Below are 115,343 nucleotides of genomic sequence, written 5' to 3'. Positions count from 1 at the left end.
ATTCACCCGGACGATCCGCCGTACCCGATATTAGGCTTGCCAAGAGTGGTAAGTACTGAAAATGATGCGATGATGGTGCTGGAAGCTTACGATCATCAATCTAACGGAATTTGCTTTTGTACAGGATCCTACGGCGTACGCGCCGATAATGACCTCGCAGGAATGGTGGACAGGCTAGGCGGCAGGATACATTTTATCCATTTGCGTGCGACAAAACGGGAGCACGACGGAAGCTTTTACGAAGCCGATCACCTCGATGGAGACGTTGATATGTATTCGGTGATGCGGGGGCTGGTTCTGGAACAAAAAAGAAGGGAAAAAGAAGGGAGAACAGATCTAAGAATGCCTTTTCGGCCTGATCATGGACACCGGATGCTGGACGATTTATCCACTGGCAAAAGAACGAATCCGGGTTATACAGCAATCGGGCGCCTTCGGGGACTGGCGGAGTTGAGAGGATTGGAATATGGAATTGAAAGGGGATTACCCCCAAATGCCTGAAAGGGAAATCCCCCAACCCCCTAAAGGGGACTTTTAATAGATCCTTAATAGCCCCCTTTTAGGGGGTTGGGGGTAAAAACAAGAAATAGCCTACTAAAATGACTTCAATAACAACCGCTCAAAAGACTTTTATCTCTGAGGATTTTCTTCTTCGTTCCGAAGCGGCGCGTATCCTTTATCATGATTATGCTAAGGAAATGCCGATTATCGACTACCACTGTCATTTGCCGCCCGATCAGATTGCGGAAGACAAGCAGTTTGAAAACCTGACGCAAGCCTGGCTTTACGGCGATCACTATAAGTGGCGGGCAATGCGTGCGAACGGGATCAATGAGCGGTTCTGTACAGGTAATGCGAGCGATTGGGAGAAGTTTGAACAGTGGGCGGCGACGGTACCTTACACAATGCGAAATCCTTTGTACCACTGGACGCATTTGGAGTTGCTGCGCTATTTTGACATCGATATTATCCTCAATAAAGATTCAGCAAGAGAGATTTACGATGAATGTTCGGCGAAGCTTAAACAACCCGATTTTTCGGTGAGGAGCCTGCTGAACAAGATGAATGTAAAAGTGATCTGCACGACGGACGATCCGATTGATTCGCTCGAATACCATCGTGCAATTGAACAGGCTGGCTTTAATATCAAGGTATTACCTACATTCCGGCCGGATAAGTCCATGCTTTTGGTCGATTCGCCGGAGGATTTTAATGCCTACCTTTCGAAATTGGCGGCTGCTTCCGGAAGAGCCAATATCAACTCTTACCAGGAGCTGCTGGATGCTTTGCGGAACCGCCATGATTTTTTCGCCTCAATGGGCGGGAAGCTGTCAGATCATGGTTTGGAGCACATTTATGCGACTTTTGATGAGGAAGCGGCGAAGCAGGCTTTTGAAATTACTAAAAATGGTCAGGTCGCGAGTGAGGAGCAGCGAACTGCATTTAAATCAATGCTTTTATTTGACCTTGCCAAAATTGACCATGAGAAATCCTGGACCCAGCAATTTCATTTAGGCGCATTAAGAAACAATAACGAGCGAATGCTGCGCGAGCTCGGACCGGATACAGGCTGGGATTCAATAGGCGATTATAGCCAGGCGCAGGCACTTTCCAAGTTTTTGAATAAGCTTGATTCAACGGATCAGCTGGCCAAAACGATCCTTTATAACCTTAATCCCGGAGATAATGAAGTACTGGCCACGATGACCGGCAATTATAATGACGGTACGATCGCAGGCAAAATGCAGTTTGGCTCAGGCTGGTGGTTTTTGGATCAAAAGGATGGTATGGAACGCCAGATGAATGCACTTTCCAATATGGGCTTACTAAGCCGGTTTGTAGGAATGCTCACTGATTCACGCAGTTTTCTATCTTACCCGAGACACGAATATTTCAGGAGGATATTGTGTAATCTGATCGGAACCGACGTCGAAAATGGGGAGTTACCAAATGATATGCCCTGGCTTGGCAAAATGGTGCAGGATATTTCGTACAACAACGCGAGCAAATACTTTGGTTTTTAACAAACTGAATTTCTAAGAATATAAATAAATAGCCCAAAACGCATTGTTATGGGCTATTTTGATGTTTAATGCTATTTTTGACTAATTGTTAATCTTTCAAAAGCCTTTGTTTTAATTCATTACAGCAAGGGTACCATTCCAAATATGGCTCAAATCGTCTCTTTCGGTGAAGTCCTGATGCGACTCTCCACTCCTGGTTTCTCCCGTTTTGAACAGGCTCGACAGTTCAATGTGACTTACGCCGGTGGCGAGGCCAATGTGTCGACCGCTTTGGCGTATTGGGGACACCATACTGCGCATGTTACGCGTTTTCCCGATTCGCCAATAGGCCGTGCGGCTGCGCAATATCTGCAATTTCACGGTGTCGATATTTCGCATATCATTTACGGCGGGCCTAGAATGGCCGTTTATTATCTTGAAACGGGTGCTGCGTTGCGTGGCAGCCAGATCGTTTACGACCGAGCTAATTCGTCTCTTGCCGAAATTGACCCAAAGGAAATCGATTGGGATAGTATATTAAAAGATGCTAAATGGTTTCACTGGGCGGGTATTACGCCAGCTTTGTCGCAGGGTGCGGCCGATGCTTTGCTGGACGGTATTAAAGTCGCCAGAAAGTATGGGCTGACCGTTTCAGGTGATATTTTCTATCGGGCTAATTTGTGGAAATATGGTAAAAAACCTTCGGAAGTGTTGCCGGAACTGACAGCCGGAACTGATATTGTGATTGCTAACAGTGAAAATATAAAGGAGATTTTCGGGATAGGAGGAAACGATTTCCGCGAATCCTGCGTCAATTTACAGAAGGAATATCCGCAGGTAAGTGCAGTCGTAGACACAAAACGGACTTCGATAAGTGCCTCACATAACCTGTTAAGGGCTTATTTGTGGAATGGAAGTGAGCTGCTGCAAACGGAAGATATTGAAATCAACCCGATCATCGACAGGGTAGGCGGCGGCGACGCATTCATCGCGGGACTGATCCACGGCCTGATCACATTCGACGACCAGCAAAAAGCGCTGGAATTCGGAGTTGCGGCTTCTGCATTAAAGCACACGATCGAAGGCGACGCGCTGATCTCGACCATTGCAGAAGTAGAGGCGATTCGTCAGGGGGAGACTTCGGGAAGAATTAAAAGATAAAATTAAAAGCTGCAATTCATTGACAGCATGTAGATATGGATAAAGAAACAACGTTGGTACTATTGAACGAAGTGGGCATTGTGCCGCTGTTCTACCATGCAGATATAGAAGTTGCGAAAGAGATTATCAATGCGAGCTACCGAGGCGGCGCCAGGGCGATCGAGTTTACTAACCGCGGCGATAATGCATTTACGGTATTTTCGGAATTGCTGGCTTATACCAAAGAATCCCTTCCCGGGCTTTCGCTGGGTATCGGTACTATTTACGATGCCGAAACCGCGCAAAAATTTATCGATGCAGGGACCGACTTTATCGTGACACCATTTCTTAACCCGGCAGTGGGTGAGGCTTGTTTGAAAGCAAATATCCCCTGGATTCCTGGTGTAGCGACTTTGACAGAGATCTATAATGCACAGCAGGCTGGCGCTGAGGTTGTAAAACTTTTCCCCGGCGATGTAGTAGGATCTGCATTTGTAAAAGCGATCCGCGGCCCGATGCCGAAAGTGAAGATCATGGTAACAGGAGGTGTACAGCCCACGCGGGAAAGTATCAGCGAATGGTTTGGAGCAGGCGCTTATGCGGTCGGTTTGGGTTCAAACTTGTTCCCGAAAGATATCGTCGCCGAAGGTAATTATTCCTGGATCGAGCAGAAAGTTGCTGAGAGTATTGCTTTGGTGAAAGAGTTCAGAAGTAATAGCTAGCGACTTTAATATTCAAGAATATCACTCAGGCGGACAGAGAAGTTATTTAAAACTGATCCGCCTGAAATCGTTTCTTCAAATTTTATACTTGTAACAGGCGCGCCCGCTTCATAGATGTAGGTAATCTGTTTATCAGTACAAATAAGCCAGCCCAACCGGACTCCATTTGTAATCCACTTCTCCATCTTGTTTTGTAAATCTGCCAGGCTGTCCGTCTCTGATTTCAACTCAATGATAAAATCCGGCGCTAAATGAGGAAAAGACTTTTTCTCTGAAATACTCATCGCATTCCATCGATCCAGCCGTATCCATGCTACATCGGGGACACGCATGGAGGAATCGGGCAGGAAATATCCGCCATTCGATTCCAAAACCTTACCTGCTTTGTATTTTCTGTTACAAATTCCCAGTTCGGTAATCAGCTCGCTGTTATTGGAGCTACTGATTGCAAAAGTTGGTGTCATATTGATGAAGAGTTGCCCATGCTCATCTCTTTCAACCGACAATTCAGGATTTGCGAGGCTGAATGCCAGTAGCTCTTCATCACTAAAAGAATCGTGAACCGGAAGATTTAATGGAAGAATCATAATGCGTCATTTTCTCAAATATAAGCATACCAACCGTGTAAAGAAAACTCCGGTTTTCTATCAATTCTTAGGAACAATCGTCAAAACCTCCACCTTATCAACCATATTTTCCTTTACTGCATCCGCGAAGCCGGGGAGCAGGGTTAAGTCTGTGTCCCACAATTCAATATCACTTAATACTTGCTGGGCGAGGTCGATGGGCGATGCGGAATTTTTCCATTTTTCGTCAAAATAAGGAGCGGAATCGCAGCGGATTGAATAGGGTTGTCCATTCAGTTCTCCATAATAAGCATCGTCTTTGTGCACAACAGGCTTCATGAAGTTCAGGAAAGCAGCAAACCCTCTTGCAAAAAGCAAAGGAGCCTCATCGGTATTTTTGTAGTGCTGCAATAACGTCGGGATATTGCGCATTTTCATTTTGGCTGTGTATTGTACCGTAATATCAATTAATTGGTGCCTGATAAATGGATTTCTGAAACGATCAAGTACCTGGTTTCCAAACTCCTGTGCGCGTTGTGGATCTACGGAAAAAGGTATCGATGGAGCCAGCTCGTTGAGCATCAGGTCGGTGACGAATTGCGCGATCTCCGGCGTATCCATACTCTCCTTCACCGTTTCTAAACCATGCAAAAAGCAGAGTCCGGACGACAAGGTGTGCGTACCATTGAGCAGCCTCAATTTCAGTTCTCTGTAAAGGTCGATATCCGGTTCAATGACTACGCCACTATCTGCTTCGGCAAAGCTCAAAACCGAACGAATATGAGCGTCACCTTCGATCGCCCAGAGCGCGTACACTTCTGAAATAATCAATAGATCGTCGCGGAAACCCAACTTCTCAGAGATTAACGCCACACTTTCCGCGTCCGGCTTACCGGGCACAATTCTGTCTACCAGTGAGTTGCAAAAGAAATTATCATTTTCGAGCCAGTTGATGAATGCATCCCCAAGCTGGTGCCGCGACGCTTGTTCGAGTACGATAGAACGCAATTTGGTACCATTCCCGACGATCAGCTCAGTGGGTACGATCACCATTCCTGACTCTTTTGAACCACCAAATGCCTTGAAACGCTCGTATAAATAGGCGGTCAGTTTACCTGGAAAGGAAGTAGGAGGCGAGGCGAAAATATCGTCGTCAGCAAGTTGAATGCCTACTTCGGTGGTGTTTGAAATGGCGATCTTCAATTCGGGGTTATGCGCGCATTTAAGTATCACAGCCCAATCTTCGCTGGCTGCAAGCGTGCGGCTGATCGCGCAGTTGATCACCGTTTCATCAACCTGCTTTCCGTTAACAATACCTCGAATACTGTGGGAATACAGACTTTGTTGCTGGTTAAAAGCGTCAGTACCGCCACTGCTGGTCGATTTCACAACTACGATTCTCCCATTAAAAATCCCCTGCTGATTGGCCTTATTAACAAAATAATCGGGCAGGCCGCGCAACAATACACCAGTTCCGAACTGGATAATTTTTTCAGGTAAGGCTAGCAGATTCCTGTGATTTGATAAAATTTCAGGATGCTGGTCCAGCAGTTCGGGGGAAAGTTGCGGTAAAGACATTTTGATCAGGATAGTTTCATAAGATTGGACGCAATTTTTATGCCAATACCCCTATAATGAAAAAGAGGCGCACAAGGCGCCTCTTCAACTATTTTTATATCTTAGCTCAGGCTCCAACCGTCACATAACCGCTTTCTTCTTTTTCCCTTTTTTCATCCGGAAAAACAAAGTGCATGGGGTCCGCGACCTGTTCCGGCAGTAAAGCATAAGCCAGCACCTGATCGACTGTATCCACGTAATGGAATGACAGATCCTTGATGTAATTGGCTGGTACTTCTTCCACGTCTTTGCGGTTTTTTACACACAAAACAATCTCCTTCACACCGGCCCGTCTCGCTGCGAGTATCTTTTCCTTGACACCGCCAACAGGAAGTACTTTGCCTCTTAGGGTAATTTCTCCCGTCATTGCGATGAAAGGCTTAACCCTGCGCTGCGTGAAAATAGAGGCCATTGAAGTGACCATCGTTACACCGGCCGAAGGTCCGTCTTTTGGAACAGCACCGGCGGGAACGTGTACATGGAGGTCATAATGGTTGAAAATGCGGTAGTCGATACCGATCCTGTCGGCATTTGCTTTCAGGTACGACAATGCAGCTACGGCCGATTCTTTCATCACATCACCAAGCTGGCCGGAAAGGGTCAGATTTCCTTTGCCACGGCTCAGACTGGTTTCTATAAAAAGGATCTCACCGCCGACAGAAGTCCACGCAAGACCGGTTACAACACCAGCAAAATCATTATCCTGGTAAAGATCTTTATCAAAAATCTCGGCGCCCAGATATTTTTCAACCTGATCACCTTTAAGCGTTTTGGGATAATCCTGCTCCATGGCCACCGCCTTGGCAATCTTCCTTACCACCGTCCCAACTTTCTGTTCCAGGTTCCTCACGCCCGATTCTCTGGTATAACCTTCGGCAATCCGTAGCAGGGCCGAATCGTCGATTTTGATATCGGTTGCTTTAAGTCCGTGGTCTTTTCTTTGCTTTGGAACCAGGTACCGTTTCGCGATCTGTAATTTCTCTTCGATCGTATAACCTGTCATTTCAATGATTTCCATCCGGTCGCGCAGGGCGGGGTGAATGGTATCCAGTGCATTCGCAGTAGCTACGAACAATACTTTGGAAAGATCGTATTCAACTTCCAGGTAATTGTCTGTAAATGATGAATTTTGCTCAGGATCAAGAACTTCCAGCAATGCAGAAGAAGGATCTCCGCGATAATCGGAGCTCACTTTATCAATTTCATCCAATATAAAAACCGGATTCGCGGATCCTGCTTTTTTGATATTCTGAATGATCTTACCCGGCATGGCGCCGATATATGTTTTCCGGTGACCGCGAATCTCTGCTTCGTCATGAACACCGCCGAGCGCCATTCTGATATATTCCCGGTTCAATGCTTTCGCGATAGACTTACCGAGTGAAGTTTTACCGACCCCAGGAGGTCCGTAAAGGCAAAGGATCGGCGCTTTGAGGTTTCCTTTCAGTTTTAAAACCGCGAGGTATTCGATGATCCGCTCTTTTACTTTTTCAAGTCCAAAATGATCAGAGTCAAGTACTTTTTGTGCTCTTACCAGGTCAAAATTGTCTTTGGTATATTGGCCCCACGGCAAATCCACGAGTGTTTCCAGGTAATTCATCGTTACCGGGTATTCGGGCGCCATTGGGTTAATGCGCTGTAACTTCGTAAGTTCTTTCTCAAAATGCGCACGCACCTGATCAGACCATTTTTTCTGACTGGCCTTCAACCGGATTTCGTCCAGATCCCGCTCCGGGCTGTCCATCCCCAGTTCATCGTGAAGCACTTTGATTTGTTGGCGCAGGAAATAATCACGTTGCTGCTGATCAATATCCGAGCTGGCTTTGGTCTGGATCTCCCTTTTCAATTCCAGCATTTCAATCTCCCGCATCATATATTGCAGCAGAAGTGTAGCCTGTTTGTGACCGTTCCGTTCTTCCAGCAGCTTTTGTTTATCTGCAACTTCCACATTAATATTGGAAGACAAAAAGTGGATCAGGAAGATCGGGCTTTCGATATTATCCAGTGCAATGCGCGCTTCCTGCGGTATTTCAGGATTCAAACGCATGATCTTGTGCGCACCGTCACGCAGCGATTGCAGCAAAGCTTTCGACTCTTTCTTGGTAGGACCCACAAATGAATCGTCGATTGCACGCACTTCGGCAGTCAGATAAGGTTCTTCGTGAATGATCGATTTGATCTCGAAACGCTGCCGTCCCTGCACGATGATCGTTACGTTCCCGTCCGGAAGCGTGATCATTTTCAGGATCTGCGCTACTGTGCCGACATTGTATAAATCTTCGGCCGTAGGGTCTTCCTTGTGCGGAATCGCCTGGGTAACTGCACCCAGTATCCGCTGATTGATGTCAGAATTACGATATATTTTCTTGACCAGACGAATTGCTTTCTGACGCACCACAGTTACCGGAATAACCATTCCCGGAAATAACACGGTCTGTCTGATCGGTAATATGGCAAGTTCATTAGGGAGTTCAAAAGGCTCATCGGATCCATCGGGTCCGCCGAGGGGGACAATTTCTAGGCTGTCCATGTCGGATTCAGACATAAGTAGCCGACTATATAAGTCAGAAGGTTCAAATTTCATAGGCATTCTGCCAAATTGACAGATAACGTTTTCCCAATATATAAATAACGACTTTCAAAAGAAAGGTATAATAAAACAAAATAGCCATGCCAATAAGCTCGTGTCAGGCTATGTAAAGCGGCACATCAGAGCATGTGTACCGACTGTCCCTTTTTAAAAAGGAAGGTTTTTTTGTCTGAGGTAAATTTGAGATTGGTCATATTTACCTGGTCATCGAAAACCTCCATCAACGCCTCGTTCCGGAGTTTATATCCTTCCAGTTTTCCCTGAAAAGGTATTTCCAGATAGATCCAGGTTGCATCTTCTTCCTGCTCTTTGCCCACATAACGTATCTCCGCAGGTCTTTTTTGTGCATCACTCAGCACGAATGCTTTGCGAATGTATTTTTCAACGAACGGATCGTTCTTATCGTCATTTCTGACAATGAATCGCTGTCCGTTATTGCTTTGTGCTAATGCTCTCTCAAGATCGTCCGTAAAGATCCGGATACTCACTTCAAACGATCTGGCAGAAGGATTGTACTGCATGTGCGTCACCGAAACATGGTATTCGTGTTTCGGCGTGAGTGATAATAAAAGGAGGAAGGAGGAAAGGAGGGAAGGGAGGAAGAAGAATGGAAATATAAATCCCTTCCTCCTTCCTCCCCTAAAAAACAGCTTTCCAAACATCGTTGAAGATTGCAAATGCCATTAAGCCAAGTAGCAGGACCATCCCAACTTTCTGTGCATTTTCAAGGAAAGCGTCCGAAGGCTTGCGGCCTGAAACAATTTCGTAAGTAAGTATTACCGCGTGTCCGCCGTCAAGTGCCGGGATCGGTAATGCATTCATGAATGCAAGTACCATCGATAAAAGTCCTGTCAGGTACCAGAAGCGGCTCCAATCCCACACACCGCCAAACATCCTGGCAATACCAATCGGGCCGCTCAGTGCCTTTGAAGCAGAAACTTCGCCGCGGAAGATCTTACCAAAACCTTTAATATTATCAAATACGATAGCGAAAGCATCGTTTGTCCCCACTTTTATAGCCTGGCCCAGCGTGTATTCAACCGCAGTGTAATTCAATAATGTAGTGCGATAAAAACCAATGGTACCGTCCTCAGAAACATCCAGTTTAAGCGGCTTTTGTTCCGCTCCTCTTTGCACGATCACCTCAGTTTGTTTGCCTTTCAGCTTACCCAGCTCATCCTGCATCTGGTGAAAGAACTGAATCGGTTTTCCATTCAGGGATATTACCTGATCGCCGGTTTGCAGACCAGCTGTTTCAGCAGGAGAATCAGCCTTAATTTCGCCTATTTTAAACGGTTCCTGAGCGCGGATAAAGTTTCCTTTTTCCTGAGGGTCAGACAGTTTTTCAATAAAATTATTAGGTATTTCAATCAAAACCTCTTTGCCGCCACGGTTTACAGTGTAGGAGCTGTTACTTCCTAAGAACACTTCCGAACTCACAACCTCATTAAAATTAATAAGGGGTTTTCCATTCACCTTTACGATTTTATCGCCTGTCCGCAGACCGATTTCCTGTGCCAGATCGCCTGCTACAATACCGTATTTGTTGACTTCATTAATAGAAAGAAACTGGTCGCCTTCGCGGTATGCTATGAGGATGAAAATGAAAATACCTACGACCACATTGACGATAATACCTCCCAACATAACGATTAAACGCTGCCAGGCAGGTTTTGAACGGAATTCCCAGGGCTGAGGCTCCTTGTTCATCGACTCGGTGTCCATCGATTCGTCGATCATACCTGAAATCTTCACAAACCCTCCGAGCGGGATCGCGCCAATACCATATTCTGTCTCTCCGCGCTGAATGCTGAATATTTTGGGAGGAAATCCGATGAAATATTTTTCAACCCTCATCCCGAACATCTTGGCAGCTGCCATATGCCCCCATTCGTGTAACCCTACCAAAATTGACAAGCCCAAAATGAGCTGTCCTGCCATTATTAATACTTCCATTCAGGTGATTAATCGTTATTAGTAATTCGAATAGACAAATTGAAAAGCTGCTGCTTTTCCCAGCATTAGAAACGTAAATGTAATCAGTAAAGTTACGTAAATACTTCGATTAGGATAAAAATGCCCGCTTAGTCCAAATCAGCGGTATTTTTCTCCGGCAGGTCGATTTCAATACCCATCATGCGCATCAGTTCCGAGGCGTTGAAGCTTTTGCAAATTCCCTCATGAAGGCGGTAATCGAAATGCAGGCGCCCCTCTTCCACATCCGAACGGAAATGGAAATTGTGAACATAGTTTTCTGTTTCTCCCCATTGCCCGAGTTCCAGATCGTGCGTGGATACCAGCCCCGAAGCGTTTTTGTTATGCAGCTGTCGGATCAATGCCTCGGCTCCCCTGTGCCGGTCGGCCGAGTTAGTACCTTTTAATATTTCATCTAAAAGATAAAAAACGGGTGCGGAAGCAGTTTCAGAAGCCAGTTCCAGTAACAGTTTCAGCCTTTTTAACTCAGCATAAAACGAAGAAGTGCTTTCTTCAAGTGAATCCTGCGTTCGCATACTGCTGAAAACGCGGACCGGCGCGCAGGTAAAGTTGGCGGCACTTACCACCGAACCCATTTGTGCAAGTACCAGGTTAAGCCCGATAGTACGCAGGAAAGTGCTTTTCCCAGACATATTAGAGCCGGTTACCAACATGGTCGAGCCCGTTCCATCCAGTGAAAAATCGTTACTTACGCGTTTTTCAGCCGGGATCAGCGGGTGGCCCATTGTTGTTGTTTTAATAAATACCTTTTGCTGGTCTAAAACGGCAGGTACCACATATTCCGGGTTAGCGAATGCGTGTCCTGCAAGGCTGTTCATTGCTTCGGTGTCTGCCAGCACGTCGAGCCAATGCCACAATTTCGATTGATTGATTTCCTTCCAGCTTTCGAGTCCCGCCAGGCAGTGGATATCCCAAAGCGTCGATATACCCACAAAAATCGCGAAAAACGGATTGTTCCGATAGTCCAGCATTTCAAATAGACCTCCCGCCTTATGCAGCGATTTTGAAGAACCTGCAATCAATGCTTTTCGCTGTGCCCACCAGCTGGCGGCATACGGTGCCGACTCCGCATTGTCCAGCAGCTCGGCGTAGGCAACCAAAGTTCGCCCCAGCGTAGTAGTTCTGCTTGTGATCTGCTGAATCGTTCCCTGGAAACTTCTCAATATCACCCCGTGAACAGCCAGGCAAATAAAAATAGCCCAGACGGGGACAATGTTGGCGATGATTAATGCCAGTACCGCGAGTGTAACTATCGGAAACCAGCGCCATTTCAGCAGGTTGGTTAACTTCGCATCCAAGGTTTCATTGGTCCACGCGCGGAAGGAGGTAATTTGCGAAGCGGCGTGTTCGTGCAGTAATGCAGTCGCTTCCCACGTCTGGATTAATTGTGGATATGCCTTGAAATCCGCCGCGGCTTGCTGTCTTTCAAGAACTTCCGCCGGAGTGGCGTGGTTTTTCAGCCAGTTGGCAAGTCGCCTGCTTCCTTCCGAAGTGCGCGTTCGGTTGAGCAATTTGTAAAGGGAATAATCTCCGAAAATGTCAAGATCAGACACGTACGCGTGTTCCTTTTCCACAAAATGCAAGCCGGTATCCGTCCGTTTGAACCGGAGTTGCAGACGTGCGATCTCATCTTCGTTAATGTCCTGGATATTCTTTAGAAAGTTGCGTCTACGCTTTACTTGCTGATGTTTTCGCATTAATACTAAAAAGGCCACCAGCAAGATCGCGATACCGACTCCCCAGGCCGCCTGGCCGCTATTGTTCCAGAGCCAGACCAGAAGCAGGATCACCAAAAACGTCGCCAGACGCGCAACGGAAAGTATATTCGACGTTTCCTGAGCAGACTTTTCAGCGACTTGCGCATCTGCCAGCTCTTTTTCAAAGAAAATTTGGGAGGAAGTTTTCAAAATGGCGGGTTACATTAATTGCTTTCGGCAGTTTCAAACTGCAATTTGATGAGGTTGGCGTAAAGACCGTTGTTGAGGAGTGACAGTTGCTGGTGACTGCCCGACTCGGCGATCTGGCCTTCGCGGATTACGTATATCATATCCACTTTCCGGATCGTCGCCAGTCTGTGCGCGATCACGATCGTGGTGCGCCCCTTCATCAGTTCGTCCAAAGCGATCTGCACCAGTTTTTCAGATTCTGCATCCAGCGAGCTGGTGGCTTCATCCAGGATCAGTATTTTGGGATCTTTTAGAATAGCCCGCGCGATGGCAATGCGCTGCCGCTGGCCGCCCGACAGTTTAATACCTCTTTCTCCCACAACAGTCTCGAACTTTTCTGGAAAAGATTCAATGAAATCCAGCGCGTGCGCCCTTCTTGCTGCGTCGTAAATCTGTTCGCGGGAAGCAGTCGGTTTTCCGTAGGCAATATTTTCGTAGATCGTGCCGCCGAAAAGCATTACCTCCTGCGGAACGATCGCCATATTTTTCCGCAACTCAGAGATACCATATTCAGAAACGGGTTTTCCATCAACCAGAATGTCGCCCGACCGGTGATCGTAAAACCGCATTAGTAGTTGAATAATAGTGGATTTGCCCGCGCCACTGTACCCAACCAGCGCGATTTTCTCACCCGCCTTGATTTCAAAAGATATACCTCTCAATACCGGAAGATCGGGACGGGAAGGGTAGGAAAAATGTACATTATCGTAAACAATATGGCCGTCAATAACGCCGGGCGCTGCGGATCTGGCTTCTTCGACGGATATTTCAGGTTCTTCTTCCAGGATCTCGAATATCCTTTCTGACGCTCCGATCGTCTTGTTCACCTGTGCGTACAAGTCGCCCATGCCGCCGATCGACGCGCCGATGAATGTGGTGTATAATATAAATGTGAAAAGATCGGACAAGCCGAATTCACCGGATTGTACCAAACCTGCTCCATACCATACTACACCCACAATTCCTCCAAACAATGCAAAAATGATAAAGGAAGCGAAGCCACCGCGAAACGTGGCTGCATGCAGCGAAAGATCGACGACCCGGCTTAGAATCGTATGATAGCGGCCCACTTCAAGAGGTTCATTCGTAAAAGCCTTCACTACTTGGATAGACTGCAGCGTTTCTTCGACAACTACATTTGCCGCTGCAAGTTCATCCTGTGCCTTCCTGGCCAGCCGCCGCATATGTCGCCCGAAAAACACCGAAGCAACAACCAGCACCGGAAACGTGGCGAGCATGAATAATGTGAGTTTCCACGAAGTATAAAAAAGAATGAACATACCCACGATCAACGTGGCAAGCTGGCGGAATATCTCGGCGAGGGTAAAAGAAAGTAACCCCTGCAATTGAGATACGTCGGCCGTAATCCGACTTGTCAGCTCGCCTACGCGGCGTTGTTCGAGAAATGTAATGGGCAATGTGATAATCTTGCTGAAAACGTCGAGGCGAATATTCGTCATCGCCATTTCACTCACCTTGGTAAAGAGGTATATCCTGAAATAGGAAAAGGCAGCCTGACCAATTAATACTACAAAAAGAAACAGCGTAATCTGGTTGATCGTGTATTTCGATTTCCCTTCGATCACCTCGATCATACTGCCTACCAGCTTGGGAAATGCAAGTGACGTGGCAGTGGAAAGTGCAAGAAATACAAGCCCGATAAAGAACGTGACGCGATAGGGACGGAGGTATTTAAAGAGACTTAATGTGGTTTTCAGACCTTTCCAGCTAATTTTTCTTATAGCAAAAGGAGATCTAGCAGGATCGGTATTATCAGTTTTGGCCATTTGGATCGAAATAGTGCATAACAGTCGCGACCGGACTGCCTGATACGCGCGCGGTGTCAGGCTGCAAAAATAGCTAAAAAATCAGGGATGTGGCGCCTGTTAATACACCTGCGGTAGCCCTTAATGAATAGCGAGATCGTTATCCGGCTGATGGAAAATCTTGCCCCGCAAACTGCTATACCAGTTTCTGATCAGGTGGTAACCCGGTATCTCAATATACCGCGTGATAAGCGTAGCTGCGCAAATGCAGAGTGTGATGGTAAAAGAAATAGCCAGGTAAATGTTGACGCCAAAATCGGCAGTCAGCTTGGTGATGATCTGAAGTCCAACGTACTGGTGGATCAGATACAGACAATAGGAGATATTCCCAAGCATCAACAATGGCTTGACAGCTAGAAATTTGAGTTTACCAAATATAAAAAGGACGAAAACGGCGTGGAACAGTGTGATCGCCACACAATGTTCGATGAATGAAATGTGGTACTGGGAAGTGCCGCCTTTATCATGAAGGTAAAATGACGCCAGCATGGTCGGGACGAGTAATATGCTGTTTCTGAGTATATGGCGCCCGCATTTGATCTGATAAAAAAGTATCCCGGAAAGAAAGAGCGGGAAATGGTTGAGCAGCTGGACTTTTTTTACCAAAAACTGGTAAAGCTCGGGGTACAGCGGTCGCATGGCATGGAACACGACGATCAGCAAAATGCAAACGGCGCCGATCTGTTCTATGAAATTAATGCGATTTGAAACGAATATCGCCAGAATCCACAAATAGAATATCAACTCCACCAGCAATGTCCAGTAAGACCCGTCGAGATCTTCCATGCCGAAATAGGCTGACGCCATGGTTGCATTGGCCAGGATACGCGACGGATTAACTGCATGCGGTTCCATCAGCACAGCTACAAATGCGGTAATCAACATACAATACCAGTATGCCGGGTAAAGTCTGGCGAAACGTTTCACCACAAAGTCCTGCCAGTTCTTTATATTTCCAATCGACTGAAAAATCACAAAACCGCTGATCATAAAGAATATATCCACCGCAGTGACGCCGTAGCGGAATTCCCAACCCAGCAGCTTGCCACTGTTGTTGATGGTAAAATGAAAGATTACAATGCTGATTGCGGCGAGGCCCCTGAGGGCATCAAGCTCTTTGTGCCGCACGGGAGCAGCGTGAGATTCATTAATAGGATAGGTGTACATAGCTTTTGCCCCAAAAAAAGGCGGTTTAACGTCAAGAATATCTTGTATTATTATTTATAATCTTAAACGTTAAGTCAGAGATTATTATATAGTTATAAAGAATTGAAAAATTATTCAATTGCTCTAAGCAACCCTGAAAAGGAAATGGTCGTAATGGGAAGAAAAAGCAAATAGCATGCCCGGGTATGACTCCGCCGTTCTTCATGAACTACTCGCAGGCTGTTTAAAGAGAAACCGCCGTAGCCAGGAGCTGTTGTACAAACAGTTCTACGGCTATGCCATAAGTATTTGTTTACGCTATACACGGAGCCGGGAAGAGGCCAAGGAGATACTTAACGACGCGTTTTTGAAGGTTTTCACGAAGCTGGAAAGTTTTGATACAGAGCGATCATTTAAGACGTGGTTGAGCCGGATCGTAATTAATACAGCCCTCGACCATTACCGTCAGGAGATTCGTCGCGATGTATTTGAAAGTGTGGAAATTGCGGAGAATGTGTCCGTAGATGAAACAGTTATAAGCAAACTTTCTCACGAAGAATTGCTGAGTCTGATCCAGAAATTGACACCCTCTTACCGGCTGGTTTTTAGTTTATCGGTTATTGACGGCTATACACACGAAGAAATTGCAGACCAGCTGAATATTTCAGTTGGGGCGTCAAAATCGAATTTGTCGCGTGCAAGAGAAAAATTGAGAGAAATGTTATCCAAAATCAATATTGACGATTATGATAGAGTTGCCAGATGACGAACTGGACAAGCTCTTCAGAAAGTCATCGGAAGAGCTTGATCCCCAATATGATCCGGAAGATTGGAACAGTCTGAAAAAGCGGCTGGACCAGCACGACGGCAAAGGCGCAGCGTGGTTTAAAAAATGGTGGCCGCTGGGATTGTTATTATTGCTGATTCCAATTGGGTATGCGACGTATTTGTGGAAAAGTGACAACACTTTAGAAAATGGGGAAGCGAAAGTTGGGGAGCTAAGTCCAAAGCCGGAACAATTGAGATCGGAAAGAGGAGTGGCTGGTACCGTCAGCGACAATACAAAGAAAACGAGTTCGACAGGTAAACAGAAAGCTAACGATCAGGCACAAACGGAGGTTGAAGTTCAGTTGCCGGCGACAGAAAAACGAGAAATCGCTCTTAACCCGGAGGCTGAAAAACCAGCGAACAAAAAATTATTAAAAGCAAACAAAAGGGATTTTAGTAAACGTTTTCCAGAATCAGGATACAAAACTGCTGGCGTAGAAAGCAGACCATTATTGCCCCGGAGCCGATCTAAGGCAGGCGGAGTGTACTTAGAGCCTAACCGCTCAAAGACGGAAGGAGGCGACGGGGCTCTTATTTTATCTGAAAGTGGGTCGAATACCGGTCGGAATACGACGGATGAACTGGCGAACTCGGGGCAGAATGCTACTACCAGTGTTAATCCGGAACCAGATAGGTTAGCTATACCGGCGGCAATGCTTGCGAACCGGCCATTAAGTTGGAAAAACAAAGGAGTAGAACCGCAAATTGATTTCGTACAACCTGATAATATACCGGAACCTGAGGCTAAAAAAGAGGAAGTGCCGCTAGCCAAATGGGCAGTGCGATTTGGATATTCGCCTGATCTGAGTACGGTAGGAATGAAGAATTTTACCAAACCCGGAACCGCAGTTTCATTGCTTGCCGAACTGTCTGTATTGCCGCGCTTGTTCGTCCAAACCGGCGCAGTGTGGAGCCGGAAAGATTACTTCGCCGAGGCTGGAAGTTATATTTTACCTGAAAGATGGGGGTACAAGCCTAAACCGGAAAGCGTTGACGGTATTTGTAAAGTGCTGGAAATTCCGCTTAATCTTAGATATGATATTGTTTCAGGTCAGAGATCGAGGTTTTTCATAGGGTCAGGCATTTCGTCCTACTATATGCTCAATGAAAAGTATAAGTACAATTACAAATATCCCGACGACCCGAACATTAAGTACCCGGGCTGGGAGGGAACATCAGGCTGGTTTCTGTTGAGCCACCTTAATGCTTCGGCCGGGTACGAATACCGGATTTCAGACAAACTCTCGCTTCTGGGCGAACCATACGCGCGCATTCCTTTGAAAAGAGTGGGTTATGGCAAAGTGAACCTGGTCACCATGGGTTTCTGGCTGTCGCTGCGCTACACGCCTGCGTTCAGATAAGTATTGCATTACCGATACCGAATAATTATAACCGCTAATTTTTAACAACTCACCATGGAGACTACGAACCAAGAAAAAATGAAAAGAGGCGAGTTCCTGAAAAGCCTGGGACTAAGTACGTCCACTTTAATGGCATTCTACTGCCTGGGCACCACGATGACGGCCTGCGGTTCCAGCGACAACGAGCCCGAGCCGGTAGACCCGAATGAAAATGCAAGCGGGATTTCAGGAACGGTGACAGGTAACTCCATCAATTTCACAGTGGACCTGAGCAAAGTCGCCACTTTGAAAACGGCCGGCGGTTTTGAAATTATCGGAGATACCATCGTAGCATTGACCAGCGGAGGAAGCCACGTGGCTTTGGCAAGAAGATGTACCCACGAGGGGACGAACGTACGGTACCGCATTGCGCAGAATGACTTTCAATGTCCCAATCACCTTTCTGAGTTTTCAACCACCGGCGCAGTCGAACAAGGACCGGCGACAGCTGCATTGAAAGTTTACAAAACCGCTTTGTCTGCTGACGGAAATACGCTGACAGTAACCGCATAATCAACCGATTTTTATGAAATGGCTCCGCTTTGCAGTGCTAATGGTTTGTACAACAAACCTTTATGCGCAGGATGATTTATTGAATGAACTTTCGCAGCAAGACAGTTCCGGGCGCATTCCGGTGACTGCTACCTTCAAATCGACGCGTGTCGTAAACGGACATTCGGTGGAAACGATGAAGAAAAAACACCTGGATTTTAGGATTTCTCACCGTTTCGGCAGACTGAACTCAGGCGCTTACCAGTTTTTCGGCCTCGACCAGGCTACGATGCGAATGGGGTTTGAATATGGTGTTACCGATGATCTGATGGTAGGAGTGGGGCGAAGTACTTCCCAGAAGGTCTATGATTTTTTCGGAAAATATAAGTTGCTGAAACAGAGTAGCGGCGCGGGGTCAGTTCCGGTTTCCGTCACGCTTTTTGGCGGAACGGGCGTCGCGACGGTCAATAAGGAGCTGGAATTTCAGGATAAGCTTTATTATTCTGCCCAGGTGCTGATTGCCCGCAAATTTGGCGAGCGCCTTTCGCTGCAACTGTCGCCGACTTACCTTTTCAGAAACAGACCTGAAATGCGGGGAGATGAAAAATTGCTCCTTGCCGTCGGAATAGGCGGCCGGTACAAGCTCTCGAAACGCGTTTCGCTGAATGGAGAATACTTTTATACCGCCAGAGAAAAGAATACGCCGACAGCTCCGTATTATGATTCCATGTCTTTCGGTGTTGATATTGAAACCGGCGGGCACGTTTTTCAGCTGCATTTCACCAATTCTTTGGGTATGATCGAAAAGCAATTTATCGGAGAAACTGCCGGAACCTGGGGCAAAGGGGATATTCACTACGGTTTTAATATTTCCCGGACTTTCAGTTTTGATAAAAAGAATAAAAGGCCGAAATCAACAGAACAATAACAGACTATGAAACCACATTTTGTTCGCCTGGTGCTCGTCACCATGCTCGCTACCACTTTGTCTTTTGTGCAGCTTTTGGCCCAGGGAAACAAGTTTTCGACGACTTCCGGCATTACCCGTTTTTCATCGGAAACTCCTTTGGAAAATATCAATGCGGAGAACAAAAAGTCGCAGGTGATATTGAATAGTGCGAATGGAGAAATTGCTATCCGTATGAATATGAGGGAGTTTGTATTCCCAAACAAATTAATGCAGGAGCATTTCAATGAAAATTACATCGAGTCGGACAAATATCCCACGGCTACATTCAGCGGGAAAATAGATAACGCGCCGGATTTCTCCAAAGACGGACAATACGACGTTTCAGCGAAAGGGAAATTTACAGTCCACGGCGTAACCAAAGAGCGTACATTAAAAGGAAAACTAAAAGTAGAGGGTGAGAAAATTACACTCAGCTCCAATTTTGAAGTCCCGCTGACGGACCACAATATCGAGGTTCCGCAGGTGGTTTTTGTTAAAATTGCGCAGGTTATCCAGGTGAAGGCGGATTATGTGCTGACTATTAGAAAGTAACTATCTGCGCCGCCTGCGACGGGAGGATTTCTTCTTCTTCGCAGGCGCCTTTTTAACGACCGGCTTCCTCACGGGCGGAGCTGCTACTACCTCTTCTTCCACTTCTGTATCTGCGCTGATATCGTCCTCGGTATCAGCCGCATTGGTATTGCCTGTCGTCTTTTTTACATAAGGAAGCTGCGTGCTGAGTATCTGCTCGATATTGGAAGTGTTATCGATCGCTTTCAGCCTGAAACTGTAAGTATATGTTTTCGCGGGGAGCAGGTAAGCGTCGTGTACCCTGGGCGACCAGCTATCGTCCCCGCCGAGTCCCATTTGTGCGAGGTCAATATTAACTACCGTTGCGCCGCGCACGAGCGTTGCCGCGCGTTTTTTTGCAGCGAGCAGATCTTTGTCCGTATAGTCGTGTACGTTAAAGTTAAAAGCCGAATCGCTGGCGGCTAAAATGCCAGTTCCCTCCGCATTGGTAACCGAAGCCCAGCGAACGTCGGTTTTATTTCCATTCTCCTGCGGAGTAATGTAAGGAAAATGCTGATCAGCGACAGTACCGGCATAAATTCCGATTTTTCCGCTCGTTTTCCGGTCGGCGTAAGTCTCGTGCGGGCCGTTTCCGTACCATTGTGTTTTGGTAAAAGTTGCCGGCATTTGGAATTGCATGCCCACCTTCGCCAGCGGAGGCCACTCGCCGGACGGGGTAAATGAGTTCTGCACATGAATATCGCCCGAAGAATAAACAATGTACACCGACTGCACAGCCATTTCACCTTTTAGGCTCTTCAAGGTTTGTGATAGGGTAACCCGGTAAGCCTGGGCGGTCAGTCGCTGCGTTTTAATGTCGGAAGAAGTAATTTCGAGCGTGTCCATTCCTGCCGCCCGCCAGCGTGACGCGTAACTTTCTGCTCCTCCGCCTTCGTCATTATCAGTCGGGACGCGCCAGAAATTTGGGTGCGCCCCTATGTCCATCATTTCTTCTTTTTTGTTTTTAAAAGAAATAATCCTCCCTGCCGATTTATCAAAAGTTACTGAAAAATCGTCGCCACTAATCTGCACGCGACCGGCACTCAGCTGGACAACCCGGAGTGGCTTCGTATTGTACAAGCTCAAATTCGGCAAAGCCTGCGCCGGACGAGCAATCGGAACCTGGTGCCACGCGATTTCATGCCCTTTCGGCGCCCAGGCCGTAGCGTCTTTCAGCCGGATACTCAGGTTTAAAAAGTATTCTGCATTCGGTTTCTGGCCTGAAGGAAGTTCGTAGGGAATATTCAGTTGCTGTTTTTGGCCGGCTGAAATATTGAGATTGGTAATCGTGCCGCCTTTCCCGATCGTCTTTCCATTTTCCTGCAAAGTCCAAACCAGGTCAAAACCGTTCAGAGACTGGAAATCAAATTTGTTTGAGATAGCAATCTGATTTTGTCCGGGGCGCAGCGTATCCGGCATTTCAAATTTTACATATTGATATACCTTTTTGACTTCGTTCAGCTCCGGCTGCGGGGTTCTGTCGGGGTTCACGAGCCCGTCGCCTGCATTGGCGCCGTCGATGTAGTTGAAATAATCCCAGTAAGTGGTACCGTCAGGCCTTTTTAATTGTAATCCCTGATCTACCCAGTCCCAGATGAAACCGCCCTGCATGGTGGGCGATTTCTCGATCACATTCCAGTATTCCTGCAAATTTCCAATGCTATTGCCCATTCCGTGCGCGTATTCACAGACGATCAGCGGGCGCGTTTTATCTTTTTTTACCAACTCGATCATATCCTGCGTAGAAGGATACATGACCGAAATAATGTCAAAATTGCTCAGTGTGGTCGGTTTGTAATCTTCACGTCCTTCATAGTGAATAGGGCGCGAAGGATCGGCGAGACGGATAAAATCTGCCATCGCCGTAAAGTTCTGCCCCATTCCTGATTCATTTCCCAGCGACCATATAATGACGGAAGGATGGTTTTTGTCGCGCTCCACCATCGCATTTCCACGCGCGATAAATGCGGCTTTCCACTGCGGGTTGTCAGCTAAAATCACATTCTGCCGCCATAGTTCGTGACTTTCAATATTCGCTTCGTCCATCACGTACAGCCCATATTGATCGCACAGCTCGTACCATTCGGAAGTATTGGGATAATGCGATGTGCGGACCGCATTGATATTGTGCTGCTTCATGAGCGTAATATCCTTGATCATCGATTCGCGGCTGATCACCCGGCCAGTTTCCGGATCGAATTCGTGCCGGTTAACGCCTTTGATCGTGATCGCTTTTCCATTTACCAGCAACTGCCCTCCCTTAATTTTCACATCCCGGAACCCGACTTTCTGACTTGCAGTTTCCAGCACTTTTCCATCCGAATTCATCAGCTGGACGGTCAGCGTGTACAAATATGGCGTTTCTGCATTCCATTTGACGGGCGCGGTGATCGGAATATCTACCCGCACAGCACCTTCTTTTCCTGTTTCCAATGCACCCACCATCTGGCTTACCGGGGTAGTTACCACCGTTTTATTGGCATCATACAGTGTGAATAAAACCTGATGCGCGTGAATGGTCTGCGGGCTGTAATTTTTTACATACGCATTTAATTTAAGCGTCGCATGCTCATGATTTTGGTCTAAAATGGTTCGAACCGAATAATCAGTGAGCATTACCTTTGGCAAAATGAGCAGGTTAACATCGCGGAAAATGCCCGACAATCGCCAATAATCCTGGTCTTCAAGGTAACTTCCATCTGACCAGTTGATTACCTCAACCGCGAGGTGATTCAATCCTGGCTTAATATCATCAGTCACATCAAACTCAAAAGGCGTCATGCCATCTTCGTGGTAGCCGATCGCGACGCCATTTAACCACACATAACAGGCAGATTGAACGCCGCCGAAATGCAGGAACAGCTGTTTGTCCTTGTTTTCCGGTGTGATATTAAAGGTAGTTCTGTACATGCCCACTGCATTTGTATCCGCAGTAATGCGCGGTGGCGTGGCTTTGAACGGATGTTTAATATTGGAGAAGATCGGCCGGTCGTATTTGCGTCCCTCCCGCGCCCCGAATACCTGCCAGTTGGAAGGTACCGGGATCGTTTCCCAGGCTGCGTCGGAGATATTAGGATTGTAAAAATCGAGCTGCGCTTTGGAAGGGTGCGACGCCCATTTGAATTTCCAGTTACCGTTGAGCGACTGCATCAGCGCTGCTTTCCGGTCGCCCGCCAGCGCCGTTTTTTCATTGGGATAAGGTATGAAATCTGCGTGCGGCCGCTCTGTATTGATACTGATCACCTGCGGATCCTGCCACTCGGGAATATCTTGTGAATGAGCAGTTAATGCTGTAAAAATGAGTGAAATGTAAAGCGGTATATTTATGAAACGGGTATTAATGAGCATATTTTGTGCCTGTTAAGAAATAGGTGGTTCGCCGGTTAAATGTGTGCGTCTGGGCAAACTAGTTTTTTTGATAAAATTATAGATTATCAAAAAGAAACAGATGTTAAACCCGGGAATGATCAAGTTTTATTTGAATAATGTTTTTATTTGCCACCGTACGTAAATGATTTGCTATGCTGTTGGCGGTTGATGTCGGCAATACCGATACGGTCTTCGGACTTTACCAATTTGGCTCGTGGGAGCATTTGTGGCGCATGCGGTCGCTTCCCCAGGAAAGTGAATCGCATTATGAGTCGAAGCTACGGCTGCATTTCCTGGAAGCCGCATTGTGGTTTGGGGATGTTGAAACGGTCGTGCTCAGCAGTGTTGTGCCTGCATTAACGCCGACGATTTTGAAAATGCTGCGTTCACTTTTTGGGGAAGATATCATTGTAGTCGGGCCGGATATTTACCCGGAACTGGAAATACAAATAGACCATCCTCACGAGATCGGCGCGGATCTGATTGCGAATGCCGTGGCGGTAATGTCGCGTTACAAAGAAAATTGTGTTGTAGTGGATTTTGGTACTGCGCTCACATTTACTACGGTTTCCAAAGACAATAAAGTACTGGGCGTGGCGATTTTGCCGGGCTTGCTCACTGCGGTGAAAGCATTGTTTGCCAATACGGCCCAACTACCCGAAGTCCCGCTGGTACTTCCCACAACTGCAATCGGGAAAAACACGACTGAGGCGATTCAGGCAGGTATTTTGCTAGGTTATGAAGGTTTGGTCAAATCACTTTTACAACGGATCCGGGCGGAATTGGGTGGCGAATGCATTGCCGTGGCGACGGGTGGCTTGTCCTCTATTATTGATACGCTCCGCGATGAATTTGTAGAGATTGATCCTAAATTAACATTAGACGGGCTGCGGGTAATCGGGGAGAAGGTAAGGGGTTAATTTTTAAATATCCCTGACTGAATAAGCTGCAAATCCTGCACCGGCTGGTTATATAAGTAGGTCCAGCAACTCACGGACAATTGGTTTTCAGTAAAGATGGGAATCTCCCGCCGGATATACAGACTGGCTGCTTGATCTTCCAGCACATCTTCATATTCGTCCAATTCCTGCAAAATGCCGGGATCCAGGATTTCGAAAATTTCCCCGTACACTTTCTCTGCACTTTGCGGCTCGTACACCGCGCCCGGATACCAATCGATTTTGTAGAGTTTCCCATGAAAATATCCCTCGCCGACATAGTCTGAAACGGCGGCTAATTTCCTGGCGAAGGGATTATCAAATCCTTTTTTTAATGTTCCGTAAGTAAACAGGCTATTCAAAACGGAAGCTGGTTTTTGGTTTCAAATTCGTCTGTATTTAACAATAATTTATAGAACTTTTCCATTCTGACTGTATATACGAACGAAATGTACTTACTTAATAAGTGTATTTTTTTTATATTTACATATAAGGCCGTTCATCTAATTCAATTTAAGTTATGTACGAAAAGAATCTTGGTACAAAACAAAAGGCGCTCAGAATCAACCTTGATCGCCGGATTTATGGCTCTTTTGCGGAGATTGGAGCAGGGCAGGAAACAGCAGCTTATTTTTTTAAAGCAGGAGGAGCATCGGGGACAGTAGCTAAAACCATGTCAGCTTATGATATGACATTTAGCGACGCAATTTACGGTACGGAAGAGGGAGGCAGGTATGTGGTTGAATCGCGTTTAATGAAAATGCTTAACCGGGAATATAATCTGGTAGAAAAGCGTCTCTCCGAGAAGCGTGGAAGCGATAGTCAGTTTTTTGCATTTGCCAATACCGTAGTCGCCCTCAATTTTCAGAAAACCAACGAATCCCACGGCTGGATAGGACTGCAATTCCAGCTGACGCCGCTGGGGCCGACAAATTACGTAGTAGTTCACGTCCGAATGCGCGACGATGAAAATATTTTGCAACAGCAGGCATTGGGTATTATCGGGGTCAACCTCATGTACGGCTGCTTTTTTTACTATAAATCACCCGAAACGCTGTTAATGTCCCTGATGGACGATCTTACGGTCGACCGCATCGAGATTGATATGGTACGGTTTAGCGGGCCTGATTTCGCGAAAGTGGATAACAGGTTAATGAGTCTGCGGCTGGTTAAAAACGGCTTTACGGACGCGGCTTTGTTCGGCAGCGACGGCGGGGTTTTGCAGCCTTCGGAAGCTTTGTATAAAAAGCACATTCTGATGATGCGCGGGCGCCTGCGACCTATTACTAATGTACATATCGACCTGATCAGCAATGGGCAAAAGCAATTTTTAGCAGAGCCGGATGTAGACGAATCGAAGGTGGTACTGATCTCCGAGCTTACATTACACAATCTGAAAGCAGGTGACAGGGATATTGATGAAAAGGATTTTTTAGACAGGGTTGATATCTTGTGCTCGCTGGGGCACATGGTAATGATCTCCAATCACCATGAATACTATCGCCTCGTCGCCTACCTTTCGCGCCTTACCAAATTGAAAGCGGGATTGTTGCTGGGTAGTCCGAGCTTGCAGGATATTTTTGAAGAAAAGCATTATGAGTTCCTCCCGGGTGGTATTTTGGAATCTTTTGCGACCCTTTTTAGCCGGAAAGTAAAATTGTTCATTTACCCGACTTTACAGCCCGACGGATCGGTTTACAGTTGTGCCAATTTTGTGGTACCAGCTCATTTGCAGCCACTTTTCCAATATTTGACGATCAATGACAAGATCGAGGATATCAGGAATTATAACAAAGCACACATGGACATTACAACCGACAGTGTTCTTGAAAAAATAAAGCGCGGTGAGCCGGGCTGGGAAAAACTTGTTCCTGAAAACGTAGCGCAGATGATCAAGGAAAAATCCCTTTTCGGGCTTCCGAGCGAGGATAATTATGTAGATACCGTGAAGCAGATCCACCAGGCCGTAGGAAATCTTTGATAATTTTTTGCCAAAGATATTTTAGAGTAACCGCAATCAACCTCAGGCTTTTGGAATAAACCATTTGATCAATGGCCCAAATCCTGACTCCTCCTACTACATTCTTCGGCCGGCTCCGCTACCTCGGACCCGGCTTTATTTTGTCCGCTGCCATCGTCGGCTCCGGTGAACTCATTGCCACAACTGCATTAGGTGCCAAAGCAGGTTTTGTGATGTTCTGGATCATTATTCTGAGCTGTTTGGTAAAAGTAGCATTGCAGCTCGAATTCGGTAAGAATGCGATTTACACGGGTACCTTTGTGATGCATAATTTCAATCAGCTTCCTGGTCCAAAGCTCGGAAAAGCGCATTGGAGCATCTGGCTCTGGCTTTCATTGCAGGGATTAAAGTTATTGCAGGTAGGTGGCATTGTAGGCGGTGTCGCGATTGTATTGAATATGGCGTGGCCGGGGATTTCTGTCAATATCTGGGCGATTATTTCTGTTTTGCTCACTTCACTTTGGGTATATAAAGGAAATTACGGGCCCGTCGAGAAAGGCGCGCTCGTCATGATCATGCTTTTTACTGCTGTAATACTTATTTCGCTGTTTTTACTGCAAGGAACAAAGTATGCAATCCAGTGGCCGCAAGTCAAATCCGGCCTCGAATTCTCGCTGCCGGCTGGCATGGTTGCTGCTGCATTCGGGGCTTTCGGTATTACGGGAGTAGGAGGGGATGAAATTATGTACTACAACTATTGGTGCATTGAAAAGGGCTACGCAGCCTATTCCGGTCCGAATGACGGAAGTAAGGAATGGGCGGATCGGGCGAAAGGCTGGTTTAATGTGATGTACCTTGATGCTGTACTCTCTATGGTTGTGTACACTGTGGTTACTGCCGCATTTTATCTGCTGGGAGCGGCTGTGCTACATAGCAGTGGTACGGTGCCTGAAGGATATGAAATGATTGAGGTTTTGTCAAAAATTTTCACCGAAACACTTGGTCCCTGGGCTAAGAGCCTATTCCTGGTCGGCGCTTTTTTTGTGCTCTACTCTACGCTTTTCACTGCCACTGCAAGCTGGGCAAGGGTTTGGGGAGATGCTTTCGGGGTCATCGGCTGGATGAAATTCGACACACCAGAAAATCAGCGCAAAACCATTGGAATTTTCTCCTGGGTATTACCGATGATCTGGTGCGCGCTGTTCCTCTTCTTCCAGGCACCGGTAATGATGGTCATCCTGGGCGGTATCGCTACTTCTATATTACTGCTTCTGATCGTTTATGTTTCGCTGGTATTCCGCTTCCGCGAGCTGCCGGAGTCGTTGAAACCCTCGCTTTTATACGATATCTTTTTCTGGATCAGCGTGGCATCAATCCTGATTGTCAGCGCGTACGGGGTTTTGCAGATTTTGTAGTATGCCGAAGATTGTTTGAAGGACTCCTTTTGAAAAGCGCTTGGGTATTAGCTCTGGAGCTTACATTATATTTAGTGCAAGTGCTCAAAAGTCGTCAATCAGCTGCTCCTACATGAATACCTACCGAAGTTGAGAGATACGTTATTAATGCAAATGAAATTCTGAGACACAATAAAAAAAGTTCTCTTATAGAGAACTTTTTTTATATTTACACACATTTGAAATGAAAGTACATCTTATCAAGCGGCAAAGTATTGAAGCTTTTGTGCAGATCAGTCCGCAATATAAGCCGGCGTTTGAAGATTGGCTGACAAAAATAAGATATGCAGACTGGTACAAGCCGGAAGACATTACACGGACATTTGGTTCGGTTGACTTTCTTGGAAATGGTAGCAGCAGGGTGATTTTTAATGTTGCGGGTAATTCTTGCAGAGTTATTTGTAAGTATGTTTTTGGTGGGAAGCAAGTGCACTTGTTCGTATGTTGGATAGGAATACATGCAGATTATACCAAGCTATGCAGAGGCGGAGAACAGTATTTTGTAAATAAATATTAGAGAAAATGGAAGCGCTTAAATACAAAATCATCAAAAACAAGGAACAATACGAGCTCTACTGCGGGCAACTGGAAACATTATTGGAAGAGGTAAATTCTCAAACTGTTCAGGATGAAATCGAGTTGCTTACGTTTCTAATCGAAAAGTATGACGAAGAAGTAAATACTATGCAAGATGTTGATCCGATAACATTACTTAATTCGTTGATGCAGGATCATAATCTGAGAGCGAAGGATTTGGTGGAAATACTGTCAGTTAGCAAAGGATACGTTTCTGATATCCTACATTATAGAAAGGGACTTTCGAAGGAAGTAATCAGGTCATTGTCAGAATACTTTAAAATAAATCAAAAAGCCTTTAACCGACCCTATGAACTTAGGCGCATGCAAGCCAGAGATGAAAACGTGGCAGTCTATTAGAATGCTAAATTTGAAATAAAGTAAATAAAAAACGGTCTGCCAGCTATTCTGACAGACCGTTTTTTATTATCTATACCTTAACTTATAGCGATGAAAAGTCGAATGTTTCGAGGTATTTGGTAGTGAAGTTTCCTGATTTGAAACCAGGATCGTCCATCAATTTAATATGGAATGGAATTGTAGTTTTGATCCCCTCGATCACAAATTCCTGCAATGCTCTCTTCATTCTGGTCAACACTTCCTCGCGTGACTGGCCGCTTACGATCAGCTTTGCAATCATCGAATCGTAATTCGGAGGAATGGTGTAACCGCTGTAAACGTGACTGTCGATCCTTACGCCGTGGCCGCCGGGGAAATGCAGATTAGTGATTTTTCCAGGTGCTGGTCTGAATCCGTTCGAAGGATCCTCCGCATTGATCCGGCATTCCATTGCAAACAATTTCGGAGTATAGTTCTGTCCGGAAATAGGATAGCCCGCAGCAACTTTAATTTGTTCTTTAATCAGGTCAAAATCAGTGACTTCCTCTGTGATAGGATGCTCAACCTGGATACGGGTATTCATCTCCATAAAATAGAAATCCCCATGTTTGTCGACAAGAAACTCGATCGTTCCCGCGCCTTCATACCCGATTGACTGAGCGCCTTTGATCGCCGCTTCGCCCATTTTTTCTCGTAATTCAGGAGTGATAATCGGCGAAGGCGTTTCTTCTACCAGTTTCTGGTGGCGTCGCTGAATAGAGCAGTCGCGCTCAGAAAGGTGACAAACTTTACCGAACTGATCTCCGATAATCTGGATTTCGATGTGGCGGGGCTCTTCGACGAATTTTTCAAGATACAGACCGTCATTTCCAAATGCAGCCGCTGACTCGGTACGGGCATCGTTCCATGCTTTTTCAAATTCGTCCGGCTTGTTGATAATCCGCATTCCACGGCCACCGCCACCAGCGGTCGCTTTGATAATGACAGGATATCCGATACCCTCAGCCAGTTTTTTACCGTGTTCCACAGATTCCAGCAAACCTTCCGAGCCTGGCACGACGGGTACCCCGGCCTGGATCATGGTTGCTTTTGCAGTCGCTTTATCGCCCATTCCATTGATCTGAGCAGCAGTGGCACCAATAAACTTAATGCCATAATCTGCGCAAATCTGTGAGAATTCGGCATTCTCAGACAAGAATCCATAACCCGGGTGAATTGCGTCCGCACCGGTTACTTCTGCCGCTGATATAATATTTTGAATACTTAGATAAGATTGTCTGCTTGGTGGTGGGCCAATGCAAACTGCCTCGTCGGCAAACCTTACGTGCAGGCTGTCCCTGTCAGCAGTTGAATAAACGGCCACAGTTTTAATGCCCATTTCACGGCAGGTTCTGATAACCCGCAAGGCGATTTCGCCCCGGTTGGCAATGAGTATCTTTTTAAACATAAAATGAAGCTAGTTTTACAGAACGTCCATTGCCTCAGGCAGGCTCCACAATAAATAGTGGCTGGTCAAATTCAACAGGAGTGGCGTTTTCAACCAAAACTTTTACAATTTTTCCTGAAATCTCAGATTCGATCTCATTGAAAAGTTTCATGGCTTCAATTACGCAAACTACCTTTCCCGGCTTGATCTCGTCGCCTACGCTGGCAAATGCCGGGGTATCCGGGCTTGACGCGCGGTAGAACGTACCGATCATCGGGGATTTAATTGTAATCAGATTGGAAGAAGCGGTTTCGCTTGCTGCAACCGGTTCTGAGGGAGCCGATTGTGTTACGGGCACGGTAGGTACCGGCGGAGAAGTTACCGAAGCCGGAGTTGCGGCGGCCGGCGAATAACTCACCGTAGGCGCAGATCCGTAGCGCTTCACCTTTATTTTTAAATCTGCCGTCTCAATATTTACTTCATCAAGTCCCGATTGGGCAATGAAGTCAATCAGTTTTTGAATTTCTCTGGTTTCCATCTAGTTATGATTTTACTCTTTCTACGTAATCGTACGTGCGGGTATCAACTTTGATCTTCTGGCCTTCTTCAATAAATAAAGGTACCATAATCCTTGCGCCCGTCTCCACTTCAATAGCTTTCTTGGGAGAGTTGGCTGTATCACCTTTCAAACCCGGCTCCGAGTAAGTTACTTCCAGTTCAACAAATGGGGGTAATTCGCAAAGTAAGGCTGTATCGTTCTCTGTATTAATAAGAATCTCTACTTCCTGACCTTCCTTCATCAGATCCGCGTTTGTTACCAGTTTTTCGTCGATCAAAACCTGGTCGAATGTTTCCGCATTCATGAAGTTAAAGCCAACTTCATCTTTATATAAGTACTGAAATTTATGTCTTTCAACGCGAACAGGGATAATACCTGCACCAGAAGAAAAAGTGTTATCCAGCACCTTCCCAGAAGTAAGGCTTTTCAGCTTGGTCCGGACAAATGCATTTCCTTTTCCAGGTTTCACATGTTGAAACTCGATTACCTGAAAGAGATCATGGTTGAAATTGATCACCAATCCGTTACGCAAATCTGCAGTAGTTGCCATTTTTCAAAAATTAATATAAAAGTCGTATTAAGGATAGCCTATTTGGGATCGTAAGCCCATTTCAAATAAATAGAACCCCAGGTAAAGCCGCCGCCAAAAGCAGCGAGGACCAGGTTATCCCCTTTTTTCAGTTGTGATTCGTAATCCCACAAACAAAGCGGGATGGTCGCGGCAGTAGTATTGCCATATTTCTGAATATTCATCATCACCTTATCCATGCCCACGCCCATTCTATTGGCAGTAGCTTCGATGATCCGGCGATTGGCCTGATGCGGTACCAGCCAGCTGATATCTGCACCTGTCAGTCCGTTGCGTTCCATGATTTCAGCCGACACGTCAGCCATATTGGTAACTGCAAATTTAAATACCTGCGCACCATCCTGGAATACAAAATGCTGGCGGTTGTCAATCGTTTCGTGTGTGGGCGGGTATCGGCTTCCTCCTGCTTTTTGGTTCAGATAAGGATAACCTGCTCCATCGGATTTAATAATAGAGTCAATTACCCCGTTTCCTTCTGTATTAGGTTCGAGAAGTACAGCGCCGGCACCGTCGCCGAAAAGTATGCAGGTTTTCCTGTCGGTATAGTCCACAATCGCGGACATTTTATCACTACCAACAATGATTACCTTCTTATATTTTCCTGTTTCAATAAACTGGGTACCAAGTGTCAAAGCGTAAAGAAATCCCGAGCAGGCAGCCTGAATATCAAAACTCCCGATATTTCGAATGCCGGCCATATCACAGATCAGGTTGGCGGTACAAGGGAATATGAAGTCGGGAGTAGTAGTTGCACAAATCAAAAGATCGATTTCTGCGGGGCTTGTGTTGGTTTTTTCTAACAAACCCTTCACTGCCTCAGCACCCATATGTGAGCTTCCTAAACCTTCACCTTTCAGAATACGCCTTTCTTTAATACCTGTGCGACTCACAATCCATTCATCATTCGTCGCAACCATTGTTTCCAACTCGGCATTCGTCAAAATATAATCAGGCACATACCCTTGTATTCCTGTTATAGAGGCTTTTATATGGGTCATGATAAAATTAACTATTCAAAATCCGAATAGGTTTTGGTAAAAGAGACAGTTGCTGTTTAATCATAGGTGGTTTCCGACTAACTCAGTGCTTGTAATATATGCAAATATGCTTTGGACTTAACCTGTTTATACGCCCAGCCTATCATATTTCTGATAGCCAAAGGCGATGAAACCCCATGTGCTATCATGACGTTTCCGTTTACTCCTATTATAGAACTGCCTCCGATTGATTCGTAATTTGTCTGGTCGATAAAATCATCCTGGAAACCTCTTTTCTTAGAAATCTCGTACAAGGATTCTCCCAGCTTAAATAATATATTTCCGGTAAAACCATCGGTAACAATTACGTCGGCTTTATTAGTGAAGAGATCTTTCCCTTCTATATTTCCTATAAAGTTAATGCGTTTATTTTGTTTGAGGAGCGGGTAGGTGGCTTGCGAGGTAAGAGAGCCTTTTTGTTCCTCTTCTCCGATATTCATTAGAGCAACGCGGGGACGTTCGATCTGGAAAGTGTATTGGGCGAAAATAGATCCGATTTCACCAAACTGCGCAAGAACCTCAGGCTTGCAATCCGCATTCGCGCCAATATCGAGCATAATCGAATAGCCGCCATCCACTTGAGGAACGAATCCAGCGATAGCCGGCCTTAAAATTCCTTCAATTGCCTTGATACTAAAAAGAGCACCTACGTGCATTGCGCCTGTGTTTCCCGCGCTGCAGAATATGTCGACTTCCTTTTCTTTGAGAAGCTTAAAACCAACACCGATACTGGAGTTTGGTTTTTGAGACAGCGCTTTTGTGGGATGCTCGCCCATCTCAATAACATCTTCTGCGTGAACGACGTCAACATTAGTAGGGGTGAAATTGTGCTGGTTGAATAAGTCCCAGATCACACTCTCACGTCCGATTAAAACGATTCTCGCCTCGGATGGTAGCTCAGAAGAGGCTTGAATAACCCCCTCAACAATTGCTTGTGGAGCTAAATCTCCCCCCATAGCATCTACCGCAATTTTCATTTACACGCTGTTATTTTAGACTAATAAGTTAGAAATCGAAGGTGTAAATTTAGCAGATGTGCCGTAGTAAAAAAGAATTTCGCAACAACTTTTATAGGGTTGTTGCGAAATTGGCATGTTCACAGACTGATACTAAACTGTTTTCGTGTAGTTCTCAACTACAACTTTTCCTCTGTAAACCAGGTTGCCTTCGTGAACGTGGGCACGGTGTAGCTGGTGGATTTCTCCTGTTGAAGAATCAGTGCCAAGTTGCTTTCCTGTAAGGAAGTCATGCGCTCTGCGTGTATCGCGACGTGTTGTAGAATGTCTCCGCTTAGGATGTGCCATGATGCTTTATGTCTAATTGTTTTGTTTTTTCTTTTTCTTAATTCCGTCGGCTGAAGCCGACGGCAATTGATTGCTTATTAATTTCCGTTGGCTTTGGCAGACGGTATTGGGTCTTTCTTTTTCCGTCGGCCAAAGCCGTCGATAATTGCTTGCGTATTAATTCCGTTGGCTTCAGCCGACGGTATCGGGTCTTTCTTTTTCCGTCGGCTAAAGCCGTCGGTATTTGATTGCCTATTAAATTTCCGTTGGCTTCGGCCGACGCTACCGGCTCCTCTTTTGCTAAAGTACCGGTATTAAATCGCTCTTTATTCGCCTTTCAGCTTTTTCAGTGCTTCCCAACGCGGGTCTATTTTTTCTTCTTCACCCGAATCTTCTTCTTCCGTTTCCGCTGATGAATATACCAGTATCACTTCTTCCTCGTCATCTTCCAGATCCAGCTCGTCTTCATCACTTCTTAAATCCGGGTGAATCTTCTTAGTTGGTAGCGAGAGCGCTATAAAATCAAACAAATAGCGCGCCACGTTGATCTTATTCGTATTCCTGTTGATCATTTCGATCTCCTCCGTCAGCTCTTCATCGTGATCTCCGAATTTCAAAATAATCCGGTCATCCAAATTGATAGGCTCTTCGAAGGGTTCCAGACTTCTATCGCAGATCAATGTAACTGCCCCTTCAGTATGGAATTGAAGCTGGATCATGGTGGCTGATTTATTCAGGACAACATGCGTTTTAAAGTGTCCACGCTCAATCAGATCCTGATCCAATTCTTCAAAAAAAGCATCTCCTGACTCCATATCATAGTCATACTGTTTGTCTTCCAAACCGTAAATGTCTATGTTGTATTTACTTAGCTCTTTCACTTTATGCTCTCAAAAAGGAGTGCAAAGGTAATGTGTTTGATATTAATAAAAAAGATGTGAGGGAATTTTGTCAAATCTTCTTAGCCGGGTTTCCAAAGTAAGTTGCTCCTGCAGGCACATTCTCTACGACCACAGAACCCGCTCCAATGCGCGCATTCTTACCTATTTCAATGCCCGCAACAATAATCGCACCGGAACCGATAAAGGCACCATTATTTATAACAACACGATCATTAATAATTGCGCCAGTTCCGATGGTAACGAAATCACCAACACGAACCGACGTATCCAGCACAGACGCAGTCTGTATCAGACAATGGTGACCAACAACTGTTTTCGCCCCGACAATAACTCTTGCTCCAATAAGATTTCCGTGACCAATCGCAGACATTCCGGAAATTACTGCTGTATCGTGAACTGCATTCACGGGCATTGCCTTGTACTCTTCGGTCAATGTTTCTACCAGCCTCTCCCGGACTACTTTATCGCCGATCGCCACAAAAGCCTCACATTTGGATCCAAGAATACTCAGATAACCGGTGTCATCTGTGGAACCGAGTACGTTTACATCTCCAAATTCCTTACCATGTAGTTGAGTGGTATCGTCGAGCAGACCGTAGACCAGTACATTATTTCTTCTGAAAATATCGAGGGCCTGGACTCCAAGATCGCCGGCGCCAAAAATTAAAACGGGATTTTCCATAGTTGTAGTTAGTAGAAAGAAAAAGTCTCCATTTGCACGAAGAGTTCAAATGAAGACAAAAATTTCAGGCCAAAAGGCTTTTGAAAAAACCTATAATAAGGTAATCCGGAATACGAGCGGACTTCCGTAGGGCGATAGATTGGTAATAGCCGCAGCCGGGCCCGCAGAATTATCTACCTGATTATAGTAGTTGAAATTGTATAATAGTGTAAAATGAACAGCCTTTGCAATACGCCCGCCGGTAGGAACAGAATAGGCCGCGCCAAGCATTGGCGACACGATCCACTGCCTTTTCTGGTAATTTCCCACCACATTTAAAGGCTCCACTTCGGCGATGAGGTTAATGGGCTTGATCACATTATACATTAAAAAACCTTTACCGCCATAATAACTGTAAGCATCAAAATAACGCTGCTTAAAAAACATATACGTGATTCCGACGCCGCCAACCAGCTTTTCTGTCAGCTCGTAACCTACCATCGGCGACAGGTTAATGTTTGTAAAAGTGCCTAAGCTGAGCCCGAAACCGCCGCCTGCGCGCAGCCTTTCGATAAACGGCAATTGCTTAAATTCAACTACCGGCTTTTTCTCGGCAACCCTGTTTGTGTCTTTGGGGGTATATTCTTTTGGCTCGCCCGGCGTCTCCCTTCTCAGTGAATCAGGGCGGTAGTATTCGTCATTTTGGGCAAAAAGGGCAGGGCTAACCAGAATTGTAAACAGCAGTGTGCAGCTGAGGAGGATTTTGCTTTTCATCTTAAAATCATTTATTTTATCGTATTGTTAACTGGTAACGACTGAGGCTTTATTTTTGGTTTATCAGGTTTCCCGCCCAAGCTCCTCTTATATTATTATACAATTTTATGCATTATCATATCTCGGTAGCCGATCCGCAGTCACACTTTCTTTTAATTACCTACACCATACCCGACATTTCCAGCGATACGATCGAAATTCAGCTGCCTGCCTGGCGGCCTGGGCGCTATGAACTTCAAAATTTTGCCAAAAATATTCAATTTGTTGAAGCTATCTCTGCAACCGGCGATAAACTGCCCATTCATAAAGTAACGAAAGACCGCTGGCAGGTTGGAACCGCAGATCAGAAAGAGGTGAAGATACGCTATTCCTATCATGCCGTAATCCAAAACGCGGGAAGCAGCTATGTGGACGAGGAGCTTTGGTATCTTAATTTCGTCAATTTCTGCATGTACACCGAGGGCCGCATTACCGATCCTTATGAGATAAGTCTTGCATTGCCGGCCGGTTATCAGATTGCCTGTGGGCTACCTTCCGGTGGAGAGAATATATTGGTTGCCAAAGATTTTTATCAGTTGGTTGATAGTCCGTTGCTGGCGTCTCAATCCTTACAAAAGTGTGAATACGACGTAAGAGGTGTACAATTTAAGATCTGGATGCATGGTAACCTGCGACCCAACTGGCGCCGGATCGAAAGGGATTTCCGTCGGTTTTCGAGGGAACAGATCGCGATGATGGGGGATTTTCCTGAGACTAAATATCATTTTCTCAATCTCATATTACCAACTGCATTTTACCACGGCGTAGAACATCAGAATTCGACGATGATCGTGCTCGGGCCCGATGACGAGGGTGAGGGACTCTATTCTGATCTGCTGGGCGTAAGCTCGCACGAGCTTTTTCACACCTGGAATATCATCCGCATTCGCCCGAAAGAGCTTTTGCCTTATGATTTTACCAAAGAAAATTACTTCCGTACTTGCTTCGTGGCGGAAGGCTGCACTACCTATTACGGGGATCTTTTTCTGAGGCGTGCAGGCGTTTTTACCGATGAAGGCTATGTGAAAGAATTGCAGGTATATATGAAGCGCCATTTTGAAAACAGCGCAAACGCCGCTCAGTCACTGGCCGAATCTTCGTTCGATCTGTGGCTCGACGGTTACGAAAAAGGTATTCCCGACCGTAAAGTCTCAGTTTATCATAAAGGTGCATTAGTCGCGATGATCCTGGACCTTTATTTAAGAAAAAGGACAAACCACGAACAATCGCTGGACGATGTAATGCGCCTGCTTTGGGTGCGTTTTGGTAAACCGTTTATTGGTTACGCGATCGAAGATTATATCAGCATTGTAGAAGAGGTGGCCGGCGAAACGCTCGAATGGTATTGGAAAGAATGCATTTTCACCAACGAGCCTCTTGAAAACCGGCTGAATGAAGCTTTATCATTTGTGGGATTACAAATGTCGGTTTTCAGTAACGGTAATATTCAGTTGAACGTGATGGACGATTTTCGCGGTAAGTTGCAGCGAGACAAGTGGCTGACCACTTCTCAGGTTTTATCGGTTCAGGAGGAAGAAGAGGAGGAATGAAGTTAAAAGTTCACCGCAATATTTCCTCCAAACTACCCTTTAAATCAGGATATTGATATTTAAAATCAGTCTCTTCCTTTATTCTTTTATTGATCAAATAACTGCTGCCCAGTACCACATTGGCCATTTCGCCGAATGCGAGCTTTAGTGCAAAAGCGGGAACGTGCGGGGCCCATTGCGGTTTATCGAGTACTTTACAGATCAGTTTTGTGAAATCTTCGTTGGTTACTGCTCCTGTGATCGCGTTGTAAACGCCGTGCCAGGTTTCGTTCTCCATTGCCTGAATGTACATATTGCAGATATCGTCCAGGTGAATCCAGCTCAGCCACTGCTTTCCCGAACCGAGCGGCGCGCCCAGACCCAACTTCGCAGGCGCGGCGATTTGCTTCAATGCGCCGCCTTCATCACTTAGTACGATTCCCGTTCTCAGTTTTACAGTCCGCACACCGAGTTCAGCGACTGCGTCGGCGGCTTTTTCCCAAACGATAGTCACGTGAGAAAGAAAATCGTTTCCCGGCTGCGAGTTTTCCGTATTCCGGGTTTCGCCACTGTCTTCTCCATAGTAGCTGCTCCCGGAGGCCGATATAAATGCAGCGGGACGAATATTCTTCTCTTTTAATTTTTCTGCAACCAGCTTAATCGTGTCTACCCGGCTGGAAATAATGCTTTTTTTCTGCTCGTCGGTCCAGCGCTTTTCTGCCACGCCCGTACCGGCAAGGTGAACCAGGAAATGCGTATTTTCCAGCGCGCCTTCTTCAATATAATTTTTATCAATATCCCATTGAAAAACTGTCACCGAGGGAACTGACTTCTTGCTGCGGCTCAGGTAGGCCACTTCATAGCCTCTCTCCAACAAAAGTTGCGTCAAACGCTTTCCGATCAGGCCGGTACCGCCTGTTATCAATACTTTTTTTCCCATAAACAGCAAGTAGTAAAATGTGTACCAGGTTAATTTTCAATGGCAGCAAGACCTTCTCCCGGCACTTCCTGTTCGATCGCTTTGGTTACCCGGGCTACCATACTTTCAACCGACTCGTCAGGCAGAAAATGCATGGGAGGCTTAAAATGAACGGTCAGCTTCGTGTTTCTTTTCTTAAACCGTAAGCCCTTTTTATCAAATGCGCGCCTGAAACCGTTGATCACGACAGGAACTACAATAGGCTGGTGTTCCTTGATCAAATGCGCAGTTCCTTTGCGTACAGGGGCATACGGTTTCGTAGTTCCCTGCGGAAAACTGATCACCCAACCGTGTTTTAAGCCCATTCCGATACGGTCTTGCGCAGAGTTGTCGAGCTCTCTTTTTACACTCTCGCCATTTGCCCGCCACGATCTTTCAATTGTGATAGCGCCGCCCATACTGAATAGTTTGGGCAAAATACCTTCTTTCATTGTTTCCGAAGCCGCTACATAATAACACCTGGCGCGAGGCGAAAAGAGGTAGAATGGCGGCCGGATCGTATCCTTGTAGCCCCATTTGGCTGCGCAAAAAATATGGTATAATGCAATTACATCGGCAAAATAGGTCTGGTGATTGGACAGGAAAAGCACGCCGTGATCAGGCAGGTCGAGGAGCTGGTCGCCGCCAATAATTGTGATTTTATTGACTGCTGTGTAGCGGTAAAAAGTAAACCAGCCTAATATAAATACTAGTAATCTTTTGAATATCAGATAATTGCCGAACGGATCTTTTTCAAAAACGCCAAAGAAGTCGAACTTGACGAGCCACCGGGGCAGGAGACTGAATGTTGTCTTTTTCAAATTCATAGTGTAAAAAATAGATACATCAGCGCAGCGGGTTTGTGGACATGAAAGTAACAACTATTATACCAGTGCGGCGTAATTTAAAGAATAAGCCGAGTTAAAGGGAAATATATTTAAATGCATTCGTTACGTTTGGTCCCTGGTCACTTGGCATGATTCTTTATTTATTATAATAGCTCAGATCACATTTGACCGACTCCTTTAATAACAATCATTTTTCGAATTGTATGAAAATGAAATTTCACATTACCTTACTTGCCGGCCTGGCAACAGTGAGCTTATTTACCGGATGTTCTAAAAACCCCGTCACAGGAAAGAAGGAAATTATTTTTATGTCAAAGGAAAAGGAGATCGCACTCGGCGCAGAATCCCATCCTTCTATTGTGGCTACAATGGGTGTTTATGATGATAAAAACCTGCAATCCTTTATTAATGAGAAGGGAAAAGCGATGGCGAACATCTCCCACCGCCCTGATTTACCATACCAATTCTTCATCGTCGACTCTCCGGTAGTGAATGCATTTGCGGTGCCCGGCGGTTACGTATACTTCACAAGGGGTATTATGGCGCACTTCAATAATGAGGCAGAATTCGCAGGTGTACTGGGCCACGAGATCGGTCACATTACGGCCCGGCATTCTGCCCGGCAGCAAACTTCCCAGATTTTCGGTCAGGTAGGATTAATGGCGGGAATGGTGCTTTCGGAAACAGTTCGCGGATTGGCGGAGCAAACGCAGCAGGCTTTGGGAATGCTGTTATTGAGTTATAGCCGCGAGCACGAAACCGAATCTGATAAAATCGGCGTGGAGTATTCCAGCAAGATCGGTTACGATGCGAAGGAAATGGCTGATTTCTTTGGTACACTTAAAAAGATCAGCGAAAAATCGGGGCAAGCGATTCCGACATTCCAGTCAACTCACCCGGATCCGGGCGACAGGAAGAACAAGGTGGAAAAGCTGGCGACGCAATATCAAACCGAGCATCCTGGCAAGTATAATGTCAACCGCGACACGTATCTCCGCAAGATCGATGGTATTATATATGGTACTGATCCAAAACAGGGTTTTGTAGAAAACAACCAGTTTTACCACCCCGAATTGAAATTCCAGTTTCCGGTACCAAGCGGTTGGCAATATGAAAATTCACCGGCTCAGTTTCAAATGGCGCCCAAAGGAGGGAAGTCGATGATGCTTTTTGCAATGGCAGAAGGTAAGTCGCTGGAAGAAGCAGCGCAGACTGTTGTTAAAAATTACGGTTTGCAGGTTTCGGAAAATAATAAAACTACGATTAATGGAAATCCTGCCATTGTAATGATTTCAACCCAGGCAGCTCAAACACAATCAGGTCAGCAAGCCGCTCCAACCCAGAACTCCATTCAGGTAGCGAGTTGGGTAATTCAGTACGGAGGTAATATTTATGTGATTCACGGTGTGGCGCAGGCAGCGAATTTTGCCGGAAACCTCGGTCAGTTCAAGTCAGTAGCGCAAGGTTTCAAATCGGTATCCGACCCCAATATCCTGAACAGACAACCCGAACGTATCCGTATTAAAACAGTGCAGCGCGACGGATCTTTAAAAGATGCATTGAAAGATATCGGCCAGCCTGACAACAAAATGGACGAACTGTCGATCATCAACGGAATGGGCCTTTCGGACAAGGTTACCAAAGGAATGCTGATCAAAACACTAGGAAAGTAATGTATTGAGACATCAAACAAATCAATTGCCCCGGGCTTCAGTCCGGGGCTTTTTTGTTTATGAGATGTTAAAAACCATTCAGCCTAAATTTTTTGCCATTCAAAAACTATTTCTTAAATAATTTGGTTGATATATCAACACAATATACTTTTGCACCATCATGAATGCTACAATAGATAGATTTTGCGGTTTGAAAGAGGAGATGAAAAACTCTCTCCAGTTTAAACTAGGGCTTGTAACGAAGACTGTTTTCAAAAAAATGAACGCTCAGTTGGTACAGGAAGGTATTCCCGTCTTGGCCGAGCAGCTGCCCATTTTAATGGTTGCGTATTTCCAGGAACACGCAATGACCCAGCAGGATATTGCGAATGTACTTCAAAAGGATAAAGCCGGAATTCAGCGTTCAGTGCAAACTTTACACAAGGACGGGTTTTTGAAGATCGAAAGTGATATTGAGGACAAAAGAAAGAATATGGTATCGCTTACAACTAGTGGGAAATTCGTTTGTGAAAGAATTCAGGCGCTGGTAATCGCATTTGACAACCAGGTAATGGGGCATTTTACAGAAGAGGAACGTAAGACTTTCATCAGTTACCTGGACAGAGTTGCAGCAGTTATCGAGAAATAAAAAAATTTATATTAATAGTTGATATGTCACCAGTAGACGGGTCAACTAAAAAGGGATTAGCCACAACTAATAATGATCAGAACAATGAGAAGTAAATGGATTATCGCAATCCTCGCAATAGCCGCCGCGCTCCCCTCCTCGGCGCAGACTCAATTGAGTCTGAAAGATTGCATTGCGTATGGGATCAAGAATAATGGAAATGTCAAGATTGCGCAATATAAGGAGAGCATTGCAATGCAGCAGGGTCGGGAAGCACTGGCTGGTTACTTGCCGCAGGTAGCGGGTAGCGGCGCTTTGGATGACAACATCAAGTTGCAATCGACTGTATTGCCGGGGGCTCTGTTTGGTGGTGAAGATCGCCGGGTTGCATTGGGTACCAAGTATTCGACCAACGTTTCTGCTCAGGCCGATCAGGTGATCTTTGATCAGGCGCTTTTAGTGGGGATTAAGGCAAACAAGCCAAACCTGGCCAATGCGGAACTCAATTCTCAGAAGACGAAAGAGAATATCATTTTCAATGTTACCGACGCTTATTACCAGGTTTTTGTGACGCAGGCGCAGATCGACCTTTTGAAAGATAACCTCGACAAAACGCAGCAGATACTGGGTACCCTGCAATTGCAGTTGGATAACGGGGTGATCAAGAAAGTGGATTTCGACCGCACGCAGGTAAGTTTGAACAATATCAAATCACAACTGACGCTGGCGGAAAGCAATCTGATTTTATCCCAGAACCAACTAAAATTTGCAATGGGAATGCCGCTTAACGAGCAGCTTGTACTGACGGACAATCCGCTTGAACAGCCTTTTAAACTGGTAGAACCCGAAAAGTTCGATGCTGCTAACCTGACAGATTTCAAAATTCAGAACATCAATATGCAATTGCAATCACTGGAAAAAGAGCGGATCAAGGCAGGTTACCTCCCAAAATTGTCTGTTTACGGAAGATATGGTTTGCAGTCGCTGGGACAAAGTCTGGGTGAATCCTGGGGGAACTGGTTCAGCTTTGGTGCGATCGGTGTGAAATTGTCGATCCCGATTTTTGATAGTTTCAGAAGAGACGCGCAATACAAGCAAGCTGATCTGAATCTTTTGACCCAAAATGAACAACTCAAACTGAACGTTCAGAACTACGAGCTGCAAAATAACAATGCTACAACGCAACTGCAAAAAGCGAAACTGAACCTGGCAAACGATGAAAGCAACGTAGCGCTGGCCAAGGAAGTTTACGATGTTACGACATTGCAATACAAGGAAGGAACGATCACACTGTCGGACCTGCTGAATGCAGAAACATCCTACAAAGAAGCTCAAAGCAATTATATCAACTCCATGCTAAGCTATTATCAGGCAAAACTTGGCATTGAGCAATCGCAAGGATCACTCAACACCTTCTACACAGAACTGCCTTAAAATTCACTCATTCACTCATCGCACCGGCGACCCGGTCAGTCATTCAACATTATTCCATGAAAAGGAAAATAATCATCATCAGCTCCATACTTATCATCGGACTCCTTATTGGGTTCCGACTGGTAGCAAACAAGTCCAAAATGGACGCGAAGAAAGTAATGCCGGATAACAAAAATGTGACGATTCCGGTGACAGCAGTGGCTGTAAAAGAAGGTAGTACAGATCAGCAGCTCGTTCGTACCGGTAGCCTGATCCCATTTAAGGAAGCCGAAATTATGGCAACTTCAGCCGGTAAGGTGTTATCGGTTAAATATGACCTCGGAACCTACGTTTCGCAAGGTGCAACGCTTGTAAAAGTTGATAGTAAATTGAAAGAGCTGTCTCTGGAAGCAACTGAGCTGAATATTAATAAGTTGAAAAAGGATACCGATCGTTACAATAAGCTTTTGGCGGGAAATGCGGCGACCGAAGTGCAGGTTACCGATACCAAATACAACTATGAAACTGCATTGAACCAGGCTGAGCAGATCAAACAGCAGATTAACGATGCAGTGGTAGCAGCGCCTATCAGCGGTCGTGTGATCAAGAAGAACATTGAGCCGGGTGAATTCGTAAATGTAGGAACTTCATTGGGAACCATTCTCGACGTTTCGCGCCTGAAAGTGCAGGTAATGATCTCTGAGAATGACGTTTATAAATTGAAAGAAGGGCAGCACGTGTCGGTCAGTACCAGCATTTTCCCTGATAAAAAAATCGACGGTGTGATCTCTTACATCGCGCCACAGGGCGACGAATCGCACAACTATCCGGTTGAGATTGTGATTAAAAATTCAAATCAACTGAGAGCCGGAACATTCGTTTCCGTAGAATTCAAGCAGAAAAGCAGCCAGAATGCATTGCTCATTCCTAGAAGTGCATTGGTGGAAAGCGTGCGTAATCCTTATGTGTATGCTGTGGAAAATGGTATTGCAAAACGTCGCAAGATTGCAGTTGGGCGCGAATTGGGCGATAATATCGAAGTTTTGTCAGGATTACAATCAGGCGAAACCGTGATCACAACCGGCCAGATCAACCTGAGCGACGGTGCGGCGGTTAATGTTACCAAATAGTTTTCATCAATAAAAGAATAAGAAAATGTCAATCACCGAAGTAGCAGTAAAAAGACCGCTCTTCATCATAGTAGTATTCACGGTGTTGATACTATTTGGTGTGATCAGCTATAAACAATTGTCCTACAATTTGTTACCCAAGTTTGAGGCCAATGTAGTGAGTGTAATGACGACATATCGCGGCGCGGCTGCGGATGAAGTCGAGACCAATGTTACCAAGCATATTGAAGACGCTGTTTCGGCGATCGAGGGTTTGGACCAGATCAATTCAACTTCGCAGGAAGGCGTTTCTTCTGTGGTTATCCAGTTGAAACAAGGTATCAGCGTCGATCTGGCGCAGCAGGAAGCGCAGCGTAAAGTGGAGCAGGTGATTTCACTTTTACCCGATGACGCTGACCGTCCTGTAATCAACAAATTTTCAACCGATGAAATCCCGGTTTTGAGAATGGGCGTTACCGCGAATATGTCGCCATCAGCATTATATGACCTGATCGACGACAAGCTGAAACCACAACTTTCGAACGTTACCGGTGTTGGTCAGGTGACGATTATCGGTGGGACAGAGCGCCAGATCCAGGTAAATATCCGACAGGATAAATTAAAAGCTTATCGCTTGTCAATAGCGCAGGTTTCGGCCGCTATTAATAATGCGAATACCTCGTTTCCGGCCGGCCAGGTGAAAACGCAGGAAGATCAGCTTTCGATTCGTTTTGACGCGAAACTGACTACTGTTGAAAACCTCCGGAATGTGATTGTTGGCCGTAATGCATCGGGCGGACAGGTTTTCCTGAAAGATATTGCCGAAGTATACGACGGTACTGCGGACGCAACTGCGGTAAACCATATTAATGGAAAACCTTCCGTGGCTTTGCAAATTCAGAAACAATCCGACGCCAATGCGGTGGAAGTGAGTAAGCTGACGCAGGAGCGTTTGACTACTTTGGAGAAACAATATGAGTCGGCAGGACTGAAATTCAATATTGCATCCGACCAATCGATCTATACGCTTGCCTCGGCTGATGCTGTTGTATTTGACCTTGGACTGGCGGTACTGATCGTGTCGATCGTGATGTTAATGTTCCTCCACAGCTTCCGGAGCTCGATGTTCATTCTCGTTGCATTGCCATCGTCGATGATCCCGACGTTCATTATGATGAGCTTACTGGGCTTTTCGCTGAATTTGATGACGTTAATGGCGCTTTCTCTGGTCGTTGGTATCCTGGTCGATGACTCGATCGTGGTCCTGGAAAACATCAACCGCCACATGGAAATGGGCAAGAGCAGATGGAAAGCTGCATTGGATGGTCGTGCCGAGATTGGGTTTACTGCCCTTGCGATTACGCTGGTCGACGTCGTGGTATTCGTGCCGCTTGCGATGACTTCGGGTTTGATCGGTAACATTTTGCGTGAATTCTCCCTGGTGGTTGTATTCTCGACACTGATGAGTTTGTTCGTATCATTTACGCTTACCCCGCTTCTGGCTTCGCGTTTTGGTAAAATAGAAGTTTTGGATAAAAACACACTCTGGGGTAGACTGAACATCGGTTTTGAGAATTTCCTGGATAGAATTAAAGAAGAATATGGTCGGTTGCTAACCTGGGTATTGGGTCACAAAAGATATGTGTTCCTGGGTTCTCTGGCATTGATCATTGGCTCTATTGCATTGGTACCAGGCGGTTTTATCGGAGCGGCATTTATGCAGCAAAGCGATCGCGGCGAATTGAATGTTTCGCTGGAATTGGCACCTACTGCATCTGTTTATCAGACCAATCAGGTAGCGCAGCGCGTTGAGAAGTTGCTTTTGGGAAGAAAAGAAGTGACAAAAGTGTTTACCAATGTAGGTTACAGCAGCACCGGATTAGGAACAACTTCGAGCAGCAATATTGCCGATTTGACTGTTCAATTGGTTGATAAAAAAGAGCGTACTATTTCAGCGGACGATTTTAGCAGTGAAATTCAAAAAGAGATCCTGCAAATCCCAGGTGTGAAAGTTACCGTAGCTCCGACTTCCATTACCGGTAATGCAAACCAGGCGCCGATCCAGGTTGCAGTGAAAGGAACTGATATGGCGGTGATCCGTAAAACGGCGGCGCAGGTGAAGGAAATCGTTGCTTCCGTTCCAGGAACTGCCAACGTAGATTACTCTGTCGATGATCCGAAACCGGAAGTAGGTGTGCAGCTGGATCGAGAGAAAATGTCGCAATTGGGCATTAATGCGGCCGAAGTAGGTGCTGCATTGCAAACTGCATTCCGCGGCGACGACCGTTCCAAGTTCAAAGAAAATGGTAAGGAATATGATATTATGGTTACGCTGGACCAGTTTAACCGTTCAAAAGCAGACGATATCCGCAGGTTAAGTTTTGTAAACAGCTCCGGCCAGGCATTCGAACTGTCGCAGTTCGCAACTGTGAAAGAAGGAATGGGTGAAAGCGTGTTACAGCGTATCGACCGTTTGGGTTCGATCAGTATTAACTCGCAGGTTGTAGGTCGCCCCTCAGGTTCGATTGGTGCTGATATTCAGGCAAAAATGGCAAATTTCAAACTTCCCGAAGGTGTTTTCATCGAATACCGTGGTGATTTGAAAAACCAGGCTGATGCATTTGGAAGTCTTGGACTGGCGCTGGTTTTGGGTATTGTGCTCATTTACCTGATCATGGTCGCGCTCTACGAAAGTACCATTTACCCATTTGTGGTATTGTTCTCGATCCCAGTTGCATTAGTCGGCGCATTGACTGCCCTGGCATTAACAATGGAAAGCCTGACTATCTTCTCGATCGTGGGTATGATCATGTTGCTTGGTTTGGTTGCTAAAAATGCGATCCTGATCGTGGATTTCACGAATCAGCTGAAAGAAGAAGGTCACGCATTAAAAGACGCATTGATCGAAGCCGGTAAGGAACGTCTCCGCCCGATCCTGATGACAACTATCGCGATGATCGCCGGTATGCTCCCGATCGCGCTGGCCTCTGGCGACGGCGCGGAAGTGAAAAATGGTATGGCGTGGGTGATTATCGGTGGTTTAACGAGCTCATTGCTGCTGACAATATTCCTGGTACCTAGTGTATATTATGTAGTTGATAAGGTAAAAGAGCGTTTTGCAGGGCGGAAGGCTAAGAAACAGCAGCGGAGAGAAGAGTTGGTTTTGGAAGGGTAAGCACCTGACTTGTCACCCTGAATGCTATTGGGCCTGTCACCCTGAGCGTAGTCGAAGGGACGTGCACGATGCCGCTTACGTCCCGGTCCTCCCTTCGGCTTCGCTCCGGGTGACAGGAGTTGCCGGTCCTCCCTTCGGCTTCGCTCAGGGTGACAGGAGTTGCCGGTCCTCCCTTCGGCTTCGCTCAGGGTGACAGTCATGTGGTTCGGCTTCGCTCAGGGTGACAAGCAATTCTGCTCAATTGACAAGCATATTTATTTTGTAAACTTCCTCTATTGCAAAATCCCCGAAATGGGGATTTTGCTTTTATAACAGCTACTTTTCATCTGCTTTCCTATTCCTCCAATGCGTCTCATTCTGACATTCTGCTAGAGTCTTCAATTCATCCCACCACTCATTTGCAATAGCCTCTTTTTTCTTCCTGCTCCACCTTTTAACCTGCTTTTCAAACGCAATTGCATCATTGATATATTTAAAGCTTCGAGAAAACGCTAGTTGAAGTGGCCGTCGGCTGTAAGTGTAACATGCATCGTTGCATCCTGAATTGTGCTCCTTAAATCGCCTTTCTAATTCATTGGTAACGCCGGTATAATAGCTTTCGTCGGCACATTTTAAAATGTAGACGTGATAAGTTTTCATGCTTGAACAGTGTTTAAGATATAAGTCTTAGACGCTGGCTTCGGTTGAAAGTAACATGTTGAGAAGCTTTTGAGCCGGGAGTTCGGCTTCGCTCACTCTGACAGGGGTTGGGAGTTTGGCTTCGCTCACTCTGACAGGGGTTAGTAGTACCAACTATTTAACAAGAAATGGCCAGAAGCATCGCTTCTGGCCATTTCTTGTTAATACCAGATATTCTTTTTACGCCGCCTTCATCGCCGCCATATTCTGGCAGAAAAACAGCAGATCACGAAAGGTGTAGAAGATATCCAGCTTGCGTGGGTTGTGACCTGCTTGCTGGTCATAACTTTGAAAAGCGCTGTAAATCTCCCAGAGATGCTCGACCATTTCGGCCGGCTTGTTAAGCTCAAAGAGCTGCTGGATTTGCTCGGCATAAGCCAGTGGCAACGAGTCCGGGGACTCATTTGAGTGTGTTTTTGTGTTCATTTTTGTATGATTGTTTGGGATTAAAAAAATTAAAAATGCCCTGTCTTAGGTGTCCCGCGCCCATACAAAGGCGCCCAGGAGCTTTCGCTTGATCCACACCATAACAGGGCAATACTTACTAGTTTTTTCATTTTGCATGCATTTAATTGGGAATGCGAATATGCTGATTTTGTTAGTAGAAATGCAAATTGATATTAACAGAGTTTTCCTGCGGTAAACAAGAACAAATACAACACTCGCAGCTTAAATACAGCTATCCAATCAATTCTTACTCAAACCTGCGAACTATCTCGCACATTCAATCCGGAATAAGTACAATTATAAGCTGTCTAATCTGAAAGTTGAGTTTGTGCTTTCCGAAAAATAAATGTGGCTATCTCGTGGCTCATTTTAATGCCTAATCCATTTTCTGCGCCTTTTCTTGCGGTCAGTAACAAAAATTATGTTTAACTAAAACAGGTTAAGAAAATGAAATTAGTACAAAAATTACCAATCGCCCTGAGCCTGGCGTGCACAATGATGCTGAGCAGCTGCTCGAAAGAAGATGCTCAAATGCCGCAACCACAGGCGGGAAGTGTAAATGAACATTCCGGCGCGAAGACGAATGCTGGTGAGCTTGCGGCGCTTCCTGCTTTTGCTAATACAATCTCGGGTAATCTAGGTTATGAAAAGTTGCCAATAGATTGGGCCAAACTCGACGGACCACTTACCGACCCCTCCATACCTGTGGGCTTGTCCTCCCGCACATCAGTTTGGGGACTTGAGAACTGGAGCGTATTGATAAATCCAAAATGGGTAAAGCCTCTTCCACCGGTTCCCGGCAACCCAACTGCAAATTCTATGGTGACGGTCACGAGCTATGCTCAAAACCCTGAGCAGACGAAAGACAGATCGGGCGTATTCACAACGCTGAATAACTTAAAGCCGGGAACAACATATACGGTAACATTTTATGTGGCGAGCACTACCGTTACCGGGCTGGGAAGTAACCAAGCAACATCGATATGCGCAAAATATGCAGAGATCAAGATGTTGAATGTTGACAATGGAAGCTCAACGAACGCTATCTACTTTTACGGAAAAGAAGCTACTTGGTTGAAAAAGACAATTACATTCAAGGCCAAAGCTAATTCCGCCAAATTTGTCTTCTCAGGTTTGACACAGCTAGGGAACAGGTATTCTTACATTCATCTTTTCGTGGATAGGAATTCACTTAAAGAAATGCATGTTACCCCACAAATGACAGTACTATAAAATCGTAACTTATTGAACTGATCAGCCGTCTCAGATCTTCTGAGGCGGCTTTTTTTGTTTTAGGAAACTACCTTAAATGCGAGCTATATCGCGAAATGCATTACGCAATAGTTGCTATGCATTGATTACAATTCTTCAATAAAAAACCGCCCTACACCGCAGAATAGCCCTAACTGCTCGGTCACTCATTTTCAGCAACTTATTCAATGCATCTCTATTTCATTTGTAGCCAGTGAAAACAATTGTTCAACTTAAACATTTTAGAAAAATGGATGTAATGAAAAAATTACCGATTGGATTAGGGCTGGCTTGCATGATGATGCTGGGAAGCTGCTCGAAGGAAAATGTTGTTTCGCCGGAGGCGCAGATAGCAGGTAAGAGTGGGGTTAGCCCAGCGCCGATTATACTTGAACTTCCAAGTCTGGCACCTACACACGGCACAACCGGCCTAGATGTTTATCCGTTGAAGTGGGAAAGAAATAACAATAACTATTTCGGCGACTTGCAAAAGCTACCTACTGGCACATCTAGCTTTACACATCTATGGGGAGATCCTTCAAATCCTTGGGTGACACCATTGCCAGTTATTCCCTCAGGGCAAAATACTGGTTCAATCCTTACGATTACTACTGGTGCAAGTTCCTGGCAAGACGAGCTGGGCAAAGGTTCATCAGTTAAGAGTGTCATCAAAAATTTGATGCCGGGTAAGCATTATACAGTTAAATTTTACGTGGCAAGTACCATCCCAGCTATACAAGACAGCAGTGTCAATTGTGTGTACGCAAAATCAGCCCGCATAGCGATGTTCTTTCCTAAGCCAAATGCTCCTAGCGTTCACGATTACCCTGTTGACCTGACAAATAGTAACGCGAACTGGGTTGTGAAAACAATAACCTTCGAAGCGCATTATAAAGAGGCAGTCTTTGGTTTTTCAGCCTACGCTCCAAAACCAGGCCAATACTCCTTTGCTCACATCTATGTTGATAAAAACTCAGTTAAAAAGATTGACTGAGCAACTCGCGACTGGTATTCTTTTGTGAAGCCATCGTAAGATTGTTAATCCGTACATCGGAAGAATAAAAAAACTGCCGGCTCAGAACATCTGAGCCGGCAGTTTTGCTGTATATCCTCGAAAAGCAGCTTCCCATAACCCAACAATCAATACCCGTCGGCTTCAGCCAACGGAAAAAACCTTACTTACTAAAAGCCTCTTTCCCGCTATCCAAAAACGCCGCGAAATTCGCCGGATTCAAATCATAATTCTTAGGCTTGACAAGCAATTTCCCATCGTGATCTACCAGACAGTAATGCGGTTGTGCGTTGTTATTGTATTTCACGATCTGCAAATCCGCATTTTGCGCGCCGATCGTTTTCTTCACTTTCTTATCGTAATTGGAAGTGTACCAGTCTTTTTCCGGCAGTTCCGTCTTGTCATCTACATATAAAGCGATGATCACGTAATCGTTTCGCAAACGCTGCATCACCGCTGGATCCACCCAAACGCGCGCTTCCATTTCCCGGCAGTTCACACAACCGTGTCCAGTGAAATCGATGAAAACCGGCTTATTGACCTTTTTAGCATATTCTAATCCTTCTTTGTAATCGAAAAAACCAGTGAGCTCGTGAGGTAAATGAAACAGGTCTGAATACTTTCCGGCAATTTCAGCACTGTTTGCACCAGCTGCTACGCCGGCACTTCTTTTATTGAGATCAAAATCGAGTGTAGACTGCGGAGGAAGGTAACCAGCCAGCGCCTTCAAAGGTGCGCCCCACATGCCCGGCAGCATGTAGATCACGAATGTAAATGTGATAATACTGAGAAGCAGCCGGGGAACGCTCACTTTTTCCAGAACAGAATCGTGTGGGGTCCTGATTTTACCCAAAAGATAAAAACCAAGTAAAGCAAAGATCACGATCCAGAATGCAAGATATATCTCCCTATCTAACAATCCCCAGTGATAAACCTGATCGGCAATACTGAAAAATTTCAAAGCCAGCGCCAATTCAAGAAAACCCAGCACAACCTTCACAGTGTTGAGCCAGCCGCCCGATTTTGGGAGCGATTTCAACCACTGCGGAAACAATGCAAATGAAGTAAACGGAATCGCGAATGCAGCAGAAAATGCCGCCATACCTATAATAGGTTTAACCACTTCACCGCCCGCAGAGGCTACCAGCAAACTTCCAACGATGGGGCCAGTGCACGAAAACGAAACCAGTACCAATGTAAATGCCATAAAGAAAACGCCCGCGTAACCGCCTTTGTCGGCTTTCTGATCCATTTTATTCACAAAACCACTTGGCAAAACGATTTCGAACAAACCCAGAAAAGAAAGTCCGAAAACGATGAAAATGGCGAAGAACAGCAGATTTGGCAGCCAGTGCGTGCTCAGGAAGTTCGCAAAAGCAGGTCCGTTTAGTCTTGAAACGACAGTACCTATTAATGTATAGATCAATATGATCGACGCGCCGTAAACGAACGCTTTCACTTTTCCGCCCTGCTGGTTGGTGAAGTAGCTCACCGTCATCGGGATGATCGGGAAAACGCAGGGAGTAAGTAAGGCTACCAGTCCGGACAGGAATGCCGCGAGTGCAAATCCCCACAATGAACCGCCAGCCGCACTTTCTTCTGTCGTATTATCAGAAGCGGAAGTATTTTCAGAAAGCTTGGAAAAGGTACTGTCGGTGTTCGCGGGTGCGGGTACAGCTGCTGCGGATTCAATTTTACCGGAAGAATCAGGATTTGTTTTTTCAGCATTTACGGGCTGTTCCGCAGCGGCCGTAGCGGTGCCGGCAGCGACTTTTAAACCTTTAAACTCAAAATCCTCACCCCCCGCAACACAAAGACCAGTTACATTGCTGCAAGTCTGATATTCAGAAGTGCCTTTTATAACAGGATTGTCAGTAAGCACCTTGATCGTTTGCTTGAAAACCGCTTTTCCTTCAAAGTACTTTACATTCCCATTCCAAACCTCCTCAAATTTAGTCTTGGGATTTTGCGGTTTGAGTTTTCCGACTACTTCAAAACTATTGTTCCTTTCAAAAGAAACGGTTGTGAGCATCGGTCCGAGGTCGGGATCGAAGTCGGAGGAATACATATACCAATCTTTCTCGATCGCCGCCGTAAATACCAGATCGACGGTCTCACCCTTTTTTACCTCAGGCTTGGAAAAAGAATAGGTCCACTTCGCCTTCGGAGATGTAAGCTGCGCAAATGCCGAAATTGAAATAATTGAGCAGATGAAGAGCAAAAAGATCGGAATACGTTTCATGTTAATATCTATTGATTCGGTAGACTTATGGTCTAATATGGAACGTAATTTTGCCAAAAAAATTCACCAATCACAATTCCGGTTTCCTCCGCCTTCGGTTTCTGTTACCTTTGTGCCCGCCAATTCTGCACAGTAAAATCTGATCTTATGTCAAAGTCTTTATATATCGTCAAAATAGGAGGTAACGTAATCGACAATCCTGATGCGTGTGCACGCTTTTTGCGCGATTTTGCGCAACTGGACGGTTTGAAGATCCTGGTTCACGGCGGTGGAAAAGTAGCGACACAGATTGCGGCCAGGTTGCAGATCGAAACAGAGATGGTGGAAGGGCGCAGGATCACGGACAAGCCCATGCTGGATGTGGTGACGATGGTTTATGGTGGATTGGTTAACAAAAATCTGGTTGCGCAGTTGCAAGCGTTGAAATGCAATGCGATCGGACTGACCGGCGCCGACGGCGGGATTATACGTTCTGTGAAACGACCTGTCAAAACAGTCGATTATGGTTTTGTAGGTGATATTGAGGAGGTTAATGAAAAACAAATAGCTGCGTTGCTTGGCAGCAGCCTGATTCCCGTGATTGCGCCGCTTACGTATACTGATGAAGGGTTACTTTTGAATACCAATGCAGATACAATCGCTTCGGCAACGGCGGTGGCGATGGGAAGTGAATATGATGTCACACTCATTTACTGCTTTGAGAAAAAAGGGGTACTTTCTGACCCCGAAAATGACGATTCCGTGATTTCCAGCCTCACGCCCGGATCGTATGAATCTTATAAATCTACCGGCATAATATACAAAGGAATGATCCCCAAACTCGACGGTGCCTTTGCTGCATTGCACGATGGTGTAAAGCGGGTAAGCATTTGTCATGCAGACGATCTGCTTCTGTCTGCGAAGTCAGCCGCGGGTACTACGATCACGCTCTGATAGCTTCTTTGGCAATTTTACCAATTGTCAAATTTTTCTTTCTTATCTACAATTTTCGCCAGCGTAAATATGTTATATGGCGATAAATAGCGCGCATTTTCTCTAATTAATGCACTTTTTGACCTTAGTTAATAATTTTTTTTAAAAACAGAGAAGGTCTTAAAAAATTTAATGTTAAAATTGTGTTAAATTTATAGTCCTCAACTAATACGCTAATTAATTATGCGAAGAAATCTACTAGGGCTTTTCGTCATGCTTGTGATGTTAAGCACTCCTGTTTTCGCCCAGACTATCACTGGGACGATCAAGTCAGGAACAGACGGTTCCACCTTGCCGGGTGTTTCGGTCTTGGTAAAAGGCACAACTAACGGTACTACTTCGGATGCTTCCGGAAATTTTTCCATTGGAGCGACTTCTGGTAACACATTGGTTTTTTCTTACATCGGCTACAAAACGATTGAAGCGCCGGTTGGAAGTCAGACGGTACTTGACATTACTTTATTAGAAGATGCCAATCAGCTTGGTGAAGTAGTGGTGACTGCATTGGGTATTTCAAAAGAACAACGTGCATTGGGTTATGCAACTTCGACCGTCAACAACGAAGCGCTGATCAAAACAGCTTCTCCCAACTTCGCAACTGCACTTTACGGAAAAGCGCCGGGTGTGACGATCAACGCAACGCCGGGTGGAGCTACTTCCGGTGTAAGTATCAACATCCGCGGTTTCAGCTCGATTACAGGTAATACGCAGCCTCTGCTTGTTTTGGATGGTATTCCTATTCGTAACGGAGAGTCAAGAAACGGCGACTACTGGGGTGACCAACGTTTGCGCGGTAACGGTCTTCTGGATTTGAACCCTGCTGATATTGAGAATATTTCGGTATTGAAAGGTGCTTCTGCTGCTGCATTGTACGGTTCGGAAGCGGTAAACGGTGTTTTGCTTGTTACTACTAAAACTGGTAAAGGCAAAAAGGGACTTGGGGTTGATTTCAATGCAAGCTATAATGTAGACAAGATCGCTTACCTGCCACGCTACCAGAATGTACGCGGCCCGGGTTATCCTTTGAACTACAACAATGGTGGCCAGGATGCGGCCGGATTTATCTATTATGATACAGATGGAGACGGTACGAAAGAAACAAGAGGTTTGCTTGGAGCAACTGTGAACTTTGGTCCTAAATTCGATGGCCAGCCTGTGATGTCATGGGATGGAAAAATCAGACCTTATTCTGCTTCGAACAACAGCTATGCCGATTTGTTCGAAAATGCGAGCAGCTCTAATATTAACCTTTCGATCTCAAAAGCGACTGACAATGCAACGATCCGTTTTTCATTCACCCGCCAGGATAATGGAATGATCAGCTATGATGCGAAGAACAGCAAGAATATCGCCAACCTGAACGCGAGCTTCAACCTGAATAAAAAGCTGAGAACGGACCTGATGGTTAACTACGTGAATCAATACACGTACAACAGGCCATTCAAAGTGGATCGTATGATCAACAACTTTACCGGTATGATGGACCGTTTCGAATCTGCTGACTGGTACAACGAAAAATACCAGACTAGCCTTGGTTATAAATTCGTAAACGGCGCAGGAACACAAAGCTTGACACCAGACGAAAACATTCGTTACAACGGTTTCAAGGGAGATATTGCTGACTACGTTTGGAATACAAGAAAAAACAAGTCTTACGAATACAGCGACCGTGTGATCGCAAGTATTACGCAACACTGGGATATTCTGGAAAGCCTGAAACTGAGAGGTCGTATTGCTACTGACTATACCAACGAAAGATTGGAAAGCCGCGGCTACAGCGCCGTTCCGCTTGCATTCGGTTACTCAGGTGATTTTGGAATGAACAACAACTTGTACAATAATGTATACGGTGACATTCTTTTGACCTACACTAAAAAAATCGGTGAAGATATGACTGTTTCAGCATTGGGAGGTTATACAGCCAACAGAACGCTGAACACATTCGTGTCGAGATCAACCAACGGCGGATTGAGCACTGAAAATTTCTTTGATGTTTCTGCAACTGTCAATGTTGCGAATGGTAACCAAACGCGCAGCAGATACCTGAGAGATGCTTACATGGGTACTGTTAACTTCGATTACAAAAACTTCGTTTTTGTGGAAGGTACTATCCGTAGAGACCGCACTTCTACTTTGGCAAAAGGAAACAATGCATTCGTTTATCCTTCTGTTAATGCCAGCTTTGTGTTCACGGATGCGTTTTCTCTGCCATCTTTCTTTAGCTATGGTAAATTGAGAGGTTCGTTCGGGGTTGTGGGTAACTATCCTGAAATCTACCGTGCAAACGTAGCCTTCGGACAAGGTAACCTGAGCATTCAGGAAAGAGGCGGTGCTTCGGTATTATATACCAACATGAGCGCTGAGCGTGGTAACGACAGAATCCGTCCTGAGCAGAAACGCGAATTCGAATTTGGTTTGGAAACGAAATTGTTCCAGAACCGCATTGGTCTTGATATCGCTTACTACAATGCACAGATCGTTGATCAGATCCTTCCTTTGAACATCGCCGCAACAACCGGTGCACGTACAATTCTTGCCAACATCGGTACTTTGAGAAATCAGGGTGTGGAAGTTGCATTCAATGTAAGCCCGATTAAAGCGACTAATTTCAATGATTTCAACTGGGATCTGACTTTGAACCTGGCAAGAAACGTGAACAAAGTGGAGAAGCTTGCTAACAACTCTACTGAATTGCTGCACGCTGATTACGACGGAAACGCGGCTCAGGTAAGATCAATCGTTGGTCAGCCAATGGGAGATATTTACTCGCACGGTATCCTTAGAGATGCAAACGGAAGAGGTGTTGTTGGTCCAAATGGTCTTTACCAGCTTGACGGAAACAACTGGATCAAAGTAGGTAATGCAATGCCTAAGCTGACAGGTGGTTTTATAAATGCTTTCAGCTTCAAAAACTTCACACTTGATGCGGTAGTCGATTTCAGAGTTGGCGGTCACATTATGCCAACCGGTATCAACTGGATGACTTCAAGAGGTTTGACAGAAGAAAGTCTTAACAATATGGATAAAGAACACGGTGGTTTGTCATACTATGTGGATGCAAACGGAAAAGGTGTTCAGACTTCGGAAGCTGCCGGTCCAAATGGTCAGCCTGTTTACAATGATGGTATGTTGATGGAAGGTGTAACTGCTGCCGGCGAAGTAAACACGAACGTAGTTTCACAAGCAACTTACTATAATGCAACTTACAACTGGGGTGGTCCTCAGTACGGAAATGCGCGTTACGAGTTATTTATCCAGGAAAATACCTATTTCAAAATGCGTGAGCTTTCTCTTGCTTACCGTCTTCCTGCGAATATCGGAAGAAAGCTGGGTGCACAGAACATCTCGCTGTCGGTTTTCGGACGTAACCTTTTCTTCCTTTACAGAACTGTAAAAGACCTGGATGCGGAACAAACCAACATCAGTACAAGATGGTATGAAAACATCAGCAACGCGGGTAGCAATCCTTCGTTCCGTACAATGGGTGTCATGCTGAGAGCCAGCTTCTAATTTTTAAAAAGATCATGACAATGAACAAAATATCATCATTCATATTGGCGGGACTTATGCTGGTAGCAGCGTCCTGCAGCGAATCCGAGTTTACTGAAAGGTACCCGGATCCTGCGAAAATTTCCGAAACAACCATTGAAAAGCAATATACCGGTATCATGTATACCAGCCGGGAATATGTGCTGCCAGGTTACGGGAACTACTTTGTAACGTTGCGCACAAGCCTTAACCGCTACACGCAGGCGGTTGGCTGGCCTTTTGAGTCAGGAAACTATGTGCCGGGCTCGGCGGGTGTACAGGACCTTTGGTTTAATTACTATAATACCCTTGCCCAGTACCGCGAACTTGAAAAAGTGTACGCAAGCAAATCGGAAGAAGAGCAGGCTAACAAAAAGATCTTTATGATGACCGCAAAGATCTACCTGTACGACTACACGCAGCGCGTTGTTGACCTTTTTGGAGCGATTCCTTTCACCGAAGCAGGTATGCTGAGTGCAAAAGACGGAGATTATGCGTCTTCAAATGCAAAGTTTGATTCAGCTGAGTCGATCTACACTTTGATGCTGGATGAATTGAAGGCACTTGCTACGGAATTGAATGGAGTTACTTTGAATGCAGGATATCAGAAATCTTTCCAGACTTCTGATTTTGTAAACAAAGGAAACCTGACGATGTGGAAGCGTTATTGCAACTCACTTCGTCTGCGCATGCTGAGCCGCGTTTCTGCTGCTCCTGATTTCAAGGCAAGAGCTACTACCGAAATGGGAGAGATCCTGGGTAACACTGCCACTTTCCCGATCGTGGAAACTAATGATCAGAATATTCAGATCAATGTTTTTGATGTCAATACCGACATTAACTCAAAAGGATTTCAGGATGGTATTGCTTCCGGCGGTGGTGACTGGTTTGGTAACACAGCTGGTAAAAAGATCATCGATCACATGAATGCAAATGCAGATCCACGTTTGAAAATTGTTTTTGAACCAGGTCAGAATGCAAAAGGGGTGTATGCAGGTATGGACCCGCAGGCAACCAATGCGGTGCAGACTGCTCAATATCAAGCTGGACTTGTAGCGATCTACAACCGTTTCACATTGAGCCACAACCAGTTTTTCCCTGGTGTGATCATCAATGCAGCACAGGTAAATCTGATCAAAGCAGAATACTATCTGAATGCAGGAAACGACGCGATGGCAAAAACTGCTTATGAAACAGCAATTTCGCAATCCGTGAAGTTCTACAATTCGATCCTGGCTATCACCAATGCGCAAGGTATTACCAACGCGACTATTCCTACTCCCGCAACCGACGCTTCTATCACTGCTTACATCGCAGGAAACGGCGTAAACTGGACAGCTGCTGGTACTCCGGCTGCAAAATTAAGCCTGATCGCAACGCAGAAATGGTTGCATTTTAACCTGGTTCAGGCTTACGAAAACTGGGCGGAAGTACGCAGATTGGATATGCCAACGCTGCAATTCCAGACTGACAATGCAAATAACCAGACTACGCCTCCTGTAAGATGGAACTACCCTGGTAATGAGGTTACTTACAATCCTGAAAACTACGCTTCTGTGAGAGACAGTGATAAATTGACTCAGCGGATTTTCTGGGACGTTAAATAGTAGTACCTGAATTAAAAAGAATAGATTTAGTTAGAATGCAAAAAGAGGCAGACCGTTTGGTTTGCCTCTTTTTTTGATTGGCGAATTATTTCTTTCTGTTCGTTAAAACCAATAGCTGCGGAAACGACATCGTGCCGCGGGCCATCAATGCGGTCATTTCGCTGATCGTATGAAAGTAGGAGCCGAGTACAATATCAATATCCCCGTCCTGATCGAAATCGGCAGCCTCCATGGTCAACCACTTACCCGCGCCTGCCAGCGGAGATGAATGGGCTTTAAAGGTCATTTTACCTTCGTTGGAAAGATATATGAATCCGTGTGCAGGATTATTCAGGTCACTGTAAAATGAAGTTGCCGCAATGTCCAGATCGCCGTCCTGGTCAAAATCCCTTGCTATCGCCTTACTCGCGCCGTGAAGTGGATAAAACCAGGCTAGCTTAAAGTTGTCCTTGCCGTCATTGAGATAAAGCCTGACGCCGTGGTAGTTTTTCTCAACCGGCGAAAGGTCCCAGTTATCCCCGTTTGTCAACAGAATATCCTGAAACCCGTCTTTGTTAAAATCCACCAATTCGAAATATGCCATTCCGTACGAGGGTGGAAATTGGAGCAATACCTTTTCTTTAAACTTCCCGTTTCCAAGATTATAGAAAATAGAGATTTCTTCCCGCGCCTGCGCCATCAACGCGATCACGTCGGGTTTTTTATCTTTGTTAAAATCAAATATTTCCGTTTTGCGGGCGCCGGGCAGTTCTTTCAGAATGTGTTCTTTATCTGATTGAAAATCGTCCAGCCAGAACAGTTTGCCACTATGGTTCCCAAAACCGGAGATCAGCGCGTCCGCTTTTCCGTCCATATTCAAATCGTCGGCACTGAACTGTACAGGCCTTGGCAGATTCTGAATGTTAACCATATTCTGCCCGCTGGCGGCGGTTTTTGATACAGACATTAACCTACCAATCCGCTGATCAGAAGGCTTAAAAACGCCGATCGTTAAAAGTCGGGGCGGTGCATTTTTAGGGAAATCAATATCAGTAGGCGCGGAGTCGATCCAAAAGTTTTCTTTCAGTTGATATGCATTGTCAAGTACAAATAATGCATTCTGATCATCGCCGACATACAGTTGCGAGGTACCCGGGTCGAATTTGAGCAGTGTAGTTTTCGGTGCAGCAATATCGGCCACACTGAAATGTTGTGCTGAGAAAAGCGGAAGTGAGTCAGAAACAGGACTTGTACCCGTTTGCGGAAAGGGCACATCCGGTGACTCGTGGCTGTAATAGGAGACGATCTTTTGCCAGTCAGTTTCTGACATCAGCGCCGTTTCCGGGTATATATTAAGTTGCCGGATCACTTTTTCTTCCTCGGGGATCAGATCCGCAAGCGGGTCCCGCCCAGGAAAACGCAGTCCTAGCCGCTCGCCCATATTGGGCAGCACGCTTGTAACCCAGGTATTTTTATCCAGTAATGCAGGTTCGGGGAAAAGGTGGCAGCGCTGGCAATAGTCTCTTGCCAGCAACTTTCCCTCGGCAACCGAGTCGGCTTGCAGTTTCTGAGTTAAAATCACGGACTCTGCAACCGGCATTTTCCAGGCTATATTTACCCACAAACAGCCACTCCAGATAAAGAACGAAACAAGCAATCCCTTCTTCGGAGTGAGCATTTGATTGTCAGCTTATCAGTTTGTCAAGGGCGTGCTGTACTTTTTCGTAACCAAATGCAGCCAGTTCTTTCTGCATTCTCGCACTGATTTCCGCAGTTTGCAAATTGCCAATGCTACCCTCGTGGGTGTGTTTTAAATCACGTGGTGCAACATAAGTTCCGTCCGCGATCTCCGCCCCGACCTGACGATAAGCGTCGCGGAAAGGCACGCCATTGATCACCAGCTCGTTCACGCGTTCCACGCTAAATAGCAGGTCGTATTTAGAATCTTCAAGCAGATCCTGCTTCACTTTCATGTTTTCAAGCATAAAAGCAGCGATATCCAGACAGTCCAGTATTTCATCAAAAGCAGGCATTAAAATCTCTTTCAATAACTGCATGTCCCGATGGTAGCCGGAAGGTAGGTTGCTTAAAACCATTGTTATTTCCATAGGTAGCGCCTTCATGCGGTTTGTTTTCGCGCGAAGCAACTCTGCTACGTCCGGGTTTTTCTTGTGCGGCATAATGCTGCTCCCCGTTGTAAGATCGTCGGGTAAAATTATGAAGCTAAAATTCTGGCTGTTGTAAAGACAAACGTCCATCGCAAGTCGGGATACCGTCGCCGCGAGCGAGGAAATAGCGGTCAACGCCGCCTGCTCGGTACGTCCGCGGCTCATTTGCGCATATACTACATTATGATGCATTCCTTCAAAACCAAGTAAGTCAGTCGTCAACTGCCTGTTAAGCGGGAAAGACGATCCGTAGCCCGCCCCGGAGCCGAGTGGATTGCGGTTTGCGAGCCGGTAAGCCGCATTTATCTGTATTATATCGTCAATTAAAGCCTCGGCATAGGCCCCAAACCAAAGTCCGAACGAAGAGGGCATTGCAATTTGCAAATGCGTATAACCAGGCAGCAGATCGTTTTTATGCTCCTCGGATTTGGACGCCAATACATTAAAAAGCTTTTCGGTCGCAGTCGCCACATCAAACAGGCGGGCACGCGTGTAGAGCTTCATATCCACCAGAACCTGGTCGTTTCGCGAGCGGCCGCTATGGATCTTTTTGCCGGTATCTCCGAGTTTTCGGGTCAAAAGCAACTCTACCTGCGAATGCACATCTTCCACGCCATCTTCAATCACAAACTCTGCTTTTTGAACCTGTGCATAAATTCTTTTCAGTTCTTCTGTCAATGCTTTCAGGTCATGGGAAGTCAGCAGACCGATTGTCGCGAGCATGGTAGCGTGGGCTATATTACCCAGTACATCAAATTCGGCCAGGTGCAAGTCCATTTCGCGGTCCTTTCCAACCGTAAATCTTTCTATTTTTTCAGAAGTAACAGTATTTTCCTTTTGCCAGAGTTTCAAAATGTGCGGCTGTTAGTGATTTAATGAAGAAGCATTCAAAGTGTCAAATTTACGCGCAATCACGTTTATAACCCTTATTCCGTCAACTGAAGTTGACGGAAATTTATGGGTCTCCGGTTTTCTATATTATTTGGAGTTACTTCTGTTTGGGTTGATCGTCTCGATGATTTAACCTGTATTATATGAGCTGGACAAGCATTTGGGTTCACGTTGTATTTGCAACCAAGCATCGCTACCCGTTTCTTAACGACCGTATCCGAGGGAAGATTTTTTTTCATATGAGAGAAAATGCGATCTCAAAAGGTATTCAGATGAACGTTGTGAATGGCTATAAAGATCATGCACATTGTCTGATATCTTTAGGCCGCGAGCAATCATTAAGTAAGATTGTGCAACAAATTAAAGGAGAATCTTCCTGCTGGATAAATCAGAATAAGTTGACAAAAGATAAATTCGTCTGGCAGGACGATTACTGGGCTGCGAGCGTAAGCGAGCGGCACGTCGACAGGGTGCGGCGCTATATTCTTAATCAGGAGGCGCATCATACGAAGAAGACGTTTAAAGAAGAGATCAACGCTTTCGCAAAAAAGAACAATTGGCCGCAAGTAAATTGGCAGGATCCGAAAGAAATAAATGATGTATCATCCGTCGACTGAAGTCGACGGGAATTGATTGGCATCAGTCATGAAAGCCCAAAATCAATAGCCGTTCACTTCAGTGAACGGAAAACGAAAAAGAGATTGGATTTAGCAATTTGCTTGGAAAAGAATCGATTTGATAGTCGGAAAAAGGATTTCAGAAGATATTAGTATCATCCGTCAACTGAAGTCGCCGGGTATTGATTGGCATTAGTCATGAAAGCCCAAAATCAATAGCCGTTCACTTCAGTGAACGGAAAAAGGAAAAGAAGGAAAATAATAAAAGGAATTTAAAAGAGCCTCTTAATCGCGACGAAGCGTTTTTCGTAGTAGGAGGCGTTAAGCAGATCATACCGGATGCCGCCTTTGAATGCGGAATGGATAAATTTTACGTAGCCTGGCGCGACCTCGGTGATGATCCCGACGTGCCCGATATTTTTGCTTTTCGTGCTTTCTCCTTTAAAGAATATAAGGTCGCCGGGACGGGCATTATCCAATTCGATGGTTTCACCGTGTTTGGCCTGCGCGGCGCTGGAATGCGGCAATGCAATGTCCAGCTTATCAAAGCAATATCTGACAAATCCGGAACAGTCGAAGCCTTTTTTCGAAGTGCCGCCGGAGCGGTAGGGGATATGTAAATGCTTAACAGCAAAATTGACCAAAGATTCAATATTACCGGTAGAATCAGTAACTGCTTCTTTGGAAGTCAGTTCTTTGGAATGGGCTGGCTGACTGGCTGCATTTAGGAAAAATAGACCGGCAATTACAAAAACAAAACGCTTGGCAAATGTCATGAAGGGTAGGAGATTGGTACTCTTGAACTCTCAAACAATAGATTCTACGGTTTTTCAAATTGAAAACGGTATAACGTAAAACTAAAACGAACTTTTTAAGTATCCTAATTCTATTTTATACTAAATTCTAGATATATTATGTAACTTGTTGATTCCAATACAGTAAGCGCTGCCTCATTAAAGTAAAGCTTTAAAAGCCTTTTTGCCTACTTTTGTGGCTGTTAAGGAACTGTCCGATTTTAATGAATACCCAGATGAATACTACCGACCGATATCTCCAGCGCGGCGTCTCGGCTTCGAAAGAAGATGTGCACAAGGCCATTGAAAAGATAGACAAAGGCATTTTTCCAAAGGCTTTTTGCAAGATTGTCCCCGATACCCTCGCTGGCGATCCCGACTATTGCACCATCATGCACGCTGACGGCGCCGGTACCAAAACTTCCCTCGCTTATCTGTACTGGAAGGAAACCGGAGATATTTCGGTTTGGAAAGGTATTGCGCAGGATGCTATCGTAATGAACACCGACGACCTGCTTTGCGTAGGAGCGACCGGCCCGATGCTATATTCTTCGACGATCGACCGGAACAAAAATCGTATTCCAGGGGAGGTGATCGCAGAGATCATAAACGGTGCCGAAGAGGTGCTCGAAATGCTGCGCAGTTACGGTGTGGAAATCTATAGTACAGGCGGCGAAACTGCCGACGTAGGTGATCTGGTAAGAACGGTCACTGTGAATAGTACGGTAATTGCGCGGATGAAACGTGCGGAAGTGGTTGATAACGCGAATATTCAGCCGGGAGATGTGATCGTTGGGTTTGCTTCTTATGGGCAGGCTACTTATGAAACACAGTATAATGGTGGAATGGGCAGCAATGGACTTACGTCCGCCAGACATGATATTTTAGGTAAATACCTCAAAAAATATACCGAAAGCTTCGACCCTGAAGTAAACGAAGATCTGATTTACAGTGGCAGCAAAAATCTGACAGATGCAGTGGAAGGTACTCCTCTGAATGTCGGCCAGCTTATATTGTCCCCAACCAGAACTTACGCTCCGCTCGCGAAGGCTTTGCTTGATGATATCAGGCCACACATTCATGGCATGGTACATTGCAGCGGCGGCGCACAAACGAAAATTCTACATTTCGTTGATAACCTTCACATTATCAAAGATAATCTGCTCCCCATTCCCCCACTTTTCAAAATGATACGGGAAGAAAGCGGCACCAGCTGGGAGGAAATGTACAAGGTTTTCAATATGGGGCACAGGCTTGAAATTTACCTTCCCGAGGAGTTTGCAGCACAAGCTATTGCTACCGCCGAGTCGTTTGGAATTGCAGCGCAGGTGGTAGGAAGGGTGGAAGAGGCACCGGAAAAGAAGCTTACGATCAAGAGCGAATTCGGTACATTCATTTACTGAAATCAATAATCAGCATGGAAGACCTTCTGACACTCGTTCAGAAGGTCTTTTTTTGTGCTCAATATAAATCTCAAAGGCATAGAAATTGTAGAACAAGCTCTGGTATAAGTAGAAGTAGTGTTAAGGAGTTTTTCAATCAAACCAGTTGATTATGAGAAAATTTAACCAAACCAAAAGAGCATTGATCCTGGCCGCAAGTCTTGTGCTGGCAACCTTCATCAGAACTTCGGCGCAAAATCCGAATGTAGAGATTGACCTTGATAATCCGGTCATGGAAGGACTCACCGATGCGATGCAATTGAAGCACGCAGGCGACGGTACAAATCGTATTTTCATAGCCGAGAGAGCAGGTACTATCAAAGTTTTCTTACCAGCAGCACCCTCCACAGCAATTACGTTCCTGAATATGAACTTGCCGACCCCGATCGTGAGGTCTGCGGATGGTGAGGACGGACTGTTAAGCATTGCTTTTCATCCTCAATTCAACACCAATGGTTTCATGTATGTTTATTACACAAACCTCGCTGGTAACCTGGTTGTAGCCAGATACACAGCTTCCGGCAACGCGGCCAGTTCCGGCACTTATCAGGAAATTATCACGATTCCTCATCCCAATGCAACCAACCATAATGGTGGAGAAATGCATTTCGGGCCGGACGGTTTTCTGTACTTGTCGACAGGTGACGGGGGCGGCGTGAATGATGGAGCAAATAATGGACAGAATCCTTCAAGCTGGCTGGGTAAAATTCTGCGTATTGATGTAAATGTACAGGCTGGGGCAACATTACCTTACCAGATTCCGCCTACTAACCCGATTTCTGGTAGTCCGGTTTATGCATTGGGATTGAGAAACCCATTCCGGTGGAGCTTCGACAAGCTAACCGGAGATATGTGGATCGGCGATGTTGGACAAGGGCAGAGGGAGGAAATAGATTTCCGTCCCGCCGCATTGATCAGCAATTCTAACTTCGGCTGGCGCTGTTTTGAAGGCGATATACCCACGCCGGACATTGATCGCACCGGGTGCTTGCCAGTGGAAAATTACGTAGCCCCGCTTTATACTTACGTCAATGGCGACGACCGCGGGAAGTCTGTAATCGGCGGGGTCGTTTACCGTGGATCCGCCTATCCGCTGATGTACGGATTCTATATTGGTACCGATTATTTTTCAGGGGATATTCACAAAATACTGCGCAGCCAGTCTTATATCAGTTATGAGAAGGGCGATCTTGCGGGCACGGTGGATATTGGAGAAGACGAGGCTGGTGAAATTTATGCGGTCAAGGACGACGCGGTATACCAGATTTTTGCAGAGGAGCCGCTGCCTGTCAGGTTAGCTAATTTTCAGGGAGAAAAAGGGAATGAAGGGGTTTCACTCACGTGGAATACGACGATGGAGGAAGCTTTCAGCAATTTTGAAGTAGAATTCAGCAGCAATGCGCGGGACTTTAAAAATGTAGGAAAAGTGCTCGCAGAAAATGCAGCCGCTGGGTCGGTATATCGTTTTTCTCATTTGACAAAAAGCACCGGAAACCTTTACTATCGCCTCAAAATGGTAGATATCGATAACACTTTCGAGTATTCGAAAATTATTCTGGTTAAAATTGGTGATGAAGAAACGTCCGGCATTTACGTCCGGCCGACTGTGATCAATGACAACAAACTTAGTTTGAATCTGAACCGGACATTTCAATCGGTAGAGTTGGTCAATGCGGGCGGCGTGGTAGTGTTGAGGGAGGAAATATCCGGAAAAAGTGGCGAGATCAGCATTCCGCTGCATGAAGCCGCTTCCGGCCTGTACATTGTTCGCCTGGCGGATCAGGACGGAGTGGTACAGCAGAAAGTACTGATTACAGACTGATAACGCCAATGCAGGTAAACTTACGGTTTTCCTGAAACCGTCTTTACTATAATTTATACAGAAACACCCTGTCCGCAGAGCGAGCAAGGTGTTTTTATTATACAACCCTATTAAACCCAATTTAATTTTTAGTCAGATTGAGAGTTGCAAATATATGGAAATAGTCCTTTTAATTGGAAATAATCCATTAAATAATTTATCCCTGCCGGTTAGCGGCAATTTGTAACCATTGGAAATAAGAATGATTAAAAGGCTTTTCAGGTTGTCAGTAGTTGGCTATTTTTGACCTGTTCAATGCAGATCACGTTCATCAGCATTGGCTCTGTTTACGCCCAACTGACTCCCTAAGAACTAATGGCTTTTTGCTTGCTTCTTGTTTCTGTCGCCTTATTCTTTATACTCTTTTTGCTTACTCGCCCGGCCACCGGCAGCTATTCCAATATCCGTGTTTCGTTCATTTACGCGCTGCTTGCGAATGCGATAGTGATTTTTGTGTATAATGAGCTATTCTCTGTTTTCGACGCAATCAATGCATTGACAGCCAAGCTATTCTGGGGTGCTGAGGTAGCTATCTTAATTGGCACTATTGCTTATTTGCAGCGTTCACGTCGCATTCGCCTCGCCGATCTGGCTCTGTTAAATGGCGTATTCCGGCTGAAAGGCGTAAAGCCGGCTTATAAATGGATCGTTTTATCAGCACTCGTATTTTACATTCTGCCGCTGTTTTTTCTGTCAGTATATGCGCCACCGAACAATTACGATTCGCATATGTACCATTTGAACCGGATACTTTTCTGGATCAATAATGGTAACCTGGACCATTTCCCGACCATGCATTTGCAGCAGCTCTACCTGAATGTATTTGCAGAATACCTCGTACTCGACACCGTTTTGCTCTCAGGTTCCGATCAGTTCGCTGGGATTATCCAGTTCAGTGCATTTCTTGGGTCGCTGGCGGGTATCGGTTTACTTGCGAAGCATTTTAAAATAGGCCAGGGAGGGCAGTTACTGGCTACCATTTTCCTGTTAACATTGCCCATCGGCATTTTTGAAAGTACCAGCACACAGGTCGATTATTGCGCGTGTTTCTTTTTAACTTGTTACGTTTATTTCGGGTATCAGTTTTTGGTAAAAAAATCTACATTAACGCTGGCTGCATTCCTTTTGTCGCTTGCATTCGGCGGATTTTCCAAATACACCATTTTTATTTTCGCCCTGCCTTTCACTGTTTTCTTCGCGGTTAAAATTCTGGTTCAATACCGGTTCTTATATGCAATTCGGGTGTTGCTGCTGGCGATCATGTGTCTTGGAATAGTATTCGGGCCTTTTTTTTACCGTAACTATGCCCTGTTCGGTCACGTAATGAGCCCGCTCCGTTCAACGGTATTTGCTTCCGAAGTACTGCCGGCGCAAAAGCATTCGATCGTTTATACGCTCTCGGGATTGGTCAAAAATGCAGGTTTGAACCTCGGCCTGCCCGACACGCGCTTTAATAATTTTCTGGACTCACGCATCAGGGATCTGCATCAAAAAATGGCCGTGGATATTAATGATCAGGATCTGAATGTGGACGAATTTTCAGTCAAATATTCAGTTCATGAAGATATGGTACCCAATACCCTGCATTTCTGGATCATCCTGATGATGAGCGTCATGCTGTTGTTTGTTGCGGGTAAGTGGGATTTCAAATGGTTTTGGATCTGCGCTGCGTTGGGTTTTATTGTTTTTTGTACACTAATGAAATTTCAGCTGTGGAGCACCCGCACGCAAATGCCGTTTTTCGCAATGGGCGCGTTGCTGGCCGCATTCATTTTTACCAGTTTTCGCTGGAAACAGGCGTTTCTGACAATTCCCCTCTTGCTCTCTTCGCTTCCGTTTGTTTACGGGAATCCGAACAAGGAACTCGTTTCAATTAATTTTCTTACACGAAAAGCGATCGGGCATATTCCTGTGGCGATCTGCGAAACGGGCGGTGAACAGGCGGTTTTATATGAAAAATATCTGGGAGCATACTACGAATTTCCCGGCGCAAATAATTGTCATCCCCTGAAATCGTGGCCCGGCTACAACGAACGCAGAAAGGTATTCGGGCTGCTTGAAAAGGTGGGCTACTACGACCTCGACCGCGCTTCCAATATCATAGGAATGGAGCGCGACAAAGCCTATTTCCTCAGCCACCCTAATAATTATACCAACTTTAAACCCTTACTCGAACACATGGAAGGGGACCATAAAAATGTAGGTGTATTTTTCAGGCGCCATAACGGATTTTACCATTACTGGTCTGCTATTGCGAGCAAACTGGACAAGCCGGGCAAAATGGAATATATCCGCTACAACCAGGAGCTGATGGTATTGAAGAATGCGCAAAAGGAATTTTGTTATGATTATATCCTTTCCGACGACCCGGAACTGCTGGTGCAATTTGTACCCAAAGCAAACATCGATACAATTTACACCAGCCAGTTGCTGCAATTGGTCAAGCTGAAAAAACCAAGCTGCGACCGGAGCCTTTTCTAGGTGTTACGACAGTTTTTCTTTGAAAAAATCGATCGTACGTTTCCAGGCCAGTTCGGCAGCCGCTTTGTCGTAGCGCGGCGTAGTGTCATTGTGAAAGCCGTGATTTGCATCGGGATACATATAGGCTTTGTATTCTTTTTTATTTTCCTTCAATGCCGCCTCATAAGCCGGCCAGCCTTCGTTCACCCGCGTATCCAGCGATGCATAATGCAACAGGAGCGGGGCCTTGATCTTCGGAACATCCTCAGGCGCGGGCTGGCCGCCATAGAAAGGTACCGAAGCCGAAAGTTCGGGAATGCGCACAGCCATCATATTGGCAATGCCGCCGCCAAAGCAAAAGCCGACCACTCCAACCTTTCCGTTACAATCTTTGTGATTTTTGAGGTAATCGTAAGCAGCAATAAAATCCTCGGACATTTCATTTCTATCGCGTTTGCTCTGCATCTCCCTTCCCTGATCATCGTTTCCCGGGTAGCCTCCAAGCGGTGTAAGTGCGTCGGGCGCAAGCGAGACGAAACCTGCGAGCGCGGCCCGTCTGGCTACGTCTTCAATATGCGGGTTCAGGCCGCGGTTTTCGTGCACAACAATGATACCTCCAAGCTTGCCTGTCGCACCTTCCGGCTTGGACAGCAACGCTTTTATTTTCTTCCCGCCTTTGGGAGAATCGTAGTGAATATAATCGGATTGTAGTCGGGGATCATTCGCTTTGACCTGAATACCGCCTTGGTAATCAGGCATTAAAAAACCCATTAATGAAGCAACTGTAATACCACCAACCGCATAAGCCGACAGACTCTGGACAAAATTACGCCTGTCGATCCGGTCGTGCGCATAGTCGTCGTAAAGATCAAATACCTCTTGTTTGATATCTTCCTTTCTGATCTGGTCCATATTTACTTTAGTTAAATGTTATATCTGATAAAAGCTCTTTTATTCGCAGTCATACTAGGTTCACGCACAAGCTTCTTGCTATTCTTCGGGCAAGCTGGTATGGAATGCAAAAATGCGGCGCGGTGAACTGGCACCACGCCGCATTTCAGTAAATCAATACCGGATTTTTATTTATTTAAACCCAAAAAGTACCGGAAAAACGAAGGTTACCACCAAGGTCCATATTCCGTAAATAGGCAGAAAAAAAGCGATGCTGTATTCTACCCCGGCAATAGCGTCTCCATTTTTGATCGTACGGAATAGCCGGTAAGTTACCAGTAACAGGTTTATCAGGATCAACACATTACCGCCCAATACGGCCAGCCTGTTTGGGGTAATGCCCCACTCGGAAATTCTGAAAATGATCGCCGACAATGCGATTCCATTCACAGTAATAGTCAGAACCGCCAGTCCGAGCAGCATGAATAGCGGAATTTTATTACCTGTATTTTTAGAAGTTTCAACAATCGAAAAGAGGATAAGCGCCATCACTCCGATTAGTAATGCATTGAATATCAACAGGAATTCGCGGTCGTTGTACGGGTCTTTGCCAGTGTAAACTACGGCTGACAAATAAATCGTAAGCATCACCAATACCAGCGGCGTAAATACTTTTGCGATCACCGGAGACACTTTGCTCACAAGTTGCGGATTCGTTTGTACGAGGTAAGTACCTACGATAGGAGCCGCCGCCAGTCCCCATATTGCGACGTAGGGAAAGTATAGTTCCTCTATTCGAAGGCCGATCAGTGAAAAAAGCCCGACTGTGACGGCTGACAATATACCTCCGGCGATCAGGATAATCGTAGTCATTACCACCAGATCGCCATTGTATCTCAGGAAATCGAGTCTTCGTTTATAGGTATGTAAACTATCTCCGGCAAACGCGTACCCCAGGATCGCCCACAGGAAAAGCGGCAGGTGCATACAAGCCAGCGTCAGTGTGTCACTTTTTGGATTGTCGGGAAGGAGGTTAATGTAAACGACGGAAACCAGGATAGCTACTGCCGCGATGAGCGCCTTTCTGATATTAACCTGCTGTTTCCAGAGGAAATAAGCGGTTAGCAGCGGAAATACGACGAAAGAAATGTTTCTGGGGTAAAAGTATTCAGGATTGATGCCGGTGAAGTCCGGGATTTTTGCTGTCAAACCTGCCAGAAACGAAGCAATGATCACAAATAGCCGCTCTTTGCTGGTGCCCCAGGAAATATCGTTGGTCTCAAAATTCAGCCTTTCGTGCCAAATCTGGGCGGTAACATGCTCTCTGATATCCGAATAAACGGCATTAAATGCGCCCCTGAAAGTGGCTTTGTTGTCCCGGTACAATTCTTCTAATTGTCTGGGATTCTGGATGTTGTTGATAATCTCGTCTTTCATTTTGTCGGTTGTTAACATGATCTGTTTCGTCTTTTAGTTTCCCGGGTGTTTTTCTATTTTTTTGCCTTCATAGTTTTTAAGGTTGTGAGTGTAGTGAGAAAATATAAAGTACTTTGTGTTTCAAAGTGAAAAATGCAACTAAATTTATTATGTGGGTTTTCATTCCTGTTATTTATACGAAGTCCGTGAGATTATTCTCGCAAAATAGCTTTTCCGGAAAATATAAAAAGTACTTTGTGTTTCAAAGTAAATGAAACTTTTAGAAATTTCATACAGTGCAGGAAAAAATAAAAAAATTGCTTGCAACGACTGATTTAGTCGACAAACATCTCCTGCAATACGGATTTCAATTGTTTTACTTCGTTGGAAGACAATCCCGAAATCTTTGAGCTCAGCCTGATCTTGTCTACTACCCGGATCTGGTCACAGGCAATAGACCCATTTTTGGATTGAATAACACAATCCACGCGCCACGGATAGGCTTTCATGGGCAATTAGCGCCAGTGTTTTTTTCCATATTGACCGTTTTCAGGCATCTGCTGAATGTAGCGGCGGTGGTACCCAGGTAAGTGGCAATGTAATGGTCGGGGATGCGGCGGAAAAGTGACGACGGCTGCTTGATATAATGTGCGATCCGCTGCTCGACCGACAGGTATTTGAACACTTTCACCCGGTCAGTGAAATTGATAAGATGTTGTTCAAGCAACTTTACCGCTAGTCCGGCCATATAAACATCCTCTTCAACCAGTTTTCGATAAGTAGCATAGGAAATAGAATACCCGGAAGTATCCTCCAAAGTTTCCAGTACGTCGCTCGACGCTTTTTGCAAAAGAAAGCTTTCTGCAATACAAACAATATCCCCGTCGGAGACGAGCAGAGAAGTAATATCCTCAGAGCCGCGCAGATAGTAGGTACGCATTGCGCCTTTTTCAATAAAATACAAACACTGGCTAACCTGCCCCACATCGATCAGCACGCGGCCTTTCGGGATCATAAACCGTTTGAGACTTTCCTGAAAACGCGCCTTGACCGGTTCAGAGAGAATGAAGTTAGAAGCTTCCAATAGCTGTTGCAGCGGCTTAATATCTTCTGCGGCCTTCATAAAAATACATGGTTAGGGTTACGTTTTTGTCAAATCCATTTTTCCGGAAATCGCCCATCTTGTCGGAGAACAAGATGAATCTATGTCCTACGACAAGTTATAAATTAATATCATCCAAGTTACTTTGAATTGGACAAAAACCTAATGGATCGGATCATGAAGAAAACTGTATCGCAAATGATAGTAATGCTGCTCCTCACGCTGCCGAGCTTTGCTCAGGATAAGGGAAGTAGTGAAATTACCGCCAGTTACGCCGTGTTGCCTTCCGAAAATATGCTGGGCAATTTGTGGATGGGATTTGCACGCATCAGCGATCACGGTGCCCGAAGCTTTACGTTTCGAAAAGGAGCTCCGTTTGTCAGCTATAAATACTATATCTCGGAACGCATTGCCATCGGCGGCGCGACAGGCTATAATGCTTTTGCGAATGAAAGCAACTTCCGCTACACGGATTATACGCAAATGGATGTGAAGACGATTACAACAGCCGGGGAAGTCACGTGGTTCTATGTCAGGAAACCCGGAATTAATGTTTATGCGACGGCAGGAGTTGGATTTTATGTAATGAAAGCCTCTTTCGATGCGCAAAATACGTCCACAGTCACGCAGGGAATGACTGCGCAGCTAACTCCGGTTGGGGTCAGGTTTGGGAAAAAAGTGGGCGTGTTTACGGAGCTGGGTTATGGTTATAAAGGGGTTTTGAATACGGGATTGAGGTTCAGATTTTAAAAAAAACGAGGTGCCGGCCGACAAAGAGAATCGGATTTGTGGCGGTTTGAACAAAGAATGCACGAATTGTTACTCAGAGCGAAGTGCCTTCACAGGATCTGAAAGCGCTGCCTTAATTGCCAGGTAACTCACGGTTAAAATAGTCACTCCAAGAGCTGCCAGCCCCGACCCGGCAAAAATCCACCAGGGAATAGTCGAGCGATATTGGTACCTGGCCAGCATTTCGGTGAGGAAATAATAGCTTATTGGTATGGCAATGAAAATGGCGATCACGGTTAGGTATACGAATTCTTTGGTGATCAGTTTCCAGACACTCGCTACCGAAGCCCCGAGTACTTTCCTGATGCCAATTTCGCTCCGCCGCTGCTCTGCGGTGAATGCAGCCAGCCCGAATACACCGAGGCAGGATATAAAAATAGCGATCGCAGCGAAGAGGAAAGTCAGTTTACCAATCCGATTTTCAGCATGAAATTTAGAACCATATTGTTCTTCGGCAAATTGAATATCGAGAACTGCACCTGGTACGTGCTCGTCGAACAGGGTACGGACTTTTGCAAGCGCATTTCCCAGTTGAGTCTTCGGATCCAGCTTAATGTACAAATAATTAGGAGCGTAGGTCATGAAGTAAATCGTCTGTTTCACAGGCTCGTAGGGCGATTGCATGATCATATCCTGCACTACACCTACAATATGATATTCGGTATCGTTGAAAGTACCGTCTTTCCACCCCACCTTTTTCCCGACCGGATCGGCGAGTTCCATATACCTGGCTGCGGACTGGTTCACGATGATCGCCGATGAATCGGCTAAAAACGCTTCCGAAAAATCCCGTCCCGCAACAACCCGCCAGCCGACCGTTTTCCCGTACGAATGCGATGCTGCGATTACTGCAAATTCATCCTGGTTATCAGGCGCTTTGCCTGCCCATTCAAACCCTCTTGCATTGGACAGGACATCCGTAACCGGGCCGGAAGACTGGGCGACGGAAGTCACCACGCCGGATTGCAGCAGGTCATTTTTCAACGCATCCAGGCGCACACTTCCAGGTGGTATTTTTACATTGATCAGATTGCTTTTGTCATAACCGATATTTCTGTTCAGCCCAAATTGTATCTGCCGGAAAACACCCACCGTGCCGACGATCAGGGAAATGGAGATTGTGAATTGCAGGATAACAAGTATTCTTCTCGGTGTCAAAGAATGCCCGCTGGAATGGGTTAAGCTCGATTTTAAAACACTGATTGGCTTAAAAGAAGACAGATAAAATGCAGGATAAGCGCCGGCCAGGAAGCTCACCAGCACGCAGAAACCGGCGCACGTCAGTAAGAAGTAAGGGTTAGATACAATTCCATTCGGGTCAAGTAGCTCGATCTGCTTTTCAGTAATTGCATTGAATTGCGGCAATGCAAGCTGAACAATGAGCAGAGCCGCTAAAAAAGAGAAGGCTACAACCAGAAAAGACTCCGTGATAAACTGGAATATGAGTTGCGTACGCCCCGATCCGACCGCCTTACGTACCCCCACTTCCCGCGCCCGCTGCCCGGAACGTGCCGTGCTGAGGTTCATGAAATTGATACAAGCCAATAGCAGGATAAAAACCGCAATTCCGATGAATAACTTCAAATAATAGATCTGCCCGCCGGTATTGATCCCATTTTCCCAGGAAGAATAAAGATGCCACTTACCCATTGGGTGAATGGAAACTGCGGCCTTTTTTCCCTCTTTAGAATGCTTGTTCAGCTCATTTCTGATCTTTGCCGACGCAGCTTCAATGGAAGTGTTCTTTGTGGTTTGGACAAGTATTTCAAAGGTTTCGATTTCCCAATTGTCTGCCAGCTCGTTGACCCACTGTCTGCGTTTAACGGCAGTAAAAAGCGTCCAGGGCGCTACAAATGACAGGTTATAGTAGTCTGAATTTTGAGGGAAATCGTGGTACACGCCGGCTACCATCGCTTCCAGCTCATTATCGATCTTCACAAGCTGCCCGACCGGATTTGTTTTCCCAAAAATAGAGGTTGCCGCAGATTCCGCTATCAATATTTTCGACGGGTCTTCTAGCGTCGCCGCATCGCCGCCGACCATTTTGAGGGCGAGAATCTTTGCGCCGCCAGCTTCGATGAACCGGCCTTTCTTTTTGAATTTATGAGCTCCCCAGGCAAGCGTGTAATCTTCGGTATCCCAAGAAACTGCTACGTGCTCGAAATCTGCCTTGTAACTTTCCCGTAGCGCTGTGGCGAGGGGAAACGGCATATTGGGTGAGCTAACGCTAGTTCCGTTTTGAGCAGCGTGGTGCATTACCCTACCCACGCGCCCGTAATTTTCTACGTTTTTATTGAAGTTCCATTCGTCCCAAACCCACAGGAATATCAGCATCGCCATCGCCATGCCAAGCGCCAGTCCGGATATGTTGATCAGCGTATAACCCTTGTTTTTGTAAAAACCCCTGAATGCGATCTTGAAGTAGTTTTGGATCATATCTGATTTGGCAAAAGGTAAAGGAATTATTTGCAAACTAAAATATGATACCAGTCTGTCAAGCGGCTGATTCAGAGGTTTTTACTTATTTGAAACGTCCAGTTTCGAACAACTATTGATTATTTACGGACGCGACAACTTATTTACCAAAACGCAACCCCAGTGTAAGTTCCAGTCTGCCGAGTCCTTCAAATTCGTCTTTGTCTAGCTTTACCGTTTCTTTCCGACCACCGGTTTCTACATTTACCTTCGTGATCGTGCCTGACAAGAGGGAGAGGTTCAAAAATGCTTTGGTACCTGGCGAAAGCCTGAATGCATATCCGATCTCAACGCCTGCACCCAGTGTACCGCCTGTAATAGCGAGTTCAGCCCCGGAAGCGGCAAGCTGGTCGCGGTAGGATTGATAGCCCACATTCACTCCCAGCAAAACTTCATCCTCAGACCGGAGTATAAGCCGGTTTAAACCCGAAAGCGCAAAATAATTCATTCTGATCTTATCCTTGAAATCTGCTTCCGTATATTGGTAACCGTTGTGAGTGTACTTCACACCAAATCCCAGCGGCTCTGAAACGAAATAGTGGATATCTCCGCCAAACGTATAGCCCGATTTCATCTTTTTCAGATAATCCTGCGTGCCAGGCGCAACCTGGTCGCTGATGCGTGCAATGCGCCGCACGTAGCCGCCCTGTAATCGGTACTGCCAGCGCGCAAAACCGTCGTCGCGCACATTCCTGTTACGTGTTTCTGACATTTCTTGCGCATAACCGGCGACAGTCCACGATACGCAGACTAACAAAAAAAGTAATGATTTTTTCATGAAAGAATAGAGAAGTAACTGAGAGGTGATTTGTGTTCAAAACTACACAAAACATTTCTTTCTGAAAGAGCTGGATCAAATTAATTCTAGCGGATTAGTTTTAAAATTTCTTTGAATTACCATGTGCGACTTTGGGCGCATTTAGAGTAGCAGCCGGGCGAAACCCTGCTTTTAAGGGCATAAGGACTAAACCTGATTAAATAATGAAGTGCAAGCTGCTGTTATTCGTGTTTTTTATTCGTGCATTCGTGGCACACGGACAAACCAATGCCCCGTCCGAGAATATCCTGATCGCCTCCGAAAAAGGGAAAACCGAGGTCGTCGCGGAAAACGGAAAATTGCGCGTAAATGTGCCTCCCAAAGATGTATCCAAACTGAAAAGCAAAAAATCAGTACGTTACAGTGACTTCGGTGCCAAAGGCAACGGAAAAAGCGATGATATGGATGCTATTGCCGCTACCCACGCATTCGCCAATCTGCACGGACTTGCAGTGAAAGCCGACGATGGAGCTACCTATTATATCAGCGGAAAAGAGCGCACAGCGGTTGTTCAGACCGATACTGATTTTGGCAAAGCCGCGTTCATCATTGACGATACCGAAGTTCAGAATAGAAATGCTGCAGTCTTTACAGTCAGTTCGGGCTTAAAATCGTTTAAGCTGGAAAATGTAACTTCGCTTAAAAGAAATCAGGAAAAAATCGAAGCCTCTTTGCCCGGGGCTTGTCTCATCACGGTCACAAATTCCAATGTAAAACAATATATCCGGTTTGGGCTCAACCAAAATAATGGCTCATCCCAGACTGATATTTTTGTAGTTGATAAAAACGGAAAGGTTGATATGAATGCGCCAATTATCTGGGATTTCAGTGAAATAACCGAGATAACTGCATTGCCAATAGACGAAAAACCATTGAAGATCACCGGGGGGCGGTTTACGACGATCGCCAACAAAGCAGAATCAAAATACACTTACTACAACCGGAACATTGCGGTCAGGCGCTCCAATGTGCTTGTCGACGGGCTTGAACATCGCATTACGGGAGAAGGAGAGCATGGTGCACCTTACGGCGGGTTTATTAATATTGGTGAATGCGCTTACGTGACGGTGAAGAACTCGATCCTGACCGGTCACAAAACATACAGCACGATCGGTGCGGCCGGCAAGCCTGTCACAATGGGAACTTACGACCTGTCCGTCAACCGCGCGCTGAATGTTTCTTTTATCAATTGCAGCCAGACGAACGATATCAACGACAATACCTACTGGGGTATTCTCGGCTCCAACTTTTGCAAAAACCTGCTTTACGATAACTGCACACTCTCGCGGTTTGATGCGCATCAGGGCGTTGCCAATGCGACAATCCGTAACTCGACGCTCGGGCATATGGGGATTAATGCAATCGGCAGTGGAATGTTGCTGGTAGAAAACTCGACCATCCGCGGCAGGAGCATCGTCAACCTGCGCTCGGATTACGGTAGTACGTGGCAGGGAGAGCTGGTGATCCGGAATTGCGTTTTCGTTCCTGTAAACGGCAAACCAGCCAATCCAGTCCTGATCAGCGGCTCCTATTCTGGTCAGCACGATTTCGGCTATACGTGCTATATGCCCGAAAAGATCACCATTGAAAATCTTAAAATTGAGGATGCACAACACCCGGAAAGTTACATGGGACCCGCAATTTTTGCCAATTTCAATCCGGAAATGAAAGACGCTTCTTATCAGGAAAAATTTCCCTACATAAAGACCAAAGAAGTAATATTAAAAAACGTAACTGCTGCCAGCGGCAAAGAGTTGCGGGTCAGCGATAATGCTTTTATGTTTAAGGATATTAAAATAACTACACGCTGAAAGTAAATGCGTATTGATATTGGAAGTACTGTCGTCTTTTTGTGTTAAAGATCCGTGTAAAGTCTGACAAACTCAACCCATTTTTCTCCGTTGGGGACACGCAGGTATTTCCCTTGCGGCGTGATCAATAGTTTGGTTGGGTAGTAAGTAATTGCAAAATTCTTTTCCACTTTTCCATCGGATAACGCCACAGGAAACGTGAATTTCTTTTCTGTTATATAATTCAGAACCTTCTTTTTGGTGTCATTGCAAGCAATAGTAAGCAAAGCTATCTTTTCCTGCTTTGAGACAATATATGATTTGTACAGATTTTCAAGATCAGGATGTTCTTCGCGGCAGGGTGCGCACCATGTTCCCCAAAAATCAATCAGTATCCATTTCCCTTTCTGTTTTTGAATTGTAAACTTTTCATTATTAAGCATTAAAAGATCAATCGCCGGAACTTGCTCTGCCTGGTTATTCACATGTTCAAGCCAGTAAGTTTTAAAATCTGTTTGGTGATTTTTTGAGTTATTAAACACTTCTTGCAGCTGCTTTTTGTACGCAGGATCCGCCAGTGACATTTGTAGTAAAACGGGAAGTAACGTATCGGGATCGGCCTTTTGTTTTGTTAGAAAATCCAGATAATCAGTATCAAACGAAATTTTATCAGTACCGAAAAGAAACGGCAGGTCGTAGTAGAATCCATAATTGTTTAAGTCGATTCGATCTGCACTGTAATTGAAAGCAGTTTTCAAATTAATACCTTTTTGATCTGTATTTTCAATATTACCAGCCCGTAATGCATTCAAACTTGCATACATATACCGCAGCCAGGCTCTTTTCTGAAGTTCGTTATATGAAGTGGATTCGGTAGCCTTAATCTGGCTGTTTTTCAAATTTTGGTTCAAGGCAGAAAACAGCTTTTCTGAAACAGGGTCCAGGTCGTGGTTTGTCAATAACATTTTATATATCATCACCCCGTATCTCCCGGACCTGTTTTCATACAAGTCTTTGGAAGTGATTTCATTTTTAATAAAATCATCTGTAATTACTGAGATCGATGAGACCTTATTAGCGGATTCTTTAATTTGAAACCAGCTGTGTAACGGACTGAGCATTTCAGCCAGTTGAGTCGTGCTTCTGCGAGTTAATTTATCAAGAAGTGCCTTTCCTAAATCACTATTTTGCTTCGCATTGGCAGCCTTCAAAGAGTCGGAATACAGCGCGGTACTGTCCAGCAATTGCGCGAGAGAGTAATGAATTATTTGCGTCAGAATTTCTTTGGTGACTGCACTGGTGTCTTTCGAAAACGCCTGGATAAAGTGAAATGCAGAATCAGCATTCGGCTTCTCATCCATGTACTTTTTAATGTTCGACAGATTTGCGCCCTGTTCGTTAGACAACATCACCGGTCCCTGCGCATGCGCACTCAGCGTGCAAAGCAGCAGAAATGCAAAGTAAATGACGGATCCTTTGAAATGATTTGCTGGCATGATTCAGGATAGTTAAGTAGATTGCATAAATATATAATAAAATTTTATATACAATGAAATGGCTTGGGAAATAGGTTGTTCAATATTCCGTAAAGTCGTATTTTTGTCGCGCTGCTTAGCACTATAATAGTTCGCAGCAGGAGGACGACCTCCCCCATAGTGGGAACCGAATCGGGACGGCCCGGCCTAAATGGTCAAAGTCATGTCCTGGAGTTATTTGGTTGCCGCCGGCCTCCTTGAGGTTGTATGGGCTTATTTCATGAAGCAGTCGGAAGGTTTTACCCGGCTTGTTCCTGCCTCAATCACCATCGTTGCAATGATCGCCAGCTTTGCCTTGCTCGCAATGGCCATGCGCACGCTGCCACTTAGTACTGCCTATACGGTTTGGACGGGCATTGGCGCAGTCGGTGCGTTCCTGATCGGCACTTTTTTGTTGGGCGAGCCGGCCAATGCCATGCGGATCACAGCAGCATTGCTCATCACGGCCGGACTTGTATTAATGAAACTTTCCTAAAAAATTCTTAGTAAATGGATCAGATCACGATAACCAGAGCTAGTGTTGAGGGCCTGGCAACGGTTCAGCAAATTAGCAGAGAGACCTTTTTCGAAACATTTGCAGAAGCCAATACAGAGGCGGATATGCAGAAATATCTTGCTGAAAACTTCGGTGAAGTGAAACTGACGGAAGAGCTTAATAATCCGGATTCGCAGTTTTACATCGCTTGGCTGGGTGAAAATCCGGTCGGGTATATGAAGTTGAATACCGGCGAGGCGCAAACGGAATTGCGGGATACTTCTTCATTTGAAATCGAGCGTATTTACGTCAAAAGCGACTATCATGGTAAAAAAGTAGGTCAGCTATTGTACGATAAAGCGCTGGCAGTTGCGCAGCTGGAACAGAAAATTTATCTCTGGCTGGGCGTTTGGGAGAAAAATCCCAAAGCGATCCGGTTTTATGAAAAGAATGGTTTCGTGGTTTTTGACAAACATATTTTCAAGTTTGGGGAAGATGAACAGACGGACATTATGATGAAGAAATTGCTGTAAGTCCAGTCACGGATCTATATGTCGGTTACTTTAAAAAACCAGCCCTAAAACCCGAAGGTGATTCCCCCGTTTTAGTTTGAAACAATCTGCTGAAATAAGCCGGATCATTGTAACCTAGTTCGTAGGCAATTTCTTTCGCAGTAAGTGATGTATGCACTAATAAGCGTTTCGCTTCGAGGATAATGCGATTTTTAATCACCTCATTAGGCTGTGGCAGCCGAAGACGATTGAATTTATGCGTGATCGTTTTTGGTGCCATGCACAGGAAATCGGCATAATCGGCGACGGTGTGTTTGGACTTATAATGCTCTTCCACGAGCCGTGTAAATTTTCTGAAAAATTCCAGATCACTTTGCTGCTCAGTCACATCGTGCGTCAAATGCTGCCTTTTCCAGGAGCGTGTCGCGCGGATGAGTAATTGTTTGAGATAGGTGCGGACCATTTCTTCCAGTGAGCTGTCATTGAGGTGGAATTCCTGGATCATTTCCTCAAATAGGCCCCCCAAAAAAGCGTTCTCAGCTTCCGAAAGCTCTACTTTGGGCATATTCCCGATGTTATTGAACAGCAAACCATCACATGCAACTTCCTGATCATGAATCTGAATGCAGTAAAAATCGCGGTTGTAGAAGATGAAATACCCACTTTCCTCGCCAGCTGCTTCCAGTTCAAGATATTGATTGGGGCTGATAAAAAACAATGTAGGCTGCTGGGTTTCGTAACAGGCAAAATCGACCCTCAGTTTGTAGCCAACGGGCAGATAGAGGATTTTAATGTACTCTTTATAAGCAGGTCCGTTGATAATATCCGTTTGCTCTTGACTTACATGCAGCAAACCTAACGTCTTTAAATTGTTATTGAAAACAGTACTCATGGCTATATACGCTTGTGAATGACAGTGTTTCTTTGTTTCAAAATAGACAAGAAACCTGTGAAGCGATCATTCGCTTCACAGGTCAGATTTGTTTAATTAGTTTCTTGCAAATTTTTCAAGTTCGGAGTTGAATTTATCCATTTCTTCAATAAAAAATCCGTGTCCGCCTTTTTCGAATTTCACTATGTAAGAACCTTTGATGGCTTTGTTAAGCTGTTCAGCCTGAGCATAGTCACACAGTTTATCATTCACACCGTGGAATATCGCAACCGGCATTTTGATTTTTCCAAGCACGGGACGAAGATCCAGGTCGCCCAATGCGCTGATAGCCTGAGTAGTAGCGTAAGGTGATGCATTCAGGTTAATGCTTTCCAACCATTTGATCGATTCCGGTGAAAGTCCACCTTCCTGTCCTTCAAATGCTTTTCCAAAACCTGCTACCAATTGTTCCCGGTTTGTTTTAGTTTGTTTGATCAGATCTTTTGCACCCTGCTCGGTGATGCCGTAAGGATGGCCTTCACGTTGTTTCCATGACGGACCAGTCGCACCGAATACGGCTAACTTCTTGATATGCGCACCATTATATTTGGTTACGTAGTGAAGTACCACGGCACTGCCCATTGAAAATCCGCCTAATGTTGCGTTCTCGATTTTCAGTTTTTCCAGAACCACTTTAATGTCGTCGGAGAAAGTATCGAAGTCATATTTTCCATAAGGTCTGTCCGATTTTCCAAAACCGCGGAGCGAAATGCCGATCACCCTGAACCCTTTTTCAACCAGATATTGGTATTGATATTCGTACATCTCGTTGTTGAGCGGCCATCCGTGAATGAGCACGACTGGCTGACCTTCGCCGAGGTCGATCACGTGTAGTTTTACATTTTTCTCCACTTCAATGTATTCTTCTCTTCCTAGTGCTGCCGGCTTGCGTGTTTGTGCAAATAGAGATTGGCTTTGGATAAAAGTAAAAAGGAATGCGATGGTCAAGGCAATAGCTTTCATCTGAGTAGTAAGTTTGAATGTTTGAGTTAATCTGCTAACCGTTAGCCGATTGTCATATCGTTTTGACATTACAAAGGTGGCAGGTTAAAGGGCGCAGAAGAATGGATAAAAAGCCTTGCGCCTTGTACATTTTTCCCGGAAGGTGAAATTACGGCTTGTAGAAACTGGAAAGTTTATCCAAACGCTGCTTGACCAGCGCATTTTTCATTGGTTCGAACCGGGTTACCTCGACATTGTTTTTGGTAACGACGATATAAAATGGCTGCTTCATTTTCGCAGTGAGGTGGTAAATGGTGGCCAGCTCAGCAATGTCCTCAGACCACGCTGCCATTGCGTATAATGAAGGAAAGGGCGTCTTGGAAAGTTTGGTATAAACATCCGCTGCCAGGCTGATCGACACCGGCTTGCCGCTTCTAAAACGCGTCTTTTCCAGTAGGGAATCGATGTATGTATCCGTAGGCTTATTCATCACGCGCCAAATGTCTTGTGTAAATGGCGTCGGTTCCACAACATCATATGCTTCTTTGGGGTGGGGGGTAATTCCGGTTACCACGTCGACAATGTGCGTGGCCTCGTGCAAGAGTACATAAATGATCGCGTCTAAGCTGCCGCCTTCAACGCGCACTTTGTAACTGGAATCAGCGGCAGGCGTAAAGCACGTATTCTCTTTCCAGGTGGCCCATTGAGAAATATTCTCGTCGAGTAAGCTTGCGCGAAAAGTAATGTTGAACATTTTCGCTGCGCCACTTGTGTCAATCGGCGAGGTTAATGCCGTGTTGGGCATGTTATCCATGAAGCTGATGCTTTCCAAATGTTGTTTTAAAATGCGCTGGTGGAGTGGCGTCAAATGTGCAAAAGCATTATTCACTTTCTCCTTTTCGGCAGGCGTCAACTTATGATTAACTGGTTTCATTCCCGCCTCTCGGAAACTTTCGAAAACACTTTCAGGCGCAATTTGAACCCGTTGGGAGGGATCGTTTTTGAGGTAGGAGTTCGGCTTTTGAGCAAATGTAACAGTTGAAAAAAATAGCATTGCCAACGCCACCATTGCCAAGTTGAACCGCATATCTCTGGTCATAAATATTTCAGTATTTGAGCTATAAAAAGATTCGCGGGAATGCTTTATGGAGTTCAAAGCATTCCTGCAAACTCACACTACCTAATCCGTAATATGCAACGAACTGATAGAAGAACCATCCATTTCAAGATGATAATTCATCACAATTGGACTGCCGGGAAAAGTACCGCTTACTTCCACGGTCAGTTCTCCTTTCGAGCCGGTTTGATTAAAATCAATGGGTGTCAGCTGCATATTGTACTTTTCAGTCGCCTCTTGTATCCACTGCTTGATTTCCTCCCTCCCAGAATAGGACGAACCTTCGTCTGAAACGGTTGCGTGTTCTGTGAAATAATTGGCAAACGCTGTGCTGTCTAAGTCGTTTTGTGCTTTAATAAAGCCTTCGATGTTTTCTGGAAGTTTCATGATTATGAATGTTTATGTTAATTAAAAATGGTTTTTATACTGAAATAAGAATGGTAAATGCGCGCTTAAATCGTAGGAATGGTGCCGCCATCGATCACATATTCGGTGCCTGTAAGGTAAGTGGCTCTCGGAGAAACCAGGAAGCCAACGAGCTCAGCAACTTCTTCGGGCCAGGCCGGTCTGCCGAAAGGAATGCCACCCAATGCATCCATGACGCTTTTCTCAGCTTCTTCCATCGTGCCGCCTGTGCTTTCGGCAATTCGCTCCATCATCCGGACAGATGACGTGGTCATGATCCAGCCAGGCGAAACGGTCAGCACGCGCACGCCTTTGGGAGCCACTTCATTGGACAAACTTTTGCTATAATTGACCAAAGCTGCTTTTGCCGCCGCGTAAGGCAATGTGGAGTCGTACAAAGGAAGTTTTGCCTGAATGGATGCAATGTGGATAATTACGCCTTCGTGACGATTGATCATGCCGGGTAAAAATCCACGGTCCAGCCGCACGGGTGCCAACAAATTGGTTTGAAATGACAACTCCCAATCTTCATCTGAAAGCACTGCAAAACCACCCGCAGGCGTTTCCGAGCCCCCCATATTGTTGATCAGAATGTCCAGTCGGCCGAACTTTTCGATGACCTCATCCACCACTTTCTGCGTTCCTTCCGGTTTGCTTAAATCTGCGGCTATAAAATGGATGTTTTCATTTTCTTCTTCCGGCTTGTTTCTGGCTGTGATGATCACAGTTGCGCCTGCTTGCAACAGCCGGTCGGCGATGGCTTTTCCTGCCCCTTTGCTGCCGCCGGTTACCAATGCAATTTTATCTTTTAGTTCGTTCTCAAAATTAAATTCCATGTCCGTATCGATTTGTGTAGGACAAATTTCAGCACTATGCTACTTGCCGACAAGTACGGATTTACGATTCAGATAGGGATAAATTTGTCCCTATTGAACCGCCCAAGGCATATGTTTATATTTGCAGTATGTACGAAAGAAAGACAATGCCCAACCTGAACTGCGGGCTCGACCTGATCGGTGAGGTGCTTTACGGCAAATGGAAAATAAGGCTTTTGTGGTTCATTCATCAGGGCTTTCAACGGCCCAGCGAGCTGCAACGGAAAATTCCGGATGCATCCCGCCGGGTGTTGAATGTGCAATTGAAAGAACTCGAAAACCACGAGCTGGTCGGGAAAATCATTTACCCCGTCGTCCCGCCCAAAGTTGAGTATTATCTAACTGATTTTGGTAAATCACTGATCCCCGTCATCGGCGCAATTGGCGAGTGGGGCGATCAAAATGACCAGCGTTTGCGTGAGCTTATCGAAAAGAACATTCAGTCTTAGCAACTAAATTTTCCTCGCAAGCTTTTTCCAAAATCCGCTCCATTTCCAGAAGCAGGCCGGGAATCGGCGTATCGCTCGTATTAGTCAGGCAGAGCGCACCGTTGGTCGTTAATGCCCCGATGGTCTGTTCCATTCCTTTGCCCGAGCGCACCATCGGGCCATATAAGGCTCTCAGTTTCAATGGCCCGAAATCGGTTTTGTATCTCACCCTGACCAGGTTCGTAACCATAATGTGATGGTTAAATGCCTGTTTCAAAGCATCCAGCATTTCCTGCATATCATTGTGGCCGAATACAAGGTCCCGGAAAAAAGACAAATAGCCGGTTGTATATTCAGCAGAACTCGTCCCGCCGAGACCAGCCTTCGCCAATCTGGCCAGATCCCAGAACGATAGGTAACGCTGGTTTTCAAAAAACACAGATTGTGTGGTAATGTTCAGGCCAAAATTATCGTCCAGGTTTAGCGCGCCTCTCGTGCAAATGGGCGAAACCAACTCCATTCTGGTCTCATCCCATTCTGGTCGCATTTTCCTCGAAGCCAGCAATACGGCCGCGCAAATGGCACCATGAACGCTAGTGTTCTCCTGTCTGGCGCGTTCAAGCAGGTTGTGCGTTGTGCTTTCCGAAAAGCGGTGCGATGACACCAGTGGATTTACTATATCCGTCTTCATTTTCAGTTCTAAAACCTTCTCGACTATCTGTTCAGGCAGATCTTCCGGCAAGTCGAGCGTTTCATCATTCGAAACCTGCGGCTCCAAGAATGCAAGCTCATTTCCGGTGACGGCCAGCAATATATCCCGCGTCAAATAGCTTAGTGATGTGCCATCGGAAACGGTGTGGTTTGCGGCCAAGATCAGCACGGTGCTATCCGTTTTTTGAACCAAAACAACCCTTAACAATGGTCCTTCTTCCGTGTTAAACCTTACAGAAAGCTCTTTTTCCACTTCCTGTTCCCAGCGATAATTTTGCTCCGCATGTACCACCCTGAGCGGAATATGCAGGTTTTCGGCGTGCTGCAATGTTGGTCTGCCCAATTCATCCAGCACAACCCTTACTGAGAGATTTGGATGGCGTTGTTGTGCCATGTCAATGGCCTTCCGCCATTTTTCAACGGGTTGCGTTCCTGCAATGTCTGCGGCCAGACAAAAATCCTTGGAATCGATCTGATCCAGTAGCCAAAACGCTTTTTCGAATGCACCTAATGTGCGGTTCTGTTGTCTTTTCATTTTGCATTGAGTTAAAGTGAGGGGAGACGGAACCAACCGTTTCCCTTGAACTGAATGCAAAATTGGCGGACTGGAATGCGGGAGAGAATGGACAAAAGTTGATAGGGCAGGTACATTTCGCCTTTCGGATCCTCTTGTGCTTTTCTGAAACTTACTATTGATTTCTATTCAAAACACTCACAATCAACTTCTTCACTGTCTCCATTTCCTCAGGCTTACTGGCTGCGGCAAAGAGTGTGAGGCTCGCCAGCGCTTCGTTGCTGATGATCGGATTTTCTTGCGCCTTTAATATACCGTTTGCTTCAAGGAAAAGTAGAAAGCACGCGGCTGCAATCCGTTTATTGCCATCAACAAATGAATGATTTTTGATTATCAAATAGAGTAGGGTTGCAGCCTTTTCTTCGATTGTTGGATAAAAATCAACTTCGCCGAATCCTTTGCCGATCTGTGCGACGGAGCTCCGGAAACTATCATCCTTTTCTTTTCCGAATATTGAAGAACTGAAATCCTGCCGCATGATGTCGATGATGTTTTGATAAGATGATAGATCTGGATATGTCGCAACTTGTTGACTAATTCCTTTTTGATCCAACGCTTCGTGATCGTAATCGTCGAGCAATTCGAGCCCTTTTGCAAAATGCGCAAGCCAGGCGGTGTCGACCTCGTCAACTTTATATTCAATAGCGCGGCTTAGAATGCGGATCCCATCTTTCAAAGTTTGCACTTGCTGGTTTTTTTGAGCAAGTCGTTTTTCATTGATGGCGTAGCCTTGGATAAGATAGTCCTTGAGCCGCTGGGTCGCCCATTGGCGAAACTTTGTGGCAACTTCCGATTTGATGCGGTAACCTACCGAAATGATAGCGTCCAGATTGTGGTATTTCTGGCTTCGTTTTACTTCTCTTTGACCTTCCAATTGAACTATTAAGGAATTCTTAATAGTTGCTTCCTCCATTAGCTCCCCATCCTCATAGACATTCTTGAGGTGCATATTGATGTTGGGTATTGTCGTTTGAAACAGGTCTGCCATCATTTTTTGCGTAAGCCAAACAGTATCATCTTCAAACTTGGTCTCAATGTGAGCCTGTCCATTCGGACTGACGTATATCTCAATCTGTTTCTCCATTTTTTCCAGCCGTTTGTTTTAACCCAATATAGGACAAAGCTCTACTAGTAATTTGGCGGATTATTTGACGGTTAAAGCGGAAATCGAAGTTCTGGGCAGTTATGGTATCAGTGTACCTCCGCTGCTGTCGCAAATACTGGCTAAATTTGCGACAAAACGTATATGGGGCTTTGGCTGGCTATAAGAGTGCCTGGTGCTGGCTCTTCCTGGATTGGCGCATCATTCTTGCTGTTCTAATTTGCTCACAGTATTTATTAAACGGTATCCATTACACATCCGAGACCGTTAGCTTTTTTGATTCAGCATCAAAAGAACTTTCCCCTATATTTGCCCTGCAAACTTTGAAATAAAATGATAGAGCTAATGAAAAAACGTAGGACAAAATGGCCTTGGAGAGGCATACGGGTGCAAGTCCCGAGACCTATCAAAGTTAGCTCTTTGACGAAGTTTGCGGTGACCTCTCCTTATCTTTTCACACTTACCCATTTTAAATGCAAACTTCGGATGGTTCAGGTGTTGACTCAAAATTACATTCAGTCAACCCAACGAATGATGCACGTCACGCATCAAACGTCAGCACTCCGCTGACGGAATCACAAGCCGAGTTTTGGTATCTTGTGGAATGTCAGGGTTTTAAGGAGCTGGCGCATTCGCTCAAAATGATCCATGATCTGGCGCTTTATCACTCGGATGTTCCGTTTGATGCGGCAGAAAAGTCGGCGCTCTTTGATGTGAAGGTACTTTGGGAAGGCTTTGAGAAGATGGGAGCGAAAGTTTGAAAATGAAGGACTGTTGGCGACAGTCCTTTCTCTTTTGCCATCAAAATCAGTAAGTTGCCCGGCCGCCTGATGCGTCGAAGATGAAGCCTGTTGAAAAGCTGTTTTCTGACGAAATGATAAATGCTGCCATTGCTGCGATTTCTTCGGGCTCGCCCAGCCTGCTCATAGGTATTTTGGCTGTCATGTAGGCGAGCTGTTCGGGCGAAGTACTGGCATTCATAGCTATTCTGATCACGGCCGGTGCCAATCCGTTGATTGTAATGCCAGCTGTCGCATATTCCTTGGCTACCGATTTCACCAGACCAATCACCCCCGCTTTGCTGGCTGAATAGGGTACCATGCCCGGATTTCCCTCTTTGCCGGCGATGGAAGCAATGAGCAGAATCCTGCCGTAACCCGCCGTAACCATTTGGGATACTGCATATTTGGTTACCAGAAAACTGCCCGTCAGGTTGACTTTACACACTTTCTCGAAATCCTGTTTTGACACCGAGAGAATCGGCGTGCTCGTCGGGCCGACGATACCGGCCGAATGTATAGCCGCATCTATTCTTCCAAAATCAGACATAACCGCGTCGTAACCGCGCTGCACCTTTTCCTCGTCTGAAATATCTACGACATACGTTTTTACGTTCATATTGTCTGCCCGCAACTCGTCGGCAAACTGGTCTAGCAAAGCTTCGTTCAGATCGAACAACGCGAGCGCACCACCTTCTGCGGCTATTCTTTTCGCAATCGCTTTGCCCAGCCCGTCGGCAGCTCCCGTAATCAGCACAACCTGTCCTTTGAAGCGGTCGGGAAATACTTTTCTTTCGTTCATATTCTGATCAATAATTAGTTATTAAAACCGGCAGTATCAATCAAGCACATATTCACTCTGACCAGTTGATTATTATCCGCCTTGCAGCCTTGCTAGTACTCGATCCGGATCGCCGCTTTTCCGTTGAAAGAACGAATCGTTACGCTTTCGGTCTTTTCGTCGTATTCGCCGCCTGTTACTTTGAGTGGTTTTTTGTTAACGGGATGCGGTATACGTACCACGAGCTGTTTCGGTTTCCGGGCGTCGCTGCATTCGACGGTTGCTTCAATGTAACCCTTATCAACCTGCGAATTGACTTTTGCCGTGACCGGGCCGAAGTAACTGTGCACATTTTCGAGCTCGATCTTTTTTCCATCTTCCAGCCAGTTTCTAGGAATGGTATTGAACAGTTCCAGCGTATCGCCGGCCTCCATATACAGCATCCAACGCGTTTCCATCAGAAACCAGGCTTCTTCATGCGTTTTGTGCGGACTCACTTTGTAAAGATGTTCCCAGAAAGTGTAAGTCTCTCGGTCGGCGAGTGCGGCGAAAGTATTGTAGTAAGTGCTCAAAAACGGCTTCACCATACCCGACTTGGCCTGCATCCAGTTGTGGCGGCTGTAATAGGGCTGGCTAAATGCGGCGTTGTCCTGGAAAAACAATTCGCTATGATAGTCCAGCAGCATTTTTGACGCTGGCTCATTTACATCAAGTACTTCGCAAAATACAAGGTACAGCGGCCCGAGCATCGCGTCGGAAACGGTGAAAGTACCGTGCGACCAGAATGTTTCTCTCTTTTGGAAAAGAGCCCGGAGCGCATCGGCTTCTGTCCAGGGCGGCACAGTGGGGCACCATGTTCCGTCACCAAGCGGCACGACGGGCGAAAGTGCCATGGAATTGAAAAACGATACGCGAATATCTTCCTTCCAGGCAGTCGCTTCTTTTTTAATGCGTTCTGATTGTGCGGGATCGATGCCAGCCAGCATTTCGGCAACGCGGCTCATGCCCAGGTATGCATATCCATTCAGCATAAACTGGTGAAAATGATCTTCCGGATCGGCAACCTTTCCTTCAATCATACCATAACCTCTTCCGCGCAATTCTTCCTTCTTGTTCCGGTTGCGCCATTCAATCAGGAAATCACAGGATTTGAGTAGTTTCGGTTTAATCTCATTTACCCAATCTTTATCATTGGTATACCTGAAATATTCGCCCATACTCCATAAAGCCGCTCCGGTTTCGACCATATATCCCCCGAAATTCTGAATAAAGCCGTTTTCATGCTGTTTATCGAGAAAATAGGTAAGCGACCGTTTCGCAACATCATCGAGGCCCATGGAAGCGTAAAACTGGATAATAGGCGCACTTTCGGTACCGATAGGGGAATACACACCGATATTCGGAGCCAGGGTGCCGCCCGGTTCTTTTCCAAAAGTGATCAGGTCAAGATGCAGCAGGCCGGCCTGTATCATTTCATTAACCCGCTTTTCGGGAACGTGGATCTGAGCAGCCTTGCTAAGTTTTTCAAGCCAGAAGGTTTTGCTTTCCTGATAACGCTGGTCAAAAGTCTGACCGGCAAGCGTAGCAGCGCGTTGCTCCGAGATCGGGCTATGCGGCAGGTAGAATTCGAAAACCGCTCTTTCATTTGGCTGCAAAAGAATAGCTACTTCTTCGTTCGGCAGCGGTTTACCATTCAGTTTTGAAATACAATAAACCTTGTCTTTTGTAAATGCCGAGAATCCCGTTTTTGGGTCAAATGTATGTGCGGATTTGTGCCACCAGCCCGTACCCGGTCTTGGCGTTTTGAACCAGGCGTAACGCGGAACTGAGCCTGTATTCGTCACTTCCGATCTGAAAAACATCACGGTTTCCTCCGCATTGTTCTGCTCTTTCAGTCTGGTATCGAGTATTGCCTGCTGCTCTTTGGTGAACATGTGCCCGCCACTGGAATTGTCGGCGATCAGAAAATCGGTGCCTTTCAGGCCGTCGGCTGTCAGCGGTGATTTTTCAAGTGAAACCAATGTCGTCGAGCTGTAAACCACATCATCGTCCTTCTGAACGGAATGTAAAATGGGCAATGTTCCCTGTTCCAGTCTTCGCGAGTTGTTCTCCTGCACACCCACACCTCGGCCTAGCGTGTACATGTATTTCGCAGGCTGATTATTGGTTTCCGGCAATATCAGGGCTGACGAAGACAGCTTTGGAGAAATGATATTTGCCTCTCCGATCGCCGCGTCGGAAAGATTGTCTGCCACCTCAAATATCCGGTAGTCGCGCGAAGTGCCCAGCCAGGTTGGTACCGACATATTCCGCACCTTCTTTTCTATTGATTGAAATGAAACCTCTGGCTCCGTCTCAATGCGCTGGATCTTCGTGGAAAGATTGCGCGAAAGTATTGTTTTTTCTACTTCCTGAAAAGAGCGTTTGTCTGACGCCGGCAATACAACTGCATTGTAATCAGGCAGATAAATAGGTGAATTTGTATTTACGTCCCTCAGGAAAAAGGAAAAAGAGTTCTTATCGGTTTTAAGCGAAATGAGCGTGGTATTCGGGCCGGGCTGAACTTGCACACTATCCAAATGCACCCGGATCCGGGCAGGACCTGCCGAGGTAAATGTAAACCCGCTGCCACTAACCTTGCCTTTCCCTTTGACGATCTCAATGCGCGTAATCCTCCCGTTTTTCGCCTGAACTGACCCTTTCGGGCTGCTTTCGTTCCACTCGATCAGTACTTCCGATTTTTGATTTTGCGCATGCAGTTGACTGGTAAACAGTGATATAGCAAATGCAAGGAGAATGGCTTTGATAGAATTCATTTTCAGGGAAAAGTGGCTGTCATATAAAAACTAGGTCGGCAGCTGATATACTTGCTGGTCTAATTAAATATTGGTAGTTCCTCCTATTCTCTCGCCATACAATTTTTATAATTCTTTATACTTCTTAAGGAATGTTTAAAGCCTGCCTTTAACGCAGAAAGTAGTTTTGCTGAACAAATTGTAAGACCAGATATCTGATTACTTCAAATGCATTTGTTCAATTATTCAATTTCATAAATATTAAATCTAATGGAATTTAACTTTCAGCAACTACTCAGCGATTTTGAACTTAGAGAACTATCAAGCGAAGCCGATATTATTGATCATTTGGCATTAAGAACAAAAATCTATAAAAAGGAATATTCAGGTGAATATGTCGACAATAAATACGATTTGCTGCCAAGCGACTGGAAGGCAAATCTGATCGGAATATTTTCGAATCGGCAGCAAATTGCTACGATCAGGGTTGTGACAAGACGAGTTAATGAAACAATTGAAAAGCAGCTTTATACGATCAATGAAAAGTTTGGTATTCATATTAAACCTGATATTTCCGGTTGCCTACCAACTGAATATGCTTTTCAGATAAATTCCAAAAATAGCTTAACTGATAAAGATAAAAGCGTAGAGCTGAGCAGGGTCGCTGTTTCAGATGAATTTCGTGGTTTGGGCTTGTGCAGATTTGCTATGCTGGCAGCAATAGGGATTTCAATTCTCGATAATTACAAATATTGCCTTTACTCGTGCTCGGTTAATTCGGTTAAATACCATGCAGATCTGGTGCCTATGATGAAGGGTGTAACTGCGGAACAAAACGACAATGGTTATCCGGGTTTTAAATTCCCCACTTCGTCGGCCGCTGTACTTTCAGCGTTTCAGAATATGTCGCAAACGCATATGAACCAGGCGATTATAGCTGGTGTGGTTTGCAGGTATGGGACGGGTGTATTGGATACTAGTCAGCTCGCAAATGTGCATCAACTATCCTCATCGAAATAATCAGAATTTTAAATACCGAAAACTTTAATGGATATATTCACAAAGCTTGCCGAAAAAAATTCGGAAAAATCAGAAGCTACATTTAAACCCATTTTCTTTCGTCTCAATAATCTGAATGACAAAGAAAACCTAGAAATTCTTGTTGACAATAACCCTGATATTTCAGTATTCGATACTATTTATGATCAGCTTTTTGAACTTGTAAAAATAGAAAATCCAGCTGTTAAACTGAGCCGGGAAGAATCAAATGCCCGCATAGAAAAACATCTGGGCGAACTGACTTTTCATGAATACGGAGTATGGGTTTTTTATCCATGGAGCAAGCGACTTATCCACCTGCTTGATGAGAAAGAATTTATTAAAGTCAGGACAAACCGCAACAATTATAAAATTACTCCTGAGGAGCAGCAAATACTGGCAACGAAAAAAATTGGCATTATAGGGTTGTCGATCGGGCACGCTGTGGCTATGACACTCGCCACGGAAAGATCGGTAGGTGAATTGCGTCTGGCCGATTACGATACGATAGAGCTTTCGAACTTAAACCGCATTCAAACGAGTACGCACAACCTGGGCATGAACAAGTCTGTTGTTGCCGCCCGCGCCATTGCAGAAATCGATCCTTTTATTAATGTGCAGATTTATCGCGAAGGAATTTCAGAAATCAATATCAATGATTTTCTGACTGATGGAGGAAACCTTGATGTGCTGGTGGAAGTATGCGACGGCCTGGACATCAAGATCTTGGCGCGACAACGGGCCCGGCATTTTAAAATACCTGTCGTAATGGACACGAGCGACAGGGGGATGATCGACATTGAGCGTTTCGACAAAGAACCGGAACGTCCGATTTTACACGGGCTGCTGGCTGGCATTGATCCGGCCGGGTTGAAAAATTTATCGGCAAAGGAAAAAATACAGGTTGTAGGTAAAATTATTAATTCAGATCAGATTTCGAGCCGCCTGAAAGCTTCATTGAACGAGATAGGACAAACAATTTCATCGTGGCCGCAATTAGGGTCAGCCGTGGCGTTGGGCGGTGCCATCACCACAGATACCTGCCGCAAGATCCTACTTGAAACGGATATCAGATCGGGGCGCTATTATGTGGATATCGACGAGATAATCGGGATTGGTGAAGGTGATAACGTAGAATTAGAAAGTGCCGAACAAGCCCGGCACTGAAACAAGGGTACGCATTGATAAAAGCTTCCAAAACCCGATCCTGTTAACATCCAGCATATTCCGGGCGGAAAAGTCCGTTCAGTGCAGCGATTGTTTTTTCCACAATCTTTCTTCCGTCTTGCAGTTCAATGTAAGGATTTGGATCGTCTGCGTGTATTTCCTTTATTATCCCCTCAGCCCGTTCCAGTCCGTTAATATCCAGGATCATTTCTGCTTTTGCTCCACGGTTTTTGCAGTCGATAAGCATTTCCATAAAGCTCTCATTTACTGATAATGTCGTGCGTAAGTCCATATTTTTATCTAATTGTCTTTTGTAAAATATTAAATGAGATGTAAAATCCTCACTTGAAAAACGCTCCAAACCAACAATTGATTCAATACTGTTGGTCAATAATCGTATCATCGTACCTTTGCGGCTTCAAAAAATGAGACGATGATTACAGTTGAGAATTTGGCCGTTGAATTTAGTGGTTCTACCCTTTTTAGCGATGTTTCTTTTGCAATAAATCCTACGGATAAAATTGCCCTGATGGGTAAGAACGGAGCGGGGAAATCCACGATGATGAAAATCATTGCGGGTGAACAAAAAGCCAATCGCGGCCATGTGCGTGCGCCCAAAGACGCCGTGATCGCCTATTTGCCGCAACATTTGCTCACCGAAGACAACTGCACCGTTTTTGAAGAAGCGGCCAAAGCATTCAAGCAGGTTTTTGAGATGCGTGCCGAAATGGAAAAGCTGAATCTCGCGCTCGAAACCCGCACGGATTACGAAAGCGATGAATATATGGCGATCATCGAGCAGGTTACCGAAATAGGTGAAAAATATTACCAGCTCGAAGAAGTCAATTATGACGCGGAGGTGGAGAAAGCTTTGAAAGGATTGGGATTCAGGTCGGAAGATTTTCAGCGGCAAACCAAGGAATTCAGCGGAGGCTGGCGGATGCGCATTGAGCTTGCCAAAATACTCTTGCAAAAGCCCGACCTTATTTTGCTCGATGAGCCAACCAACCACATTGACATTGAATCCGTGATGTGGCTGGAAGATTTTTTGGTAAATAAATCCAATGCCGTAATGGTCATCTCCCACGACCGTGCTTTCATTGATAACATTACCAACCGCACTATTGAAGTGACGATGGGCCGGATTTTTGACTATAAAGCCAACTATTCGCATTACCTCGTATTGCGTGAGGAGCGCAGGTCACACCAGATCAAAGCATATCAGGAACAGCAGAAAATGATTGCGGACAACATGCAATTCATCGAACGCTTCCGCGGAACATACTCCAAAACCAACCAGGTTTCCTCCCGCGAACGCATGCTGGAAAAACTGGAAATTATTGAAATTGATGAAATCGACAATTCAGCGCTAAAACTGCGTTTCCCACCTTCGCCACGGTCGGGCGATTATCCGGTAACGGTAAAAGACGTTTCCAAATCCTACGGAGATCAGGTGGTATTCAAAAATGCGAGCATGACCATTTCCAGAGGCGAAAAGGTGTCATTTGTGGGCCGGAACGGAGAAGGGAAATCGACCATGATCAAAGCCATTATGGGCCAGATCGACGTCGAAGGGACCTGCCAGCTCGGGCACAATGTCAAGGTCGGCTATTTCGCACAGAACCAGGCTTCGCTATTGGACCCGAACCTGACGATTTTCCAAACGGTCGACGAGGCTGCAGAAGGAGATGTAAGGACCCAGATCAAGAATATTTTGGGCGCGTTTATGTTTCAAGGCGAAGATATTGATAAGAAAGTAAGTGTATTATCAGGTGGAGAAAAAACGCGGCTTGCCATGGTGAAGTTGCTTCTGGAACCTGTAAACCTGTTGATTCTCGATGAGCCTACGAACCACCTGGATTTAAAGTCTAAGGATGTTCTGAAAGAAGCACTCAGAAACTTTGATGGAACATTGGTGCTGGTTTCCCACGATCGTGACTTTTTGCAAGGGTTATCTCAAAAGGTTTTTGAGTTTAAGGATAAACGCGTGATCGAGCATTTTGAGACGATTGATGCGTTTTTGGAGCGGAATCGGATCAAGAGTATTGCGGATTTGCAGCTGGCGAAGTAGGGGTTTCGGTCTTATTTACGCCAAATTGGAAGAACGGGTTGCGGCAGGCCGGTCAAAATTGATGTTTTTTAGGCAGCGGCTGAACGTAGCGGCAGTTGTGCCACAACGACTTACTTACCTGTCCAATATCAACCAGTACTCTTCCCTTTGGAATCATAAAATGCCTCAGCTTTCCCTGGAAGTATGTCCTTGTCTCCTCAGACGATGTTTCCCCCGAGAGTTTCCGAAGCTTTTGTATTGGTGTAATCGTTTCAATAATCTTCATACTGCGGAGGAATAGTCTGAGTCATTTCAGATTTTCAATAAGAGCGTTAAAAAGCTTCAATCGCTTTTTAAGCCAAAGCAATATAAGAATAATAATATCAAACCGGTTACATCTAATTAAACAAAATTCTTTCGAATTACAGCTGGCCCGCATGATTGAGGAGAGCCAGGTCTACTGCAAAAACTTGCCAAAGCGCAAGCCAAAATCTTGCTTTAGCGCAACGTAAATTATTGTTAAGGAACTATCTGAAAACAGCAGTACTCCGCTTCCTTTGTACTGTTCACAAATTCACCTTAAAATGTTCACTATGAGAACATTCGTAGCATCCGGAAGGGATAAAAAGCCTCCCCGGAGTCACCTGGTTTGCTTTGTGGTTGCTTTGTTCTGCTTATTATCAACGTCCTGCGGTCATGAAATTTTACAGGACACAAAATCGGAGGAACGGCTTTCATCGGCGCGCTTATCCGGCGAGCCTGTATTTTCGACGACTTACGAAGTAGAGGAATACACAGCAACACAGATTCTTTCGAAATTTTCGCCAGATTCAAAGAACAGGGCTTTTGAGGAAATCGCGGCTCAGCCTCGTCTGGACAGGCAACGAATCGAATTCAAGTTATTTGCAGACGGCAACTATGAGCTGCGAGCTGGCTGAACCTACCCATGCACGGCTTCCATCAGATGCGATACGCAGCCTGACCCTGCGCAATGCAGATCATACTGTATTCTGACTTATCCGACCGTTTACTATATTTATCATGATACACCCAGCGACGGGGTGGTAACACAGGCTTCGGCAACAAATCAGGGAGGTGCCTGGCAGGGATTTGTATACCAGGCAAACGGGGATATCAATCATGGGGAGTTCAAGAAAATAAACAGGATGGATCCACGATGAACTGGGTTTTAGACGGCGGTAACAACCCCGGAGTATTCAGGATAGCTTACTGAACTATATGAAAAGTTGGGTAGTATTATTTTCAATTTTATCAGGATTGCATGGTTGCAATCCTGATAAAATTGATATTCAGAGGGACAATAACGGCATCATCACACAGCTGCCGCACGTGTGGAAATCCAGCAGATCGGACGGGGGCCTGGCACTTGGGATGTATCGCGGCTATTTCATCGGGGAAAAAGGCTTGCTTTGTGTGGCCACCCGCAAGTCTGCTGACCCCGCAGGCGAATTTTATCTTCAGTTGAAAGATGTGAATTCGGGAGAAAATATCTGGATCTGGGACGACTTCTTTGAGAAAAAACTGGCGAGGCCCTTAAACAGAAGTATCGTTGTGCATGAAAACAAGCTCATTCTGCATGATTTATGGGCTGACTATTGCATTGACGCGCAAACAGGCTCAACTGTTTGGAAACGCATCCGGGGCTTTGGTTCTGCTTCCGAATTGACCAATATAAATGATAAATATTTCATTACAGGGCTGTCGAAGGAATCAAAAGATGCGAAAAAAATAGATGACGCCATATTCATAGGAGATTTTAAGTCCGGGCAGGTTGAACAGTTGGTTAAGCCGGATTATAGTGCCGAGTATCCGTTTTTCAATGGCCAGTCAACATACATCGGCAGTATCTATCGGTTCAAAACCTTTACGAAAGATGGAAATGACCTGCTTCTGATTCCCTATGACGAGATAGGGCCGGAAGTTAAATATAACAATAACCGTAGCTTTTTCGGGCTTTACAATATCTCGCAGCGTGCGTGGATTTACAACAGAAAACCCCTGAGTCTGGAAGAGGACGGTTCTTCTCCCAGCCTGATGCCTATTATCCACGACGATAAAGTTTTCCTGACTTCGCTCAACTCACTCGGATGCTTTGAACTGCCTACGGGGAAAAGAATATGGCAGTACCGACTAACAGAAGTTCACACCAGCTTTCGGGACATGCTTTTAGTCGACGGGAAAATGGTAATAAGCTCACTAGACGGAAACCTTTACTGTGTGGATGCCAAAAATGGTACTCAGCTATGGGCTTCGCCTTCCGGTGCATTTTCCAGCGATATTTACCATCAGGATGGGGTTTTATATGGAATAAACGGTGACTTTTTACGTGCCTGCGAATTGAAAACGGGACAGGTTCTTTGGGAATTGAAATCGCTTGATGGGAAGCTGGATGGCCGGGACGACTCCGAGTTCGAGGGTTTTGTAACAGGACTTCCCGGGGCTAATGGTAAAAAAGGGCGGATTTTTGCTACCACCAATCTAAATATCTATTGCTTCGAGGCTGCCCGATAAAAATCCCCAGGGCCCGCTCCAAGCGATACCAGTTCCCGTGCTGTAACGACATCTTCCCATTTCCATTTTTGAGCAGTTCTGCTTGAAGATTTCAACCATCGAAGGCGACGCATCAATCGCATAAACGCTCAAACCTTCGTATACCAATACCTGCGAAATCGGGTCGCCTGTACCACAACCTACATCCAGAACGGTCGCCTTGGGAGGGAGTGATCTTGCCCAGTGCCGAACTGATTGCGCTCCGATTCCATCAATGCCCTTAGAGCGACGGCGAATGAATATCGCCGCGCGGTTTTCGTATCCGTTTGATTTGTCCATAAGCTTGTTATGTGTCACAGACTGAGACCCTTTGCAAAAAGTATCATCTGATTTGGTAATTTTCCTTTTCCTGCCATTCAAAGTAAGTGCCAGCTCATCAGCTTGCAAATCGCATGGAGGAGGGCTGTCGAGAATTATCCAGTCGCTCAAAATGATCCACGATCTGGCTCTTTATCACTCGGATATCCCATTTGATCAAGCTAAAAAGTCAGCTCTTTTTGACCTGAAAGTACTTTGGGAAGGGCTCGAACAAATGGGGCGAAAGCTTAGAGATTGGAGGACTGTTGTCGACAATCCTTTTTTTGTTGCAGCCCCCAAATAGCTGCAGCACAACCTGTGGTGCAAACACAAAGCTTCCATAAGTCAAAATCCCATCGAAAACTCTTTCTGCTTCTTTAACTGATGCGGTGTGTACTCGCCATCTCAACAGGAGACAACAAAGAACCAGGCAACTTGGCTGCTGCCTTATCCCAGGTTGGAAATCCTTTTTTTTGTCCTTCTCAGGCCGATCCTTAATCGGCTGTAAAGCAATGTCAGTAGCAAGATGGTGATCGGCAAGAGAAAAGCGGTAAAGCTTAACCTGCGAAATTCAAACGCACCTGATACGCCGCCCAATAAAAAGGCGGTAATGATGCTCAGTCGCAATAACGTCCTTGACCATAACACCGTGCTTTGCCCCTGCACCATTATTCGTGCGAGGTCTACGCCCAGATCCGTAAAAATCCCGGTCAGGTGCGTAGTCCTGACCACTGAGCCAGAGATAACGGTAACTACTGCATTTTGCATGCCCATGGCAAACAGCAGAATGCCGGCAAACGCATGTTGCCGGTGCAAGGACGCACCTGGTGTGGCAAAAAGACATACAAGGCCAAGACAGAGAATAACGCCCCATATAGGGCCCACGTAAGCATTGCGTTTATCGGGGCCGACTGCCCCAATTAACAAGCCGGAAATAAAACTACCCGCTAGAAAAAGCATAAGCCAAAGCAGGACACGTGCGGCCGCATGCCAATCGCCACTGACAAGGTCAATTGCCAGTGTTGCGGTGTGCCCGGTTACGTTGGTGGTTAGTAACCCGAAAGCCACAAACCCGGCAGCGTTGACAAACCCAGCGCTGAAAGCCAAAAATGTGGCTAACCCCAGGTTATGTTTAAAGCTCCTTTTTTTTCCTAAATGGCGTAACATTCAAAGTAAAATTCACTTGTATTTATTGATCATAATCAGACGTATTCAATTGCTCATCTACGATTGCTTACGGACATATTTTGTCAGCACAACCAATAACTGGCCGTTCACCTTTCCTTCGATCTGTCCGTCGTCATCGTTGACAACACGTATATTTCGGATCATTGTCCCCATTTTCAGGTTTAGCGAGCTTCCTTTGACATCCAGCGACTTTGTCAGGACCACGCTGTCGCCGTCCTGAAGGATGTTGCCGTTGGCATCCTTATGGACTACCTGTGCCAGGACCCCATCGGTATCTTTGCCTGCTTCCGCCCACTTTTGTGTGTCATCGTCCATATACATCATCTCAAGATTATCTGCCGCCCAGGTTTCTGATTTCATCCGGTCGAGCATCCTCCATGTCAGAACCCGGATAGCCTGCTTGTCACTCCACATGGTCTCCGAAAGAAATCCCCAGTGGGAGCTGTTCGTTGGTTGCTGCCGCTGTATCTGCGAGAGGCATGTGATGCAGACCATTACTTCGTTATCCGGGTAGGTATCTGGCGGAACGTTATAGAAAGAAAGGTTTTCAGCTGACATGCATAATTCACAAACCTTGCCACTTGCTTCTTGTAACTTGATACTCATATTTATTTTGCTTTATTTTTTCTGGAGGCAAAGCACCTCACGAGGTTTAACTTTTATTAATTTGCTGCTCCAACTCTTCCAGCAGCATCTTTGACTGTCCAAGTTGCCGGGTATATATGCCTCTGGCCAGATCAAGGAACTGGTACACATCCTGATCGTGGACATGGTAGTAAATCGTTGTTCTCTCCCTTCTGCTGCTGACGAATTTCATCGAACGCAGTTTAGCCAGATGCTGGGAAAGAACCGATTGCTCCACACCTGTGATAGTCTGCAATTCCCCTACCGATAGCGGGCCATCGCGCAGGGCATCCAGTATACCAAGGCGTACGGCATGCCCTAGTGTCTTAAAAAACTCTGCTTTGTAAAGGTGTAGTGGGTTGTTCACCGTGATTTGCTATATTAGAATATTCAAATATAATGAACTGTTCATTATTTTAACGATGCGGGCAAGATCTTTTGTGTCACATTAGGAAGGAACTGCAGACTCTTGTATCTCCAGTTCCTAAACTCTGAAGCAGGGCTCCACTACCTGTGCGAACTGTTTCAGCAACGGAACGAGCTTTCGCAGACCGTTTGAATCGCATCTTTTTATAAGTCATGATGGTAAAAACTACCTTACCGACTGACGAAACCGCTTAACTACGATTCAACCCGGAAATATCCTGTGCTACATTGTCTGCATCCCGGCGGGGCGCACGGGCGAGACAATGTAGCACAGGTTCAGGGCTCCTAAGATCCGGTATTAGCCAACTACGACAACCGCAGAAATCATCCTGCTTTCCTGCTATACCCAATGCGAAGTAGGAAAAAGTTGGTTTGACCCGACAGGGATTTTAGCTGTTCAAATCCAGGGATTTGGAGTCGTTGCGAGTCTTATTGCTTTTTACCCTCCAGTAGCCAGCCTGCATATGCAATTTTCCACTGCCCGTTGTGTTTCTCCAGAAAACGGGTTTCACGGCTGAGCCCAGGCATATCCAATAACGGCTCTCCTGTATCCGTGCCATACTGGTCGAAAGTGACCCAGGCAGCATCTTTAAAGATTCTTACATTGATGTTTTCCCGCCGTACATTCTGTGGGTTAGGCTTAGGAAAGTCCTTCATGTACCCTTTTGTTCTACTATCTCTTTCATCCCATCCTTTAACTACGGTAACCCCGCCATCTTTCCACCAGCCCATTGTACGAATATAGGGTGCATGTACCCAGCAAGCCGCCCATTTGTTATAGTCCTTGTCCCAGAAGGCTTTTGATTCTGTGTCGATAAGCTGTAAAATCTGTGTCTGTTCTTTGTCGTAGTCAATGGCCAGGGGTTGTGTTTCCTTGCTGATAGCAGCCACGTAAAGACTGGCTATAAAGAGTAGAATGATAATGCATTGGATGCTTGTAATTTTCTTCATAATAATAGATGGATTTAAAAAGTATATTATTTTTTATTGCTCTGATAGCCTGATGCACATACTACTTAACTATATACTTGCCGCGTTGGCGACAGCATTAAACTGGATAATTGAATTGTTTTCAAGGCCAATGTTTATTTCAACATTGAACGCTCCATCCGCAGGAGGTTTCATGAATGCATTGAGGCGGGCTATACTTTATTTCAGTAACCACTACCAACATTGAGCACCACGGCATGTTTTGTTTCGAAAAATCTCTTTATCATAACCCGTTACAGTGGTGCAATCGGGGGTACAACTATATTATTAACTAATAACCTATTGCAATATACGCAAGATGAAAGATGATTCCGCCCCTGCACTTTGTAAGTCTTCTTTTCGGTTACATTATTGCTTGACCGCTTATTTAAGAACAAATTTAGGCTTGGCACGGACACTAAGGATTAAACATATCTTAATAATTGTAAAAGATTATAAAATCTCTTCAAGCGCCGGAAATTCACCACAATTCAGGTATCTGAGACGAATGTCCGAATCGGCTTCTCAATTAACGATTTCATATCCCCAATACCGCTAACCGCCAATGTAGCAACCTGATCTGAAAAACAAAAATGCCCGCAAATCATTGATTAAAGGCATTTTGTTTTGACTTTGAACTTATTTCAAGGGCGGTCGCCGCGCGGAGGGAGACGGGTCTCGAACTTCGCCGTTAATTGGCTCGTAATCAGGGTTTTGTCTCCTTTGTTTGATGTGTACTACACAAAAGACTCACTATTTTTTATACATATAGTACAACAGTATATTTGTTATGTATAATTCTTTTAGCGAAAATTGAGGTGTTTGACTGGTGATTTTCGCTGGTTTTTGAGTGCGTTTTCGGGTGGTTTTGGGTGTTCAAAGTTTGGAAAATGCCTGTGGTTTTTGGCGTTGGTAACTGCGATTGTTATATGAAAATAGTAATGCTAAGAGACATCACCAAATCCTTCGTCATTCTAGAATCTTATTTTCCAATTCTAACTCAATTGGAACCTTCAACTCAGTTCTCAGAACTTCATATTCCTGTTTTTTGAAAGGCCCATAAACCCGATTGTCGCTGTGTCTTATAATCCAAAAGTTTGCCTTGGAAGAAAACACCTTTATATAGAACGGATCATTTTTGAGTAAGCTATCTGCAATGGAGTCTGTGGCGTTCATGTCTTCGCTGGAATTCTCGGGATATTTCGAGACATCTGATCTTATTTCAAATGATAAATGATTGCGGTAATCTGTGTAATCTGGCTTTTGAAACGCCACAATAAAATTTTCATCAAAACCTAACTTAGTAACTTTTCCATATATACTTTTTTGTTCGGTGCGGTAGCTAGAATTCCGTCGCCGTCGCCGCCATAGTATAGGTAGTTTCCGCAAAGTTTCTTCATAATGGTCGGGTGAACCACAACTAACGAAAGCAAAAAAAGCTAATGGCTAGTAGAGTGCTTTTTAACATAGTTTCTTTATCATTCCAGACACTGATTCAGCGGACTTGCAGCAATGTTCATATCTCTATGAGCCCAATTTAATCTTATCAACCAAATCATGAAAATACTGCGGACTCCAAATAACCAAAACGCTGGCATTCGGAATGAATTTCCTAATATCGTCCTTGATCCGCTGGAAGTTAACAGAATCTATTTTCGCATTCAGCAATTCCCGAAACTCGGCTTCACTGATATTTTCCTGCTTCCAATCTCCGCTGTCTTTTGCACGTAACGCGAAGTGTTTTAGGTTCAATGTAACGCCTTTTCGGATATACCATTCCATATCATACCATTCTCGACCCTTTACATTGTCTTTCCATTTTCTGAAAAGCAGTGCGTGCATTTTTCCAGCGAAGAGCTCTGAAATGCTAAAACATTTTACATAAAATGAGAATGGTTTCAGCAGCAGCTTTTCTTCGGTATCAAATCCCGGCGGTGGCATTGTATCGACTTCCAGTTTGATTTTGATGCTGGCCGTTTGCCCAAGCCCTTGCTGAGACACTACGCCTTCCAAAACCAGTTCGCGCCAGATCGTTTCGGATTTCAAAAATGCAGAATCAATGCTGGTCTTTACTGCCTTCTGCCTTTCCTTGACCGATACATGCATTCCCAGCGCCTCGAATTCATCAATGATAGCAGGCATGTAGGTATTGACCGAAAAATCAGGGTCAACTTCGAGCAAGGAGAAGTCGAGATCTTCCGAAAAGCGGTCGAGTCCGTAGAAGATGCGGAGGGCAGTTCCACCATAAAATGCTGCCTTTTCAAAGAAGCCTTTCCGATAGAGTCCGGCCAGGGCAACCTCCTGCATGATTTCACGCAATGCCTGAGTTGCATCATCCTTGTTTGCGGGATTATAGCTCGCTAGCCAATCTTTAATCATTGTTCCTCGATGAATTTAATGACTTGCGCCAGGCTCTCGCGTTTAGGGGACTCCGTTAGCCATGTTTCCATTGTTTGTATATCCAGCTGCTGTAACTGATCCTCCTCTATTCGCAAGTTTTTAATCAGATAGTCTCTGGCTGCAATTTTACTGCGTAGCTTCAAACCTGCTGTATTGACTATTTTGTCGAACAGCGCTTTTTCGGGGGTTGCGATCAGCACATTCTGGTTTTCTCCCAGCTCAACTTGACGAATTCCGAAGCTGTAATAAGGAAGTGGCATTCGTGTAAAGCTGAACGCGCCTGTCGGTGTGTTGAAGCTGCGGGATGCTTTTATCGTTGCGGAAGATACTTCGAACACTCTTTCCGGGATTAGTCCATAGTATGAGAGCGCACTGTCGAACGACACGTAACTGGGGCCAAGGATATGGTTCGCAAGAAGGAATGGCTCTGTACGCGTTTCTGAAAGCTTCGTCGACGGCAAGTACAATCCCTTTTTCACCGGTTCGATAATGCCGGCAGAGATTAATTCATGGATCTTATCGTTGGGACGTTTGTAGTCCTTCAAGAGCGAACTAAGCAATTGGTGCGTTATTGGCTGGGGCGAAAGGTTTCGTAGGCTCTGAGTTAAATGCATGTGTAAATTTAATAAGATAATCGGTATTATCCCGATTATCTTGTCAGAAAAGTACATTTTATTGGCTACTCAGAATTGACAACTCCTGCCTGTTTCCCAAAGAGCATCAAAACTTGATTGACCTTATCAAGTCGAAGTGTTTTCTTGCCTTGTTCCAAATCACGAACAAAGCGCAGACCAACGCCTGCTTTGAAAGCGAGTTCTTCCTGTGTAAGTCCAACCGCCTTACGCCTTTCTTTTAAGAATGATGAAAAAGTAGACATTTGATATACCCGTTAAGGTATAAAGATAAGGTAATTCGCCATATTATATCATATCGGGTATAGCTTCGATATTCGACATATTTTATTCCGCATGGTAATTGTAATTTTCCTTATATAGTAAAATTGTCACAACATGGTTTAATAGAAATGTCACAACATGATTTAATAGTATTAACACATCAATATTCAATAGATTAATAACAGCCTGATTTGATAGATTGATATAGCAACACCACGGATGCCTATCATTCACTTTCCCTGGAACGCTACCGGGTCACGCCCGAACTGATTGCAAAAGTAAGTTTGGGTGAGTGGAATGCTTACGGAAATGAAGAAGATCGTAAACAGCGCGACGCATGGCGGCCAGAGGATACTGCCAGGCTTTTCAGTCTGTAACTGAAAGTATCAAAGCCATACTTCGAGGTGAAAATGCAGGAACGCTCGCAGATAAAGACCACTCGAAATGGTACAGGCAAATGTTTGATCCAAGTATAACAGCAGGTATCCTCAAGGCCGCAGATCTTGCCGGATACAGGAACCATCAGGTTTATATCGGCAATTCCAAACACGTACCGCTCAACGTTGATGCCATGAGAGACGCTATGCCCATATTATTCGAGCTTCTGCAAGAAGAGCCCGAACCATCCGTAAGGACGATATTGGGACATTTTGTATTTGTGTTCATTCACCCTTATATGGATGGCAATGGACGTATGGGACGATTTCTGATGAATGCGATGCTGGCTTCGGGAGGATATCCATGGACGGTAATACGTGTGGGAAGTCGCGACGAATATATGGAGTCATTGGAAAAAGCCAGTGTGGAACAGAACATTGAACCGTTTGCTGCCTTTCTCGGCGGCCTGGTCAACGAGGGAATGCGGGGTAGAGCTGTTGCGGCACTACCCAGTACCGGAAATCCAGCACCCGGGAAGGGATTGTAAACGTGGAAGCAAAGAATGCCGAGCTGCTGCTTATAACGCTGGAAAAGACAGAAGCAAATTACTCTCCGACAACATTGTATAACGATTACGCAGTCAGTGAAAGATATTTCACTGGCAATCTCAGAACACCGCCCGACCTGAAACTGGCAAGGGGCAGTCGTATGTAAAGCAAAAGCAAACGGGGAAATCGATTCTTCTTTTTGTGCGGGAGAAGAACAATGATGCTAATAAAATAGCCTGAGTACATATTGTATTTTAACACTATATTTCTAAATCTTTGAATTCAGAAATTTACTTCTTAGCATATCATAAACTTCACTCGCAAGTGCTTCCGAGCTCTTGTTTGAATCAATATCAATCCATATTGTTTTTTTTAACCGGGGGATTTTATATGTGTTTCTAAGTTCATTGTAGGCAGATTTCATGGCTAAAAGGCTTTCTAATGACTCGTCGATTTCGATTATTTCCTTTTGAGATATTCTATGCATTATTACGTCATCAGGTGCACTTAAAAGCAAGACAACGTCAGGAGCTCTTATAAACGGTTCAATGGTGTTTACCAACAGTACCGTCAGGAATCTTGAGTGAAGCCATTTCCTCCAATTTTTAATATAGCTGACAATAATACTTCTATCTCCTAAAATAAGGCTCGATCCCCAGCTAATTCGATTAGACGATAAATAAGACCTGTAAGCAAAAATGAGCATTCTAGAAATAGTATTTTTCTTAAATCTTATATTTGACCTATATATTTTTTCCGCAAGAGATTCTGGATTAACTATCCTAGTTGGACACAGTGTCTGTAGAGGGATACCATTTTCTTTAAACAGTGTGACTAGATTGTTGAATAACGTCGTTTTTCCCGTGCCATCAAGACCTTCCAAAACTATATAATATGCTTTATCAGTCATAGTGGATATGTAAATATCTATCTGAATATGGGATCGCTATTTTCTATGTAACTATCTCTATTCACTCCGAACTCATTTGGGTAAGAATACCATTTTTCTGAGTTAAAATATTTAGGATATGCCGGAAATTTACTTTTGAAATATTCTTTCACTCTTAACACTAAGTGTGAGCGACTAAAAGATGTGGATTTTGAAAACTCGTTCAAAAGTGGAAGTAGAATATAGTGTGACAGCTTAAAATCAAAAGCAAAACTCCTTCTTTGAAATATATCATGATGTCGTAAAGGGTCCAGAGTTTTGTAGGAACAGAAATTCAAATGTAGATTTTCCATTTCTCGTATTTCAAAATCTATAAAGCAATCGCCTACATCACGAAATACAACCCTAACCTGTTTGCTAGCTATGTCGAGTTCGTACAGAACATTTTGAGCATTAAACTCTGGGATCATTCCTAATTTTCTTATTAGAAAAATATAGGAATTTATTAATGGAAAGATTAATAAATCTAGAAACCTATCGGGTGTAAGATCACAGAATTCTATCAAGTCGCTTAATAAACTGGTACCATTTCCATTATTGTTTTTAGTTGCGAAAAGGGAAAAACTTGGAATAAGCAGATATTTGGATCCTAACTTAGGGCTAGGAGCAGTCTCTCTAAATATTGTTCCAAAATTTAAACCAGGCTCTTTATTTTGAAAAAATGTCCCTCCTGCATCGTATAGAAAACAAAAGTCTTTGGGAAAAATTGATGTTAGTGTAAATAATTCACGAGACCTTTCCAAAATAGCTAGCCACCGAAAAAGATTTAGCTCTCGACTAAACCTGCCTAAAAGTGTGGGGTAATGAAGTTTAATAAACCAAGGCACCACACTTTGCCTTTTGTCATGCCAAAAAACTGTTCTGCCAGAGGCCGTTGGCTGTACTTCGACAGTATTTACAATTAAATGCTTAATATCTTCAAAAATGGCGACTTCATCGAGAATAAATGGATGTACAAAGAATGGAATATTTTCTTGCGTATAAGAAAATATATTTGGGATTTTGCCGATTTGAAGATGATTTTTCCAGCTGTCGAGTAAGACTGGAATGTGTACTGATTTTTGGTGACCAAAAGGGCTATAACTAGCGGGTAATCCGAGTTCAAATCCGCTTGGCGAACCATCATTGATATATCTTTCTAGATAGATATACATATCAAATAGCTCATCTTGTGTTTTTGAATGTATATTTAGAAAAAAATTTTCACTTGAAATCATGATCTCATGCTCGTTCAATTTCAAAGATAGATTTTTCTGTATCCATTGACATACGTGCGCCAATTGGAAACGTGGGATTATAATAGAAGCCATGACCAAATAGTTCCGTCGTTACAATTGGTATGTCATTAGGAAGTAATTCTAGGAGCATATTCTCAAATAAATTGATATCACCATCGGTAATCTGATTAGTTACTCCAACGATTAGGCCAACAATATTTCTTAGAAATTTGGTATTATTTAGATGTTGTAGGTGCTGGCGTATTCTAAAATAGTCAAGAGAGGCAGTTTCAAAGAAAAAAATGGCTTTTTCGAAGACAGGCATAAACTGGGTGCCTGAGAGGCCAAGTGTGAAGGTGCCTAAACTACCCCCTACTAAGCGGCCCACACACGACCCTGTTCTTAATATCTTTAATTTATTATTCGACGAAGGGGGGAAAATATTGTAAGTATTCGTTTTACTTTTTAATAGAAGTGGCAGTCCAATTTCCTCGGTCTGGTTTAATTTTCCCAGTACGTTGGGCCCGTAAAAAGTTATCAGGCCGGATTTATGAGTAATTGCATTTAACAGTACATTTATATCACTTGAACCAACTATGGGTTTTTTTATTTTTCTAATAAGGGGATAATCAAGATATGTAAGTAGGTCGCTAGAATTCTTGCCTCCCCAGGATGCCATTAAACAATCAATATTATTATCAACAAGTTTTTCGTGAAATTCTTGTGCTCTGGTGGCGGGGCTTCTGAGAACTGACCATTCTTCAAACCTTTGGTCCGTAATCTCCTCTGGCTTGTAACCCCAATTGCTAAGAATTGACGTTGCATTTTTTATAAATTCAATTCGCCGAGGATATATGGGATCGGAAGGAGAGAAAAAGCCTAATCTGGCTCCCTTGGTTATAGCTTTTGGAAGGAGGATCCTTTGCTCAATCATAAAATTTTACAATATTTTTTAGAAATTTAGCCATTGCACTATGCTCCGCACTACCATCAATAACAATCCAAGGGCTGTGAGACCCTTTAATATTGGGGGTTCCATATGGAAAGAATAGAAAGATATCGTCAATTTTGACAACAGAAAGCATCGGGCAGCTGTCTATTTCTTTCATAACGAACTTGTATTTACATTTGTCTGAGATGAAACCGTTCAGGACACCAGTGATTTCGGAGGGATATCTTTTTATCCAGGATTCATCGTAGTTTAATTTATTTTTGTCGTGTGTTAATTTTTCTTCTTTAATACGATTGATCACGCCGTTATTTTCTGAGCTTCCTAAAAAAATTTTCAGCCTAAAATTGTCAACTGAATTTATTTTGTCGGCAATTGCTTCAAGGAGTTGATAGTTATGTGACAAAACTCCTAATCCTAGACCGATTGCAATAACTTCCGACCTACTTGCCTTAATTTCAGCATGCATAAACTCCAAAAGTTGTGAGTCTGTGGATGATTTGAAGACTCTCAATATTCCTTCTTCGATGAATCTTTCTCTTACAAGTGAGTCATCATGGACAATTTTAGTTTGGAATTTTTCGTAGATTATTCCAATGAGAGCGGTGCTGAAAGCAGCCCCAGCACATGCAATCATAACTTCAAATAAAATATTATCAAATGACTCAGAGACTAGTGAAACGACCGGCGACGCGTATAACGTTTTGAGAATTGCGAAAAGGACCAAAATTAAAAATGAAACAGCGGCGCTCCAATATACCCATACTCTGTACTGCCGGAGCGAATCAATTTGGCTTTTTGTAATATCTTGCCTTTTCATAAAATTTATTTAATTATTAAGTCCTCGAAATTTGTGCCGAGTCCAATCGCCAGTTCAGTATTTAGCAATTTCAATTTTAGGACTTCGCTGTCAACGGGAAGGTTTTCAAACTCTTTACTGATCGTCGTACGTGCAATAGTTATATGAGGTCGATAGTTGTCACCAACGTCGTTAGTAAGTTCGCCAAAAGGTGAAAGTATATTGATTAAATCGTCCTGAAGTTTCAATAATAAACTACTTTTCAAAACTGATATTTCTATCCATGCGCCGCCGCTGCTGGATGGTATGATGGTGAGCCCTGAAAGCGATACTTTGGGTAGTAGTTTTGATAAACTGGCATAGTTCTGCCAGACTTCTTTGGCCTCCATATCGCCGATGCTAAACTGCCCGATAGTTATATGAGGCTTTGAATTGAGCCCGAGGATTACATTCGAATCCAGAGTTGTGTACAACTCCTTTGCATACTCAATTATTTTTTCAGAGATGCTTTGTTCTAGAGTTAGAGCAATATTGAATTTTTTCATGTTAACAACTCATCTTGTTTTGATTGTATTGGTAAAGACTGAAATTAGATTGCTATGATAGTGGTATGCCACTATCTGTTTAACATGTTAATCAAATTCTCCACAAGGCATAGGGTCGGTACATTATTGTTCGAGGATTAGTTTGGTAAAAAAAGATGGCTTACCGTGTTCTCAATATTTAGTGATTCTACTACGAGATTCTCTTGGAAGAGAAATTAATTTACCAGCATGATTGAAAGTTTACTTAAACCAAATTTGGCTGTTGCCGAAATGTCCAGTTAGCAAGACGCTAAGATTGAAAATCGGGGTAAGACCGAATTTTTTCCTAATTATAGTTAAAATATCTCATGTTTTTAATTGCTAAATATACTTTTTAAGTAGATTAAAAAGAATGGCATGAATCTTTGATCCCGTATATTCTATGGGGGGTCTGAGGGACGTTCACAAGCAAGGACTGGGTTTGATTTGAAGGCCTATAATGTAATCATAAATGCTTCTGGTTGTGCTGTGTCGGTGAGAGAGAGATCATATATCACACCAGCAGCTGTTGATAGGCAGATTTTGAAATGGGAGCGACAGTACTTTTTTTTATTGTAGCTCAAAAATAGCTGTGGAACAACCGTCGCCCGGCGTGATGCTCTGGGATAAAAAAGCATTGCCTTCGTCGCTTAAACCGTCGCTCAAGTTTAACAATTATTTTTAACCTCAGCGCAATCGCCCATTCTCACTCAAAGCAAAAAGTGACGGGGTTCACCCCTTGGCTGCAAATCCGTAAGGCGGTTTAAGGAGCGGCACAGCCGCGGTAAATAGCCTTATGGATTTGGCAGTCGTCACTTTTTGCTTTGTATCTTTCGTTGCGCTGTGGTGCAAGCGCAATTCTTCAATAACTCAAAATCCCATCGAAAACCCTTTCTGCTTCTTCCGTTTTGGCTTCTTCAACTGATGCGGAGTGTACTCGCCATCCTTAACGGGAGACAACAAAGATTCAAGAGACTTATCACTCTCAAGCGAACTACCATTTCCGACTTGGTAAACATTACCGGCACTAGCAGCTTGACCAACATCCATCCCTATCATTTGAGACTTTTGCTGATGAAGAGAGAAAGGATCCTCGATGCATCGCTCGGTAATGCCATTCGCGCTATACTGCTTACCCAATGCACTTCCATTGAAAACACATTTAGTACGGTGGTCTAAATATGTGATCCCGTACAGCTTGCCTTCTTCATTTTTCCGGATTACCGTATCAATCCCGTCTTTTTGAAGAATGTTCATCAGCCTGGGCAATGACACGTTTTGTTTGCCATACAACGTAAAATCTATACTATTCTTAACACGTAACGAATCCTTAGTACGGTTCGGATTCATCTCATTGTAAAGAAAACGCACTTTCAGATTTCTATGTGTTGGTTTGAAATGAAAGTCGCTTGCTTTGATAGGCACCCCAACCCGGTTTCCATCTTTATCCAGCACACGGTATAAGATGCCATTGTTCTTTCTGATCCGAATCCTCAGAGCCAATGTCCGCCGCAACATTATAATGGTTGAGCGCTGCATTCAATTCTCCCATCGTGGTGAACTTGTATTCGTTCAAAACCTTATCGAGCACATTGGCAATGGCTTTCTTGGTTTCTGATTTTCCATACTCTGCTTTGATGCTGACTGGCTTTAAAGTAAACTCCTGCGCTTTTCGATCTTGTGCTGTCACCAAACCAAAATCTATCTCAATCTCTTTCCTTGTTTTCTCCGATTGATTTTTGCCCAGGTTGTGCAATGAAATCCGACTACCATCTGCTTTTATGTTGGTCGTGACAATATGCACATGTGGGTGACCGGCATCCCGGTGCTCATACACGAGAGCGGGTTGTTTCTCAAATCCAATACCTTTTAAATAGGCTTTTGAAATTTCCGCAAGCTGTTCTTTGCTCAGCTTTTCAGACGGATCAAAGTTCAAAGACACGTGAACCGTATTGACCTTTGTCCTTTTGTTCAAAGCCAGTTGCCACTGAATCCGGTTTAGCTTTTGATCGAAACTCAGTGCATCCGCATCCTTGGGATAGTTAATTGCTGAAATGCATTCCGCGTATCCATGTTCCAGTTTGTTCTCATTGTATTGCAGCACTGACCTAAGCCGGCTGCTGGTGTGGATTACTGCAACCATCGGTCTGCCAGTTTATCGGTTTGCGATTTGATCTTGTCCAGCATTGAAAACAGGAATTTCCTTTCAGCTTCATAGCTGGCGATCCAGTTTCTGAATTCTGAAATTTGGTTGACTGCATTCAGGCGTTTGGTTGCCTGGTTGAAGTTGTTGCCAAGCCGGTTGAGCTCTTCACGAAGCTCCGACAATTCGCCGATCATCCGATCTAGCGAACCGTTCCTTTCGATCACAGTTACCGGTCGGTTGAAAATCAAGAGTCTTAAAAATTCACTTAATTTCCGGCAGGTGGTGCGGCTGCGTTTGGCTTCTAGATTGGCGTATTCTTTGGGTGTCAACCGGAAGATTACATGCCTTGTCTTGTTCGATTTTTCTTCTTTCATCACGATCCTATCTACACTTTCAAACATTAAAAACTCCTTCACAAACTTGGACCGACTTTGGAGGGGAAGGCCAGATCGGGTGCGCAGCAACCGGCGATTGTATTACAATCGTACATCTGGCCAGACGCGCAAAGCAGGCGGCTCATTTGGATTTCAGAGTCTTTGAAACCAAGTGGTGAGCCGATTTGTGAATCTAGTTTATTGAAATGGGATTTACCTATCCTGTGTAAATTTGCCTTAGGATAGAAGGTGGGTGACGGATGATATTACACTGATCGGAAATGTTCGAGTTTAGACGAGAACTTTAGAAATATTTAAGTTTGGGTGAATGGTCTCTTCCATCGGTTTTTCGAAGATCCAACGCATGTTATTGCTGACTCAACATTGGAAGTATTAAGTGTAATATTCAGTGACTATTTCTTAGTTCAAGCATAGGGCTTAGGAAATCTAGTTTTCATGGACATACTCTAAATCCCAATTTATAGAATTTCTAGTCTCTTCGTCTATCAAGATTTGAGGGTTAAAATTGAAAACTGGATTTCCTATCTCCTGTGCTTGAACCAAACGAGTTTTGTGTCCATTAGCCTCAAGACTGTCAGAAATTTGTTGATATTGGAGAATTAGTCGGAACGTCCGATTCGCTATCATATTGAGTTCGTTATCTTGGTTTTGAGGAGGAAACATTTCACCGAAGATCGTAAGCGTTCTAAAGATATTGTCTATCGGATTTACAAAATGTCTTCCAACTGTGCTTATTCTTCGGTTAAAACCATTTGCGTGAAGATCATTCAGGAATGGTCTGAGGTCTCTATGCTGGTTGGATATTGCCTCTAGCCTTGCGTAAACTAAGAGTACAGAGGTTAAAAAGTTATTATCGGCTTCACTTAACTCTTCAAAAAAATTTGCGAGATTTCTAAGTTGAGGGAATTTATCTAATGCATCTTTTCCTCGATAGGATCTAGTCATTTGATTTCCATTATGATCTTGAAGATTCCAAATTAGGGTGTAAGTGATGTTTTCGAACATAATTTCAACCTCCTTCAATCCTGCTGCCAATTCGCTATTTAAAGAAATGCTCATTTGATCTCTCGAGGATTCCCTTCCATGTTCTAGGGCAGCCGCTTGAATTGCAAGTGCAGATTTTTGATCCTGATAGGTTTTGTAAATGTAAACCATCGCAAAAAGATTGATGATAGGGCCTAAGGTTCCTCCAATGGTATCGCCCATGCTTGAACTTACTTCAAGATCCCAAAAAAAGCATGTAAATATTATGGCGCATAAAATGAAAAAAATGTTAAATATAAATGAGATGGCGACGAAGGGATTCACGGATTAAAGGATAGTCTAATTTGCCAAAAAATTTTTGAAAACGCATTTTATAAATTTTTATCCACAACTCAATTCTTTAAATCAAAATGCGCCCAATTCATTGCACCCTGTTAATCACTTAAAGAGGGGAGTGTTTAAATGGACCTGCTACCTTTAAGCGGACATTGAGTTAAGTGAAACTTTTATAACTTAATACATATGTCAGGAGAAAGAAGAGTATTTGATAAGGAGTTCAAACTGATGAGCATTGAGCTGAGTAATAACCG

General features: G+C 44.9%; 105 protein-coding genes (1 of these 105 running past the window's edge). 43 read left to right on the top strand and 62 right to left on the bottom strand.

All coding sequences use genetic code 11. From position 1 onward, the window contains the following. The 4 genes from uxuA to LZG94_RS20285 form a co-directional block, all read left to right on the top strand. A protein-coding gene (gene uxuA, locus LZG94_RS20300; RefSeq protein ID WP_233793620.1) for a mannonate dehydratase crosses the window boundary here: on the top strand, positions 1-501 show its final stretch. 699 nt of this gene lie to the left of the window's left edge; 501 of the gene's 1,200 nt are visible here — the last part of the coding sequence; its start codon lies off the left edge, out of view; its stop codon occupies positions 499-501. Between the two features lie 98 nt (positions 502-599). Beyond that, complete coding sequence (gene uxaC / locus LZG94_RS20295) at positions 600-2,024, top strand: glucuronate isomerase (protein ID WP_233793619.1); 1,425 nt, start codon at positions 600-602, stop codon at positions 2,022-2,024. A 144-nt stretch (positions 2,025-2,168) separates the two neighbouring features. Further along, positions 2,169-3,164 (top strand): sugar kinase, encoded by a 996-nt coding sequence (locus tag LZG94_RS20290; RefSeq protein WP_233793618.1) that lies wholly within the window; start codon positions 2,169-2,171, stop codon positions 3,162-3,164. 35 nt (positions 3,165-3,199) lie between these two features. Then, entirely contained in the window at positions 3,200-3,865 is a 666-nt protein-coding gene (locus LZG94_RS20285; protein ID WP_233793617.1) for a bifunctional 4-hydroxy-2-oxoglutarate aldolase/2-dehydro-3-deoxy-phosphogluconate aldolase, read from the top strand. 5 nt (positions 3,866-3,870) lie between these two features. On the opposite strand, the gene LZG94_RS20280 is transcribed toward LZG94_RS20285, so the two are convergent. From LZG94_RS20280 to LZG94_RS20245, 8 genes are all read right to left on the bottom strand, one after another. Beyond that, positions 3,871-4,452 (bottom strand): Uma2 family endonuclease, encoded by a 582-nt coding sequence (locus LZG94_RS20280; protein ID WP_233793616.1) that lies wholly within the window; start codon positions 4,450-4,452, stop codon positions 3,871-3,873. Between the two features lie 60 nt (positions 4,453-4,512). After that, on the bottom strand, positions 4,513-6,009 hold the full coding sequence (locus tag LZG94_RS20275) for a tagaturonate reductase (protein WP_233793615.1): 1,497 nt from the start codon (positions 6,007-6,009) through the stop codon (positions 4,513-4,515). A gap of 106 nt (positions 6,010-6,115) precedes the next feature. After that, complete coding sequence (lon, locus tag LZG94_RS20270; protein WP_233793614.1) at positions 6,116-8,593, bottom strand: endopeptidase La; 2,478 nt, start codon at positions 8,591-8,593, stop codon at positions 6,116-6,118. 164 nt (positions 8,594-8,757) lie between these two features. Continuing rightward, positions 8,758-9,300, bottom strand: a complete 543-nt coding sequence (locus tag LZG94_RS20265) for a DUF6702 family protein (RefSeq protein ID WP_233793613.1) — start codon at positions 9,298-9,300, stop codon at positions 8,758-8,760. After that, positions 9,278-10,594 carry an RIP metalloprotease RseP gene (gene rseP, locus LZG94_RS20260; protein WP_233793612.1) on the bottom strand — a complete coding sequence of 439 codons (1,317 nt, stop codon included), beginning with the start codon at positions 10,592-10,594 and terminating at the stop codon, positions 9,278-9,280. Before rseP ends, LZG94_RS20265 begins: the two co-directional genes overlap by 23 nt. A 128-nt stretch (positions 10,595-10,722) precedes the next feature. Further along, on the bottom strand, positions 10,723-12,540 hold the full coding sequence (locus LZG94_RS20255) for a MutS-related protein (protein ID WP_233793611.1): 1,818 nt from the start codon (positions 12,538-12,540) through the stop codon (positions 10,723-10,725). 14 nt (positions 12,541-12,554) lie between these two features. After that, complete coding sequence (locus LZG94_RS20250; protein WP_233793610.1) at positions 12,555-14,366, bottom strand: ABC transporter ATP-binding protein; 1,812 nt, start codon at positions 14,364-14,366, stop codon at positions 12,555-12,557. A 120-nt stretch (positions 14,367-14,486) separates the two neighbouring features. Next, the gene (locus LZG94_RS20245) at positions 14,487-15,572 is read right to left on the bottom strand and encodes an acyltransferase (RefSeq protein ID WP_233793609.1); all 1,086 of its coding nucleotides are present in this window, start codon (positions 15,570-15,572) and stop codon (positions 14,487-14,489) included. Positions 15,573-15,747: 175 nt separating this feature from the next. Between LZG94_RS20245 and LZG94_RS20240 the strand changes: the two genes are divergently transcribed. From LZG94_RS20240 to LZG94_RS20220, 5 genes are read left to right on the top strand one after another with little or no spacing between them, the layout of a single operon-like run. Beyond that, the gene (locus LZG94_RS20240) at positions 15,748-16,317 is read left to right on the top strand and encodes an RNA polymerase sigma factor (RefSeq protein WP_215234926.1); all 570 of its coding nucleotides are present in this window, start codon (positions 15,748-15,750) and stop codon (positions 16,315-16,317) included. Further along, on the top strand, positions 16,298-17,740 hold the full coding sequence (locus LZG94_RS20235; protein WP_233793608.1) for a hypothetical protein: 1,443 nt from the start codon (positions 16,298-16,300) through the stop codon (positions 17,738-17,740). The genes LZG94_RS20240 and LZG94_RS20235 overlap by 20 nt, the downstream gene beginning before the upstream one ends. Before the next feature lie 54 nt (positions 17,741-17,794). Further along, positions 17,795-18,292: a ubiquinol-cytochrome c reductase iron-sulfur subunit gene (locus LZG94_RS20230; RefSeq protein ID WP_233793607.1), complete on the top strand. Its 498-nt coding sequence runs from the start codon at positions 17,795-17,797 to the stop codon at positions 18,290-18,292. A gap of 13 nt (positions 18,293-18,305) precedes the next feature. Next, positions 18,306-19,199 (top strand): DUF5777 family beta-barrel protein, encoded by an 894-nt coding sequence (locus tag LZG94_RS20225; protein ID WP_233793606.1) that lies wholly within the window; start codon positions 18,306-18,308, stop codon positions 19,197-19,199. Between the two features lie 6 nt (positions 19,200-19,205). Then, positions 19,206-19,772: a YceI family protein gene (locus LZG94_RS20220; RefSeq protein ID WP_233793605.1), complete on the top strand. Its 567-nt coding sequence runs from the start codon at positions 19,206-19,208 to the stop codon at positions 19,770-19,772. On the opposite strand, the gene LZG94_RS20215 is transcribed toward LZG94_RS20220, so the two are convergent. Further along, complete coding sequence (locus tag LZG94_RS20215; protein ID WP_233793604.1) at positions 19,773-23,138, bottom strand: glycoside hydrolase family 2 TIM barrel-domain containing protein; 3,366 nt, start codon at positions 23,136-23,138, stop codon at positions 19,773-19,775. 173 nt (positions 23,139-23,311) lie between these two features. Between LZG94_RS20215 and LZG94_RS20210 the strand changes: the two genes are divergently transcribed. Further along, positions 23,312-24,079, top strand: a complete 768-nt coding sequence (locus LZG94_RS20210; RefSeq protein ID WP_233793603.1) for a type III pantothenate kinase — start codon at positions 23,312-23,314, stop codon at positions 24,077-24,079. On the opposite strand, the gene LZG94_RS20205 is transcribed toward LZG94_RS20210, so the two are convergent. Continuing rightward, positions 24,076-24,459: a gamma-glutamylcyclotransferase gene (locus LZG94_RS20205; RefSeq protein WP_233793602.1), complete on the bottom strand. Its 384-nt coding sequence runs from the start codon at positions 24,457-24,459 to the stop codon at positions 24,076-24,078. The two genes, LZG94_RS20210 and LZG94_RS20205, sit on opposite strands and share 4 nt — an antisense overlap. Positions 24,460-24,617: 158 nt before the next feature. On the opposite strand from LZG94_RS20205, the gene LZG94_RS20200 reads away from it, so the two are divergent. The 4 genes from LZG94_RS20200 (at position 24,618) to LZG94_RS20185 (ending at position 28,447) form a co-directional block, all read left to right on the top strand. Then, positions 24,618-26,078 (top strand): TonB-dependent receptor, encoded by a 1,461-nt coding sequence (locus LZG94_RS20200; protein ID WP_215234919.1) that lies wholly within the window; start codon positions 24,618-24,620, stop codon positions 26,076-26,078. 71 nt (positions 26,079-26,149) lie between these two features. Then, a complete protein-coding gene (locus LZG94_RS20195; protein WP_233793601.1) occupies positions 26,150-27,472 on the top strand; it encodes an Nramp family divalent metal transporter in 1,323 nt (440 codons plus the stop codon). A gap of 223 nt (positions 27,473-27,695) precedes the next feature. Beyond that, positions 27,696-28,028 (top strand): type II toxin-antitoxin system HigB family toxin, encoded by a 333-nt coding sequence (locus LZG94_RS20190; RefSeq protein WP_233793600.1) that lies wholly within the window; start codon positions 27,696-27,698, stop codon positions 28,026-28,028. Between the two features lie 5 nt (positions 28,029-28,033). Next, positions 28,034-28,447 (top strand): type II toxin-antitoxin system HigA family antitoxin, encoded by a 414-nt coding sequence (locus LZG94_RS20185; RefSeq protein WP_233793599.1) that lies wholly within the window; start codon positions 28,034-28,036, stop codon positions 28,445-28,447. Positions 28,448-28,529: 82 nt separating this feature from the next. Here LZG94_RS20185 and accC read toward each other — a convergent pair whose 3' ends face one another. The 9 genes from accC to LZG94_RS20140 form a co-directional block, all read right to left on the bottom strand. After that, positions 28,530-29,873 (bottom strand): acetyl-CoA carboxylase biotin carboxylase subunit, encoded by a 1,344-nt coding sequence (gene accC / locus LZG94_RS20180; RefSeq protein WP_233793598.1) that lies wholly within the window; start codon positions 29,871-29,873, stop codon positions 28,530-28,532. A 34-nt stretch (positions 29,874-29,907) separates the two neighbouring features. Continuing rightward, a complete protein-coding gene (accB, locus tag LZG94_RS20175; RefSeq protein ID WP_233793597.1) occupies positions 29,908-30,390 on the bottom strand; it encodes an acetyl-CoA carboxylase biotin carboxyl carrier protein in 483 nt (160 codons plus the stop codon). Between the two features lie 4 nt (positions 30,391-30,394). Further along, positions 30,395-30,961 carry an elongation factor P gene (gene efp / locus LZG94_RS20170; protein WP_215234915.1) on the bottom strand — a complete coding sequence of 189 codons (567 nt, stop codon included), beginning with the start codon at positions 30,959-30,961 and terminating at the stop codon, positions 30,395-30,397. Positions 30,962-30,999: 38 nt separating this feature from the next. Further along, positions 31,000-31,998: a beta-ketoacyl-ACP synthase III gene (locus LZG94_RS20165; protein WP_233793596.1), complete on the bottom strand. Its 999-nt coding sequence runs from the start codon at positions 31,996-31,998 to the stop codon at positions 31,000-31,002. A 77-nt stretch (positions 31,999-32,075) separates the two neighbouring features. Continuing rightward, entirely contained in the window at positions 32,076-33,014 is a 939-nt protein-coding gene (gene plsX / locus LZG94_RS20160) for a phosphate acyltransferase PlsX (protein ID WP_215234913.1), read from the bottom strand. Positions 33,015-33,146: 132 nt separating this feature from the next. Next, a complete protein-coding gene (rpmF, locus tag LZG94_RS20155) occupies positions 33,147-33,341 on the bottom strand; it encodes a 50S ribosomal protein L32 (protein ID WP_215234912.1) in 195 nt (64 codons plus the stop codon). Positions 33,342-33,646: 305 nt separating this feature from the next. Continuing rightward, positions 33,647-34,201, bottom strand: a complete 555-nt coding sequence (locus LZG94_RS20150) for a DUF177 domain-containing protein (RefSeq protein WP_233793595.1) — start codon at positions 34,199-34,201, stop codon at positions 33,647-33,649. A gap of 70 nt (positions 34,202-34,271) precedes the next feature. Beyond that, positions 34,272-34,904, bottom strand: a complete 633-nt coding sequence (locus LZG94_RS20145) for a NeuD/PglB/VioB family sugar acetyltransferase (RefSeq protein ID WP_233793594.1) — start codon at positions 34,902-34,904, stop codon at positions 34,272-34,274. A gap of 90 nt (positions 34,905-34,994) precedes the next feature. Then, the gene (locus LZG94_RS20140) at positions 34,995-35,657 is read right to left on the bottom strand and encodes a hypothetical protein (protein WP_233793593.1); all 663 of its coding nucleotides are present in this window, start codon (positions 35,655-35,657) and stop codon (positions 34,995-34,997) included. A gap of 107 nt (positions 35,658-35,764) precedes the next feature. Between LZG94_RS20140 and LZG94_RS20135 the strand changes: the two genes are divergently transcribed. Then, the gene (locus LZG94_RS20135; protein ID WP_233793592.1) at positions 35,765-37,246 is read left to right on the top strand and encodes a M61 family metallopeptidase; all 1,482 of its coding nucleotides are present in this window, start codon (positions 35,765-35,767) and stop codon (positions 37,244-37,246) included. 10 nt (positions 37,247-37,256) lie between these two features. Here LZG94_RS20135 and LZG94_RS20130 read toward each other — a convergent pair whose 3' ends face one another. After that, the gene (locus LZG94_RS20130; protein ID WP_233793591.1) at positions 37,257-38,165 is read right to left on the bottom strand and encodes a TIGR01777 family oxidoreductase; all 909 of its coding nucleotides are present in this window, start codon (positions 38,163-38,165) and stop codon (positions 37,257-37,259) included. 29 nt (positions 38,166-38,194) lie between these two features. After that, positions 38,195-39,010 carry a 1-acyl-sn-glycerol-3-phosphate acyltransferase gene (locus LZG94_RS20125; RefSeq protein WP_215234907.1) on the bottom strand — a complete coding sequence of 272 codons (816 nt, stop codon included), beginning with the start codon at positions 39,008-39,010 and terminating at the stop codon, positions 38,195-38,197. A gap of 230 nt (positions 39,011-39,240) precedes the next feature. Here LZG94_RS20125 and LZG94_RS20120 point away from each other — a divergent pair, with 230 nt between their 5' ends. From LZG94_RS20120 to LZG94_RS20100, 5 genes are all read left to right on the top strand, one after another. Next, positions 39,241-40,704, top strand: a complete 1,464-nt coding sequence (locus LZG94_RS20120) for a M48 family metalloprotease (protein WP_233793590.1) — start codon at positions 39,241-39,243, stop codon at positions 40,702-40,704. Positions 40,705-40,963: 259 nt separating this feature from the next. Further along, entirely contained in the window at positions 40,964-41,332 is a 369-nt protein-coding gene (locus LZG94_RS20115) for a MarR family winged helix-turn-helix transcriptional regulator (RefSeq protein WP_233793589.1), read from the top strand. 72 nt (positions 41,333-41,404) lie between these two features. Then, entirely contained in the window at positions 41,405-42,745 is a 1,341-nt protein-coding gene (locus tag LZG94_RS20110) for a TolC family protein (protein ID WP_233793588.1), read from the top strand. A 56-nt stretch (positions 42,746-42,801) separates the two neighbouring features. Then, entirely contained in the window at positions 42,802-43,854 is a 1,053-nt protein-coding gene (locus tag LZG94_RS20105) for an efflux RND transporter periplasmic adaptor subunit (RefSeq protein WP_233793587.1), read from the top strand. Between the two features lie 25 nt (positions 43,855-43,879). After that, positions 43,880-47,008, top strand: a complete 3,129-nt coding sequence (locus LZG94_RS20100; RefSeq protein WP_233793586.1) for an efflux RND transporter permease subunit — start codon at positions 43,880-43,882, stop codon at positions 47,006-47,008. Between the two features lie 315 nt (positions 47,009-47,323). On the opposite strand, the gene LZG94_RS20095 is transcribed toward LZG94_RS20100, so the two are convergent. Both LZG94_RS20095 and LZG94_RS20090 read right to left on the bottom strand, forming a co-directional pair. Next, positions 47,324-47,647, bottom strand: a complete 324-nt coding sequence (locus LZG94_RS20095) for a GIY-YIG nuclease family protein (RefSeq protein ID WP_233793585.1) — start codon at positions 47,645-47,647, stop codon at positions 47,324-47,326. Between the two features lie 219 nt (positions 47,648-47,866). Then, positions 47,867-48,112, bottom strand: coding sequence for a hypothetical protein (locus LZG94_RS20090; protein ID WP_233793584.1), 246 nt, complete (start codon positions 48,110-48,112; stop codon positions 47,867-47,869). 468 nt (positions 48,113-48,580) lie between these two features. Here LZG94_RS20090 and LZG94_RS20085 point away from each other — a divergent pair, with 468 nt between their 5' ends. Further along, positions 48,581-49,366, top strand: a complete 786-nt coding sequence (locus LZG94_RS20085) for a hypothetical protein (protein WP_233793583.1) — start codon at positions 48,581-48,583, stop codon at positions 49,364-49,366. Between the two features lie 232 nt (positions 49,367-49,598). Then, positions 49,599-50,378, top strand: coding sequence for a hypothetical protein (locus LZG94_RS20080; protein ID WP_233793582.1), 780 nt, complete (start codon positions 49,599-49,601; stop codon positions 50,376-50,378). A gap of 181 nt (positions 50,379-50,559) precedes the next feature. Here the strand turns inward: LZG94_RS20080 and LZG94_RS20075 are convergent, their stop codons facing one another. Then, on the bottom strand, positions 50,560-52,638 hold the full coding sequence (locus LZG94_RS20075) for a protein-disulfide reductase DsbD (protein ID WP_233793581.1): 2,079 nt from the start codon (positions 52,636-52,638) through the stop codon (positions 50,560-50,562). A gap of 147 nt (positions 52,639-52,785) precedes the next feature. On the opposite strand from LZG94_RS20075, the gene argB reads away from it, so the two are divergent. The 3 genes from argB (at position 52,786) to LZG94_RS20060 (ending at position 58,745) form a co-directional block, all read left to right on the top strand. After that, complete coding sequence (gene argB, locus LZG94_RS20070) at positions 52,786-53,571, top strand: acetylglutamate kinase (RefSeq protein ID WP_233793580.1); 786 nt, start codon at positions 52,786-52,788, stop codon at positions 53,569-53,571. A gap of 222 nt (positions 53,572-53,793) precedes the next feature. Further along, positions 53,794-57,120 (top strand): SusC/RagA family TonB-linked outer membrane protein, encoded by a 3,327-nt coding sequence (locus LZG94_RS20065; RefSeq protein ID WP_233793579.1) that lies wholly within the window; start codon positions 53,794-53,796, stop codon positions 57,118-57,120. A 20-nt stretch (positions 57,121-57,140) separates the two neighbouring features. Further along, positions 57,141-58,745 (top strand): SusD/RagB family nutrient-binding outer membrane lipoprotein, encoded by a 1,605-nt coding sequence (locus tag LZG94_RS20060; RefSeq protein WP_310589446.1) that lies wholly within the window; start codon positions 57,141-57,143, stop codon positions 58,743-58,745. An 85-nt stretch (positions 58,746-58,830) separates the two neighbouring features. On the opposite strand, the gene LZG94_RS20055 is transcribed toward LZG94_RS20060, so the two are convergent. Then, positions 58,831-60,402, bottom strand: a complete 1,572-nt coding sequence (locus LZG94_RS20055; RefSeq protein ID WP_233793578.1) for a VCBS repeat-containing protein — start codon at positions 60,400-60,402, stop codon at positions 58,831-58,833. Between the two features lie 7 nt (positions 60,403-60,409). Beyond that, the gene (gene argH, locus LZG94_RS20050; RefSeq protein WP_233793577.1) at positions 60,410-61,744 is read right to left on the bottom strand and encodes an argininosuccinate lyase; all 1,335 of its coding nucleotides are present in this window, start codon (positions 61,742-61,744) and stop codon (positions 60,410-60,412) included. Between the two features lie 182 nt (positions 61,745-61,926). On the opposite strand from argH, the gene tnpA reads away from it, so the two are divergent. Further along, positions 61,927-62,400, top strand: a complete 474-nt coding sequence (gene tnpA / locus LZG94_RS20045) for an IS200/IS605 family transposase (RefSeq protein ID WP_233793576.1) — start codon at positions 61,927-61,929, stop codon at positions 62,398-62,400. 272 nt (positions 62,401-62,672) lie between these two features. On the opposite strand, the gene LZG94_RS20040 is transcribed toward tnpA, so the two are convergent. Continuing rightward, positions 62,673-63,176, bottom strand: a complete 504-nt coding sequence (locus LZG94_RS20040; protein WP_233793575.1) for a C40 family peptidase — start codon at positions 63,174-63,176, stop codon at positions 62,673-62,675. A gap of 254 nt (positions 63,177-63,430) precedes the next feature. Here LZG94_RS20040 and LZG94_RS20035 point away from each other — a divergent pair, with 254 nt between their 5' ends. The 3 genes from LZG94_RS20035 (at position 63,431) to LZG94_RS20025 (ending at position 68,978) form a co-directional block, all read left to right on the top strand. Continuing rightward, on the top strand, positions 63,431-64,597 hold the full coding sequence (locus LZG94_RS20035; protein WP_233793574.1) for an AIR synthase related protein: 1,167 nt from the start codon (positions 63,431-63,433) through the stop codon (positions 64,595-64,597). Between the two features lie 151 nt (positions 64,598-64,748). Continuing rightward, positions 64,749-66,458: a PQQ-dependent sugar dehydrogenase gene (locus LZG94_RS20030; RefSeq protein WP_233793573.1), complete on the top strand. Its 1,710-nt coding sequence runs from the start codon at positions 64,749-64,751 to the stop codon at positions 66,456-66,458. A gap of 354 nt (positions 66,459-66,812) precedes the next feature. Then, positions 66,813-68,978, top strand: coding sequence for a glycosyltransferase family 39 protein (locus LZG94_RS20025; RefSeq protein ID WP_233793572.1), 2,166 nt, complete (start codon positions 66,813-66,815; stop codon positions 68,976-68,978). Between the two features lie 3 nt (positions 68,979-68,981). On the opposite strand, the gene LZG94_RS20020 is transcribed toward LZG94_RS20025, so the two are convergent. The 4 genes from LZG94_RS20020 to LZG94_RS20005 form a co-directional block, all read right to left on the bottom strand. Beyond that, complete coding sequence (locus tag LZG94_RS20020; RefSeq protein WP_233793571.1) at positions 68,982-69,869, bottom strand: dienelactone hydrolase family protein; 888 nt, start codon at positions 69,867-69,869, stop codon at positions 68,982-68,984. A 171-nt stretch (positions 69,870-70,040) separates the two neighbouring features. Next, positions 70,041-71,303: a hypothetical protein gene (locus LZG94_RS20015; RefSeq protein ID WP_233793570.1), complete on the bottom strand. Its 1,263-nt coding sequence runs from the start codon at positions 71,301-71,303 to the stop codon at positions 70,041-70,043. 296 nt (positions 71,304-71,599) lie between these two features. Next, entirely contained in the window at positions 71,600-71,773 is a 174-nt protein-coding gene (locus tag LZG94_RS20010) for a type II toxin-antitoxin system PemK/MazF family toxin (RefSeq protein ID WP_233793569.1), read from the bottom strand. Beyond that, a complete protein-coding gene (locus LZG94_RS20005; RefSeq protein WP_233793568.1) occupies positions 71,770-72,387 on the bottom strand; it encodes a Crp/Fnr family transcriptional regulator in 618 nt (205 codons plus the stop codon). Before LZG94_RS20005 ends, LZG94_RS20010 begins: the two co-directional genes overlap by 4 nt. A 156-nt stretch (positions 72,388-72,543) precedes the next feature. On the opposite strand from LZG94_RS20005, the gene LZG94_RS20000 reads away from it, so the two are divergent. Next, complete coding sequence (locus LZG94_RS20000) at positions 72,544-73,116, top strand: hypothetical protein (RefSeq protein ID WP_233793567.1); 573 nt, start codon at positions 72,544-72,546, stop codon at positions 73,114-73,116. 69 nt (positions 73,117-73,185) lie between these two features. Here the strand turns inward: LZG94_RS20000 and LZG94_RS19995 are convergent, their stop codons facing one another. Together LZG94_RS19995 and LZG94_RS19990 are read right to left on the bottom strand one after the other, a co-directional pair. Further along, entirely contained in the window at positions 73,186-75,591 is a 2,406-nt protein-coding gene (locus LZG94_RS19995; RefSeq protein WP_233793566.1) for an ABC transporter permease, read from the bottom strand. A 139-nt stretch (positions 75,592-75,730) separates the two neighbouring features. Then, entirely contained in the window at positions 75,731-76,408 is a 678-nt protein-coding gene (locus LZG94_RS19990; protein ID WP_233793565.1) for an outer membrane beta-barrel protein, read from the bottom strand. A 203-nt stretch (positions 76,409-76,611) separates the two neighbouring features. On the opposite strand from LZG94_RS19990, the gene LZG94_RS19985 reads away from it, so the two are divergent. Further along, positions 76,612-78,258: a hypothetical protein gene (locus tag LZG94_RS19985; RefSeq protein WP_233793564.1), complete on the top strand. Its 1,647-nt coding sequence runs from the start codon at positions 76,612-76,614 to the stop codon at positions 78,256-78,258. A gap of 44 nt (positions 78,259-78,302) precedes the next feature. Here the strand turns inward: LZG94_RS19985 and LZG94_RS19980 are convergent, their stop codons facing one another. Further along, the gene (locus tag LZG94_RS19980; RefSeq protein WP_233793563.1) at positions 78,303-79,733 is read right to left on the bottom strand and encodes a TlpA disulfide reductase family protein; all 1,431 of its coding nucleotides are present in this window, start codon (positions 79,731-79,733) and stop codon (positions 78,303-78,305) included. A 202-nt stretch (positions 79,734-79,935) separates the two neighbouring features. Here LZG94_RS19980 and LZG94_RS19975 point away from each other — a divergent pair, with 202 nt between their 5' ends. After that, the gene (locus LZG94_RS19975) at positions 79,936-80,247 is read left to right on the top strand and encodes a multidrug efflux SMR transporter (protein WP_233793562.1); all 312 of its coding nucleotides are present in this window, start codon (positions 79,936-79,938) and stop codon (positions 80,245-80,247) included. Between the two features lie 14 nt (positions 80,248-80,261). After that, positions 80,262-80,780 carry a GNAT family N-acetyltransferase gene (locus LZG94_RS19970; protein WP_233793561.1) on the top strand — a complete coding sequence of 173 codons (519 nt, stop codon included), beginning with the start codon at positions 80,262-80,264 and terminating at the stop codon, positions 80,778-80,780. Positions 80,781-80,805: 25 nt separating this feature from the next. Here the strand turns inward: LZG94_RS19970 and LZG94_RS19965 are convergent, their stop codons facing one another. The 5 genes from LZG94_RS19965 to LZG94_RS19945 form a co-directional block, all read right to left on the bottom strand. Then, the gene (locus LZG94_RS19965; RefSeq protein ID WP_233793560.1) at positions 80,806-81,651 is read right to left on the bottom strand and encodes a helix-turn-helix domain-containing protein; all 846 of its coding nucleotides are present in this window, start codon (positions 81,649-81,651) and stop codon (positions 80,806-80,808) included. Between the two features lie 96 nt (positions 81,652-81,747). Beyond that, on the bottom strand, positions 81,748-82,653 hold the full coding sequence (locus LZG94_RS19960) for an alpha/beta fold hydrolase (protein WP_233793559.1): 906 nt from the start codon (positions 82,651-82,653) through the stop codon (positions 81,748-81,750). A gap of 148 nt (positions 82,654-82,801) precedes the next feature. Further along, positions 82,802-83,731 (bottom strand): hypothetical protein, encoded by a 930-nt coding sequence (locus LZG94_RS19955; protein WP_233793558.1) that lies wholly within the window; start codon positions 83,729-83,731, stop codon positions 82,802-82,804. An 81-nt stretch (positions 83,732-83,812) separates the two neighbouring features. Next, complete coding sequence (locus LZG94_RS19950; protein ID WP_233793557.1) at positions 83,813-84,136, bottom strand: nuclear transport factor 2 family protein; 324 nt, start codon at positions 84,134-84,136, stop codon at positions 83,813-83,815. 65 nt (positions 84,137-84,201) lie between these two features. Continuing rightward, complete coding sequence (locus LZG94_RS19945) at positions 84,202-84,990, bottom strand: SDR family oxidoreductase (RefSeq protein WP_233793556.1); 789 nt, start codon at positions 84,988-84,990, stop codon at positions 84,202-84,204. Between the two features lie 128 nt (positions 84,991-85,118). Here LZG94_RS19945 and LZG94_RS19940 point away from each other — a divergent pair, with 128 nt between their 5' ends. Further along, positions 85,119-85,478 carry a helix-turn-helix domain-containing protein gene (locus LZG94_RS19940; protein WP_233793555.1) on the top strand — a complete coding sequence of 120 codons (360 nt, stop codon included), beginning with the start codon at positions 85,119-85,121 and terminating at the stop codon, positions 85,476-85,478. Here the strand turns inward: LZG94_RS19940 and LZG94_RS19935 are convergent. After that, positions 85,453-86,703 carry a condensation domain-containing protein gene (locus LZG94_RS19935; protein WP_233793554.1) on the bottom strand — a complete coding sequence of 417 codons (1,251 nt, stop codon included), beginning with the start codon at positions 86,701-86,703 and terminating at the stop codon, positions 85,453-85,455. The two genes, LZG94_RS19940 and LZG94_RS19935, sit on opposite strands and share 26 nt — an antisense overlap. A gap of 154 nt (positions 86,704-86,857) precedes the next feature. Next, on the bottom strand, positions 86,858-87,826 hold the full coding sequence (gene rhuM / locus LZG94_RS19930; RefSeq protein WP_233793553.1) for a RhuM family protein: 969 nt from the start codon (positions 87,824-87,826) through the stop codon (positions 86,858-86,860). Positions 87,827-88,317: 491 nt separating this feature from the next. On the opposite strand from rhuM, the gene LZG94_RS19925 reads away from it, so the two are divergent. Next, positions 88,318-88,605, top strand: coding sequence for a hypothetical protein (locus LZG94_RS19925; protein WP_233793552.1), 288 nt, complete (start codon positions 88,318-88,320; stop codon positions 88,603-88,605). 46 nt (positions 88,606-88,651) lie between these two features. Here LZG94_RS19925 and LZG94_RS19920 read toward each other — a convergent pair whose 3' ends face one another. Together LZG94_RS19920 and LZG94_RS19915 are read right to left on the bottom strand one after the other, a co-directional pair. After that, on the bottom strand, positions 88,652-89,425 hold the full coding sequence (locus LZG94_RS19920) for an SDR family NAD(P)-dependent oxidoreductase (protein ID WP_233793551.1): 774 nt from the start codon (positions 89,423-89,425) through the stop codon (positions 88,652-88,654). Between the two features lie 92 nt (positions 89,426-89,517). Continuing rightward, positions 89,518-92,220, bottom strand: a complete 2,703-nt coding sequence (locus LZG94_RS19915) for a hypothetical protein (RefSeq protein ID WP_233793550.1) — start codon at positions 92,218-92,220, stop codon at positions 89,518-89,520. A 249-nt stretch (positions 92,221-92,469) separates the two neighbouring features. On the opposite strand from LZG94_RS19915, the gene LZG94_RS19910 reads away from it, so the two are divergent. Next, positions 92,470-93,219 carry a hypothetical protein gene (locus LZG94_RS19910; protein WP_233793549.1) on the top strand — a complete coding sequence of 250 codons (750 nt, stop codon included), beginning with the start codon at positions 92,470-92,472 and terminating at the stop codon, positions 93,217-93,219. Between the two features lie 27 nt (positions 93,220-93,246). Beyond that, the gene (locus LZG94_RS19905) at positions 93,247-94,404 is read left to right on the top strand and encodes an Rv1355c family protein (RefSeq protein WP_233793548.1); all 1,158 of its coding nucleotides are present in this window, start codon (positions 93,247-93,249) and stop codon (positions 94,402-94,404) included. Positions 94,405-94,447: 43 nt separating this feature from the next. Here the strand turns inward: LZG94_RS19905 and LZG94_RS19900 are convergent, their stop codons facing one another. Then, a complete protein-coding gene (locus LZG94_RS19900; protein ID WP_233793547.1) occupies positions 94,448-94,696 on the bottom strand; it encodes a hypothetical protein in 249 nt (82 codons plus the stop codon). A 141-nt stretch (positions 94,697-94,837) separates the two neighbouring features. On the opposite strand from LZG94_RS19900, the gene LZG94_RS19895 reads away from it, so the two are divergent. From LZG94_RS19895 to LZG94_RS19885, 3 genes are all read left to right on the top strand, one after another. Beyond that, positions 94,838-96,475 carry an ABC-F family ATP-binding cassette domain-containing protein gene (locus tag LZG94_RS19895; RefSeq protein ID WP_233793546.1) on the top strand — a complete coding sequence of 546 codons (1,638 nt, stop codon included), beginning with the start codon at positions 94,838-94,840 and terminating at the stop codon, positions 96,473-96,475. 572 nt (positions 96,476-97,047) lie between these two features. Then, a complete protein-coding gene (locus tag LZG94_RS19890; protein ID WP_233793545.1) occupies positions 97,048-97,392 on the top strand; it encodes a hypothetical protein in 345 nt (114 codons plus the stop codon). A 301-nt stretch (positions 97,393-97,693) separates the two neighbouring features. Then, positions 97,694-98,986 (top strand): PQQ-binding-like beta-propeller repeat protein, encoded by a 1,293-nt coding sequence (locus tag LZG94_RS19885; RefSeq protein ID WP_233793544.1) that lies wholly within the window; start codon positions 97,694-97,696, stop codon positions 98,984-98,986. Here LZG94_RS19885 and LZG94_RS19880 read toward each other — a convergent pair. Beyond that, positions 98,954-99,304 (bottom strand): bifunctional 2-polyprenyl-6-hydroxyphenol methylase/3-demethylubiquinol 3-O-methyltransferase UbiG, encoded by a 351-nt coding sequence (locus LZG94_RS19880; protein ID WP_233793543.1) that lies wholly within the window; start codon positions 99,302-99,304, stop codon positions 98,954-98,956. The genes LZG94_RS19885 and LZG94_RS19880 overlap by 33 nt on opposite strands. Before the next feature lie 31 nt (positions 99,305-99,335). Here LZG94_RS19880 and LZG94_RS19875 point away from each other — a divergent pair, with 31 nt between their 5' ends. Then, on the top strand, positions 99,336-99,626 hold the full coding sequence (locus tag LZG94_RS19875) for a hypothetical protein (RefSeq protein WP_233793542.1): 291 nt from the start codon (positions 99,336-99,338) through the stop codon (positions 99,624-99,626). A 143-nt stretch (positions 99,627-99,769) separates the two neighbouring features. Here LZG94_RS19875 and LZG94_RS19870 read toward each other — a convergent pair whose 3' ends face one another. From LZG94_RS19870 to LZG94_RS19840, 8 genes are all read right to left on the bottom strand, one after another. Continuing rightward, positions 99,770-100,489: a YoaK family protein gene (locus tag LZG94_RS19870; RefSeq protein WP_233793541.1), complete on the bottom strand. Its 720-nt coding sequence runs from the start codon at positions 100,487-100,489 to the stop codon at positions 99,770-99,772. A 57-nt stretch (positions 100,490-100,546) separates the two neighbouring features. Continuing rightward, complete coding sequence (locus tag LZG94_RS19865; protein ID WP_233793540.1) at positions 100,547-101,068, bottom strand: alkylphosphonate utilization protein; 522 nt, start codon at positions 101,066-101,068, stop codon at positions 100,547-100,549. Positions 101,069-101,162: 94 nt separating this feature from the next. Next, a complete protein-coding gene (locus LZG94_RS19860; protein ID WP_233793539.1) occupies positions 101,163-101,501 on the bottom strand; it encodes a helix-turn-helix transcriptional regulator in 339 nt (112 codons plus the stop codon). A gap of 488 nt (positions 101,502-101,989) precedes the next feature. Next, entirely contained in the window at positions 101,990-102,511 is a 522-nt protein-coding gene (locus LZG94_RS19855) for a nuclear transport factor 2 family protein (RefSeq protein WP_233793538.1), read from the bottom strand. Between the two features lie 987 nt (positions 102,512-103,498). Further along, positions 103,499-103,849 carry a hypothetical protein gene (locus LZG94_RS26575; RefSeq protein ID WP_409013341.1) on the bottom strand — a complete coding sequence of 117 codons (351 nt, stop codon included), beginning with the start codon at positions 103,847-103,849 and terminating at the stop codon, positions 103,499-103,501. Between the two features lie 204 nt (positions 103,850-104,053). Then, positions 104,054-104,908 carry a nucleotidyl transferase AbiEii/AbiGii toxin family protein gene (locus LZG94_RS19850; RefSeq protein ID WP_233793537.1) on the bottom strand — a complete coding sequence of 285 codons (855 nt, stop codon included), beginning with the start codon at positions 104,906-104,908 and terminating at the stop codon, positions 104,054-104,056. Continuing rightward, a complete protein-coding gene (locus LZG94_RS19845; RefSeq protein ID WP_233793536.1) occupies positions 104,905-105,474 on the bottom strand; it encodes a hypothetical protein in 570 nt (189 codons plus the stop codon). The genes LZG94_RS19850 and LZG94_RS19845 overlap by 4 nt, the downstream gene beginning before the upstream one ends. Before the next feature lie 134 nt (positions 105,475-105,608). Then, positions 105,609-105,806: a helix-turn-helix transcriptional regulator gene (locus LZG94_RS19840; protein WP_233793535.1), complete on the bottom strand. Its 198-nt coding sequence runs from the start codon at positions 105,804-105,806 to the stop codon at positions 105,609-105,611. 356 nt (positions 105,807-106,162) lie between these two features. On the opposite strand from LZG94_RS19840, the gene LZG94_RS19835 reads away from it, so the two are divergent. Both LZG94_RS19835 and LZG94_RS26570 read left to right on the top strand, forming a co-directional pair. Next, positions 106,163-106,750, top strand: coding sequence for a Fic family protein (locus LZG94_RS19835; protein ID WP_233793534.1), 588 nt, complete (start codon positions 106,163-106,165; stop codon positions 106,748-106,750). Positions 106,751-106,853: 103 nt separating this feature from the next. Further along, on the top strand, positions 106,854-106,991 hold the full coding sequence (locus LZG94_RS26570; protein ID WP_409013340.1) for a DUF3427 domain-containing protein: 138 nt from the start codon (positions 106,854-106,856) through the stop codon (positions 106,989-106,991). A 28-nt stretch (positions 106,992-107,019) separates the two neighbouring features. Here LZG94_RS26570 and LZG94_RS19830 read toward each other — a convergent pair whose 3' ends face one another. The 9 genes from LZG94_RS19830 to LZG94_RS19790 all read right to left on the bottom strand — a co-directional run bounded on the left by LZG94_RS19830 (position 107,020) and on the right by LZG94_RS19790 (position 114,975). Beyond that, entirely contained in the window at positions 107,020-107,661 is a 642-nt protein-coding gene (locus LZG94_RS19830) for a hypothetical protein (RefSeq protein WP_233793533.1), read from the bottom strand. A gap of 17 nt (positions 107,662-107,678) precedes the next feature. Next, on the bottom strand, positions 107,679-108,917 hold the full coding sequence (locus tag LZG94_RS19825; RefSeq protein WP_233793532.1) for a hypothetical protein: 1,239 nt from the start codon (positions 108,915-108,917) through the stop codon (positions 107,679-107,681). A 4-nt stretch (positions 108,918-108,921) separates the two neighbouring features. Next, positions 108,922-109,851 (bottom strand): LD-carboxypeptidase, encoded by a 930-nt coding sequence (locus LZG94_RS19820; protein ID WP_233793531.1) that lies wholly within the window; start codon positions 109,849-109,851, stop codon positions 108,922-108,924. Then, the gene (locus LZG94_RS19815) at positions 109,844-110,686 is read right to left on the bottom strand and encodes a hypothetical protein (RefSeq protein WP_233793530.1); all 843 of its coding nucleotides are present in this window, start codon (positions 110,684-110,686) and stop codon (positions 109,844-109,846) included. The genes LZG94_RS19820 and LZG94_RS19815 overlap by 8 nt, the downstream gene beginning before the upstream one ends. A 5-nt stretch (positions 110,687-110,691) precedes the next feature. Then, positions 110,692-111,210, bottom strand: a complete 519-nt coding sequence (locus LZG94_RS19810) for a 2'-5' RNA ligase family protein (RefSeq protein WP_233793529.1) — start codon at positions 111,208-111,210, stop codon at positions 110,692-110,694. A gap of 888 nt (positions 111,211-112,098) precedes the next feature. Continuing rightward, positions 112,099-112,683, bottom strand: a complete 585-nt coding sequence (locus tag LZG94_RS19805) for a hypothetical protein (RefSeq protein WP_233793528.1) — start codon at positions 112,681-112,683, stop codon at positions 112,099-112,101. Beyond that, positions 112,673-113,371, bottom strand: coding sequence for a relaxase/mobilization nuclease domain-containing protein (locus LZG94_RS19800; RefSeq protein WP_233793527.1), 699 nt, complete (start codon positions 113,369-113,371; stop codon positions 112,673-112,675). The genes LZG94_RS19805 and LZG94_RS19800 overlap by 11 nt, the downstream gene beginning before the upstream one ends. Beyond that, positions 113,359-113,790 (bottom strand): plasmid mobilization protein, encoded by a 432-nt coding sequence (locus tag LZG94_RS19795; protein ID WP_233793526.1) that lies wholly within the window; start codon positions 113,788-113,790, stop codon positions 113,359-113,361. Before LZG94_RS19795 ends, LZG94_RS19800 begins: the two co-directional genes overlap by 13 nt. A gap of 405 nt (positions 113,791-114,195) precedes the next feature. After that, positions 114,196-114,975 (bottom strand): hypothetical protein, encoded by a 780-nt coding sequence (locus tag LZG94_RS19790; RefSeq protein WP_233793525.1) that lies wholly within the window; start codon positions 114,973-114,975, stop codon positions 114,196-114,198. Positions 114,976-115,343: the final 368 nt, after the last annotated feature.

The organism is Dyadobacter sp. CY343 (assembly GCF_021390335.1).
Lineage (GTDB): Bacteria > Bacteroidota > Bacteroidia > Cytophagales > Spirosomataceae > Dyadobacter.
The sequence above is the reverse complement of the archived record's forward strand: the minus strand, read 5'-3'. Positions and strand labels throughout refer to the sequence as shown.

What these genes read in the sequence shown, in the direction of transcription:
- uxaC (WP_233793619.1), top strand. Translation starts at nt 600, where the DNA reads ATGACTTCAATAACAACCGCTCAAAAGACTTTTATCTCTGAGGATTTT.
- LZG94_RS20290 (WP_233793618.1), top strand. Translation starts at nt 2,169, where the DNA reads ATGGCTCAAATCGTCTCTTTCGGTGAAGTCCTGATGCGACTCTCCACT.
- LZG94_RS20285 (WP_233793617.1), top strand. Translation starts at nt 3,200, where the DNA reads ATGGATAAAGAAACAACGTTGGTACTATTGAACGAAGTGGGCATTGTG.
- LZG94_RS20280 (WP_233793616.1), bottom strand. Translation starts at nt 4,452, where the DNA reads ATGATTCTTCCATTAAATCTTCCGGTTCACGATTCTTTTAGTGATGAA.
- LZG94_RS20275 (WP_233793615.1), bottom strand. Translation starts at nt 6,009, where the DNA reads ATGTCTTTACCGCAACTTTCCCCCGAACTGCTGGACCAGCATCCTGAA.
- lon (WP_233793614.1), bottom strand. Translation starts at nt 8,593, where the DNA reads ATGTCTGAATCCGACATGGACAGCCTAGAAATTGTCCCCCTCGGCGGA.
- LZG94_RS20265 (WP_233793613.1), bottom strand. Translation starts at nt 9,300, where the DNA reads ATGTTTGGAAAGCTGTTTTTTAGGGGAGGAAGGAGGAAGGGATTTATA.
- rseP (WP_233793612.1), bottom strand. Translation starts at nt 10,594, where the DNA reads ATGGAAGTATTAATAATGGCAGGACAGCTCATTTTGGGCTTGTCAATT.
- LZG94_RS20250 (WP_233793610.1), bottom strand. Translation starts at nt 14,366, where the DNA reads ATGGCCAAAACTGATAATACCGATCCTGCTAGATCTCCTTTTGCTATA.
- LZG94_RS20245 (WP_233793609.1), bottom strand. Translation starts at nt 15,572, where the DNA reads ATGTACACCTATCCTATTAATGAATCTCACGCTGCTCCCGTGCGGCAC.
- LZG94_RS20240 (WP_215234926.1), top strand. Translation starts at nt 15,748, where the DNA reads ATGCCCGGGTATGACTCCGCCGTTCTTCATGAACTACTCGCAGGCTGT.
- LZG94_RS20235 (WP_233793608.1), top strand. Translation starts at nt 16,298, where the DNA reads ATGATAGAGTTGCCAGATGACGAACTGGACAAGCTCTTCAGAAAGTCA.
- LZG94_RS20230 (WP_233793607.1), top strand. Translation starts at nt 17,795, where the DNA reads ATGGAGACTACGAACCAAGAAAAAATGAAAAGAGGCGAGTTCCTGAAA.
- LZG94_RS20225 (WP_233793606.1), top strand. Translation starts at nt 18,306, where the DNA reads ATGAAATGGCTCCGCTTTGCAGTGCTAATGGTTTGTACAACAAACCTT.
- LZG94_RS20220 (WP_233793605.1), top strand. Translation starts at nt 19,206, where the DNA reads ATGAAACCACATTTTGTTCGCCTGGTGCTCGTCACCATGCTCGCTACC.
- LZG94_RS20215 (WP_233793604.1), bottom strand. Translation starts at nt 23,138, where the DNA reads ATGCTCATTAATACCCGTTTCATAAATATACCGCTTTACATTTCACTC.
- LZG94_RS20210 (WP_233793603.1), top strand. Translation starts at nt 23,312, where the DNA reads ATGCTGTTGGCGGTTGATGTCGGCAATACCGATACGGTCTTCGGACTT.
- LZG94_RS20200 (WP_215234919.1), top strand. Translation starts at nt 24,618, where the DNA reads ATGTACGAAAAGAATCTTGGTACAAAACAAAAGGCGCTCAGAATCAAC.
- LZG94_RS20195 (WP_233793601.1), top strand. Translation starts at nt 26,150, where the DNA reads ATGGCCCAAATCCTGACTCCTCCTACTACATTCTTCGGCCGGCTCCGC.
- LZG94_RS20190 (WP_233793600.1), top strand. Translation starts at nt 27,696, where the DNA reads ATGAAAGTACATCTTATCAAGCGGCAAAGTATTGAAGCTTTTGTGCAG.
- LZG94_RS20185 (WP_233793599.1), top strand. Translation starts at nt 28,034, where the DNA reads ATGGAAGCGCTTAAATACAAAATCATCAAAAACAAGGAACAATACGAG.
- accC (WP_233793598.1), bottom strand. Translation starts at nt 29,873, where the DNA reads ATGTTTAAAAAGATACTCATTGCCAACCGGGGCGAAATCGCCTTGCGG.
- accB (WP_233793597.1), bottom strand. Translation starts at nt 30,390, where the DNA reads ATGGAAACCAGAGAAATTCAAAAACTGATTGACTTCATTGCCCAATCG.
- efp (WP_215234915.1), bottom strand. Translation starts at nt 30,961, where the DNA reads ATGGCAACTACTGCAGATTTGCGTAACGGATTGGTGATCAATTTCAAC.
- LZG94_RS20165 (WP_233793596.1), bottom strand. Translation starts at nt 31,998, where the DNA reads ATGACCCATATAAAAGCCTCTATAACAGGAATACAAGGGTATGTGCCT.
- plsX (WP_215234913.1), bottom strand. Translation starts at nt 33,014, where the DNA reads ATGAAAATTGCGGTAGATGCTATGGGGGGAGATTTAGCTCCACAAGCA.
- rpmF (WP_215234912.1), bottom strand. Translation starts at nt 33,341, where the DNA reads ATGGCACATCCTAAGCGGAGACATTCTACAACACGTCGCGATACACGC.
- LZG94_RS20145 (WP_233793594.1), bottom strand. Translation starts at nt 34,904, where the DNA reads ATGGAAAATCCCGTTTTAATTTTTGGCGCCGGCGATCTTGGAGTCCAG.
- LZG94_RS20140 (WP_233793593.1), bottom strand. Translation starts at nt 35,657, where the DNA reads ATGAAAAGCAAAATCCTCCTCAGCTGCACACTGCTGTTTACAATTCTG.
- LZG94_RS20135 (WP_233793592.1), top strand. Translation starts at nt 35,765, where the DNA reads ATGCATTATCATATCTCGGTAGCCGATCCGCAGTCACACTTTCTTTTA.
- LZG94_RS20130 (WP_233793591.1), bottom strand. Translation starts at nt 38,165, where the DNA reads ATGGGAAAAAAAGTATTGATAACAGGCGGTACCGGCCTGATCGGAAAG.
- LZG94_RS20125 (WP_215234907.1), bottom strand. Translation starts at nt 39,010, where the DNA reads ATGAATTTGAAAAAGACAACATTCAGTCTCCTGCCCCGGTGGCTCGTC.
- LZG94_RS20120 (WP_233793590.1), top strand. Translation starts at nt 39,241, where the DNA reads ATGAAATTTCACATTACCTTACTTGCCGGCCTGGCAACAGTGAGCTTA.
- LZG94_RS20115 (WP_233793589.1), top strand. Translation starts at nt 40,964, where the DNA reads ATGAACGCTCAGTTGGTACAGGAAGGTATTCCCGTCTTGGCCGAGCAG.
- LZG94_RS20110 (WP_233793588.1), top strand. Translation starts at nt 41,405, where the DNA reads ATGATCAGAACAATGAGAAGTAAATGGATTATCGCAATCCTCGCAATA.
- LZG94_RS20105 (WP_233793587.1), top strand. Translation starts at nt 42,802, where the DNA reads ATGAAAAGGAAAATAATCATCATCAGCTCCATACTTATCATCGGACTC.
- LZG94_RS20100 (WP_233793586.1), top strand. Translation starts at nt 43,880, where the DNA reads ATGTCAATCACCGAAGTAGCAGTAAAAAGACCGCTCTTCATCATAGTA.
- LZG94_RS20095 (WP_233793585.1), bottom strand. Translation starts at nt 47,647, where the DNA reads ATGAAAACTTATCACGTCTACATTTTAAAATGTGCCGACGAAAGCTAT.
- LZG94_RS20090 (WP_233793584.1), bottom strand. Translation starts at nt 48,112, where the DNA reads ATGAACACAAAAACACACTCAAATGAGTCCCCGGACTCGTTGCCACTG.
- LZG94_RS20085 (WP_233793583.1), top strand. Translation starts at nt 48,581, where the DNA reads ATGAAATTAGTACAAAAATTACCAATCGCCCTGAGCCTGGCGTGCACA.
- LZG94_RS20075 (WP_233793581.1), bottom strand. Translation starts at nt 52,638, where the DNA reads ATGAAACGTATTCCGATCTTTTTGCTCTTCATCTGCTCAATTATTTCA.
- argB (WP_233793580.1), top strand. Translation starts at nt 52,786, where the DNA reads ATGTCAAAGTCTTTATATATCGTCAAAATAGGAGGTAACGTAATCGAC.
- LZG94_RS20065 (WP_233793579.1), top strand. Translation starts at nt 53,794, where the DNA reads ATGCGAAGAAATCTACTAGGGCTTTTCGTCATGCTTGTGATGTTAAGC.
- LZG94_RS20060 (WP_310589446.1), top strand. Translation starts at nt 57,141, where the DNA reads ATGAACAAAATATCATCATTCATATTGGCGGGACTTATGCTGGTAGCA.
- LZG94_RS20055 (WP_233793578.1), bottom strand. Translation starts at nt 60,402, where the DNA reads ATGCTCACTCCGAAGAAGGGATTGCTTGTTTCGTTCTTTATCTGGAGT.
- tnpA (WP_233793576.1), top strand. Translation starts at nt 61,927, where the DNA reads ATGAGCTGGACAAGCATTTGGGTTCACGTTGTATTTGCAACCAAGCAT.
- LZG94_RS20040 (WP_233793575.1), bottom strand. Translation starts at nt 63,176, where the DNA reads ATGACATTTGCCAAGCGTTTTGTTTTTGTAATTGCCGGTCTATTTTTC.
- LZG94_RS20035 (WP_233793574.1), top strand. Translation starts at nt 63,431, where the DNA reads ATGAATACTACCGACCGATATCTCCAGCGCGGCGTCTCGGCTTCGAAA.
- LZG94_RS20030 (WP_233793573.1), top strand. Translation starts at nt 64,749, where the DNA reads ATGAGAAAATTTAACCAAACCAAAAGAGCATTGATCCTGGCCGCAAGT.
- LZG94_RS20025 (WP_233793572.1), top strand. Translation starts at nt 66,813, where the DNA reads ATGGCTTTTTGCTTGCTTCTTGTTTCTGTCGCCTTATTCTTTATACTC.
- LZG94_RS20020 (WP_233793571.1), bottom strand. Translation starts at nt 69,869, where the DNA reads ATGGACCAGATCAGAAAGGAAGATATCAAACAAGAGGTATTTGATCTT.
- LZG94_RS20015 (WP_233793570.1), bottom strand. Translation starts at nt 71,303, where the DNA reads ATGTTAACAACCGACAAAATGAAAGACGAGATTATCAACAACATCCAG.
- LZG94_RS20010 (WP_233793569.1), bottom strand. Translation starts at nt 71,773, where the DNA reads ATGAAAGCCTATCCGTGGCGCGTGGATTGTGTTATTCAATCCAAAAAT.
- LZG94_RS20005 (WP_233793568.1), bottom strand. Translation starts at nt 72,387, where the DNA reads ATGAAGGCCGCAGAAGATATTAAGCCGCTGCAACAGCTATTGGAAGCT.
- LZG94_RS20000 (WP_233793567.1), top strand. Translation starts at nt 72,544, where the DNA reads ATGAAGAAAACTGTATCGCAAATGATAGTAATGCTGCTCCTCACGCTG.
- LZG94_RS19995 (WP_233793566.1), bottom strand. Translation starts at nt 75,591, where the DNA reads ATGATCCAAAACTACTTCAAGATCGCATTCAGGGGTTTTTACAAAAAC.
- LZG94_RS19990 (WP_233793565.1), bottom strand. Translation starts at nt 76,408, where the DNA reads ATGAAAAAATCATTACTTTTTTTGTTAGTCTGCGTATCGTGGACTGTC.
- LZG94_RS19985 (WP_233793564.1), top strand. Translation starts at nt 76,612, where the DNA reads ATGAAGTGCAAGCTGCTGTTATTCGTGTTTTTTATTCGTGCATTCGTG.
- LZG94_RS19980 (WP_233793563.1), bottom strand. Translation starts at nt 79,733, where the DNA reads ATGCCAGCAAATCATTTCAAAGGATCCGTCATTTACTTTGCATTTCTG.
- LZG94_RS19975 (WP_233793562.1), top strand. Translation starts at nt 79,936, where the DNA reads ATGTCCTGGAGTTATTTGGTTGCCGCCGGCCTCCTTGAGGTTGTATGG.
- LZG94_RS19970 (WP_233793561.1), top strand. Translation starts at nt 80,262, where the DNA reads ATGGATCAGATCACGATAACCAGAGCTAGTGTTGAGGGCCTGGCAACG.
- LZG94_RS19965 (WP_233793560.1), bottom strand. Translation starts at nt 81,651, where the DNA reads ATGAGTACTGTTTTCAATAACAATTTAAAGACGTTAGGTTTGCTGCAT.
- LZG94_RS19960 (WP_233793559.1), bottom strand. Translation starts at nt 82,653, where the DNA reads ATGAAAGCTATTGCCTTGACCATCGCATTCCTTTTTACTTTTATCCAA.
- LZG94_RS19955 (WP_233793558.1), bottom strand. Translation starts at nt 83,731, where the DNA reads ATGACCAGAGATATGCGGTTCAACTTGGCAATGGTGGCGTTGGCAATG.
- LZG94_RS19950 (WP_233793557.1), bottom strand. Translation starts at nt 84,136, where the DNA reads ATGAAACTTCCAGAAAACATCGAAGGCTTTATTAAAGCACAAAACGAC.
- LZG94_RS19945 (WP_233793556.1), bottom strand. Translation starts at nt 84,990, where the DNA reads ATGGAATTTAATTTTGAGAACGAACTAAAAGATAAAATTGCATTGGTA.
- LZG94_RS19940 (WP_233793555.1), top strand. Translation starts at nt 85,119, where the DNA reads ATGTACGAAAGAAAGACAATGCCCAACCTGAACTGCGGGCTCGACCTG.
- LZG94_RS19935 (WP_233793554.1), bottom strand. Translation starts at nt 86,703, where the DNA reads ATGAAAAGACAACAGAACCGCACATTAGGTGCATTCGAAAAAGCGTTT.
- rhuM (WP_233793553.1), bottom strand. Translation starts at nt 87,826, where the DNA reads ATGGAGAAACAGATTGAGATATACGTCAGTCCGAATGGACAGGCTCAC.
- LZG94_RS19925 (WP_233793552.1), top strand. Translation starts at nt 88,318, where the DNA reads ATGCAAACTTCGGATGGTTCAGGTGTTGACTCAAAATTACATTCAGTC.
- LZG94_RS19920 (WP_233793551.1), bottom strand. Translation starts at nt 89,425, where the DNA reads ATGAACGAAAGAAAAGTATTTCCCGACCGCTTCAAAGGACAGGTTGTG.
- LZG94_RS19915 (WP_233793550.1), bottom strand. Translation starts at nt 92,220, where the DNA reads ATGAATTCTATCAAAGCCATTCTCCTTGCATTTGCTATATCACTGTTT.
- LZG94_RS19910 (WP_233793549.1), top strand. Translation starts at nt 92,470, where the DNA reads ATGGAATTTAACTTTCAGCAACTACTCAGCGATTTTGAACTTAGAGAA.
- LZG94_RS19905 (WP_233793548.1), top strand. Translation starts at nt 93,247, where the DNA reads ATGGATATATTCACAAAGCTTGCCGAAAAAAATTCGGAAAAATCAGAA.
- LZG94_RS19900 (WP_233793547.1), bottom strand. Translation starts at nt 94,696, where the DNA reads ATGGACTTACGCACGACATTATCAGTAAATGAGAGCTTTATGGAAATG.
- LZG94_RS19895 (WP_233793546.1), top strand. Translation starts at nt 94,838, where the DNA reads ATGATTACAGTTGAGAATTTGGCCGTTGAATTTAGTGGTTCTACCCTT.
- LZG94_RS19890 (WP_233793545.1), top strand. Translation starts at nt 97,048, where the DNA reads ATGAGAACATTCGTAGCATCCGGAAGGGATAAAAAGCCTCCCCGGAGT.
- LZG94_RS19885 (WP_233793544.1), top strand. Translation starts at nt 97,694, where the DNA reads ATGAAAAGTTGGGTAGTATTATTTTCAATTTTATCAGGATTGCATGGT.
- LZG94_RS19880 (WP_233793543.1), bottom strand. Translation starts at nt 99,304, where the DNA reads ATGGACAAATCAAACGGATACGAAAACCGCGCGGCGATATTCATTCGC.
- LZG94_RS19870 (WP_233793541.1), bottom strand. Translation starts at nt 100,489, where the DNA reads ATGTTACGCCATTTAGGAAAAAAAAGGAGCTTTAAACATAACCTGGGG.
- LZG94_RS19865 (WP_233793540.1), bottom strand. Translation starts at nt 101,068, where the DNA reads ATGTCAGCTGAAAACCTTTCTTTCTATAACGTTCCGCCAGATACCTAC.
- LZG94_RS19855 (WP_233793538.1), bottom strand. Translation starts at nt 102,511, where the DNA reads ATGAAGAAAATTACAAGCATCCAATGCATTATCATTCTACTCTTTATA.
- LZG94_RS19850 (WP_233793537.1), bottom strand. Translation starts at nt 104,908, where the DNA reads ATGATTAAAGATTGGCTAGCGAGCTATAATCCCGCAAACAAGGATGAT.
- LZG94_RS19840 (WP_233793535.1), bottom strand. Translation starts at nt 105,806, where the DNA reads ATGTCTACTTTTTCATCATTCTTAAAAGAAAGGCGTAAGGCGGTTGGA.
- LZG94_RS19835 (WP_233793534.1), top strand. Translation starts at nt 106,163, where the DNA reads ATGGCGGCCAGAGGATACTGCCAGGCTTTTCAGTCTGTAACTGAAAGT.
- LZG94_RS19830 (WP_233793533.1), bottom strand. Translation starts at nt 107,661, where the DNA reads ATGACTGATAAAGCATATTATATAGTTTTGGAAGGTCTTGATGGCACG.
- LZG94_RS19825 (WP_233793532.1), bottom strand. Translation starts at nt 108,917, where the DNA reads ATGATTTCAAGTGAAAATTTTTTTCTAAATATACATTCAAAAACACAA.
- LZG94_RS19820 (WP_233793531.1), bottom strand. Translation starts at nt 109,851, where the DNA reads ATGATTGAGCAAAGGATCCTCCTTCCAAAAGCTATAACCAAGGGAGCC.
- LZG94_RS19815 (WP_233793530.1), bottom strand. Translation starts at nt 110,686, where the DNA reads ATGAAAAGGCAAGATATTACAAAAAGCCAAATTGATTCGCTCCGGCAG.
- LZG94_RS19810 (WP_233793529.1), bottom strand. Translation starts at nt 111,210, where the DNA reads ATGAAAAAATTCAATATTGCTCTAACTCTAGAACAAAGCATCTCTGAA.
- LZG94_RS19800 (WP_233793527.1), bottom strand. Translation starts at nt 113,371, where the DNA reads ATGGTTGCAGTAATCCACACCAGCAGCCGGCTTAGGTCAGTGCTGCAA.
- LZG94_RS19790 (WP_233793525.1), bottom strand. Translation starts at nt 114,975, where the DNA reads ATGGGCGATACCATTGGAGGAACCTTAGGCCCTATCATCAATCTTTTT.